94 protein-coding genes, 1 riboswitch and 1 other annotated feature (1 of these 96 running past the window's edge) are annotated in these 93,506 nt (G+C 47.5%); of the genes, 14 read left to right on the forward strand and 80 right to left on the reverse strand.

Annotation, left to right across the window (positions count from 1 at the left end; translation table 11 throughout):
* The 6 genes from fapR to KNP99_RS04260 all read right to left on the reverse strand — a co-directional run.
* On the reverse strand, positions 1 to 390 hold the 5' portion of the coding sequence (gene fapR, locus KNP99_RS04235) for a transcription factor FapR (protein ID WP_029330861.1). The gene continues 177 nt to the left of window position 1, outside the view; 390 of the gene's 567 nt are visible here — the first part of the coding sequence; the start codon lies at positions 388 to 390; its stop codon lies beyond the left edge, outside the window.
* Positions 391 to 475: 85 nt separating this feature from the next.
* Positions 476 to 2,506: an ATP-dependent DNA helicase RecG gene (recG, locus tag KNP99_RS04240; protein ID WP_088837391.1), complete on the reverse strand. Its 2,031-nt coding sequence runs from the start codon at positions 2,504 to 2,506 to the stop codon at positions 476 to 478.
* Positions 2,490 to 3,386, reverse strand: coding sequence for an L-serine ammonia-lyase, iron-sulfur-dependent, subunit alpha (sdaAA, locus tag KNP99_RS04245; protein WP_088837392.1), 897 nt, complete (start codon positions 3,384 to 3,386; stop codon positions 2,490 to 2,492). The genes recG and sdaAA overlap by 17 nt, the downstream gene beginning before the upstream one ends.
* Before the next feature lie 4 nt (positions 3,387 to 3,390).
* Positions 3,391 to 4,053: an L-serine ammonia-lyase, iron-sulfur-dependent subunit beta gene (sdaAB, locus tag KNP99_RS04250; protein ID WP_088837393.1), complete on the reverse strand. Its 663-nt coding sequence runs from the start codon at positions 4,051 to 4,053 to the stop codon at positions 3,391 to 3,393.
* A gap of 92 nt (positions 4,054 to 4,145) precedes the next feature.
* Entirely contained in the window at positions 4,146 to 5,819 is a 1,674-nt protein-coding gene (locus tag KNP99_RS04255) for a DAK2 domain-containing protein (protein WP_369834716.1), read from the reverse strand.
* Positions 5,820 to 5,844: 25 nt separating this feature from the next.
* Positions 5,845 to 6,207 (reverse strand): Asp23/Gls24 family envelope stress response protein, encoded by a 363-nt coding sequence (locus KNP99_RS04260; RefSeq protein ID WP_029330866.1) that lies wholly within the window; start codon positions 6,205 to 6,207, stop codon positions 5,845 to 5,847.
* Positions 6,208 to 6,491: 284 nt separating this feature from the next.
* Here KNP99_RS04260 and rpmB point away from each other — a divergent pair, with 284 nt between their 5' ends.
* Both rpmB and KNP99_RS04270 read left to right on the forward strand, forming a co-directional pair.
* Positions 6,492 to 6,680 carry a 50S ribosomal protein L28 gene (gene rpmB, locus KNP99_RS04265; protein ID WP_023468758.1) on the forward strand — a complete coding sequence of 63 codons (189 nt, stop codon included), beginning with the start codon at positions 6,492 to 6,494 and terminating at the stop codon, positions 6,678 to 6,680.
* Between the two features lie 139 nt (positions 6,681 to 6,819).
* A complete protein-coding gene (locus KNP99_RS04270; RefSeq protein WP_214765172.1) occupies positions 6,820 to 8,232 on the forward strand; it encodes an amino acid permease in 1,413 nt (470 codons plus the stop codon).
* A gap of 217 nt (positions 8,233 to 8,449) precedes the next feature.
* Here the strand turns inward: KNP99_RS04270 and KNP99_RS04275 are convergent, their stop codons facing one another.
* The 12 genes from KNP99_RS04275 to gmk form a co-directional block, all read right to left on the reverse strand.
* Positions 8,450 to 9,049: a thiamine diphosphokinase gene (locus KNP99_RS04275; protein WP_088837396.1), complete on the reverse strand. Its 600-nt coding sequence runs from the start codon at positions 9,047 to 9,049 to the stop codon at positions 8,450 to 8,452.
* A gap of 2 nt (positions 9,050 to 9,051) precedes the next feature.
* Complete coding sequence (gene thiT / locus KNP99_RS04280; RefSeq protein WP_029330869.1) at positions 9,052 to 9,612, reverse strand: energy-coupled thiamine transporter ThiT; 561 nt, start codon at positions 9,610 to 9,612, stop codon at positions 9,052 to 9,054.
* A 64-nt stretch (positions 9,613 to 9,676) separates the two neighbouring features.
* A riboswitch (TPP riboswitch) is annotated at positions 9,677 to 9,783 on the reverse strand.
* A 20-nt stretch (positions 9,784 to 9,803) separates the two neighbouring features.
* A complete protein-coding gene (gene rpe, locus KNP99_RS04285; protein WP_029330870.1) occupies positions 9,804 to 10,460 on the reverse strand; it encodes a ribulose-phosphate 3-epimerase in 657 nt (218 codons plus the stop codon).
* Position 10,461: 1 nt separating this feature from the next.
* The gene (gene rsgA, locus KNP99_RS04290; RefSeq protein WP_088837398.1) at positions 10,462 to 11,367 is read right to left on the reverse strand and encodes a ribosome small subunit-dependent GTPase A; all 906 of its coding nucleotides are present in this window, start codon (positions 11,365 to 11,367) and stop codon (positions 10,462 to 10,464) included.
* Between the two features lie 36 nt (positions 11,368 to 11,403).
* Positions 11,404 to 13,320 carry a Stk1 family PASTA domain-containing Ser/Thr kinase gene (pknB, locus tag KNP99_RS04295; RefSeq protein WP_088837399.1) on the reverse strand — a complete coding sequence of 639 codons (1,917 nt, stop codon included), beginning with the start codon at positions 13,318 to 13,320 and terminating at the stop codon, positions 11,404 to 11,406.
* A 2-nt stretch (positions 13,321 to 13,322) separates the two neighbouring features.
* Entirely contained in the window at positions 13,323 to 14,057 is a 735-nt protein-coding gene (locus tag KNP99_RS04300) for a Stp1/IreP family PP2C-type Ser/Thr phosphatase (RefSeq protein ID WP_088837400.1), read from the reverse strand.
* 61 nt (positions 14,058 to 14,118) lie between these two features.
* Entirely contained in the window at positions 14,119 to 15,447 is a 1,329-nt protein-coding gene (gene rsmB, locus KNP99_RS04305; RefSeq protein WP_214801871.1) for a 16S rRNA (cytosine(967)-C(5))-methyltransferase RsmB, read from the reverse strand.
* Positions 15,444 to 16,829, reverse strand: a complete 1,386-nt coding sequence (gene fmt, locus KNP99_RS04310) for a methionyl-tRNA formyltransferase (protein WP_214801874.1) — start codon at positions 16,827 to 16,829, stop codon at positions 15,444 to 15,446. Before fmt ends, rsmB begins: the two co-directional genes overlap by 4 nt.
* A gap of 9 nt (positions 16,830 to 16,838) precedes the next feature.
* Positions 16,839 to 19,163, reverse strand: a complete 2,325-nt coding sequence (gene priA, locus KNP99_RS04315) for a primosomal protein N' (protein ID WP_214845134.1) — start codon at positions 19,161 to 19,163, stop codon at positions 16,839 to 16,841.
* Positions 19,160 to 20,350, reverse strand: coding sequence for a bifunctional phosphopantothenoylcysteine decarboxylase/phosphopantothenate--cysteine ligase CoaBC (coaBC, locus tag KNP99_RS04320; RefSeq protein ID WP_214845135.1), 1,191 nt, complete (start codon positions 20,348 to 20,350; stop codon positions 19,160 to 19,162). Before coaBC ends, priA begins: the two co-directional genes overlap by 4 nt.
* 56 nt (positions 20,351 to 20,406) lie before the next feature.
* Complete coding sequence (rpoZ, locus tag KNP99_RS04325) at positions 20,407 to 20,610, reverse strand: DNA-directed RNA polymerase subunit omega (protein ID WP_029330878.1); 204 nt, start codon at positions 20,608 to 20,610, stop codon at positions 20,407 to 20,409.
* Position 20,611: 1 nt separating this feature from the next.
* Complete coding sequence (gene gmk, locus KNP99_RS04330; RefSeq protein ID WP_200872407.1) at positions 20,612 to 21,229, reverse strand: guanylate kinase; 618 nt, start codon at positions 21,227 to 21,229, stop codon at positions 20,612 to 20,614.
* Between the two features lie 169 nt (positions 21,230 to 21,398).
* On the opposite strand from gmk, the gene KNP99_RS04335 reads away from it, so the two are divergent.
* Positions 21,399 to 23,093, forward strand: a complete 1,695-nt coding sequence (locus KNP99_RS04335) for an Rqc2 family fibronectin-binding protein (protein ID WP_214765182.1) — start codon at positions 21,399 to 21,401, stop codon at positions 23,091 to 23,093.
* A 112-nt stretch (positions 23,094 to 23,205) separates the two neighbouring features.
* On the opposite strand, the gene KNP99_RS04340 is transcribed toward KNP99_RS04335, so the two are convergent.
* From KNP99_RS04340 to KNP99_RS04355, 4 genes are all read right to left on the reverse strand, one after another.
* On the reverse strand, positions 23,206 to 24,117 hold the full coding sequence (locus KNP99_RS04340; protein ID WP_214765184.1) for an FUSC family protein: 912 nt from the start codon (positions 24,115 to 24,117) through the stop codon (positions 23,206 to 23,208).
* Positions 24,114 to 25,013, reverse strand: a complete 900-nt coding sequence (locus KNP99_RS04345) for a DUF4097 family beta strand repeat-containing protein (protein ID WP_214768617.1) — start codon at positions 25,011 to 25,013, stop codon at positions 24,114 to 24,116. The genes KNP99_RS04340 and KNP99_RS04345 overlap by 4 nt, the downstream gene beginning before the upstream one ends.
* Positions 25,014 to 25,745: 732 nt before the next feature.
* Positions 25,746 to 26,435 carry a metal-dependent hydrolase gene (locus tag KNP99_RS04350; protein ID WP_214768621.1) on the reverse strand — a complete coding sequence of 230 codons (690 nt, stop codon included), beginning with the start codon at positions 26,433 to 26,435 and terminating at the stop codon, positions 25,746 to 25,748.
* A gap of 35 nt (positions 26,436 to 26,470) precedes the next feature.
* Positions 26,471 to 26,773, reverse strand: a complete 303-nt coding sequence (locus tag KNP99_RS04355) for a winged helix-turn-helix transcriptional regulator (protein WP_088837409.1) — start codon at positions 26,771 to 26,773, stop codon at positions 26,471 to 26,473.
* A gap of 107 nt (positions 26,774 to 26,880) precedes the next feature.
* On the opposite strand from KNP99_RS04355, the gene KNP99_RS04360 reads away from it, so the two are divergent.
* Complete coding sequence (locus tag KNP99_RS04360) at positions 26,881 to 27,372, forward strand: lactoylglutathione lyase family protein (protein WP_214768623.1); 492 nt, start codon at positions 26,881 to 26,883, stop codon at positions 27,370 to 27,372.
* A 2-nt stretch (positions 27,373 to 27,374) separates the two neighbouring features.
* A complete protein-coding gene (locus KNP99_RS04365) occupies positions 27,375 to 28,346 on the forward strand; it encodes a zinc-binding dehydrogenase (RefSeq protein ID WP_214768625.1) in 972 nt (323 codons plus the stop codon).
* A 205-nt stretch (positions 28,347 to 28,551) separates the two neighbouring features.
* Here KNP99_RS04365 and KNP99_RS04370 read toward each other — a convergent pair whose 3' ends face one another.
* The 35 genes from KNP99_RS04370 to KNP99_RS04540 form a co-directional block, all read right to left on the reverse strand.
* Positions 28,552 to 29,364, reverse strand: a complete 813-nt coding sequence (locus tag KNP99_RS04370; protein WP_088837412.1) for a GNAT family N-acetyltransferase — start codon at positions 29,362 to 29,364, stop codon at positions 28,552 to 28,554.
* A 152-nt stretch (positions 29,365 to 29,516) separates the two neighbouring features.
* Complete coding sequence (pyrE, locus tag KNP99_RS04375; protein WP_088837413.1) at positions 29,517 to 30,149, reverse strand: orotate phosphoribosyltransferase; 633 nt, start codon at positions 30,147 to 30,149, stop codon at positions 29,517 to 29,519.
* Positions 30,146 to 30,844, reverse strand: a complete 699-nt coding sequence (pyrF, locus tag KNP99_RS04380; RefSeq protein ID WP_214768627.1) for an orotidine-5'-phosphate decarboxylase — start codon at positions 30,842 to 30,844, stop codon at positions 30,146 to 30,148. The genes pyrE and pyrF overlap by 4 nt, the downstream gene beginning before the upstream one ends.
* Positions 30,819 to 31,748, reverse strand: coding sequence for a dihydroorotate dehydrogenase (locus KNP99_RS04385; protein WP_088837415.1), 930 nt, complete (start codon positions 31,746 to 31,748; stop codon positions 30,819 to 30,821). The genes pyrF and KNP99_RS04385 overlap by 26 nt, the downstream gene beginning before the upstream one ends.
* Positions 31,745 to 32,476 carry a dihydroorotate dehydrogenase electron transfer subunit gene (locus KNP99_RS04390; RefSeq protein ID WP_214768629.1) on the reverse strand — a complete coding sequence of 244 codons (732 nt, stop codon included), beginning with the start codon at positions 32,474 to 32,476 and terminating at the stop codon, positions 31,745 to 31,747. Before KNP99_RS04390 ends, KNP99_RS04385 begins: the two co-directional genes overlap by 4 nt.
* Entirely contained in the window at positions 32,473 to 35,685 is a 3,213-nt protein-coding gene (gene carB, locus KNP99_RS04395; protein ID WP_214845137.1) for a carbamoyl-phosphate synthase large subunit, read from the reverse strand. The genes KNP99_RS04390 and carB overlap by 4 nt, the downstream gene beginning before the upstream one ends.
* Positions 35,678 to 36,766 carry a carbamoyl phosphate synthase small subunit gene (locus KNP99_RS04400; protein WP_214845138.1) on the reverse strand — a complete coding sequence of 363 codons (1,089 nt, stop codon included), beginning with the start codon at positions 36,764 to 36,766 and terminating at the stop codon, positions 35,678 to 35,680. Before KNP99_RS04400 ends, carB begins: the two co-directional genes overlap by 8 nt.
* On the reverse strand, positions 36,759 to 38,030 hold the full coding sequence (locus KNP99_RS04405; RefSeq protein WP_214765209.1) for a dihydroorotase: 1,272 nt from the start codon (positions 38,028 to 38,030) through the stop codon (positions 36,759 to 36,761). Before KNP99_RS04405 ends, KNP99_RS04400 begins: the two co-directional genes overlap by 8 nt.
* Position 38,031: 1 nt before the next feature.
* Positions 38,032 to 38,946 carry an aspartate carbamoyltransferase catalytic subunit gene (locus KNP99_RS04410; protein ID WP_214765211.1) on the reverse strand — a complete coding sequence of 305 codons (915 nt, stop codon included), beginning with the start codon at positions 38,944 to 38,946 and terminating at the stop codon, positions 38,032 to 38,034.
* A gap of 122 nt (positions 38,947 to 39,068) precedes the next feature.
* On the reverse strand, positions 39,069 to 40,385 hold the full coding sequence (locus KNP99_RS04415) for a uracil-xanthine permease family protein (RefSeq protein ID WP_214801892.1): 1,317 nt from the start codon (positions 40,383 to 40,385) through the stop codon (positions 39,069 to 39,071).
* A 52-nt stretch (positions 40,386 to 40,437) separates the two neighbouring features.
* Positions 40,438 to 40,968, reverse strand: a complete 531-nt coding sequence (pyrR, locus tag KNP99_RS04420; protein ID WP_029330897.1) for a bifunctional pyr operon transcriptional regulator/uracil phosphoribosyltransferase PyrR — start codon at positions 40,966 to 40,968, stop codon at positions 40,438 to 40,440.
* Between the two features lie 237 nt (positions 40,969 to 41,205).
* On the reverse strand, positions 41,206 to 42,129 hold the full coding sequence (locus tag KNP99_RS04425) for an RluA family pseudouridine synthase (RefSeq protein WP_088837422.1): 924 nt from the start codon (positions 42,127 to 42,129) through the stop codon (positions 41,206 to 41,208).
* Positions 42,129 to 42,602 carry a signal peptidase II gene (lspA, locus tag KNP99_RS04430; protein WP_088837423.1) on the reverse strand — a complete coding sequence of 158 codons (474 nt, stop codon included), beginning with the start codon at positions 42,600 to 42,602 and terminating at the stop codon, positions 42,129 to 42,131. Before lspA ends, KNP99_RS04425 begins: the two co-directional genes overlap by 1 nt.
* Before the next feature lie 72 nt (positions 42,603 to 42,674).
* Positions 42,675 to 45,410 carry an isoleucine--tRNA ligase gene (gene ileS / locus KNP99_RS04435; RefSeq protein ID WP_088837424.1) on the reverse strand — a complete coding sequence of 912 codons (2,736 nt, stop codon included), beginning with the start codon at positions 45,408 to 45,410 and terminating at the stop codon, positions 42,675 to 42,677.
* Positions 45,411 to 45,468: 58 nt separating this feature from the next.
* Positions 45,469 to 45,695: a binding site (T-box leader), on the reverse strand.
* The gene (locus tag KNP99_RS04440) at positions 45,696 to 46,217 is read right to left on the reverse strand and encodes a DivIVA domain-containing protein (protein WP_088837425.1); all 522 of its coding nucleotides are present in this window, start codon (positions 46,215 to 46,217) and stop codon (positions 45,696 to 45,698) included.
* Positions 46,218 to 46,240: 23 nt separating this feature from the next.
* Entirely contained in the window at positions 46,241 to 47,014 is a 774-nt protein-coding gene (locus KNP99_RS04445; RefSeq protein ID WP_029330902.1) for a YlmH family RNA-binding protein, read from the reverse strand.
* Positions 47,014 to 47,286: a YggT family protein gene (locus KNP99_RS04450; RefSeq protein ID WP_088837426.1), complete on the reverse strand. Its 273-nt coding sequence runs from the start codon at positions 47,284 to 47,286 to the stop codon at positions 47,014 to 47,016. Before KNP99_RS04450 ends, KNP99_RS04445 begins: the two co-directional genes overlap by 1 nt.
* 2 nt (positions 47,287 to 47,288) lie before the next feature.
* Positions 47,289 to 47,783, reverse strand: coding sequence for a cell division protein SepF (locus tag KNP99_RS04455; RefSeq protein ID WP_029330904.1), 495 nt, complete (start codon positions 47,781 to 47,783; stop codon positions 47,289 to 47,291).
* 30 nt (positions 47,784 to 47,813) lie between these two features.
* Positions 47,814 to 48,485, reverse strand: a complete 672-nt coding sequence (locus KNP99_RS04460; protein ID WP_088837427.1) for a YggS family pyridoxal phosphate-dependent enzyme — start codon at positions 48,483 to 48,485, stop codon at positions 47,814 to 47,816.
* Positions 48,475 to 49,248 carry a peptidoglycan editing factor PgeF gene (gene pgeF / locus KNP99_RS04465; RefSeq protein ID WP_214801894.1) on the reverse strand — a complete coding sequence of 258 codons (774 nt, stop codon included), beginning with the start codon at positions 49,246 to 49,248 and terminating at the stop codon, positions 48,475 to 48,477. The genes KNP99_RS04460 and pgeF overlap by 11 nt, the downstream gene beginning before the upstream one ends.
* Positions 49,249 to 49,328: 80 nt before the next feature.
* A complete protein-coding gene (ftsZ, locus tag KNP99_RS04470) occupies positions 49,329 to 50,489 on the reverse strand; it encodes a cell division protein FtsZ (RefSeq protein WP_029330907.1) in 1,161 nt (386 codons plus the stop codon).
* Positions 50,490 to 50,532: 43 nt separating this feature from the next.
* Entirely contained in the window at positions 50,533 to 51,837 is a 1,305-nt protein-coding gene (ftsA, locus tag KNP99_RS04475) for a cell division protein FtsA (protein ID WP_214765220.1), read from the reverse strand.
* Positions 51,838 to 52,065: 228 nt separating this feature from the next.
* The gene (locus KNP99_RS04480; RefSeq protein ID WP_088837430.1) at positions 52,066 to 52,839 is read right to left on the reverse strand and encodes a cell division protein FtsQ/DivIB; all 774 of its coding nucleotides are present in this window, start codon (positions 52,837 to 52,839) and stop codon (positions 52,066 to 52,068) included.
* A gap of 59 nt (positions 52,840 to 52,898) precedes the next feature.
* A complete protein-coding gene (gene murG / locus KNP99_RS04485) occupies positions 52,899 to 53,993 on the reverse strand; it encodes an undecaprenyldiphospho-muramoylpentapeptide beta-N-acetylglucosaminyltransferase (protein ID WP_088837431.1) in 1,095 nt (364 codons plus the stop codon).
* Positions 53,990 to 55,336: a UDP-N-acetylmuramoyl-L-alanine--D-glutamate ligase gene (gene murD, locus KNP99_RS04490; protein ID WP_214765222.1), complete on the reverse strand. Its 1,347-nt coding sequence runs from the start codon at positions 55,334 to 55,336 to the stop codon at positions 53,990 to 53,992. The genes murG and murD overlap by 4 nt, the downstream gene beginning before the upstream one ends.
* A 37-nt stretch (positions 55,337 to 55,373) precedes the next feature.
* The gene (gene mraY, locus KNP99_RS04495) at positions 55,374 to 56,336 is read right to left on the reverse strand and encodes a phospho-N-acetylmuramoyl-pentapeptide-transferase (RefSeq protein WP_088837433.1); all 963 of its coding nucleotides are present in this window, start codon (positions 56,334 to 56,336) and stop codon (positions 55,374 to 55,376) included.
* Positions 56,337 to 56,358: 22 nt separating this feature from the next.
* Positions 56,359 to 57,678 carry a UDP-N-acetylmuramoyl-tripeptide--D-alanyl-D-alanine ligase gene (locus KNP99_RS04500; protein ID WP_214845140.1) on the reverse strand — a complete coding sequence of 440 codons (1,320 nt, stop codon included), beginning with the start codon at positions 57,676 to 57,678 and terminating at the stop codon, positions 56,359 to 56,361.
* Between the two features lie 106 nt (positions 57,679 to 57,784).
* Entirely contained in the window at positions 57,785 to 59,923 is a 2,139-nt protein-coding gene (locus KNP99_RS04505) for a penicillin-binding transpeptidase domain-containing protein (RefSeq protein ID WP_088837435.1), read from the reverse strand.
* Positions 59,920 to 60,306: a cell division protein FtsL gene (ftsL, locus tag KNP99_RS04510; protein WP_088837436.1), complete on the reverse strand. Its 387-nt coding sequence runs from the start codon at positions 60,304 to 60,306 to the stop codon at positions 59,920 to 59,922. The genes KNP99_RS04505 and ftsL overlap by 4 nt, the downstream gene beginning before the upstream one ends.
* 13 nt (positions 60,307 to 60,319) lie before the next feature.
* The gene (gene rsmH / locus KNP99_RS04515) at positions 60,320 to 61,258 is read right to left on the reverse strand and encodes a 16S rRNA (cytosine(1402)-N(4))-methyltransferase RsmH (protein WP_029330916.1); all 939 of its coding nucleotides are present in this window, start codon (positions 61,256 to 61,258) and stop codon (positions 60,320 to 60,322) included.
* 161 nt (positions 61,259 to 61,419) lie between these two features.
* Positions 61,420 to 62,979: a bacillithiol biosynthesis cysteine-adding enzyme BshC gene (gene bshC, locus KNP99_RS04520; protein ID WP_214765226.1), complete on the reverse strand. Its 1,560-nt coding sequence runs from the start codon at positions 62,977 to 62,979 to the stop codon at positions 61,420 to 61,422.
* A gap of 25 nt (positions 62,980 to 63,004) precedes the next feature.
* Positions 63,005 to 63,361: a DUF3397 family protein gene (locus KNP99_RS04525; RefSeq protein WP_214765228.1), complete on the reverse strand. Its 357-nt coding sequence runs from the start codon at positions 63,359 to 63,361 to the stop codon at positions 63,005 to 63,007.
* Complete coding sequence (locus KNP99_RS04530) at positions 63,358 to 64,179, reverse strand: ketopantoate reductase family protein (protein WP_214845142.1); 822 nt, start codon at positions 64,177 to 64,179, stop codon at positions 63,358 to 63,360. The genes KNP99_RS04525 and KNP99_RS04530 overlap by 4 nt, the downstream gene beginning before the upstream one ends.
* A 90-nt stretch (positions 64,180 to 64,269) precedes the next feature.
* Positions 64,270 to 64,443 carry a 50S ribosomal protein L32 gene (rpmF, locus tag KNP99_RS04535; RefSeq protein ID WP_012370841.1) on the reverse strand — a complete coding sequence of 58 codons (174 nt, stop codon included), beginning with the start codon at positions 64,441 to 64,443 and terminating at the stop codon, positions 64,270 to 64,272.
* A gap of 45 nt (positions 64,444 to 64,488) precedes the next feature.
* Positions 64,489 to 65,013: a YceD family protein gene (locus KNP99_RS04540; RefSeq protein ID WP_088837440.1), complete on the reverse strand. Its 525-nt coding sequence runs from the start codon at positions 65,011 to 65,013 to the stop codon at positions 64,489 to 64,491.
* A gap of 155 nt (positions 65,014 to 65,168) precedes the next feature.
* Here KNP99_RS04540 and KNP99_RS04545 point away from each other — a divergent pair, with 155 nt between their 5' ends.
* The gene (locus KNP99_RS04545; RefSeq protein WP_214765234.1) at positions 65,169 to 66,320 is read left to right on the forward strand and encodes a tRNA(Met) cytidine acetate ligase; all 1,152 of its coding nucleotides are present in this window, start codon (positions 65,169 to 65,171) and stop codon (positions 66,318 to 66,320) included.
* Here the strand turns inward: KNP99_RS04545 and KNP99_RS04550 are convergent.
* The 5 genes from KNP99_RS04550 to KNP99_RS04570 are packed head-to-tail and all read right to left on the reverse strand — an operon-like array spanning position 66,293 to position 69,127.
* Entirely contained in the window at positions 66,293 to 67,291 is a 999-nt protein-coding gene (locus KNP99_RS04550; protein WP_214765236.1) for a SepM family pheromone-processing serine protease, read from the reverse strand. The two genes, KNP99_RS04545 and KNP99_RS04550, sit on opposite strands and share 28 nt — an antisense overlap.
* Complete coding sequence (gene coaD, locus KNP99_RS04555; RefSeq protein ID WP_088837443.1) at positions 67,288 to 67,782, reverse strand: pantetheine-phosphate adenylyltransferase; 495 nt, start codon at positions 67,780 to 67,782, stop codon at positions 67,288 to 67,290. The genes KNP99_RS04550 and coaD overlap by 4 nt, the downstream gene beginning before the upstream one ends.
* Positions 67,779 to 68,348 carry a 16S rRNA (guanine(966)-N(2))-methyltransferase RsmD gene (gene rsmD, locus KNP99_RS04560; RefSeq protein WP_088837444.1) on the reverse strand — a complete coding sequence of 190 codons (570 nt, stop codon included), beginning with the start codon at positions 68,346 to 68,348 and terminating at the stop codon, positions 67,779 to 67,781. The genes coaD and rsmD overlap by 4 nt, the downstream gene beginning before the upstream one ends.
* Before the next feature lie 55 nt (positions 68,349 to 68,403).
* Entirely contained in the window at positions 68,404 to 68,661 is a 258-nt protein-coding gene (locus KNP99_RS04565) for a YlbG family protein (protein WP_088837445.1), read from the reverse strand.
* A 25-nt stretch (positions 68,662 to 68,686) separates the two neighbouring features.
* Positions 68,687 to 69,127 (reverse strand): YlbF/YmcA family competence regulator, encoded by a 441-nt coding sequence (locus tag KNP99_RS04570; RefSeq protein WP_214765238.1) that lies wholly within the window; start codon positions 69,125 to 69,127, stop codon positions 68,687 to 68,689.
* Positions 69,128 to 69,228: 101 nt separating this feature from the next.
* On the opposite strand from KNP99_RS04570, the gene KNP99_RS04575 reads away from it, so the two are divergent.
* Positions 69,229 to 69,996, forward strand: coding sequence for an ATP-grasp domain-containing protein (locus KNP99_RS04575; RefSeq protein ID WP_239456734.1), 768 nt, complete (start codon positions 69,229 to 69,231; stop codon positions 69,994 to 69,996).
* A gap of 110 nt (positions 69,997 to 70,106) precedes the next feature.
* On the forward strand, positions 70,107 to 70,457 hold the full coding sequence (locus tag KNP99_RS04580; RefSeq protein WP_029330928.1) for a YugN family protein: 351 nt from the start codon (positions 70,107 to 70,109) through the stop codon (positions 70,455 to 70,457).
* A 265-nt stretch (positions 70,458 to 70,722) separates the two neighbouring features.
* Here KNP99_RS04580 and KNP99_RS04585 read toward each other — a convergent pair whose 3' ends face one another.
* The 9 genes from KNP99_RS04585 to cyoE all read right to left on the reverse strand — a co-directional run bounded on the left by KNP99_RS04585 (position 70,723) and on the right by cyoE (position 78,013).
* A complete protein-coding gene (locus KNP99_RS04585; protein WP_088837447.1) occupies positions 70,723 to 70,980 on the reverse strand; it encodes a hypothetical protein in 258 nt (85 codons plus the stop codon).
* A 5-nt stretch (positions 70,981 to 70,985) separates the two neighbouring features.
* Positions 70,986 to 71,591 (reverse strand): SCO family protein, encoded by a 606-nt coding sequence (locus KNP99_RS04590; protein ID WP_088837448.1) that lies wholly within the window; start codon positions 71,589 to 71,591, stop codon positions 70,986 to 70,988.
* A 12-nt stretch (positions 71,592 to 71,603) separates the two neighbouring features.
* Positions 71,604 to 72,065, reverse strand: coding sequence for a DUF420 domain-containing protein (locus KNP99_RS04595; RefSeq protein WP_029330931.1), 462 nt, complete (start codon positions 72,063 to 72,065; stop codon positions 71,604 to 71,606).
* A gap of 21 nt (positions 72,066 to 72,086) precedes the next feature.
* A complete protein-coding gene (gene ctaG / locus KNP99_RS04600; protein ID WP_088837449.1) occupies positions 72,087 to 72,992 on the reverse strand; it encodes a cytochrome c oxidase assembly factor CtaG in 906 nt (301 codons plus the stop codon).
* A gap of 131 nt (positions 72,993 to 73,123) precedes the next feature.
* Positions 73,124 to 73,453 (reverse strand): cytochrome C oxidase subunit IV family protein, encoded by a 330-nt coding sequence (locus KNP99_RS04605; RefSeq protein ID WP_088837450.1) that lies wholly within the window; start codon positions 73,451 to 73,453, stop codon positions 73,124 to 73,126.
* A 1-nt stretch (position 73,454) separates the two neighbouring features.
* Positions 73,455 to 74,084 (reverse strand): cytochrome (ubi)quinol oxidase subunit III, encoded by a 630-nt coding sequence (locus KNP99_RS04610; RefSeq protein ID WP_088837451.1) that lies wholly within the window; start codon positions 74,082 to 74,084, stop codon positions 73,455 to 73,457.
* A 1-nt stretch (position 74,085) separates the two neighbouring features.
* The gene (gene ctaD / locus KNP99_RS04615; protein WP_201302332.1) at positions 74,086 to 75,954 is read right to left on the reverse strand and encodes a cytochrome c oxidase subunit I; all 1,869 of its coding nucleotides are present in this window, start codon (positions 75,952 to 75,954) and stop codon (positions 74,086 to 74,088) included.
* A gap of 33 nt (positions 75,955 to 75,987) precedes the next feature.
* On the reverse strand, positions 75,988 to 77,019 hold the full coding sequence (gene coxB / locus KNP99_RS04620; RefSeq protein ID WP_088837453.1) for a cytochrome c oxidase subunit II: 1,032 nt from the start codon (positions 77,017 to 77,019) through the stop codon (positions 75,988 to 75,990).
* Positions 77,020 to 77,080: 61 nt separating this feature from the next.
* Positions 77,081 to 78,013, reverse strand: a complete 933-nt coding sequence (cyoE, locus tag KNP99_RS04625; protein ID WP_088837454.1) for a heme o synthase — start codon at positions 78,011 to 78,013, stop codon at positions 77,081 to 77,083.
* 324 nt (positions 78,014 to 78,337) lie between these two features.
* On the opposite strand from cyoE, the gene KNP99_RS04630 reads away from it, so the two are divergent.
* On the forward strand, positions 78,338 to 79,219 hold the full coding sequence (locus KNP99_RS04630) for a COX15/CtaA family protein (protein WP_029330938.1): 882 nt from the start codon (positions 78,338 to 78,340) through the stop codon (positions 79,217 to 79,219).
* Between the two features lie 86 nt (positions 79,220 to 79,305).
* Here the strand turns inward: KNP99_RS04630 and KNP99_RS04635 are convergent, their stop codons facing one another.
* The 4 genes from KNP99_RS04635 to KNP99_RS04650 all read right to left on the reverse strand — a co-directional run bounded on the left by KNP99_RS04635 (position 79,306) and on the right by KNP99_RS04650 (position 85,824).
* Positions 79,306 to 80,664 (reverse strand): cryptochrome/photolyase family protein, encoded by a 1,359-nt coding sequence (locus tag KNP99_RS04635; RefSeq protein WP_214845144.1) that lies wholly within the window; start codon positions 80,662 to 80,664, stop codon positions 79,306 to 79,308.
* Between the two features lie 113 nt (positions 80,665 to 80,777).
* Positions 80,778 to 84,212, reverse strand: a complete 3,435-nt coding sequence (locus KNP99_RS04640) for a pyruvate carboxylase (RefSeq protein ID WP_214845146.1) — start codon at positions 84,210 to 84,212, stop codon at positions 80,778 to 80,780.
* Positions 84,199 to 85,476 carry an FtsW/RodA/SpoVE family cell cycle protein gene (locus KNP99_RS04645; RefSeq protein WP_088837457.1) on the reverse strand — a complete coding sequence of 426 codons (1,278 nt, stop codon included), beginning with the start codon at positions 85,474 to 85,476 and terminating at the stop codon, positions 84,199 to 84,201. Before KNP99_RS04645 ends, KNP99_RS04640 begins: the two co-directional genes overlap by 14 nt.
* A gap of 69 nt (positions 85,477 to 85,545) precedes the next feature.
* A complete protein-coding gene (locus tag KNP99_RS04650) occupies positions 85,546 to 85,824 on the reverse strand; it encodes an Fpa/YlaN family protein (RefSeq protein WP_029330942.1) in 279 nt (92 codons plus the stop codon).
* 122 nt (positions 85,825 to 85,946) lie between these two features.
* Between KNP99_RS04650 and KNP99_RS04655 the strand changes: the two genes are divergently transcribed.
* Positions 85,947 to 86,408 carry a hypothetical protein gene (locus KNP99_RS04655; protein WP_214765245.1) on the forward strand — a complete coding sequence of 154 codons (462 nt, stop codon included), beginning with the start codon at positions 85,947 to 85,949 and terminating at the stop codon, positions 86,406 to 86,408.
* 64 nt (positions 86,409 to 86,472) lie between these two features.
* On the opposite strand, the gene KNP99_RS04660 is transcribed toward KNP99_RS04655, so the two are convergent.
* Together KNP99_RS04660 and KNP99_RS04665 are read right to left on the reverse strand one after the other, a co-directional pair.
* A complete protein-coding gene (locus KNP99_RS04660; protein ID WP_088837459.1) occupies positions 86,473 to 87,789 on the reverse strand; it encodes a PhoH family protein in 1,317 nt (438 codons plus the stop codon).
* Between the two features lie 39 nt (positions 87,790 to 87,828).
* On the reverse strand, positions 87,829 to 88,281 hold the full coding sequence (locus KNP99_RS04665) for a PNPOx family protein (protein ID WP_088837460.1): 453 nt from the start codon (positions 88,279 to 88,281) through the stop codon (positions 87,829 to 87,831).
* Positions 88,282 to 88,401: 120 nt separating this feature from the next.
* On the opposite strand from KNP99_RS04665, the gene KNP99_RS04670 reads away from it, so the two are divergent.
* Positions 88,402 to 88,605 carry a YlaI family protein gene (locus KNP99_RS04670; protein ID WP_088837461.1) on the forward strand — a complete coding sequence of 68 codons (204 nt, stop codon included), beginning with the start codon at positions 88,402 to 88,404 and terminating at the stop codon, positions 88,603 to 88,605.
* 75 nt (positions 88,606 to 88,680) lie between these two features.
* Here KNP99_RS04670 and KNP99_RS04675 read toward each other — a convergent pair whose 3' ends face one another.
* The 3 genes from KNP99_RS04675 to typA form a co-directional block, all read right to left on the reverse strand.
* A complete protein-coding gene (locus KNP99_RS04675) occupies positions 88,681 to 89,733 on the reverse strand; it encodes a PQQ-dependent sugar dehydrogenase (RefSeq protein ID WP_214845148.1) in 1,053 nt (350 codons plus the stop codon).
* 126 nt (positions 89,734 to 89,859) lie between these two features.
* Positions 89,860 to 90,213 (reverse strand): YlaH-like family protein, encoded by a 354-nt coding sequence (locus KNP99_RS04680; protein ID WP_029330948.1) that lies wholly within the window; start codon positions 90,211 to 90,213, stop codon positions 89,860 to 89,862.
* A gap of 28 nt (positions 90,214 to 90,241) precedes the next feature.
* Entirely contained in the window at positions 90,242 to 92,089 is a 1,848-nt protein-coding gene (gene typA, locus KNP99_RS04685) for a translational GTPase TypA (RefSeq protein ID WP_029330949.1), read from the reverse strand.
* Positions 92,090 to 92,274: 185 nt separating this feature from the next.
* Between typA and KNP99_RS04690 the strand changes: the two genes are divergently transcribed.
* The 3 genes from KNP99_RS04690 to KNP99_RS04700 form a co-directional block, all read left to right on the forward strand.
* On the forward strand, positions 92,275 to 92,445 hold the full coding sequence (locus KNP99_RS04690) for a DUF5325 family protein (protein ID WP_157898488.1): 171 nt from the start codon (positions 92,275 to 92,277) through the stop codon (positions 92,443 to 92,445).
* A gap of 50 nt (positions 92,446 to 92,495) precedes the next feature.
* Positions 92,496 to 92,642, forward strand: coding sequence for a hypothetical protein (locus KNP99_RS04695; protein ID WP_214765251.1), 147 nt, complete (start codon positions 92,496 to 92,498; stop codon positions 92,640 to 92,642).
* Positions 92,643 to 92,988: 346 nt separating this feature from the next.
* The coding region (locus tag KNP99_RS04700; protein WP_215193043.1) for an RNA-guided endonuclease TnpB family protein at positions 92,989 to 93,506 on the forward strand (518 nt) is incomplete at its 3' end.

Raw genomic sequence — 93,506 nt, forward strand, 5'->3', positions numbered from 1 at the left:
TCGTGTCGTCAATGCTAACTCGTCATCAATTAACGCGATGGCGAGCGAATTGGCTTGAGCGAACAGAATATGCCCGCGTGCAATCGCGTTCCGGCTAAAAGCGTGTTCCGGCAAAATTTCTAAAATCGAAATCGCAGATGTATCAAGTTTCAGGTCAATCATATCACCAATGACTTCGCTTTCGGTCAAAGTACGCACGTCATCGAGTCGTTCTGTCGCGACGTGTTTAATCCGTTCCCGTAATTCAGGGATTTTCAATTCCATTCGATCGAGCCGAATCGTCTGAATGCTGACGTTAAAATGAAGCGCAAGTGCTTCATCCGTGATGAATGGGTTTTGTTCAATCGTATGCTGTAGTTCTACTTGCCGTTCTTTTTTAGGTACCCGCATGTACGTTCCTCCTACAAGAAGGATAATCACTATTATCACCTGGTACTAATAGTAGTATATATCCCCCGTTGTTCACTTTCAAGTATTATTCAATTCTTTCTCCGTCAAGCAGTCCTTGCTCTTCGATATAATGGCGTAACACGTCGTAGTCCGATGTTTGCCAAAAGGCATCCGAACGTAACAAACGGACGGCGTCGTTCCGGGCTGTTTCCATGATTTGAATATCGAGAGCAGGATCTGTCAGGACGAAACGTGGCAATCCACTTTGTTCTGTCCCAAAGAAATTACCCGATCCGCGTAGTTCTAAGTCTTTTTCCGCTAATTTGAAGCCGTCGTTCGTCTCTGTCATCGTCTTAATTCGCTCTTTCCCGGTGTCAGACGACGGATCAGCAATCAAGATACAATATGACTGCGCATCCCCTCGTCCGACACGTCCACGCAATTGATGCAGTTGCGCGAGACCGAATCGTTCTGCATCGTAAATGACGATGATTGAGGCATTCGGGACGTTCACCCCAACTTCGACGACAGTCGTTGAGACGAGGACTTGGACCTGATTGTCCTTGAAAGCTTGCATGACCTCGTCTTTTTCAGACGAGCCGAGACGTCCGTGCATCAAACCAACTTGATGATCGCGGAAACGTTCGACGAGAACGGCATGCAATTCCATTGCATTTTGAACATCAAGCGATTCAGATTCCTCGATCAATGGCGTGATGACATAGGCTTGTCGCCCGAGAAGTAATTCCTTCTCAACAAAACCAAAGACACGTTCAATCTGTTCTGGTTTTGCCCAGTACGTTTCAATTTCTTTACGCCCTGCTGGCATCTCGTCGATGATCGAAACATCCATATCGCCAAACACAGAAATCGCAAGTGTTCGCGGAATCGGTGTCGCCGTCATATAGAGGACATCTGCTTGCGCTGCTTTTGCTCGGAGGCGCTTCCGTTGTTCGACACCAAACCGATGTTGTTCGTCCGTAATCACTAAATGTAAGTCCTTGAAGACGACTGTATCCTGAATCAAGGCATGGGTGCCGACGAGGATGTCGATTTCTCCTTGCCGTAAGGCTTCTAGCAATAACACACGAGCCTTTCCTTTGACAGAACTCGTTAAGAGACCGACTTTAATCCCGAATGGTTCGAGTAACGGGGCAAGTGACGAAGCATGCTGCTCCGCTAGTATTTCAGTCGGAACCATCAAGGCACCTTGCTTGTTCGCACGAATCGTCGCGAACAGGGCAATCGCCGCGATGACGGTCTTCCCACTTCCGACATCTCCTTGCAGCAACCGATTCATTCGCTCTGCTCGATGCATATCACTCAAAATTTCTTCTGTCACTCTTTTTTGAGCGCCTGTCAACGGAAATGGCAGTCCTGCAATGAACTCGTCGACGGCTGCTTGATGTAACGGTAAAGCAATGCCTTGTCCCTGCCGCTTTCCAAGTCGTAATGTCTGAAGCTTTAACTGAAAATAGAGGCACTCTTCATACACATAACTTCTTCTCGCCGCCGTCAATTCTTTTCGATGCGTCGGGAAGTGTAGCGCCTTCAGCATCGTCATCCGGTCGAGAAGACGATACGCCGTCCGAATCGAATCGGGCACCCGCTCCCCGACTGATTCTACTGCTGCGAAAGCGAGTTCGACGACACGGCGGAACGTCTTCATCCGCATGTCACCTTTTAAGGAATAGACGGGTGTCAGTTCACCTTCGATCGCCCCGAATTGAAGTTCCGTCGCTGAAATCGTCATCCGGTGCAAATCCCACTTGCCGCTGACCGTCACTTCTTCCCCTAACTTCAACTGGGCTTTGTAGAAGGCACGGTTAAACATCGTCACCGTGACGCTGTACCGTTCTTCGACAAGTAACCGGAACGTTAGCCGATTCTTACCTTTTCCGTAATAACGAACGAGCGGTTCTGATTGAACTTGACCTGTGAACTTGACCTTATCTTCATGGATGGCTTCCGTCAAACTCCCCGTAACGAAATCATCGTAACGAAATGGGACGTGCTCCAGCACGTCCGAGATCGTTACGATATCCATTTCTGCAAGCTTAGTTGCCAAATCACGCCCGACTCCCTTAAGTGCCGTGACCTCACTTGATGGATTCATTCGATAAATCTCCAAAAATCTTCGACTCGAGCCAGCGTCCAGTCGGTGTATTCGCAAGACCGCCTTTCGCCGTTTCACGTAAGGCAGAAGGCATCATTTGACCGATTTCATACATTGCCGAGATGACTTCGTCACACGGAATACGTGACGTGATTCCAGCCAGTGCCATATCTGCTGCGACGAGCGCATTCGCTCCTCCCATCGCATTTCGTTTGACGCACGGGACTTCGACAAGTCCAGCGACTGGGTCACAGACGAGACCAAGCATATTTTTTAAAGCAATTGCAAACGCATGCGCCGATTGATCCGGTGTGCCTCCTGCCATTTCGACGATGGCAGCTGCAGCCATTGCTGTCGCCGAACCTACTTCCGCTTGGCATCCGCCTGCCGCACCTGAGATGGAGGCATTATTGGCAACAACGAACCCGAACGCACCCGATGTGAAAAGGTATCGGAGCATCTCCTCGCGTGAAGGCTGAAGCCGTTCTTTGACGGCGAACAACGTCCCTGGGACGACGCCCGCGCTCCCTGCTGTTGGTGTCGCACAGATTTTCCCCATTGCCGCGTTGACTTCATTCGTTCCGATGGCTTTGCTGACGGCATCTAACAAAAGATCTCCCGATAACCCGTTCCCTGACGCCCGATATCGTTGCAGTAAGACTGCATCCCCGCCTGTCAAACCGGTGACCGATTCGACACCGTCGCCTGTCAATGACCGTTCGACAGCTTCTTCCATGACTTGTAAATTCCGTTCCATCATTGCGTATACTTCATCACGCTCTAAGTGGCGGACCGTCATTTCTTGTTCAATCATGATTTCTGAAATCGGTACATTCTTTTCCGTAGCGAGTGCTACGAGTTCTTTTACTGATTTAAACATTTCTTCACTCTCCCATCATGACGGATCGTTCGACTTGTGGTAACCGGTTAATTTCTTCAAGCACTTCTTTAGGCATCCGATCATCGATTTCAATCGCCATCAAGGCTTGACGTCCTTTTTCGTGGCGCGACACTTCCATGTGACCAATGTTAATTTCATAGTCTGCGAGAATACTTGTGACTGCCGCAATCGCCCCGAAACGGTCGTGGTGCAGGACGACAAGTGCCGGCCCGCCACCTGAGAGGCGCAACGGTACACCATTCAATTCTGTAATTTCAATCGTTCCTCCGCCAATTGAAATGCCGACGAGTTCAAATTGATTTTCTCCGTCAGTCAAATGGACTCGCGCCGTGTTCGGATGGTCCGTCAGTGCTTCACTCGTTTCAAAATGAATCCGAATCCCTTTCCCTTCGGCGATTTTAATCGACTCAGGAATCCGATCATCAAACGTATCATAACCAAGCACCCCACCAATGATCGCTACGTCGGTTCCGTGCCCCCGGTACGTATCGGCAAATGATCCATAAAACGTGATATAAATGTCTGTTGGCGTTTCCCCGAACAACTTACCCGCCATCAAACCGATTCGTGCTGCTCCTGCCGTATGGGAACTCGATGGTCCTACCATGACAGGACCGATGATATCAAATACACTACGATACTTCATTTCATTTCCCCCTCTCTTTTAAACAAAACAAAATCCCACCTCTATTATCGCAGATGGTGGGATTCGTGAAAAGGTAACTTCACCTTTATTCTTTATTCAACACTAAGAATATATGAATAGAGCGGTTGCTTTCCGTCGTGAACTTCGACTTCAGCGTCCGGATTGACAGATTCGATGTAAGCGACTAACTCGTCGACTTCATCTTGGGCTACGCCTTCTCCAAATAAAATCGTTACGATTTCGTCATCTTCCGTGACGAGCGTATCGATGAGTTTCTTCGCTGCACCGAGACTCGAGTGATCCGTTGCGACGATTTGTTTTTCCGCAATCGCCATGTGATCATCTTTTTTAATCTCGACACCATCGATACTCGTATCACGGACAGCATATGTGATTTGTCCTGACTTGACAGCACCAATCGCATCCATCATGTGACGCTCGTTCTCATCGACTGTCGCTTCCGGGTTGTAGACGATTGTCGCAGCCAGTCCTTGTGGGACCGTTTTTGATTTCACGACCGTCACGCCGCATGATGCAACAGATGCTGCTTGTTCAGCCGCCATGATGATGTTCGAGTTGTTCGGATACACATAGACGTGCTCCGCATGCGCGTCTTCAATCGCTTTGACGATATCTTCCGTCGATGGATTCATCGTCTGTCCACCTTCGATGACGATGCTGACACCGAGTGATTTAAAGAGCTCACTGATCCCTTCGCCCATTGCGACCGTGACGAGTGCAGATTTCGCTTTCGCTTTCGTTGCAACTGGAGCTGTTACGTGATTGACGCCTTCTTCTTCTAAAATCGTTGAGTGTTGTTGGCGCATGTTTTCGATTTTAACCGCGACGAGCTCACCAAATTTTTGTCCTTTGTTGATGACATCACCTGGTGTCTCGACATGGACATGAACTTTGAGCAACTCTTCATCTGCGACGACGAGCAGTGAATCTCCGAACTCAGATAATTCGTTACGGAATGCTTCTTCACTGAACGGTGCATTCGCTAACTTATCATCTTGGAAACGAACCATGATTTCTGTACAGTAACCGTAATGGATTTCCTCTGTCGACATGAAGCTTTGAGCCGATTTATGATGCTCTGCTTCGACGAGTGCTTCCATGACAGGAGCATGCGGTTTTTCAAGTTCTTTTCCTTCGAGTGTCGCAAGGAAGCCTTCATAAATACAAACAAGTCCCTGTCCACCAGAATCGACGACACCGACTTCTTTTAAGACCGGTAAAAGATCGGGTGTTCCTTCGAGTGAAACTTTTGATGCTTCGACAATCCCGCGCATCAATTCAAGTAAGTCCGTCGTTGTTTCCGATTGTGCGATCGCAGCGACTGCTGTTTCACGAGCAACTGTTAAAATCGTCCCTTCGACTGGCTTCATGACGGCCTTGTATGCTGTATCAACACCTTTTTGCAAGGCATCTGCGAATTCCTTCGTATCGATTGTTTGTTTTCCTTCAATCGATTTCGAGAAACCACGGAATAATTGACTTAAGATAACACCAGAGTTCCCACGTGCCCCCATTAAAAGACCTCGTGCGAATATTGATGCGACGTCTGCGACAGAATCAGATGTTGCGTTTGTTGCTTCTTTCGATCCAGATGTCATCGTCAAGTTCATGTTCGTTCCTGTATCGCCATCCGGCACAGGGAACACGTTCAGTGAATCGACGAAATCTGCATTTTGATAGAGATTTGCCGCGCCATTTTGAATCATCTTGACTAATTGGGCTCCTGTTAAACGATCTACACTCACTAAAGTTTCCTCCTCTATTTCCGTCTTAGACATTCGTCAAACGGACTCCTTGGACAAAAATATTTACAGATGTCACTTCTAACCCTAACGCTTGGTTCAACGTATATTTAACACGGCTTTGAACATTGTTCGCGACTTCAGAAATTTTCGTACCGTAACTCACAATGATATGCATATCGATGTGAACTTGTTCTGAAGATTGTCGAACGATGACGCCACGTGCAAAATTCTCACGTTTCAATAATTCAGCTAGCCCATCTTTGATTTGTGATTGTGATGCCATACCAACGACACCAAAACATTCCATTGCTGCTCCGCCCGCCAGTTGCGCGACGACATCATTATCTACATCAATCTTTCCATAGGTCGTTTTCATCTCGATCGCCACCTGAGTAGCCCCCTTTAACTAATTGTGTTCTTCTCGTAATTCTACTATAAGGACCTACTATTGAAAAGTCGCCGTACTGACTATACAATGAATAAGTGAAAAATAGTAGCGGTCAAATGAACTTTTACCATCATCCTCATCCATTATTTTAAATTTTGAGGTTCTCTGTCAAGTTTTTTTCTTGTCAGCTACTTTTTTTATGTTGCAACCGTCCTGACACCATGCTAAGATAGCAAAGTGTCTATTAGGACGAACGCAAAACAACATAAAAGGAGGCGGAACGCATGGCACGTAAATGCTACGTTACTGGAAAATCGCCGAAGTCGGGAAACAACCGTTCACACGCATTGAACAAAACGAAACGCACTTGGGGAGTCAACGTACAAAAAGTACGTATCCTCGTTGACGGTAAACCTAAAAAGGTTTGGGTTTCAGCTCGAGCTCTTAAATCAGGTAAAGTCGAACGCGTATAAGGCGCAAAAACCGGACGGGAATCTTCCCTTCCGGTTTTTTTGTCGTCTTTTTTATTTTTCTCCTAAAGTAATTGTCGCAGCATTTGAAAACGCTTACAATAAGTTGGCAGTTACTTTATTGCTCAAGGGGGAATTCATCATGCAGTTAAAAAGAGCCATGACAAGCCGACATCTATTCATGATTTCGCTTGGTGGTATTATCGGGACGGGGTTATTTCTCGGTTCAGGGTTGACGATTTCGCAAGCAGGACCACTCGGGGCGGTCCTCAGTTACATCGTCGGCGGAACAATCATGTACTTAACGATGCTCTGTCTAGGAGAGATGGCTGTCCACATGCCTGTGTCCGGTTCATTCCAAACGTATACGACACGTTTTATCGGTCCAGGCATCGGTTTTGCCGTCGGTTGGATTTATTGGCTCGGCTGGGCCGTGACCGTCGCTCTTGAAATCACAGCTGCCGGTAGTCTGATGGATCGCTGGTTTCCACAGGTTCCCGTCGTCATCTGGTGCGCCTTATTTACCGTCATCTTATTCGGATTGAACGCGATCTCTGCGAAAGCATTCGGAGAAGCAGAATTTTGGTTTTCAAGTCTTAAAGTACTCGCCATCCTGTTCTTCATCGGACTCGGGGGAGCCGCATGGTTCGGATGGATTGATATGGCGGCTGAACGACCAGCTACGTTGTTCGCGAACTTCACGGCGAACGGCTGGTTTCCGAACGGGGCTCTCGGCGTCTTGACGACGATGATTGCCGTCAACTTCGCTTTCCAAGGAACAGAATTGATTGGTGTCGCTGCCGGGGAATCGAGTGATCCAGAAAAATCGATTCCGAAAGCGATTCGTAATACGGTTTGGCGGACGTTTATTTTCTTCGTCCTCTCGATTACAATTATCGGGGCTTTAATTCCGTATGAATCGGCGAGCGGCATCAGCAGTCCCTTCATCATGGTATTTGACGCAATCGGTATCCCATATGCTGCAGATTTGATGAACATCGTCGTTTTGACGGCACTCTTATCCGTCGGAAACTCTGGACTGTATGCTGCGACACGCATGCTCTGGTCGATGTCGCAAGAAGGCATGATTTCAAAGAAACTCGCCATCGTCAATCAGCGGGGTGTGCCGATGCGCGCCTTAACGTTCACGATGCTGTTCGCGATGTTATCCTTATTGACGGCATTCTTCGCAGAAGATACCGTCTTCATCTGGCTATTATCCATCGCCGGTCTCGGAGCACAAGTCGGTTGGATCTCGATTTCCGCTTCGCAAATCGCTTTCCGACGCCAATTCATCAAGGCAGGACACACGCTTGACGAACTGAAGTTCAAAACACCGTTCTTCCCAGTCTTACCCATCCTCTCATTCTCACTCAATCTGCTCGTCTTAATCAGTTTGGGTTTTCAAGCCGATCAACGCGTCGCCTTATATCTCGGCGTCCCTTTCTTCCTACTGACATGGGCAAGTTACCATCTTTTCGTCAAAGGAAAACATATCGCTGCAAAAAGCGAACAACAAGCAGCCAGTTCGACACTTCAAAACGAACAACGATGACTTGTTATCTGGCCCTGGATACACCGGGTGCCGGAATCCGTTGAACTTAAACAGTCGACTGACTAATAAATCAAAACGCCGATGCTTCCGTTTTACATACGGAGTCATCGGCGTTTGCCATACCTATCTTTTTGTTCATGACGTCATGACGTGTACTTGAAGAACGCATGTCCCGGTCGCATCAGCGAGATATGATGGAATCGCGTCTATCGCGTTTTTATTTTTCATGCGTGCGCAGGACGAGGACTTCCCCTTCGACGACCGTCACTTGCGCAACACCAACCCACTCATTGCTGACCGTCAGCGAACCACCGACCGGAACAGGATGCTCCGTCAAGGGGTATTTGACGCCGCGTAACGTCAAGTTCGACGGGACAAGGGGAATGAATGACAGGTAATGATACCCTTCAGACGCGAGTTCGTACTGACCGGTTTTCCAGTACCGGACATCCTCACGTTTCGTCACGAGTCGTGCCATCGGAAATTGTTTTAACAAATAGACGTTCTGTAGCGTCATGTCGAGCCGACCACCCGTCGCACCAAAGATGAGTAGTTCAGCACCTGCAGCCTGTTCGGTAGCGTAACGTAACGCTAGTTCTAAGTCCGTTTCATCTTTTTCTGCCGGATGAAGCAATCCACCATCCGGAACGTATCCGAGCGAATCAAAGTCACCGATTGCCACATCAAAATCAAGTCCTTGCTCCACTAATGTCGCAATCCCGCCGTCAACACCGATAATCATCGTCTTGTCTTTCACGAATGGTGCGAGCGTCGGGACGTCTTCTACCGGTCCTGCCGCAACGATTAAAACTCTCATCTTTAAATACCGCGAGCGGAGTAACGTAAAAGACGTGGTGCTGTCGTAAGCAAAATACCTGCAACGACCCCACATAAAACGTACGACGGAGCCATATACGTCGCGTTATAAATGAACGAGTAAGGAACGACTGGTCCTTTGGCATACTCTGCAAAAAAGACGATTCCACTGATGACATGACAGATGTAACGTAGACCGGCACCTAACAAGGTCGCAAACAAAACAATCGTCATGAGACGCTTTTTTTGACCTTCTGTTGCTGCTTTTTTGACTTGGCCTGCAAACACTCCACTCAAACCGACGACACCATATGCAAGCGTATAGTCAAGCAGCGGTTGGACGACCGTCAAGACTTGCGGAGCGAACATCAATTGAATCGTTCCGACGAGCGCACCCGTGATGACACCACCAACGACGCCGTGACGAAAGGCCATGACGAAAATCGGTAACATCGCTAAGCTGATGGATCCGCCTTGTGGCATTTTGAACGGAATCAATAAATCAAATACAACACCGAGACTCGCGAAAATCGCAATCTCCATTAACATTTGTAATCGTTTCATACTGTGTTCCTCCTAAAAATAAAATAATGATGACAACAAAAAGGCAGTACGACGGACGCCGTACTGCCTGCGTGCGCCACATCCCTACGTCCGTCTGAACGGAACAGGTTCGAAGGGTTAAAGTCTACTCACTTCTCTCAGCCGCTTGACGCGACACCCCTTGCGGTCAAAATTTAATTGTCTTGGCTCTATTATACGTGAGCCGCGTTTCGAATACTAGTGATGGCTTCCGCATAGTCTGGTGCATTGTAGATTGCAGAACCTGCGACAAGGACGTTTGCCCCATTGTCGATACACAGTTTTGCCGTTTCCGCGTTGACACCACCATCGATTTCAATTTCGAACGTCAAACCGCGCTCTGCTTTGATCATCGCCAATTGCTTCAGCTTCGTCATGACGCTCGGCAAGAAAGCTTGTCCGCCAAATCCTGGATTGACCGTCATCAACAAGACCATGTCGACTTCTTCTAGGACATGTTCAATCGTCGACAGTGACGTGTGTGGATTCAGCACGACGCCGGCCTTTGCTCCAGCCCCTTTAATTTGTTGCAAGACACGATGGACATGATTCGTCGCTTCGACATGGAAGGTGACGATATCCGCTCCTGCCGCTACAAACGCTTCGACGAAGTTTTCTGGTCGATCGATCATTAAATGAACGTCAAGGACCATGTCCGTCTTTTGACGAAGACTACTGAGGACGGGTAGACCAAATGAAATGTTCGGGACGAACTGGCCGTCCATGACGTCGAAATGGATGTAATCTGCTCCTGCCGCCTCGACAGCTTTAACGTCTCGTTCTAGGTTGGCGAAATCTGCTGATAAAATAGATGGTGCGATTTTAATCATTTCAATACCTCCGCGCTCGATTCTTGATTTCCTCTACAAACATACCATAATTCGTATAGCGTGAGGACATGATTTCTTCTCCCTCAACTGATTTTTTGACAGCACAGCCTGGTTCGTTTAAATGCAGGCAACCACGGTATTTGCACGTATCTTGCCGTGCGACGAATTCCGGAAAACACCAACGTAATTCTTCGATTTCCATCTCGTGTGGAAAATCGAGGTTCGAAAACCCTGGCGTATCAGCAATCAAGCCCTCTGCAAGCGGAATTAACGTCACATGACGCGTCGTATGTCGTCCGCGTCCGAGCGATTTCGAGATGTGGCTCGTCTCGAGATCGAGCGTCGCATCGAGCGCATTCAACAATGAACTTTTTCCGACTCCCGACTGTCCCGCGAGCACACTTGTTTTTTCCTTGAGTAGCGGGCGGACTTCCTCTACCCCTTCTAGCGTCTCACTCGACGTCTCAATCACCTGATAACCGATTTGTCGGTAACCGGCAATCGCCGTCCGGACTTCTGCTTCCGCTGTTCCTTGCAACAAATCCATCTTCGTCAAGATAATGATAGGTTGAATCTCTTTTGCTTCGATTAAGACTAAAAATCGATCGAGCAAATGGGCTGAAAAGTCCGGTTCTGCTGCTGAGACGACAAGCAACGCTTGATCGATGTTTGCGACCGGTGGACGAACCAGGAAATTTTGCCGTTCCTTCACTTCTAAAATGTATCCAGTTTCGCTTTCGATATGCAATACGACCTCATCTCCTACAACAGGACTGATACCACGTTTTCGGAAGTTTCCCCGAGCGCGCGATCGCACCTCGCCCTGCGTCGTCATGACATCATAAAACCCACCTTGTAGACGAATGATCGTCCCGTCCCGATTTTCTTCGATACGATTTTCTGCCATCCCATGCCCTCCTTCAATTTGCGGTTCGTAGCACACTCATTGTTCTGCTTTCGCTTGTTTATAGGTAATCGTTTTCGAGCGATACACTACATCATCTTTATAAATTGTGATTTTTCCTTCTTCGCCCGGATCAATCGTCACCGGAACATCAAATGTTTCATCACTGTCAATCGACTCTTCAATCACCGTACGTTTCCCTTTAGCATCATCCGTCTCGATTCGAATGACTTGCCGCGGCGGATCTTCATCCCCTTCACCTACAGCATCGTAGGCTACTTTTTCCGGGAAGGTCGCCGTCACGGTTTGTTCTTCCTCCCCTTTTGAAATAAAGACCGTCACGGAATCGTTCGGCTCGACTTTGACACCCGCTTGCGGAAATTGACGAATGACTTGGTCCAGTTCGACTTCACTCGAAAATTCTTGTTCGAATGTACCGTCGAGACCTGTCGCGTCCAAGTACGCTTTTGCTTCAGCACTCGACATGTTCGTCAAATCCTTCAATTCAAACGCTGACGAACCTTCGGATACCGTGATTGTAATCGTCTGTTCCTTTGCAATCACTTCTGTTCCGGCTGAAATCGATTGCCGGATGACATTGCCTTGTTTGATGTCTTCCGACTCTTCTTTTTCGACATCTACTTTTGAGAACCCAGCATCCTTCAAGATCGAGGTCGCTTTTTTCTCTGTTTCGTCCGTTACATCCGGCACTTCGACCGGATCACTGCCCGTAGAGACAACAAGATTGACCGTCGAACCTTTTTTGACGGTCACTTTTGCCCGCGGTGCTTGACTGATGACAAGTCCTTCATCAATCGTATCACTCGATCGCTTAGTCGATTCGACGATAAAACCGAGTTTCTCAAGTTGTTTTTCGGCCTCGTCCGCATCTTCTTTTGCGACATCCGGCACAACGACTGTCGGATCCGGCCACATCGCGAACGTTGTCGCGGCACCTCCGAGTAGGAGGAGGAATACGAGCACAATCCACCATCGCTTTTTTTTCTTTTGCTTCGGTACAACTGTCGCGACCGTAGCTTCTTCTTCCTTGACCGGAGTTCCGGACGGAGCCGAGACTGGACTTAACACCATCGTTTGCTCCATCGGATCTTCCCCGCGAACCCCTTCATCTGCTCGTTCAACAGATAATGCCGTCACCATATCTTCCCGAAATTCAGCAACGGATTGTTGCCGATCGTGCGGGGCCTTCGCTAGTGCCTGCATGATACAGTTTTCTAGCGCTTGCGGCACGGAAGGATTCAAGACGGATGGCCGCCGCGCTGTATCTTGCAAGTGTTTTAATGCCACGGCAACGGGTGAATCTCCTTCGAACGGGACGTGTCCTGTCACGAGTTCATAAAGGACAGCACCGAGCGAATAAATATCCGATTTTTCATCGGCAAATTTTCCTTTTGCCTGCTCAGGTGAGAAGTAATGCACTGAACCAAGAACGGACATCGTATGTGTCAATGTCGCGTTCGACATCGCGACGGCAATACCGAAGTCCGTCACCTTGACCGTACCATCCTCTCGGACGAGCATATTTTGTGGTTTTATATCTCTGTGGATGATGCGATGGGCATGGGCATGATCAATCGCGTCACAAATCTGACTGATGATTTCAACCGCTTTATTGATTGCGAGCGGTCGTCCTTCACAGTAGGTTTTCAACGTCATCCCATCGATGAACTCCATCACGATATAGTAAATCGAATCCTCTTCACCGACATCATAGACGGCAACGATATTCGGATGGTTCAAACTTGTCGCAGCATGAGCTTCGCGCTCAAAGCGCCGGATGAATTGTTCATCATGCGAAAATTCAGTCCGTAAAATTTTGATTGCGACATTCCGTTTTAAGATTTCATCATAAGCTTGATAGACATTCGCCATCCCGCCATTTCCAACTAGCCGTTCTATGCGGTAGCGGTCATTTAATCGATCTCCGTATCGCATATTCAGCCCCTCTTTCTTTCTTTGAAACGGATGGCAGCAACGGTGATGTTGTCTGCTCCACCCCGCTCATTCGCCTCAAAAACTAATCGTTCAACGATTTGCTCGAGTGGCGCATCTTCTTGTAGCAGCTGTTGTATTACTTCATAAGGGACTTCATCCGTTAATCCGTCACTACAGACGAGGACAATTTCATAATCTGGTGCATCCCGGACTTGGACGTCGACGTCGACGAGTTCGTTCGAGCCAATCGAGCGCGTGATGACGTTTCGACGTGGATGATTTTCGACTTCTTCTTCCGACAGTTCACCTAATTGCTTAAGCATATTGACATAAGAATGATCATCTGTCAGTTGCTTCAGTTGACCTTCTTCAATCGCATAGACTCGACTATCCCCGACATGACCGATAACGAGGAGTTCGTCCGACCAACAGACACACGCCATCGTCGTTCCGACGACGGCCAAGTTTTCTGTCTTGGAGTACTGTAAGATTTTAGAATTGGCTTCCTGCACTTGCTGTTCAATCCAAGAAGATAATTCAGCTGGTCGGCTTGGCATGTCCGCATAGGCATCAGCAAATACTTGATGCACAATCGCGCTTGCCTTCTCACCTGCCGCGTGACCACCCATTCCGTCAGCGACGACGGCAAGCCCTTGTTTTTCATCACCAACGAGTAACACCGTATCCTCGTTTTGCAATCGCACTTTTCCCGTCGTCGTCAGATAAGCTAACTCCATGACCGTCCTCCTCTTCTATCTCACCTACTGTTGATGCATTTAAGAAAATTCAGCGTGCGTGTCATCCTTGCTTTTTAAAGGCTGCGATGTAAAATCCGTCGGTCCCAAGCGTCGTCGGAAGCAACTTGAGCTCTGCCCGTTCTGAAATCAACGCCTGCACGTTTTCTGGCATTCGCCCTTTGAACGACTCATCAAAAACAAACCCTTGGCTTAAGATAAATTCCGTTTGTTGTTCATTTTCGACTGGATCAATCGTACACGTCGAATAGACGAATGTCCCTCCGCGCTTGACGAGTGGAAGAACTGCCTCGATGATTTGTCGCTGAATGACAGGTAACTGTGTTAAATTTTCTGGTTGCTTTGTCCATTTAATGTCGGGTTTCCGGCGGATGACACCGAGTCCAGAGCACGGTGCATCAACGAGAATCCGGTCAAACGATTCTGCATCGAACCGGTCGCCGACTTTTCGTGCGTCGAGGGCTTCTGCTTCTACCGTATCGAGTTCAAGCCGTTCTGCCTGTTTTTTTAGTAATTTAATTTTATGTGTGTGTAAATCAAGTGCCGTCAACGAACCTGTCGTCAAGCCTTCCGCAATATGCATCGCTTTCCCACCCGGTGCTGCACAACTGTCGAGCACATGGTCAGACGGTTCTGCTCCGACGGCCCGCGCAACGAGCATCGAACTCTCATCTTGAAGCGAGAGATACCCACGGTCGAGCAAATCCGTTTGTTGGACACTGCCACTGATGATTTCAAGTCCGTCCGGGGCGACGGCGGCTGCTTTAGCAAAGACACCTTGGGCTTCGAGTAATTCGACGGCTTCTTCGACGGTCGCTTTATTCCGATTGACGCGGACCGTGACGGGTGCCGCTTCGTTGTTGATTTGACAAATCTTCAACGTCTCGTCTTCCCCGAACAATTCAATCCAGCGCTCGACAAGCCACTCCGGGTGACTCGTCTCAATGCTGATTCGTTTGCTCGTTGAAGGAATCGTCGAGAAGTCTGGTTTCCCTTGACGTAAAACGTTACGTAAGACACCGTTGACAACTTTTGCGATATGCGGTTTTCCACGCGTTTTCGCGATTTCGACCGCTTCGTTGATGACGGCGTGATCCGGAATCCGGTCTAGATAAAATAACTGATAGACACTCATCCGGAGCAACGGTCGCATGAAGGGATCGAGTTTTTTTTGTGACGCGAGCAACGGATCGAGAATATAGTCGAGTGTCAACTCACGGCTGAGTGTCCCATAGACGAGTTCCGTATATAACCCGACATCCGCTTTCGAGATTGCTCGTTTTTCAAGCATCTGGTGGACGGAGATTGTCGAAAATGCACCACCTTGTCCAATTTTCAATAACGTCGTGACTGCAGCATCGCGTACATTCATGCGTCTTCGCCTACTTTCTGTCCGATTTCGAGCGTCTGACCAATCCCACGCATGAAGGTCGCACCATCCATCCGTTTCTTTCCGGCAGGTTGGAGATCGACGAGTTTCAAGGCGATATCCGAGCCCGTCGCAATGACCGGACCATCGCTGTCGAGCGCAATGATTTCTCCTGGTGTTCCGGTCCCTTCACACTTCTCAGCGAAGTAGACTTTAAGTCGATCTTTGCCAAGTAGCGTATAGGCACTCGGGAATGGGTTCATCCCCCGGATGTGGTTGTAAAGTTCTTCCCCCTGGCGAGAGAAGTCAAGCCGTTCCCGTTCCCGACTGATATTCGGAGAAAATGTCACGTCTTCTTCTCGTTGCGCTTCTGGTGTTAGTCTGCCAGCAAATAACTGCGGGAGTGTTTCAATCAATAAACGTGCTCCAGCGTCACTCAATTTTTCGAACATCGTACCGACCGTATCCCGTTCTTCGATCGGGACGATGATTTTTGATAACATGTCTCCCGCGTCCAAGCGATCGACCATATACATGATTGTCACGCCCGTCTCCTTCTCACCATCGATGATGGCTTGATGAATCGGCGCCCCACCACGGTACTTTGGTAACAAGGACGCGTGGACATTGATTGCGCCATATTTCGGAGCCTCAAGTACGGCAGACGGAACGATTTGTCCGTAAGCTGCCGTGATGATGATGTCCGGGTTCAGGTCGAGCAAGTCTTGGTAATCCTCGCGAATCTTCATCGGTTGCAAGACAGGAATCGCGTGAGCAAGTGCGACTTCTTTGACCGGTGTCGGTTTAATTTCGCGTTTTCGTCCGACCGGTTTATCCGGTTGCGAGACGACACCGACGACATTGTACCCAGCATCAATCACTTCACGGAGCGTACTCGCTGCAAATTCAGGCGTCCCCATGAAAACGACACGTGGTGCCGCATCCTGCTCAACGAGTTTATCCGTGAACAACACGCCGTCGAGATGATCCATCTCATGCTGGATTGCACGCGCGAAAAAGCCACTCGCTTTGATTTTGACGCTGCGTCCAAGGCGGTCTTGTGTTTTGACGACGATGTGGTCGAATCGTTCGACAGGACCGAAGACACCAGGCATACTCAAACACCCTTCGTCATCGATTTGCGATCCACTTGATTCGAGGATTTCCGGGTTGATCAACTCAATCGGACCTGTCTCGTCATCGGTATGGACAACGGCGACACGGATCGGCTGATTAACTTGTGGTGCTGCGAGTCCGACGCCGTCATACTCGTACATCGTGTCGAACATTCGATCGATCATCTTGCCTAACTTTTTATCAAACTTCGTGACGCGTTGACACGTCTGACGCAATACGTCATTTGGAACTTCTACTACTTTATACATACTGCCACCTCACATAAATACGAATGGATTTAAATCCACTGTTACTTGGATCTTTTGTTTGATGCGTAATGCGAGCATCGCGCGGAGTGCCTCCCGCACCTCTTCTTGACCTTTGTGTTTTATAATGACTTGCTGCCGATACATGTTTTTCAGTCGGGCGAGCGGTGCATCGAGCGGACCATTGACGACGAGGTCGTCTGACTCAAGATGTCGTAGTTGTGCCGCAATTGCTTCCGCTTCCGCCTGCGCTTCAAGCGGATGCGCCGCTGAAATCGTTATGAGTCCTAAAAACCAAAATGGGGGATGCCCACCTAGTTTACGTAATTGCATCTCACGTTTATAAAACGTTTCATAATCATGTTGCTTTGCGGTTTGGATGACGTAATGCTCGGGATTGTACGTTTGGATGATGGATTGCCCAGCCAGTTCACCGCGACCGGCGCGTCCGGAGACTTGCGTAATCAACTGGAACGTCCGTTCACTCGCCCGAAAATCAGGAATTCCAAGTGTCGCATCTGCTGCGATGACACCGACGAGTGTGACATTCGGAAAATCTAGCCCTTTCGCAATCATCTGCGTCCCGAGTAAAATGTTTCCCTCGCGTCGTTCAAACGCATTGAGTAACTTTTCGTGTGCGCCTTTACGCGACGTCGTATCTTGATCCATTCGAATGATTTTCGCTTCCGGAATCAAATGTGCCAGTTCTTCTTCAATCTTTTGCGTCCCCGTCCCGAACTGTCGAATTTTTTTCGACGAACAGGATGGACATTCTTTTGGCATCGCTGCCTCGAAACCACAGTAATGGCATTTGAGACGATCGGCTTGTTGATGATACGTCAAGTTGACAGCACAGTGCGGACACTGCAACGTCTCTCCACAATCACGACACAGGACAAACGTCGTATAACCACGTCGATTGAGTAGCAGGACTGTCTGTTCGCCCCGCTCAATCCGTTGTTTGATTCCTTCGATCAGCGGCAAGCTAAACGGTGTCCGGTTCCCGCGCTCGAGTTCTTTACGCATGTCGATGATATCGACCGGAGGCAACTCGCCACCGAATCGTTCCTTGAGCGGTAAATACTGATAGACCCCTTTTTGCGACCGGGCGTATGTCTCAAGAATCGGTGTCGCACTTCCGAGGACGACCGGACAATGATGGAACGCAGCCCGCCACGTGGCGACATCTCGCGTATGGTACCTTGGATTTTCTTCTTGCTTATACGTTGTTTCATGTTCTTCATCTAAGATGATGATGCCGACATTCGTCAGTGGTGCAAACACGGCAGAGCGTGCCCCGACGACGACATCGACTTCCCCTTGCGCAATCTTGCGCCATTCATCGTACTTCTCACCGAGCGACAACCCGCTATGCAAGACGGCGACCCGTTCCCCGAACCGACGCTTGAATCGTTTGACCATCATCGGTGTCAGACTAATTTCGGGCACAAGCAAAATCGCCTGTCGTCCCCGTTCAAGCATCGCGTGAATCGACTCGAGGTAAACTTCCGTTTTTCCACTGCCGGTCACACCATGCAGTAAAAAGGTCGCCGTTTCGTCCGGCGCCGTAATCGCGTCGACCGCCGCCTGTTGATCGTCTGTCAGCATCGCAGGCGTAAAGATATCCTGCGTCAAATGTTCGTAGGGATTGCGATGGATGTCCACCGTTTCGACACTGAGGACACCTTTACGTTCTAGCGTATGGACGATGCTTAATGTCAAATCGAGCTCATGCATGACGTGACTCCACATCGTCTCCTTTTGTTCGATTAAATAGTCCCGCAATAACACTTGTTTTGTCGCTTGGCTCGACAACGGAATCGACGGATCGAGCAGGCGAATCCGTTTGTCCGTTTTCGTCGTCTTTTTTTCTTTGACGACGGGGTGAAGCTCAATCTCACCTTGACGTGCGGCGAGTAAGATTTCTTGTTGGACTTCACTCGGGAACTGACTGATTTTTTTGCGGTTCCAGTTCGAAAATCGAGCAGTTTCCGTCAAAATCAGTTTATCATAACTGACCTTTAACGCCGCGGGTAACATCGCGAGTAACGCCGTCGCTTGATAACAAAGTGTCGTCTCCGACAGATACGAGGAAAGTTCTAACAGTTCCTCCGTATAGGTCGGAACTTCATCAAGAACACGGACAATCGGTTTAATCCGTGTCAAATCGCTTTCTTCCTTTGTCGCGACGACGATGCCTAATAACGCACGTGGCCCAAAGGGTACTTCGACTCGCATGCCGGGAACGACAAGATTCTGCCACAATTCCGGTATTTCATAATCGAACGGTCGGTCGACGGTCGCTGCTGCTACGTCGACGATGACTTCAGCAATCATCGTAAGACCTCAGCGAATTGTTCCAGTAAAACTTTCGCTAAATCCGTTTTCAGTTGTTGACCGTAGTGTCTAGCGGGACCATTTTTCCCGAAAACTGTCACTTGGTTTTCGTCACTTGAAAATCCGATGTCCGGACGGGAGACATCATTTGCGACAATAAAATCAGCATGCTTTCGCTCTAGTTTTTTCAGAGCGTGAACTTCGACTTGTTCCGTCTCAGCCGCGAACCCGACAAGCACTTGATGCGTCTTCTGCTCACCCAACGTCCGTAAAATGTCCGTCGTCTCTTCGAGTTCAATCCGTAACGGCCCATCGATTTTTTTCTGTTTTTTCGTATATTGAACCGTTGGACGATAATCGGCCACTGCTGCCGCCATGATGACTAAATCTTGTGCCGCATAACGCGTAAGCATCTCATGGAGCATCTCGTCTCCTGATTCAATCGCCACTGTCGTCATCCCGCTCGGCAGTTCGCATTTAATCGGTCCATGGACGAGTGTCACCGTAGCGCCAAAATCACGTGCTGCTTCTGCTAGCGCAACACCCATTTTTCCGGACGAATCATTTGTTAGATAACGGACCGGATCAATCCGTTCGATTGTCGGACCGGCACTGACTAATACATGACGCCCGGCAAGTGGTTTCGTCTCGAAGAGCCCTTTGATGGTCTCGACTAAATCCTCAGGCTCCGGAAGACGTCCTTTCCCGACCCATCCACAAGCAAGATTACCGACTCCTGGTGCAATCACCTGGACGCCGTCTGCCATCAATTGATCGAGATTTCGGACTGTCGCCGGATGTTCGAGCATATTGACGTTCATCGCCGGTGCGACGACGACAGGACACTTCGCAGCGAGAATCGTCGTCGTGATGAAATCGTCGGCGATGCCTGTCGCGAGTTTGGCAATCAAATTCGCTGTAGCTGGAGCAACGACAATCAAATCCGCCTCATCCGCTAAATCGATATGCGCGATTTTCGAAGCATCATGTTCGATGAAGACATCATCATAGACCGGCTTCCGTGTCAATGCCTCAAACGTCGTCTTCCCGACGAATTGTTGCGCATTTTTCGTCATTGCGACTTGGACGTTCGCCCCCGCCTGGACAAGTTTCGAGGCGAGTGCTGCCGCTTTATAGGAGGCAATTCCACCTCCGACGCAGAGTAAGATATTACGATTCGTTAGCATATTGAACTCCTCCTTATTGAAAAAAACAGCCACAATGAGGAGTGGCTGCTTCAAAATTAGTCTTGCGGTTGGTTCGTGACCAATACCTCTCCGAAGTAGAGCTCTTCAAGGGCTTTTCCGACTGGCTTATGTGATTTCGGATTCGCGACTTTCACACGTTTTCCGTCTTGAATTTGACGCGCTCGTTTAGCAGCGACCGTCACGATTGTGTATTTAGAAGGGACTTTCTTTTGTAGCTTATCTACTGATGGATATAACATGTTATTTAACCTCCATGGCTTTTTTATAAAGGGACGCAACGCGTTCCCGACTACAATGTTCCGCAGTGACGATTGCTTGAATCCGATCACACGCTTTGTGAATTTCATCATTCGTCACGACATAATCATAAGCATCCATCATTTCAATCTCTTCTTTTGCAACGAGGAGACGTTGTTTGATGACTTCTTCTGATTCAGTCCCTCGCCCGATGAGACGATTGCGTAATTCTTGAAGACTCGGAGGCGCCAAGAACAAGAAGACCGCTTCTGGGAAGTGCTCCTTCACTTGCATCGCACCTTGTACTTCGATTTCTAAGATGACATCTTTGCCTTCATCTAAGATTTTGTTCACCCAGTCAACTGGTGTACCGTAATAATTCCCAACAAATTCTGCATGCTCAAGTAATTGATTGTTTTCAATCATATGCTCGAACTCATCACGTGTTTTGAAGAAATAATGAACACCATCAATTTCTCCTTCACGCGGTTTCCGTGTCGTACATGACACCGAATAATGCAAATTATTGTCCTCGTCTTCACGTAAGGCACGACAAACCGTCCCTTTACCAACACCACTTGGACCAGATAATACGAGTAATAAGCCACGCTCTTTGAAAATCACTTCAGAACCCCTCCATCTAACAAACTTCACATTGTTTCATATTAGCAGTATAGACAGGAAGTTCGCAAGTAATCTTTTTCTAGCTCGACTGCTTTATCATACCATAACGAAGCCGTTTCTGTTACCTTTAGAAAGTGGAAACGAAATCAGGAAAGAAGGTAATATCATGGCTTTTGATGGATTGATGACGACACGTGTCGTCAACGAACTACAGATGCTCGTCGGTGGGCGGATCAACAAGATTCATCAACCGTACGCACTCGATTTAATTTTTAGCATCCGGGCCGATCGTAAGAACGTCACCCTACTCGCATCTGCGAACGCAATGTATGCACGTTTGCATATGACGAGCGAATCGACGAGCAATCCTAGCGAACCCCCGATGTTTTGCATGATGCTCCGGAAGCATCTAGAAGGTGGCTTCATCGAATCAATTGAACAATTAGGACGGGACCGTGTCATTTTGATGCGTATTCGTTCCCGCAATGAACTCGGTGACGAAGAAGCTAAAAAATTGTACATCGAATTGATGGGACGTCACTCGAACATTCTATTGACGGATGGTCAGGACAAAATCCTTGATGCGATTAAGCATCTTCCACTCAGTCAAAATACGTTCCGGACGATCATGCCGGGACTACAATATCAACTCCCCCCGCAACAGGATAAAGTCGATCCATTGACCGGGGATATTGAAACAGCCTTACATCGTATCGATTGGAACGCCGGTAAGATTGACCGTCAATTACTCGGGCTGTTCAGTGGACTATCCCCACAAATCGCTGAAGAAGTCGTCTTGCGTGCAGGACTTGCCAATCGAACTTCGCTCGCGGAAGCACTCCGGTCCGTCTTGAACGAACTGGAAGGACCGTACTATTTCCAACGGCTCGCGAGTGGGAAAGAACGGTTTTCGCCCGTTGCCTTACAGCATGGCGAGATTGTCGATGAAAAAACGTTCACGACGAGTGGTGACGTCCTCGATGCCTTTTTCCATCAAAAATCGAACCGCGACCGTGTCAAACAACAGGCCGCGGATTTAGAACGCTTCATTAAGAGTGAATACGAGAAGAACCTCTTAAAACGGACGAAACTCGAACGTGACCTTGCGGCGACTGAGAAGATGGATGAACTGAAGCATAAAGGTGAGCTCTTGACGACCTACTTGTATCAATTACAACGCGGGATGAAAGAAGCGACCGTCGTCGATTATTATGATGAGGACGGGAAAGAAATCACAATTGCACTCGATCCCCGTTTCTCACCGAACGAAAATGCACAGCGTTACTATAAACGCTACAACAAACTAAAGACAGCCAAAGTTGAAGTCGCAAAACAATTGACGAAGAACCAACTCGAAATCGATTACTTCGAGTCGTTACTCGCCCAACTCGAGGTTGCATCACCCGATGATATCCGGGAAATGCGCGAAGAACTCGTCGAAGAAGGCTACTTACGCGAGCGCAGTAAAAAGAAAAAGAAACCGCTCGTCCCAAAACTTGAAGCTTATCAATCTTCGACGGGCATCGACTTCTTCGTCGGTAAGAATAACAAACAAAATGACTATGCGACGTTCAAATTCGGACGACGCTCCGAAACCTGGTTGCATACGAAAGACATACCCGGCTCGCACGTCATCATTCGGAGTGATGAACCGGATGAAACGACATTAAAAGAAGCTGCAATCGTCGCTGCTTATTATTCAAAAGCACGTGAATCGAGTCAAGTCCCTGTCGATTTCACGGAACTCCGTCATGTCAAGAAGCCAAGTGGTGCCAAACCCGGTTTCGTCATCTATACGGATCAAACGACGTTGTACGTCACTCCGGATGCGAGTCTCGTACAAACGCTTCGCCTAAAATGATATTTACACGCTAAAAAAGATGGAACATCACTTTGAAGTGACGTTCCATCTTTTTTGGCGTGTTCGTCTTCTTTTACGAAAATATTATGAGACGCCCGCTCGGAGAGAACATCTACTTGATTTTTTCGAGCTGTTCACGGTAATCAAGGAGATGCCCATTGATGATATCCTTCGCTTCATTCACTTCTTCATCAAACGAGAACATTGATTGTTTCCGTTCATGCGAAAAAATCACATCATAATGATGACTCAACAAAAAGTCGATCTCTTGACCGAGCATTTTTTCTTGTTCATCCGTCATCGGGATATCTCGGTGACTGGCGATACTCTCAAGCAGTAACAGTAATTTATCTTCTAAATCGACGAGCTGCTTCAGTTCAATAAACGGTTCACTTTGTCCACTCGTCACGAGCGGATATTTTTGATCTTCTTGAAGCATCAACATCATCTCTTCATGTTTCAGTACTTGCTTACGGACTGCCAGCAGTTTTGCGTCGTCCTTAACGAGACTCCGCCAGTCCTCCATTAATTGTTGCGTCGTTTTTTTAACGAGCAACATCAAACGGTTTTCATAGTGCGGTGGGAAGACGATATAGTTGACGGCGACCGCCGATAAAACACCAACGACCGTCAACAGAGACCGCGTCAAGGCATAATGGACATAATCGGCAGTCGGACTTTCAAACATCAAAACGATGGCAAAGGCAGCAAACGTCGACATGTCCGTCCGACCAATCATCGAGTTGAAGACGAGCGACACGATAACGGCTAACCCAATCGTCAAGGGGTTTGCCCCTAACGTCGCAACGACTACGAGACCACAGACAAGGCCTAAAATCGTTCCGAACACTCGATTAAAGAACATTTTAAAGGAGCGGTGAATCGTCGGTTGCATCGCAACGATTGCTGCGACGGCTCCCATTCCAGAATAGATGTCAAAGACGTACCAAGAGAAGCTGAGCGCAATCGCGACGGCGATCCCTGTCTTAATGGTACGGAGACCGATTCGAAATTGGATGTTCACTCGAGCGTCACCTGCCCGACTTCACTTTCAACCGTCACTTCCGGCTTTTCTTGTTTCGACAGCTCATAAATAACTGCACTGTCGTCTTTTAATTTCGTGTAACGTTTTGCAGCTTTCAAATCTCCATCCGTTTCAACCGTAATTGTCCCAGCGGTTTTTGCAGGATTTAATCGAATCGCTCCATCAATCGTCTTGACGCTTAAATCAAGTTTCACACCATATTCGTCGAGTTTGACACTCTTTCCTGTGACATCAGCATGAACAGCATTCAAATCCTCGATGTCAACAGATCCGCTCCCAATCAATGTCACGTCATCTGCGTTAATTTTGTTCAGACGAATCGTCTCCGCGTCAAGCTGAATCACCTTGGCAAAAACGCCCATCCCTGTTAACGAGGCCGCATCGACATCAATCCGATTCATATAGCTGGGTAAACCAACTTCAATCTCATAATCCCCCGTTTTCAAGCTCGGGCGATTTCCGAATCGGGCCAGCCAGCCGTCACGTCCTGTCACGGTAATCGTATTTCCTGACGTCCCGACTTTTAAGCGTTTTTTACTTGAAGCACTATCGACCAGTTTCAATTGAACATTCCCATCCGTGCTTCTAACGAAGTTGATGCTCGCGTTCGGTGCTTCGATTTGTAATGTTTTATAGCGGTTCGTCGTCTTGAATGTCTCACCACGAGATAAAGAATCTGTCGTAAGTAAGAGTGTCACCGCGTATAGAAGAATAAGGGCTGATCCGACCGAAGCATATAGTATCCACGGACGGCGAACAGGCTTGCGCTGACCAATTCTTTCAAAAGAATCATTTTGTTTTCGTCGTTTTGCTTTTAAACGTGTAAACGTCGACTGTTTTCGTTTTCGTTCTGATCTACTCGTTGTATCGTCCATCCGTTTACCTCCATCCAGTTCACTTCCATTATTCCGAATTTATGATTGTCCTGTCAACATGCCCTCTTTATCATACGAGAAACATGCCCAACCCGCCATCGGGCGGAAGAATGAACGCCGGCTAAAAAGCAGGTCACAAAAAGAGACGAGGCTGACTCAAAGGTGGGAACGATTATCGATTAAACTGAATTAGGACTTTTTCATGCGTGTCCCAGGCACACACTAACCATCATGAAAAAGAAGAATTTACAGAGAAATGGCCGATGATTCCGTGAAAAGCGGGATCATCAGCCATTCCAGCGTGTAGACGAACTCTTATGAAACGTGAACATGCGCTATCGAGAAGCAATCCGTTCGCGCTCCCCTGTCTCGCCTCGTCTTCAAAGCGGCAACCAGTCGCGCCGCTACAGCAAAGCTGCAGGATCGCGACCGATTGCTTTTCGCTTTAAAAGCGATTCGAGACAGATTACGCGCTAAACCATCTGCATGCGCCGTTTTCCGTCACGGTATTACCTAAAAAGTGTAATATTTCGTTGACTCCTACGGGAAAAGGAAACGTGATTCGCGTTTCCGTCAGGAATAGGTAAGACCCGGCATGACCGCATGAAATGTGGGCTGCCGCGGCTTACCTTCCGCCGATGGAAAGCGAGGATGGCGGAAACGTCCGTCACTGGGATGGATGTTCGTCCGACTTATGAGTCAGCCCCGTCTCTTTAAAACGAGTAGTCCATCTTACAGTTCAAGCGACTCATCGATTGCTAAGGCATGGCCGATCTGCTCTTGTGCTTCGAGTTGCTCGCAAAATGCCGTTGCATCTTGTTTGATTAAGTCGAATGTATCGTAATGAATCGGTACAACCGCGTTCGCCTGCAACATATCGGCAGCGATTAAGGCGTCTTCCGGTCCCATCGTGAAATTGTCGCCGATTGGTAAAAATGCAAGATCAATGTCATGATGTGCCCCATACAATGCTAAATCGCCGAACAACGCCGTATCTCCTGCATGGTACAGTACCTTATCTTCAATCGTCAGTAAGAAGCCAGCCGGCATTCCCATGTACATGATGGTCTGCTTCTCTTCATCAATGATGCTTGAAGAATGGAAGGCTTGCGTCATTTTTACTTTTCCGAATGGAAATTCAAATTGACCGCCGATATTCATCGGATGAACATTCAACCCTTTAAAACTTAAATACGTCGCTAGTTCATGTGTTGCGACAATCGTCGCGCCCGTCGACTTCGCAATCGTTTCCGCATCCGCCATATGATCGGCATGGGCGTGGGTCAATAGAATAAAATCTACTTTGACGTCTTCCGGTTTTGTCATCGCTTTGTCATTCCCACTAAAAAACGGGTCAATCACGATGTGTTGCCCATTCGTTTCAATCGTTACCGTTGACTGTCCGTGATATGTCACTTTCATTTAAAAGACCTCCCCTAACAAATAATCGGAACGAGTTATTTTTTCCCCTCTCCCCAAGCACATAAACCTTTCATCGCCGGTTGAAGCGTAAACGCAGCATCTGTCAGTCGGTATTCGACATGCAGGACCGCTTCATCAAATTCAATCCGTTCGACCATGCCAAGTCGTTCAAGTTCCTTTAATTGATCTGTCAACACCTTCCTTGAGATGCCCGGAATCGACCGATGCAATTCTAGAAAACGTTTAGGACCGTTCTCTAATGTGCAATATAACTGTGGGCGCCATTTTCCACCAATGATTTCGAGCGCTCGATTAACTGGAAATTGTTCTGTCGTCATTACTTTTCGTCTCTCCTTCAAGTAGTTACTTCAAAGTGCATACTATGCAATCGAGTGTATCGTAAGTTACCGTTAGCGTAAATCAAAAAGCAAAGGAGACAACAAACATGACTTACCCACGTAATTTTTCACACATCGGACTTTCGGTCCCAGATTTAGAAGCTGCTATTACATTTTATTCGGAGGTTATGGGATGGTATGTCATCATGGAACCATCTGATGTCATTGAAGACGATTCCCCAATCGGCGTCATGTGTACGGACGTATTTGGAGCAGGATGGGAAAAATTCCGCATCGCGCATATGGCGACAGGCGACCGGATCGGGATCGAACTCTTTGAATTCCCGAACAATGAACAACCGGAAAATAACTTCGAATTCTGGAAAACAGGTATTTTCCATTACGCGATTCAAGACCCGGATATTGAAGGCATGGTCGAAAAAATTGTGGCTCACGGCGGCAAACAACGGATGCCGATTCGTGAATACTACCCGGGTGAAAAACCGTACCGCATGGTATATTGTGAAGATCCGTTCGGTAACCTCGTCGAACTCTATTCACACTCATATGAATTGACGTACTCCGAAGGCGCCTATTAATCATGAAGGCGTGGCTCAATCAAGAGGGAACATCTATTGAAAATTGGCAGTACCGTGACGTCGAGATGCCGCAACTTAAAGCACATGAAGCGTTGATTCGTGTTAAAGCCGTCGCCCTGAATCCTGTCGATTACAAAGCGACGAACAATCCCGCTTGGACGTTCCCGCATATTCCCGGTGTCGATTTAGCCGGTGTCGTTGAGCAAGTCGGTTCAGAAACAGTTGGTCTTTCGATTGGAGATCGTGTGGCGATTCATACGAACCTTCAAAAAAATGGAGCGTTCGCGGAATACGCTGCAGTCGATGCACGGGCACTTGCCCTCATTCCGGAAGACGTCAGCTTTACCGATGCCGCAGCGATTCTCTGCGCCGGGATGACGGCTTATGAAGCGATCCATCAAAAGATGAACACGACGGATAAAGAGACGATTCTCATCCACGCCGGTGCCGGTGGTGTTGGCGGGTTCGGCATCCAGCTCGCGAAACGTCTTGGCTTACGTGTCGCGACAACCGCGTCGACTGAAAATCATGACTGGGTCAGACAACTAGGGGCGGACTTAGCGATTGATTATAAACTGGAGAACATCACCGATGTGATTCGCGACTGGACGGATGGACGTGGTGTCGATTTAATCTTGAATACGGTCGGCCGAGCTGAAGCGACGGACGATTTAGGACGGCTCGCCTTTTCCGGTCAACTCGCTTATATCGCCGGCGGTCCGGATTTGTCGATCGTCAAACCGTTTACGTTGTCACCGTCAATCCATGAAGTCGCGCTTGCCGCTGCTTACGCGAGTCAAAATGACCGCGCCATCCGTAACCTTGGTCAAATGGCATCGGCGTTGCTTCTGCTCGTTCAACAGAATGAACTCGATCCACTCGTCACCGATATCATCCCAGCCGATCAACTGGTCGAAGGGCTAAAGCGGTTGGCAGAACGACACGTCCGCGGTAAAATCATCGCGACGTTTTAAGTAGGCAACATCCAAAATTGAAACGCCGATGCTTCCATTTTCAGACGGCAGCATCGGCGTTTTTATATTTATCATGATTTGATGCATAGCTGTCACACCGCAACAACAGTTTTCATCCCGTGTTGAAAAAATCATTCGCTTCGCCCGCACCAAACAGGAAAAAAGCTTATGTTCCGTTGTCAAAGACAAACAGACCGACTCTTGACTACCGGTATTTATCGGTTTTTGTGATTTGTAACGAGCGACCGACGAGTTGAAAGCCGATTGCTTGATAGATTTTATTGGACGTCGGGTTCGACCAGTCCGTATAGAGTGTGATCATCGGGTACGCTTGCTCCAGCAAATAGGTACAGACACGGGCCACGAGATCAGAAGCAAGACCTCGCCCTCTAAGTTCCGGCGGCGTATAGACGTAAGAGACGGTCACGCCTGACGTCGTCGGTCGACTAGCTGACGTCATGGATATGAGACGGTCCCCGTCGAACAGACCAAATAACGTCTGCTTTGAACTATGACGACGAATCGTCTGTTCATTTTGAAGACGATTCCGCTCCGTCACGGCTAATGCACCGGTCTCGCAAATGAAGTCCCATCCGAACGAGACGGCTTGGTCGACAGCCTGTTCGTCAACGATACGAAAAGCGTATTCAAGTTGCGGTGGTCCCGTCACGTGATGTAAGGCATACATTCCTTGATCCATCTTCACACGGTATTTCGTATGCGGAGCAAGAAGCGGCTTGACGAGCGCATGTTCTCCGACATATCCCTTACAGTCAAAAATCCGGGCAAGTTTTCGCATGCTTGGATCCGAAAATGCTTCACCTGCCAAAATCGCCTGTTCTTCAATCGTTTGTAGGATGATGATTTTTCGGTCGTCTTCTTCAGCGATCGCCATCAAAAGTGGCGTATCCCCCCGTGCCAAGATACCGAGCGGCAATTGGTGGACCTCACTGCGCTGTTCAAGGAAAGGAACAGCCACGCGTTTAAAACTCTCATAATCCCGATAATGCGTTACCATCTGAAGCGACCTCCTTTGTTCTACAACTAGTGTAACAAAAAAAGTTTCCACCCCATACGACAAGTCAAAAAACATTCATCTAAAATCGTCAAGGCTCCTTACCCGTCCGGATAAGGAGCCTCTATTTACACTCTGGTATTTGATTCACTCAATCAAATCGTCGCTGTGAAACGGTCACTCCAAGCAACTGGATCAATTGACCACGCGAGCAGTTGTGTCTGTTCGTCTCTCGAGATCGCACTTGTCGCAACTGCCGTTTCGAGTAACTCCGAAAAATTCAGTAGCGATGTCGCCTTCAGATTCGCTGCCGTTAAATTAGCTTGCAAACGACTCATGCCATAGGAGAAGATGGCTTGAATCTGCACGACTTCCGCCCCTGCCTGTTGCAAAGCTTCAGCCGCTTCAATCGATGATTTACCTGTCGATAACAAATCTTCGATGACAACGACGCGTTGGCCCGGTTTAATGCGCCCTTCGATTTGATTCCCTTTTCCATGTTGTTTGGCACTACCGCGGACATAGACCATCGGTAAGTTGAGTCGGTCCGCGACGAGCGCGGCGTGTGGAATACCCGCTGTCGCCGTCCCTGCGATGACGTCGACTTGTAACGATTTGACTTGCTGCGCCAATAAATCGGCAATCATCGAACGGACATCCGGACTCGACAATGTCAGACGATTATCACAGTAGATCGGTGAACGGAGTCCGCTCGCCCATGTGTACGGTTGACTCGGTGAAAGTGTGACGGCTTCGATTTCGAGTAATGCAGTCGCTAATTGATTCATTGTCGGATCCCCTTCCATTGTGCCAGTAAGTCTTCGTACATCGCTGCCGGGTCATCCGCCTGCGTGATGGCGCGTCCGATTACAAGATCCGTCGCTCCCGCATCGCGGGCAAATTCAACCGTTGCGATTCGTTTTTGATCATGCGCCGCTGTCCCTGCCGGTCGAATCCCCGGTGTGACGAGTTGAAATCCATCGCGGCAACCCGGCTTGATTTTTTCAACATCGAGTGCTGAACAGACAACTCCGTCTAAACCAGCTTGTTCGGCTAGTTGTGCATACGCGACGACGACGGTATCCAATTCCTCATGAATCAGTAATTGTTCGACCATCGCCTGATCCGTCGACGTCAATTGTGTCACGGCAATCAACCGGGTGCCCGCAGCTGTTTCGTCTAACCCTTCCCGTGCCGCACGCATCATTTCGAGTCCTCCCGCAGCATGAACGTTCGTCAACTCAACGCCGAGCTGACCGATGACGCGAAGGGTTCGTCGCGCCGTTTCCGGGATATCATGGACCTTCAAGTCTAAAAAGACGGCATGCCCCCGTTCGACCAATTGTCGGACGAACGCCGGCCCTTCGGCGTAATAGAGCTCCATGCCGACTTTGACGGCAGGTCGGACTGGACCGAATTTTTCTAAAAATCGAGTGACGTGTAATCCTGACGGAAAATCAAGCGCGATGTAAAGCTGATCCATAAGCGTTCCCCCTAATGTCTAAAATATGTTCGATCCCGAGTTCGTCCATCCGTTTCGGGAGTGCCGCAATCAACTCTTGGCAAATGAACGGATTGACGAAGTTCGCCGTCCCGACCGCTACAGCCGATGCACCGGCATAAATCATTTCCAGCACATCATCGACCTCCATGACGCCGCCCATCCCGATGATCGGAATCTCGACGACTTGTGCGACATCATGAATCATCCGGATTGCAACGGGTTTGATGGCGGGGCCAGATAGACCGCCAATCCGATTTGCAAGAATCGGTTGACCGGTCCGGACATCAATTCGCATCCCGACTAGCGTGTTGATCATCGTCAACCCGTCCGCTCCTGCCTGTTCGACGGCCTGTGCCATCTCGACGATTGACGTAACGTTCGGTGACAGTTTGACGTAGACGGGTTTATCCGACACTGCTTTGACGCGTCGCGTCAATTCCGCTGCCATCCGTGGGTCCGTTCCGAACTGCAGTCCGCCGGATTTGACGTTCGGACAAGAAATATTTAGCTCGATTGCTTTGACGACCGGATTTTGACTGATTAACCGGGTGACCGTTTCGTATTCTTCCGGTGTTGATCCGGCGACATTTGCAATGATTTCCGTGTCGAACTGGCTTAAGAACGGTAACTTCGTTTCGATGATGCCTTCGACGCCCGGGTTTTGCAATCCGATTGCGTTCAGCATTCCCATTCCGCTCTCCGCGACGCGCGGGGTTGGGTTTCCGTACCGCTCCTCGCCTGTCGCCGCCTTAATCATGATTCCACCAAGAACAGATAAATCGTAGAACTTGGCAAACTCTTCCCCGAAGCCGAAGCACCCGGATGCTGGCATAATTGGATTCTTCAAATTCAATCCCGGTAACGTGACCGCTAATCGATTCATAAAATCACCGCTTCCGCCCGAAAGACAGGACCATCGGAACATGTCTTCACGTAGTTTCCGTCCGGTGTCTTACAGACACAGGCGAAACAAGCACCAATCCCGCAACCCATCCGGTTTTCAATCGACAGGAAACGATCTTGAATCGGGACCGTCTGCAAGGAGCGTAACATCGGTTCCGGCCCACACGCGAGTAACGTATCGAACCGCTCTGGTGTCAGTGCCGCCGTCACAAATCCTTGAACACCCGCCGTCCCGTCGACCGTCGTAATCGTCGTCGGCCCGAGCTTTTTAAACGCCTCTTCGTAAAACACACTGTCTGCCGTATCAAACCCTAGAATCGCTTCACACGCCACCCCACGTTCGACGAGTTTACGCATCGTATAATACAGCGGCGGAACACCGATTCCCCCACCAACGAGGACAACGCGACTCGTTCGCTCAATCAAGTTCACCGGAAAACCGTTCCCGAGTGGTCCGAGGGCATCGACGAGATCTCCAGGCCGTAAGGAAGCGAGTTCTTTTGTTCCTTGACCAATCTCTTTGAATAAAAAAGTGATTAGATCGCCCTCGACATTCGCGATTGAAATCGGACGCCGTAATAACGGGCCGACGCGCAGGTGCATGAATCGACCCGGTTCAATCTTTTTTACCTCCGGCATCCGACAAATCAACTCTGTCGCATTAACTGCGACCTTCTTCGTTGAGACGACCGTTAGTAGTTCAATCATCGCGTCACCGCCTTTTTCATATGCGTGAATGCTTGAATCGAACTTGCTTCGAACGAGAGACTTTCAATGACTCGGAGTAACGCTTCTGCCGTATCGAGCGATGTCAGACAGACGACATTGTTTTCTGCGGCTGCCCGGCGAATGATGAAACCATCTTTCGTCACTTGGGAGTCCCGACTCATCGTATTGATGACATACTCGACTTCCGCTTTTTCGATTAAATCGAGCATTGACCCTTGATTGGAACCAATTTTTCCGACGACCTGGACGGCTAACTCATGTTCTGTCAAGAAACTGGCTGTTCCGGCTGTTGCGAGCAATGTGAATCCGAGTGCTGTAAACCGCTTGGCGAGACCCAGCATTTCTTGTTTATCTTGATCAGCGACCGTCATCAAGATACGACCATGTTCAGGAATCGCCATTCCGGAAGCAAGCAATCCTTTATACAGTGCTTTCTCGAGCGTCCGGTCCGTTCCGATGACTTCACCGGTCGACTTCATTTCCGGTCCGAGTGACGGATCCACTTCCTTCAGTTTCGCGAATGAGAAGACCGGTACTTTGACGGACACGAGCTTCTCTTCCGGCAGGAGACCGCTTGTCAGTCCGTAAGACGCGAGTGTCTCACCTAAGATGACGTTCGTCGCGAGACGTGCGACCGGTAATCCCGTTACTTTTGAGATGAACGGTACAGTCCGACTCGCCCGCGGGTTGACTTCAAGCACATAGAGTTCCCCGTCAGCGAAGACGAACTGGATGTTGAGCAATCCTTTGATGCGGAATGCTTTTGCGATACGCGTCGTGTAATCAACGATTTGATCTTTGATTGCTTGCGCGACACGTTGCGGGGGATACACCCCGATCGAGTCCCCGGAGTGTACTCCCGCACGTTCGATGTGCTCCATGATACCCGGGATGACGACATCTTCACCGTCGCAAATCGCATCCACTTCAAGCTCCATTCCCGTCAAGTAACGGTCGACGAGGACCGGTCGTTCCGGCGAGGCGATGACGGCATGTTTCATATAATGTTCGAGCTCTTGTTGCCCGTAGACGATTTCCATTGCACGTCCACCGAGGACATAAGACGGACGGACGAGGACAGGATAGCCGAGACCCGCTGCCGCTGCCGTCGCTTCTTCGACCGTGACCGCTGTTTTTCCGGGCGGTTGTGGAATCTCAAGTTTTGTCAAAGCGGCTTCGAATTGTTTCCGGTCTTCTGCCATATCAAGATCTTCTAACGCCGTTCCGAGAATCTTGACCCCTTCGTCAGCGAGCGACTCAGCTAAGTTGATGGCGGTTTGCCCGCCGAACTGGACGATGACGCCGATCGGTTGTTCATTTCGGATGACTTCGAGAACATCTTCCGTCGTCAGTGGTTCAAAGTAGAGCCGGTCCGAAATCGAGAAGTCCGTCGAGACCGTTTCCGGGTTATTGTTGACGATGATCGCTTCATAACCCGCTTCGCGAATCGCTTGAATCGAGTGGACCGTCGCATAATCGAATTCGACCCCTTGTCCAATCCGGATCGGCCCGGAACCGAGTACGAGAATCGACGGGCGTGTCGTCGGTGCCGCTTCATTTTCGACTTCATACGTCCCGTAGTAATACGGTGTATCGGAAGCGAACTCTGCTGCACACGTATCGACCATCTTGTAGACGGGATGAATCTGTTCTTGATTTCGCGTGTGGCGAATCACGGTCTCACTTTTCTTCGTGATCCGGCCAATCATCGCATCGCTGAATCCGTAACGTTTTGCGTGTAATAAACGCTCGCGTGTCAGCTCTTCGCGTGCCAACTCCTGTTCAATCCGGAAGATATGGTGTAACTTTTCTAAAAATAGCCGATCAATGCTGGTCCATTCGTGAATTTGTTCGACCGAATAACCCCGCTCGATCCCCGCGTAAAGGGCGAATAGCCGTTCATCCGTTGCTTTGACGATGTACTGGTTGAGTGTCACTTCATCCATGTCGAGAAAACGGTCCATCCGGAGATCCGACATCCCGATTTCGAGCGAGCGGACTGCCTTCAGCAAGGCTTCTTCCATCGTCCGTCCCATCGCCATGACTTCACCTGTCGCCTTCATTTGCGTCCCGAGCGTCCGGTCTGCCGATTCGAACTTATCAAACGGCCAGCGCGGAATCTTCGCGACGACATAGTCGAGTGCCGGTTCAAACGAGGCAAAACTCGTTTCCGTGATCGGGTTCTTCAGTTCCGATAAGGCATAACCGACAGCAATTTTTGCCGCAAGTTTTGCAATCGGGTAGCCTGTCGCCTTCGACGCCAAGGCCGACGAGCGTGAAACGCGCGGGTTCACTTCGATGACATAGTAGTCGAAACTATGCGGATCAAGTGCAAACTGGATGTTACATCCACCTTCGATGCCAAGGGCACGGATGATGTCGAGTGAAACATTTCGCATCATTTGATAATCGCGGTCGGACAGTGTCTGGGTCGGTGCAAAGACAATCGAGTCGCCCGTATGGACGCCGACCGGGTCAAAGTTTTCCATCGCACAGACGATGATCGCTTGGTTCGTCGCGTCACGCATGACTTCGAACTCAACTTCTTTCATCCCGGCAATCGATTTCTCGAGCAAAACTTGGTTCGCCGGACTCGCTTTGATACCGCCCTCGACGATTCGGACGAACTCGTCCATCGTTTCGGCAATCCCGCCGCCTGTACCACCGAGCGTGTAAGCCGGTCGAATGATGATCGGCAGACCTATTTTCGCGCAAAATTGTTCCGCTTCTTCTACTGTATGAACGATTTCACTCTCCGGGACACCGTGTCCCAGTCTGAACATCAATTTTCTGAACAAATCACGATCTTCTGCCTCTTCAATCGCGGACAGTTTCGTTCCGAGCAGTTCGACACCATATTCAGCCAAAACGCCGAGTCGGTCGAGTTCGACCGCTAGATTCAATCCAGTCTGCCCACCGAGTGTCGCAAGCAAGGCATCCGGACGTTCCTTGCGGATGATCCGGGACACGAACTCCGCTTGGAGCGGTTCGATGTAAACCCGGTCAGCGACAGTCGGGTCTGTCATGATCGTTGCGGGGTTCGAGTTCACGAGGATGACTTCGTAGCCTTCTTCCTTGAGTGCTTGGCACGCTTGGGTTCCGGCATAATCAAACTCTGCTGCTTGTCCGATGACGATTGGACCTGATCCGATAACGAGAATCTTCTGGATATCTTGACGTTTAGGCATGAGTGACCTCCTGTTGGTTCGTGATTTCTGTTAAAAACTGATCGAATAAATCATTGGCATCCATTGGACCGGGTGATGCTTCCGGATGATATTGAACAGAGAAGACAGGTTCCGTCCGGTGTCTGACACCTTCGACCGTCCCATCATTGATCGCGACGTGTGTGACGATTAACTCGAATCCCTTCAGTGACTGTTCGTCGACGGCGTAGCCATGATTTTGTGAGGTGATGCTGACGTGACCGGTTTGAAGATCTTGAACCGGGTGATTGGCACCGCGATGACCGAACGGTAACTTGAACGTATCGGCGCCGTGCGCAAGCGCAATCAATTGATGACCGAGACAAATGCCGAAGATGACGATTTTCCCTGTCAGCTCTTGAATCAATGGAATCGCTGTTGGAACGTCTTTCGGATTCCCGGGACCGTTCGATAACATCATGCCGTCCGGTTTATAACGCAAGACTTCCTTCGCCGTAACATTGTACGGTACGACGACTACTTCGCAACCGCGGCGGACGAGTTCACGGACGATGCCGAGCTTTGCACCAAAGTCGACGAGGACAATCCGCGGACCGGCACCCGGGATGATGTACGCCCGTTCCGTCGAAGCACGTTGCACCTGATCCGTCGCGAGCGGCATGTTGTGCAAACGGTCTAATTGGTCGGCGAGATTAAATTCACCATCGACGAGCAATCCCCGCATGACGCCTTTTGATCGTAAGTGGCGCGTCAGTTGACGTGTATCGATGCCGGTTAAGCCCGGAATATCGAATTCTTCTAAGGCCTCTGCTAACGACGATTGGGAGCGGAAGTTCGACGGAGTATGGCAGACTTCACGGACGATGAGTGCTTTCGCAAGTGGTCGCGTCGTTTCGTAATCTTCCCGGTTGATGCCATAGTTCCCGATCAAGGGATTCGTCAAGACGATCATCTGGTCACAATAGGATGGATCAGATAATATTTCCTGGTATCCCGTCATCCCTGTCTGGAAGACGACCTCCCCCATCGTGACGCGTGTTGCGCCAAATGCTGTCCCTTCGAACGTCATACCATCTTCTAAAATGAGTGTCCGTTTAGACATGTGCCGTTTCCCCCTTGAATACGATTTTTCCACCGACGAGTGTCATGACCGGGTATCCTGTCAGTAACTGCCCCGCGAACGGTGTATTTTTTCCTTTTGAATAAAAGCGTTCTGGTTCAACCGGTCGGACGGTCTCTAAATCAAGCAACACGAGATCTGCCGGTGCCCCGACTTCCAAGCGACCATACGGTAAGTCGAACAAGGCGGCCGGCTTGCGTGCCAAGGCATCGACTAAGTCGCTTAGCGTCATCTGGTTCGTTTGAACAAGTTTCGTATAAAGTAGTGGAAAGGCTGTCTCGAAGCCCGTAATTCCAAATGGTGCCCGCTCGATGCCGAGCGCTTTTTCATCGGCTGCGTGCGGCGCATGATCCGTTGCGATACAATCAATCGTGCCATCGCGTAACCCTTCGAGCAGTGCCGCCCGGTCTGCCTTACTCCGAAGGGGCGGATTCATTTTAAAGTTCGGATCCTGCCCCTCGATGTCATCTTCCGTCAGGACGAGATGGTGCGGTGTCACTTCTGCCGTGACACGGATTCCTGCCCGTTTGGCGTCACGAATGACCCGGACTGATTCTTTTGTCGAGACATGACAGACATGATAATGGCAGCCGGTCGCTTCTGCGATTAAGACGTCGCGCGCGATGTGGATACTTTCCGCGAGTGATGGAATCCCCTGCAGTCCTTCCCGTTCACTATACGCACCTTCATGGACACAGCCAGCTTTCAACGTATCGTCCTCACAATGGGCGACGACCGCCTTCCCGAGTTTCGCGGCGCGTCGCATCGCTTCCCGCATGACGGCGGCACTTTGAACGCCGACGCCGTCATCTGTAAACGCAAAGACATCCGTTAATTCTTCAAACGCGACGAGTTCCTGTCCTAGCTGATTTTTTGAAATCGCCGCATAAGGCAAAACCCGGACAGACGCCGTTTCTTCGATTTTCTTGAACAAGGCGTCTAACGTCTCGCGGTCATCCGGAACAGGACGCGTATTCGGCATCGGACAGATTGTCGTGAATCCGCCGGCTGCGGCTGCGGCCGTACCTGTTGCAATCGTTTCTTTATGTTCGCCACCCGGTTCGCGGAGATGGACATGAATATCGACGAAGCCTGGTGCTAACAAGCGGTTACTTGCATCGATGACTTGCTCGTCCGCCCGCGGCGCAGCATCGAGATCCGTAATCAAGCCATCCTCGATGCGAATGCTTGATTGTTGCAATTGTCCGTTTTGATACCATGTTGCGTGATCGATACGTAGTGTCATATTAAATCTCTCCTTCAGTTGAGTTAGGATGAAACGCACGTTCTAAAATCGCCATTCGGGCGAACACACCATTTTTCATCTGCTCGAAGATTCGTGACTGGGTATGTTCGACCAGTTCGTCCGCAATCTCGATCCCGCGATTGACGGGTGCCGGGTGTAAGATGATTGCTTCCGGTCGAATCCGCCGCATCCGGTCGAGTGTCAAACCATATTGTTCGTGATACGTTTCTTCGAGCTCCATCGCCTGATTGTGCCGTTCCTGTTGAACCCGGAGTAACATGATGATGTCACTTTGCTCGAGTGCCTCGTCAATCGGGACATAGGCAATCCCCATCGTCTCGTCAAACCATTCCGGTGGACCGGAACCGATGACGGTCGCCCCGAGCCGCTGCAACACGTCCGCGTTCGACCGGGCGACCCGGCTGTGTCGCAGGTCCCCACAGATGACAACCGTTTTGCCGTGAATATGACCGAATTCAGCGAACATCGTCATTAAATCGAGTAAAGACTGGGACGGATGTTGACCACTCCCATCGCCCGCGTTGATGACCGGAATCGTCAACTGTTCAATCAGCGCGTGGTAATAACCTGTCTCGTGATGGCGGATGACAAGTGCTTCGACCCCGAGTGCTTCAAGTGTTTTACATGTATCAAGTAACGTTTCTCCTTTTTGGACGGACGATGTCGTCGTCTCAAACGGCAGGACATGCATTCCTAAGCGATGTTCCGCCATCTCGAATGAACAGCGTGTCCGTGTCGAATTTTCAAAGAACAGGTTGGCGATCGTTTTATTCGCAAAGGTATTTGACGGTTGTCCATGTTTCAATTCAAGCGCCCGCTCAATCAACTGCTCGATTTCTAGAATCGAGAGCTGGTCGAGACTGACGAAATCGGGACTCACTGGTTGGGTTTTCATCTCGTTCACTCCTTTTTCGGCCGCAAAAAAGCGCACCTTCTGATGTGAAGGTGCGCTGAAGAAAGCAGATGAACATCTGCGATCTACAAGGGCCTCCACTTTATCGTCCTCTCGGGAACGTCTTAAAAGTCGTTAGCTGCTCGTTTCGGTTGTAAAGGTGTTTCTTCGATGTCGACTTCTTCCTGTGCCGCCTTCGGTAAAATCAAGTTCAAGACAACTCCGAGGATGGTGGCGAGCGCCATTCCTTCTAACGAGAAGTTCCCCACTTTCAAAGCTGCACCGCCGATGCCGATGACCAAGATGACCGCCGTGATCGTCAAGTTTCGTTTATCTGCTAAATCGACCTTACTTTCGACGATCGTCCGGAGACCGTTCGAGGCGATGACCCCGAACAAGAGGATGCTGATGCCGCCCATGACGGGTGTCGGAATCGTTTTAATGAAGCCTTCGACGTATCCAAGGAATCCGAAGCTGATTGCAAGTAATGCTGCGCCACCAAGGACAAACACGCTGTAGACACGCGTAATCGCCATGACACCGTTATTTTCGCCGTATGTCGTGACAGGTGGTCCACCGAGCATCGAAGCGACTGCCTTGGCAATCCCGTCTCCAAGCACTGTCCGGTGCATTCCCGGATCAAGGAGCGTCTCGCGCCCAATGATGCGGGAAGTGACCTTTTGTTCACCGATATGTTCCGTCAACGTGACGAGTGTGACCGGGACGATCAAGGCGAGTGCTGCCCAGTTCAAGGTCGGTGAATAGTCGAGGAACGGAATCGTAAAGTCAGGTAGATGGAAGAATGTTGCTTCGCGCAGTGGTGCAAAATCAACGATCCCGCTAATTGCTGCGACGAGGTATCCGGCGAGAATACCGAACAAAATCGGCACCGTACTCCACATGCCTTTAAAGTACGTCATCGCGAGGAGCGTAACAGCGAGCGTCGTCAAGGCGACGAAGAAGAACAAGCCGTTATATGTGCCATCCGCTCCGTTCATTGCCATGCTGACAGCCGTTGGGGCAAGCGATAGACCGATGACCATGATGACTGGACCGATGACGACCGGCGGAAGCAGTTTCATCAACCAGGAGACACCTGTGTACATGATGATTAAGGAGACAAGTCCGTAGACAAGTCCAGCGACCATCCCGCCGACAAGTGCATCTTCGACACCCCAGCGTTCGCTGACGGCGATGATTGGGACGATGTAGGCAAAACTAGAACCAAGGTATGTGGGGACTTTGAAACGGGTGACGGCGAGGAAAATCAACGTGCCGACTCCGCTCGCGACGAGTGCGACAGATGTGTTTAATCCCGTAAGTAACGGAACGAGCACGGTCGCACCAAACATCGCGAAGACATGTTGGAGGCTGAGCATCAGCCATTGAAGAGGATGTTTCGGTAATTCACGGACTTCAAGAATTGCTTTATGTTTTGACATGAGAGCATCTCCCTTTCTGGTCTCTCTGGACCACGTTAAAGGTATTTTTGATTTAACGTTTAATGAATACTTGATCAGCATCGTCGACTTCTGATAAGGCGACGACGACTTGTTCTTCGCGTGACGTCGGAACGTTCTTGCCGATGAAATCTGGTCGAATCGGGAGTTCCCGGTGACCTCGGTCAACAAGGACAGCTAACTGAATCATGCTTGGTCGACCATGATCGACGAGTGCGTCCATTGCCGCGCGGACCGTCCGTCCCGTGTACAGGACATCATCGACGAGCACAACGATTTTTCCTGTGACGTCTTCCGGCATCTCGGACCCTTTGATTTCCGGCTCGAGGCTTTTCTTCGAGAGATCATCGCGGTACATCGAGATGTCGACGACACCGAGTAACACGGCTTTTCCTTCAATCTCTTCAATCCGCCGGGCAAGGCGTCTCGCAAGTGTTTCGCCCCGCGTCTTGATACCGACGATCATCAATTCTTCAATCCCTTTGTTGCGCTCGATGATTTCATGGGCGATTCGTGTTAAGGCACGACTGATTGCCGCTTCATCTAAAATGATGGCTGGTTTCATGGCTTCTCCTTTCATAAAAAAACCTCCTGCTTAATCGGCAGGAGGTTGTTGAAGACAGATGTGTACATAGCAAAGCCATGTGTTTACACGCGTTACGGTGTCTCCCTTTCGTAGCCTCTCCGGACTCGATTAAAGGTGTTCTAATTTTGTAGGATCGTCACGCGGACGACCGATTTGGTGAGGCTGATGTCTCGCATCGCTCTCTAGGTGTTACTCTACCGTTTTATTAGAAAAACGTCAAGACTCTAATTCAAGTTTTTTCAACTGACTGATCTCAAACGTCATCTCTTCCGGGAGTGGTGCTTCGAACGTCAACCATTCGCCGGTCCGTGGATGTTCAAATCCGAGAACCGCTGCGTGGAGTGCTTGACCATTCATCTTCATCGTCTTCCGCGGTCCATATTTCGGGTCACCTGCGAGCGGGAATCCGATATAGCGCATGTGGACACGAATTTGGTGAGTCCGTCCTGTTTCGAGTTTACACTCAACGACCGTAAAGCCTTCATACCGGTCAAGGACACGGAAATGCGTGACCGCTGCTTTTGAGTTTTTGTCCGTGACCGTCATCCGTTGACGGTCATTTTTATCACGGCCGACCGGTGCTTCAATCGTTCCGAGTTCATGGGGAATCTCGCCATGGACAAGCGCGATATAAAGACGTTCCGTCGTCTTATCTTTTAATTGTTGCGCAAGCGATTCATGGGCTAAATCATTTTTAGCGACCATCAAGAGACCCGATGTATCTTTATCGATCCGGTGAACGATTCCTGGTCGTTTGACCCCATTGATGCCTGAGAGGTCTTGACAGTGATGAAGCAACGCATTAACGAGTGTTCCTGACACATGTCCTGCTGCCGGGTGGACGACCATGCCTTTTGGTTTATTGATGACGATGACATCGCTGTCTTCGTAAACGACATCTAGCGGAATGTCTTCCGGTAAGATTTCGAGTTCGACGGCTTCCGGGATATGCACGGTGATGCTTTCCGTTCCCGTCATCTTATAGTTCGGTTTCACGATGCGTCCGTCTACTTCGACGTGCCCCGCCTTTAACCAGTCTTGCACTTGCGAACGCGACCACTCTTGTTGTTCAGCCAACCATTTATCGATTCGCCCTGTCGCGCCTTTTGCTTCGACCGTCCATACTTGTTGTTCATTCATTAATCAATCGTTCCCTTCTTCGTCAAACGCTCTTCGAACATGACGCTAATCAGCATCAAAATCACTCCAAATGTCAAGCAGACGTCTGCGACATTAAAGATCGGAAAATTATAGCCGAACGGATAAAAGTGTAAGAAATCAACGACTTCCCCACGCGCCATCCGGTCAATAAAATTTCCGATCGCTCCACTCAGTAGTAAAGCGACACTCCAAGCAAATACTTTGTTTTTTGTTCCTTCTTTGTACAGAAAATAAATCAGACCAACAACGACGAGAACCGTCACGATGAAGAAGAAGCCGAATTTTCCTTCAAGCATTCCCCATGCCGCTCCACGGTTGCGGTATGAATTGAGATAAAAGAAATTTGGAATGACTTCAATCGCTTGACCAATCGTCATCTGCTGAACGACGATCCATTTCGTCAATTGATCCACTCCTACGAGTAAAGCAGCAATCACTAAGTAAAGCCACATCCTGTTTTCCCCCACATCAAAAATAATGAGGGGTAGCTACGAAGTCGCAGTAGCCGCCCCTCCCCTTATTCATTATAAAGAATTGACGACCGCAGTACAACGAGGACAAAGTGTCGGATGAGCCGGATCTTGACCAAGTTCAGTCGAATATGTCCAGCAACGTTCACATTTCTCGCCGTCCGCTTTCAAAACAGTGATTGCTGTCGTCTCATAGTTACGTTCTGCCGAGTCGACAAAATCGATGTGTGAGACTTGAAGCAGTTGTTCAAGATGGTCGATTGTCGCAAGCAAGTTCTTCGTCGCTTCGTTCGGTGCGAGCTCGAGTTTGGCTTCGAGCGTTTTCCCGACGAGCTTCTCTGCCCGTGCTTCTTCAAGCGCCTTCAAGACATCATCGCGGAAGACGAGGAACGCGTTCCATTTCGCGATCAGTGCAAGTCCTTCTTCCGATACGTCGACTGCTTCCGGTAAATCCGTCAAGAAGATACTTGCCGTCTCGACACCAGGAACGAATTCCCATGCTTCGTCTGCCGTATGCGGTAAGACAGGTGCCATCAATTGTAACAATGTCACGACGGTATCATACATGACCGTTTGAACGGCACGACGCGCCGGTGCATCTGCTTGTTCGATATACAAGATGTCTTTCGTGTAGTCGAGGTAGAACGAAGACAGGTCAAGGACACAGAAGTTATGCAACAGTTGGTAAACTGCCATGAAATCATACGCATCATAGGCTTTTTTGACTTTACCGACTAATTGATCGAGCTTCGTCCGCATGAAACGGTCTGCTTCCGGTAAATCTTCAAACGCAACACGATGTGCCGTGTGATCGAATTGATCCAAGTTCCCGAGCAGGAAACGGACCGTGTTCCGGATTTTACGGTATGATTCTGAAACTTGTTTAAAGTTGTCCATCGATGCCCGGACATCTGACTGATAATCGACTGACGCAACCCACAGACGAAGAATCTCAGCACCGAATTGTTGCATGATTTGGATTGGGGCAATCGTATTCCCGATTGACTTCGACATCTTCCGTCCTTGACCGTCTAATACGAAACCATGACTGACGACTGCTTTATACGGTGCTTTTCCCGTTGTCGCAACAGCTGTCGAAAGCGACGAGTTGAACCAGCCACGGTATTGGTCTGAACCTTCGAGGTAAAGATCAGCCGGACGCTCTAGTTCTGGACGCGTCGCCAGCACACCGGCATGTGACGAGCCGGAATCGAACCAGACATCCATGATGTCTGTTTCTTTTTTGAACTGACCATTCGGACTTGCCGGGTGCGTAAAGCCTTCCGGCAATAAGTCGATTGCTTCGCGTTCATACCAGACGTTCGAACCGTGCTCTGCGAACAAGTTCGCGATATGGTCGATTGTTTCCGGTGTAACGATTTCTGTTCCGTCTTCTGCATAGAAGATTGGAAGGGGCACGCCCCATGCACGTTGACGCGAGATGACCCAGTCGCCACGATCTTTAAACATGTTGTGAAGACGTGTTTCTCCCCATGCCGGTACCCACTGCACATCTTTGATTTCGTCAAGGATTTCCGCACGGAAGTCTTTAATCGACGCGAACCATTGTGGTGTTGCCCGGAAGATGACCGGTTTTTTCGTCCGCCAGTCGTGCGGATACGAGTGTTTGATGAACGATAGTTTCAACAATGCGCCCGCTTTTTCTAACGCAAGACCGACTTCTTTATTCGCATCTTCATAGAACATGCCTTCGAATCCTGGTGCTTCCGCCGTCATGACCCCTTTATCATCGACCGGGCAGAGGACATCGAGTCCGTATGCTTGTCCGATGCGATAGTCATCTTCCCCGTGTCCAGGTGCCGTATGCACGACGCCGGTTGCTTCCGCCGTAACATGATCACCGAGCATGACGAGTGATTCACGGTCATAGAGCGGGTGTTTGGCTTTCATGTATTCGAAATCTGCTCCATTGAAGACACGACCGACTGTCGCGTCTTCCCATCCGAGTGCCTCGATGACTTCAGGAACAAGCGCCTCTGCGACGATATAACCTTTTCCTTCGTACTCGATCCGGGCATACGTGAGTTCCGCACTGACAGAGATTCCGAGGTTTGCAGGAATCGTCCACGGCGTCGTCGTCCAGATGACGAAGTGATCGGTTGGCTCTAAGATGTTATTTCCTTCTAAGACAGGGAACGCAACATAGATGGCAGCAGAACGTTTATCATGGTATTCGATTTCGGCTTCTGCCAGTGCCGACTCAGAAGAAGGTGACCAGTAGACTGGTTTTTTTCCTTTATAGATATAGCCTTTGTTCGCCATGTCACCGAAGAGGCGAATTTGCGCCGCTTCAAATTCCGGTTGGAGCGTGATGTATGGATTATCATAATCACCGAGAACACCTAAACGCTTAAACTGTTCACGCTGATGATCGACTTGTTCGAGCGCATATTTCGCACACAACTCACGGAACTCAGCGACCGACATCGTCTTCCGATCGACACCTGATTTTTGGAGCGCTGTTTCAATCGGTAAACCGTGTGTATCCCAACCCGGTACGTACGGTGAACGGAAACCATTCATCGATTTGTAACGGACGACGATATCTTTTAAGACTTTGTTTAATCCGTGCCCCATGTGAATATCACCGTTTGCGTATGGTGGTCCATCATGAAGGATGAAGGTTGGTTTCCCAGCATTTTTTTCTTGAACTGCTTGATATAAGTTCATCTCGTTCCAACGTGCCTGCATGTCCGGCTCACGTTTCGGCAAGTTACCTCGCATTAGAAATTCAGTTTTCATCATCAGTAATGTATCTTTGTACTCCATCTGGCATTCCCTCACTTCTTTTAATTTAACATACAAAAAAAGCCAAACACATCCCTGGTATAGGGACGAGCTTGGCTTGAACTCGCGGTACCACCCTACTAGTAGTTCAACCGTACGAACTACCACTTAAGAGCCCGATAACGGGGGCGAATCGGTGCGACTTACTTAATGGTTCAGTCTCACACTCGAAGGGGATATCCATTCTCACTTACTGTTCGGGCTCACACCAGTCCCCGATTCGCTTGCAGCAGTCTGATTAAGACGTGTCCTTGTCATTGATTTAAGTTATATGACATCGTCGTCATTATACGCAACTGCCGGAATCTCGTCAAGCGCACCACGGGTCGAACTATCAAACGCGTCCCAATCATGGCTTGCCAATAACTCCATCTGCGCATCGATCAAGACTTTAAAACGATTACGGTACAATTCGATTTTCTTACGCATCTGTTCGACTTCAAAGTCTGTCCGTTGCGCTCGACGCTGTGCGGAATCTTGCAGTTGTTCCGCTTCACGCTCGGCTTGTTTTAAAATCAAGCTTGCTTCTTTCGTCGCATTGGCCTTGACTTCTTCTCCTGCTTCTTGGGCAACGATGATTGACTTGTTTAACGTCTCTTCCATCGAACTGAAGTAATCGACACGCGATTGCATGTTTTGAATCACTTCTTGCTGTTGACGGTTTTCCCGCAACAACATTTCAAAATCCTTGATGACTTGATCAAGAAATTCGTTGACCTCATCCTCGTCATAGCCGCGAAACTTACGTGTAAATTCCTTATTATGAATATCAAGTGGCGTCAATGGCATGATGAAATCCTCCTCAGCATTTTTTAACCTTTTAATAATCCGTACTGTAATTTAATCCGGTCGCGTTTCGTCGACCCTAAAATAGCCGTCAATTTGACGCGGCCTGTTCCACGGAGCGAAAGCAAATCGCCTTCTTCAAGCATGAAGCTTGGATCTTCGACGATTTTATAATTCACTTTACTTTCCCCTTGTTTAATCAAACTCTGTGCTTTTTGTCTCGAAAAACCAAGCACTTCGCTGACGACAGTATCAAAGCGGAGCGAACTGACGAATCCAAGTTCTTCTTGCCATTCCTGTTCTTTGATCTTCAATTGGTCTTCTAGTTCGACGCGAGATAAACGAATTTTCGTTTTCCCTGCCCGCTCGACGTTGACTTCGATATAAGAAGCAACGTCTTCTGCGACTGCGAACTGAACGACTTGATCTTGAATGACGACGTCACCGAACTTGCCGCGTTTCAGACCGACGTTTAAGAGCGTACCTGTTACTTGTCGATGCGATAGTTCAACGAATTTTGTAGGATAATGAATACGATAGATGGCAATATCAAAGTCGCTCGCATCAAGTTCGTAGTAATCAGGCGCAATTAGTGCCCGCTGTCGCTCTGCCCCTTCGAAACCGCCCTCAAAAAAGAGGGCACATTTCGTTCCGACGAGTTCACGTGTGATTTGCTGTTCGCGTGGGTCAAGAAAATCTGTCAGTTTAAACGTATAGGTCGCTTCGACATGATCGATCCAGTTTAAGACAAGATCGACGAACTCCCGCTCATGTCCGCGATAGTGATCATAGACGCTCATTAGAAGAAGATTGCTCGAATGCCTGACTGTGCTAAGTTCAACACTAAAAAGGCAACGATTGGTGAGATGTCAAGCATACCTCCGATGGGCGGGATGATCCGTCGGAAAGGCGCGAGGAACGGTTCGACTAACATCGCTAATACTTGTCCGAATCTTGACTCTCGTGCGTTCGGGAACCATGAAAGTAAAATATAAGCAATCATGACATAGCTATAATATTGAAGTAACGTGCTCAATGTACGCCCAATCGCGTACATAACTTGTGAATCCATGTTTACCACCCCTTATGATTGATATCATCTTCTCCAAGTAGATTTGAAATACTACCCGCGAGCTCGACGTTGTTCGGCACACAGAGGAGCGTGTTTTGACTGATTGTCGTAATCGTACCATCGAGTGCAAAGACGACGCCTGAAAGAAAATTAATCATTTGCCGTGATTGATCTTTTGACATGCGTTGCATATTAACGATGACCGCACGATTTTGACGGAGATGCTCCCCAATTTCTTGTGCTTCATTGAAGACACGCGGCTCACTTAAAATGACTTGTGATTTTGCTTTTTTCGTATGAATCGGAACGATATTCGATTGACGCACAGGGTCCTCCTTTTGAGTAACACTCGGGGTAGATTCCTCGTAGTACTCTTCATACTCTTGCTCTGCAGTACCTCTACCTTTATTTATTGTAGCATCATTTTCATATTCAAGTTCGTCTAAATCGTCTGTGTTCCCAAGAAACAGATGTTGCATTTTCGATTTGAATCCCATTTCGATTCTCCTTTCAACTTCTTCTACGTTTTATGATTGGACGAGGACCGTTCCGATTCTGACGTGTGTCGCCCCTTCTTCAATCGCAATTTCATAATCAGACGACATCCCCATCGATAATTCCGTACAGGGAGCGTAAGACAGGTTTCGTGCTGCTACTTCGTCTCGTAAGACGCGTAAAGCGCGGAAAACGGACCGCACTTCCTCTTGATTTTCTGTCAATGGTGCCATCGTCATGAGTCCAATCACACGAACTTTTGGATATTGACCGATTTCATGTAGAAAGGAATGGATGTCTTCTGCGGAAATACCTTGTTTCGAAGCTTCACCCGAGACATTGACTTGAACAAAACAATCGATAGGACGTTTTGCACGTTTATTGATTTCTTCCGCTAAATGCAAACGATCGAGTGAGTGAAGCACATCGATTTGATCGATGATTTGACGTACTTTTCGCGACTGCAGTGTCCCGATGAAGTGCCACTCACAGGCTTCACGCCCAAGTGCTGCTTGTTTTTCTGACAAACCCTCCGGACGATTTTCACCTAGCGCCGTTATACCTGCTTCTAACAGCTCAGAGGCAACTTGACTTGAAACTGATTTCGTCACGCCAATCAGTTGTACCTGCTTTTTTTGAAAACTCTTTTCACTCGCTTGTTGCATCTTTTGTTGGACAAGTTGAACATTTTCATTAATCGACATGTAATGACTCCTTTACGATCAAGCTCGCGAAACGACCTTGGTGGTCCCCATGACGGTAAGAGAAATAGTCATCTGCTTGGCAGTGCGTACAAATTCCTGCATCAATGATGTCACCTAATCCACTTCGCTCTGCTAATGCAGCATTCGTCTGCTGAAGCGAAAGCATCGCTTTTCCGTTTTCTTTCATTGTGTAGGGCGTATCTTCAAGACCAAGCCCGTCAATCGCTTCAAGGACGGGTTGGTCGACCTCATAACAACATTCACGAATCGAGGGTCCGATGACCATTTGAATCGAGGAACGGTCTGCCCCCGCCGCTTCCATTCGGGCGACAGTCGCTTCAACGATATTCGCGACTGTTCCACGCCATCCGGCATGCGTATTCGCAATGATTCCTGTCGTCGGATCACAAAAAACGAGCGGTACACAATCCGCGAATAACATGGCGAGTAATACATTTGCATCCGTCGTCACCAATCCATCTGTACCCTCGATCGTTGTTCCATAATCCAGTGCGCCTCGTCCAGAATCTAGCGTCGTCACTTGTTCGACATGGTTCCCGTGAACCTGTTCTGCCCAAACTGAATTTTCGAGCGATAAATCAAGTTGACGGGCGATGACTTGCCGGTTTTGAATGACACCATCGCGATCGTCATTGACATGCAATCCAAGATTGCCAATACCATGCGGCGCTGAAAATTTTGTAGTGAATGCCGCACGCACTGTACCGGTCGGTGTATCCCACTTTATCCATTGACCAAACATCATTTCACATCCCTTTCAAAAAAGAGGTGCCGCTTACGCGACACCTCTTTGTCTAGCAGTCGTGTCTTGGAAAAAATCGATTAACGATTGTTCCGACGAAGGAATGATGGAATGTCCATCGTTTCTTCAACATCTGACCCTTTTGCTGGTTCTGGATTCGAGCTGACAGGTGTCTCTTCGACTTGTGGTTTCGGCTCCTCAGTCGCAGCAGGAGTTGGAGTCGCCTGCTTTTTCTTGAGTAAGTTTTTCATCATTTCTTGAGCAGATGGAATCTCGAAATCGAGTGGCTCGTTTTCGAATTCTGTTGCGATGACGGTAACGATGATTTCATCTTCTAAGTTATCGTTGATAACAGAACCGAAAATCAAGTTTACTTCTTCATCTGCTGCACTTTGAACGATTTGAGCAGCTTCCGTTACTTCATATAGACTGAGGTTCGCACTACCTGTGATGTTCATTAAGACACCTTTTGCACCTTCAATCGATGTTTCAAGCAATGGACTTGAAATGGCTTTCTTCGCAGCTTCCGTTGCACGGTGTTCGCCTGTCGCAACACCAACGCCCATCAAGGCAGATCCTTTTTCAGTCATGATTGTCTTAACGTCTGCAAAGTCTAAGTTGATTAAACCAGGGACAGCGATTAAGTCTGTGATCCCTTGAACCCCTTGACGAAGCACATTATCCGCTTCTTTGAATGCTTCGAGCATCGGCGTGTTACGATCAACGATTTCAAGTAATTTATCATTCGGAATGACGATTAACGTATCGACTTTTTCTTTAAAGTTTTGCACACCCGATACAGCGTGTTGCATCCGTTTGCGTCCTTCAAACATGAACGGTTTCGTTACGACACCGACAGTCAATGCGCCGATTTCTTTTGAAATTTCAGCGATGACTGGCGCAGCACCAGTTCCTGTCCCGCCACCCATACCTGCAGTGACGAAGACCATATCAGCACCTGACAAAATCTCTGTCAACTGTTCACGGCTTTCTTCTGCCGCTTTTTTACCGATTTCTGGATTCGCACCTGCACCTAAACCGCGTGTCAGCTTTGCACCGAGTTGGAGCTTCACATCTGCCTGCGACATGTTGAGTGCTTGTGCATCTGTATTGACGGCGATGAATTCTACGCCTTGTACACCATGTTCAATCATTCGGTTGACGGCGTTTGAACCACCGCCACCTACGCCGATGACCTTAATTTTAGCTACTTGGTCCATCATTTCATCAAAATGCAACATAAAAGGGGCCCCCTAATTTTTTATACTCATTGTATTTTAGTCATTAACCAAAAAACTTTTCAAAGAAACTACTGAATGATTTACGCTCTTTTGGAGGTTGTTCCTGTTGCGTTCGTTCTTCACGTACTGGAGACGGTGTCGGGTTCGTAAGCAATTGTTCTTGTTCACGATTTTGCGCCACGACTTCCTTCTCGTCCGCACGATCAAATCCTGATTTCGAAACCGTACTTCTTGAGAGTACATAGCGTAACATGCCGGCTGCCACAGCGTACTTCGGATTACGAATGCCTAAGCTGGCCGGTTGGTAGACGTTGACGTTCTGGTTGAAAATCCGTTTCCCTAGCTGATCGATTCCAGGAAGCGAAGAACTTCCACCGCAGAGAATGATGCCACTATTCATTTGTGGATGGCCAGCCTGCGTCATCCGTTTTTGAATCATCTCGAAGATTTCTTCGAGGCGTGCCTCTAAAACGAAACCGATCTCAGGTTGCGGCTCAAAACGATGCTCCCCATTAATCGTTACATAGGATACCTTTTCTTCAGGATCCCCTAACGATTCAAGCGCCACTCCGTATTCTTCCTTCGCAAGTTTTGCATCTTGGTACTTACAATTCATCTTATACGTTAAGTCACGTGTCAGATGATCGCCACCATAAGGTAACGTCGTCGAGTAAACGAGATCGTTTTTTTCATAAATCGACAATGTTGTCGTCTCATGTCCAATATCGATGATGCCGACGCCAAGCTCCAGTTCATCGATTGATGCCGCGATTCTTGAAACAGCTAAGCTTTCAAGTACGTATCCTGCAAGCTCTAGACCAGCCCGTTCGATTGAACGTTTAATGCTATGTAGGATCGTCTTCGCTCCAATGATCAACTTCCCTGTCACTTCTAGACGATAACCGATCATACCACGTGGATCCGTGATTTCTGTTTGTTGGTCGACCGTAAACGTTTTCGGTAGTACATCGACAACACTTAATTCGTTCGGAATGCGCATGACCATTGCGGAGTGTAAGACGTCTTTGACGTCGTCATCCGTAATTTCATTGTCTTCGCCTTTAATTGAAGTCATCCCTTGACAATCCTTGACTTGAATGTGTTCTCCAGAAATTGCTACATATACTTCACCAATCGGTTCACCGAGTGTCCGTTCCACTTCAGCGACCGCTTGTTTAATGGCATTGACTGTTTGGTCGATATCGACGATGACGCCACGTTTGACACCGGCAGATGGTGCAGAACCCTCCGCTAACACGTTCAGTGTCCCACCGAGTAGTTCACCGACGATGAGTTTCACTTCCGATGTTCCAATGTCTAGTGCGGCAATCGTACCTTTCGTTTCCATGGGAGTGACACCTCCACTTTCATAATACTCATACTGATTGTCCCTATATATATTCAGGAAACAAGATAAACTTCTTCTCGTTTAAGTCTACACTATATAAAACCCTACGAAAAGAAGTTATTGTCTAACTTACCCATCTAATAGATTACGATTTGATGACGATACGCCTACTTATTTACTAATGAAAACAAACGTTTGTCAATCTGCTGACTCATGACTAGGAATTTTCTATTTTTTTACTTTATATGGTTTGAAATAGATTCCCCCGTCAATCGTGATCGTCCCTGTTTTTCCTTTTGGTAAGGCTGAAATCACTTTGACATATTCATTCAACGAGTTAGAAAAAGCTGAAGTACTCAATAAGACGGTATTGCCATCCGTCATGAATAACTTCAATCCCCCTTTATCGGTTTTATCGTTTGCAACGATTTCCGAAATCCGACTCCGAACTTTTGGTTCGATTTTGACGAGTTCCTTCGTCAACCGTTCAAGGGACTGATCTGTAAAGCCTGTTAAAATCGGTGCATCGAACAATTCTTCCTTCGACTTTCCAGGGATGATTGTTCCATCTGCTAAGACGATTCGGTCTCCGGGTTGATCTTTCGCGTAAGCAATTTCTTTTTCCTCCACGACATTAACTTGATAGTTATGGAGAAAACTCTGTGTCATCGTTGCTTCCCGTATACCTGGTACATCTTCGATTCGCTCTAGCACAGCTTCTTCTGACACATTGAAAGCATGTGTCTCCTTCACCTTCATCCGTGACGCCTGAATGATGTCTTCTTCTTTGACATTGACGACACCGTCAATCTCAAGTGTCGCTACCCGCGAATAACTGGACTGAAGATAAAATACGACAGCAATCAATAGACCGATCAGGATGAGGACATAGATTAAACGTCGGTTTGCTTTCTTCCGGCGTTGTTCACGGATATAAGGAATCTTATCTTCTAGACTACTGACAGTGGCATCCGTATCTTTTACCGGTTGTCGCTCCTTCACGTTCATTCCTCCTCTACTTGATTAATTTCAGTTCCTTATCGGTCTATTCCTGCAACTGTTTAGTTTTTTTGTTGAATCAAGCGATTCAACTCGTCTACTAAATCACTCGATGCATTCGGCATCCCTAAAGCGAATGCGGCCTGCGACATCGCTTCTTGATTCGCAATCGCCGTTTTACAAGCATCGAATAACGTTTCTCCTGTCAGTTCAGCTTCTCGGACGAGCAAGCTTGCTCCTGTTTCGACGAGGGACGAGGCATTTACTTCTTGATGGTTTTCTGTGACGTATGGACTCGGAATGAGAATGCTCGGTAATCCGAGCGTCGTCAATTCTGCTAACGTGCTCGCACCCGAACGTGAAATGACGAGTTGACTCGCCTTTAAGATATTCGGTAAATCATAGACAAACGGACGTAACTGAATCCGCTCCGGGACCGTTCCGATTTGGCGAGTAATCTCTTCAAAATGAACTTGACCTGTCACGAACAACATCGACCAATCCATCTGAATGAACTTCGGCATCATCTCGATGATTGCTTGGTTGATTGCTGGCGCTCCACGACTTCCACCGTAAACGACGACTAACGGGCGCCCTTCTTCAAAACCATAACGTTGCCGTTCAATGACCGGGTCGACTTGCAAATCAGCTACTTCGGAAGCCCGGGGATTACCGATTAAAACGGTTTTCGCTTCGTTTTTACCGAAATGGTGACCTGATCCTTTAAACGATAACGCGACACGATCGACGTACCGAGCAAGGAACTTATTCGTAATACCAGGTAAACTGTTTTGCTCATGGACGAGTGTTTTATACCCCATCTTCGCTGCTGTATAAAGGACCGGTCCACAAACGAAACCACCTGTCCCGACCACGATGTCGGGGTTGAACTTTCGCAACATTTTCCGGACACGGGTCACGCTCTTTAAGAAACGGATTCCCGTCTTAACGTTTTCAAATGATAACGAACGGCGAATACCTGAAATCTCAATCGATTCAAAGGGAATTCCTGCGCGTCGGACGATATCTGCTTCTAGCCCATTTTCCGTTCCGATGTATAGCACTTCACACGGCATCCGTCGCTCGATTTCGCGGATCATCGCGAGCGCCGGATAAATATGCCCTCCGGTTCCACCACCTGATACGACGATTCTCATTTAGCATCTCCTCCAATCGATTCGACGGCGCGAACAAAATGTTCGCCACGTTCTTCATACGTCTTATATTGATCCCAGCTCGCTGACGCAGGCGATAATAAGATGATATCCCCGGCTTGTGAGACATCAAATGCTGCCTGTACTGCTTGCGCCATATCGCTGACGACCGTTGCATCAATCTTTTCTTGACGTGCCAGTTCCGCAAAACGTGGTCCCGTCTCGCCCAAACCGACGACATGCTTGACTTGTGTCATCGACTCTACGAGTGGTGTTAAATCAGCACCGCGTTCTAGTCCGCCACATAACCAAATGATTGGAGCTTTAAAACCGGATAGTGCTGCTTCCGTCGCTACGTTGTTCGTCGCTTTCGAATCATTGTAGACTTTACGTCCCTTGAATTCGCCAATGTACTCTGTACGATGCGCGACGCCACCGAATGTCCGTAAGACGTCCTGCACCGCTTGTAACGGAATATTGAATGGTTCTACTAACGTCAATGCTGCTAAGACGTTCTCTAGATTGTGTCCCCCACCTAAAGCCAGTTCAGCGGCCGGTAAGATCGGCGTTTCACCAACCATAATCATGTCCTGCTCGACACGAGCATAAGCTGGACTCTTACGTGAAAAACGCAACCGCTCTGCTTTTGCCTGATCACTTAAGCGCATGACGACATCATCGTCTGCATTGACGACAAGGCGGTCATTCGCATCCATGTTACGGAAAATTCGTGCTTTCGCTTCCGCGTAGGATTCAAGATCACCATGATAGTCAAGATGAGCCGCTGATAAGTTTAAGAAAGCCGCACTCATTGGTTTAAAGGCGTGCATTCCCATCAGTTGGAAACTCGAAAGTTCAATCACGATGATTGCATCATCTTCCGCTTCTTTCGCAATCTCAATCGCCGGGAAGCCGATGTTTCCCGCCAAGTGTACCGGACGCGTCTGCTGTTTCAATAATTCGTGGACAAGCGTCGTCGTCGTCGTCTTCCCGTTTGACCCTGTAATCGCTACCCATTGCGCATTCGTCGCATGATAGCCGAGCTCGACTTCCGTCCAGATTGGAATCTGTCGCACCAGTGCTTCTTGCAAGAGCGGAATCTGATACGGAATCCCTGGATTTTTGACGATGAGCTCTACTCCTTCAAGTAACGTGAGCGGATGCTCGCCGAAAGTCGTTTTGACACCGAGTTTCAGCAAAGTATCTTGATCTGTTCCCGAGGGTGTCCCACCGTCGTTCACCGTCACATCTGCCCCTGCTTCGACCAAATACTTAGCCGCTGCGATACCACTTTTAGCCGTTCCGAGCACTAAGACCTTTTTGTTGACCCAATCAGACTTCTTCATCTTAAAATCGCTCACTTTCTTCATCCGGAAATTTCAATTAAACAAGCAAGTAGGCAATGAACGCTACGATACAACTAATCGAAGCAAACGTACCGACAATCCGCCATTCACTCCAACCGACCATCTCGAAATGATGATGAATCGGGCTCATCTTAAAGATACGTTTTCCCGTCGTTTTAAATGAAATCACCTGTAAAATCACAGATAATGTCTCAACAACGAACACGATTCCAATTAAGACAAGTAGCAATTCAAGTTTTAAGAGGATGGATAACCCGGCGAGTGCTGCTCCGAGTGCGAGCGAACCTGTATCCCCCATGAAGATTTTCGCAGGGTGGGCATTGAACAATAAGAATCCAATCAATGCACCGACTGCTGACATCGCGAATAACGCGACCCCTACTTCATCTGCAACGAACCACGCATACAAACTAAAGAACAGGAATGTCGGGATTGCTGTAAAGGATACGAGACCATCTAATCCGTCCGTCAAATTGACGGCATTCGAGAATCCGACTAACCAGAACAACGCGACAAGTGGATAAAGCAAGCCGAAATCAAACGTCATTGACGTAAACGGGATCGCTAAGTAAGTCGCTTCGCTTGTAAACCCACCACTCAACCATACAAACAATAATCCAACAACGATTTGTCCAATTAATTTTTGTTTCGAGTTCAATCCAAGGTTACGTTTTTTGACGACTTTGATGTAATCATCGATGAATCCGATCGCACCATAAGCAAGCGTCAAGAACAAGAGTGACAAGTGATTCGCTTCTAAGTCTCCCGTAATCATCGCCGCAATCAAACTCCCGATCATTGCGAGTAAAATGACGATTCCACCCATCGTTGGCGTTCCGGACTTGACCTGGTGCCACTGCGGTCCTTCTTCTCGAATTTCTTGTCCAAATTTCAACTGGTGTAAAAAAGGAATCGCTCTTGGCATGACAAGAAGAACCACGAGTAAAGCGACAATTAAACTGATGAATAATGTAATCATTGCAAACACCTACTTTTAAGAATTAAATTTTGTTTAAATCCGTTAAAATCTGCTCAAGCGCTACTCCACGAGAAGCTTTAAGCAACACAATCGTTTGTTCACCCAACAACGGACGAAGCAACGTAGCCGCCTGATCGACCGTCTCTGCGAATTCGACCACTACCGACGGATCAGTAATGCCTTCCGCGATATACCGTCCCTTCTCTCCTACAAGAATAGCATGTGAGACTGGAAGTGTAATCCGCTTACCGACCGATGCGTGCAATTCACGCTCTTGGTCCCCAAGCTCGTACATGTCTCCTAAGACAACAACGCGGGTCGGATAACCGTCAAGCTCTGCAACCGTCTCGATTGCCGCATTCATCGATGTCGGGCTTGCATTATAAGCATCATTGATAATGGCTGTCTTGTGATAGACGAGACGTTCCATCCGCATCGGTGTCAATTTCACTTCATCCAGCCCTGCCTGAATCACCTCGTCCGCAACCCCGAGTGCACGTGCTGTCGCAATCGCATAAGCCGCGTTGCGCACTTGATGTTTTCCAAGAATCGGAATACGGAATGTTGCTCCGGCAAATTGAAACGTCGTTCCGAGGAAGGTCGCCTCTGCTTGCTCGATGACAAATGTGTTTGCGTGGTGGTAACCAATCCGCTCACCTGTAACACCAGCAAGTAACGCTTCGTCTCCGTCAAGGAATAGATGACCATCCGGCTTTAGACCTGCTGTGATTTCTAATTTGGCTTTTGCAATTCCTGCACGCCCCCCGACATGTTCCGCATGAGACTCACCGATATTCGTTACAAGTGCGATATCCGGTTCTGCTAATTGTGATAAGAACTCGATGTCACCGAAGCCGCTCATTCCCATCTCGAGCACCGCTACCTCCGTGTCACGAGGCATCATCAAAATCGTCAACGGCATGCCGATGTCTGAATTAAAATTACCTGATGTCTTATGCGTCCGATACGTCGTTTTCAATACACTTTCGACCATATCTTTTGTCGATGTCTTACCATTGGACCCCGTAATCGCCACTACCTTTGGTGAGACGAGTTTCAAGTAACGTGTTGCAATATGTTGCAACGCGGCTAACGGGTCTTCGACTTCGAGTACGACGATGTCTGCGTCCGGAAGCGGGATTCCTTTTTTCCATAACGTCGCGATGGCTCCTTGGTCGATTGCTCCTTCGATGAACGAATGTCCGTCGACGCGCGCGCCTTGTATCGGAACGTACAATCCTTCTGTCAGTTCACTTCTCGAATCCGTCGCAAAGTGGCGAAGCGATCTTTTGTCTGTCACATCTAATCCGAGCCAACTTGCGATTTCTGTTATCGTCACCATTTCATTTCCTCCACTCATTTACAGAAAAAGAGGACGAATTCAAAAGTCAACGAATGACTCCTGTTCGTCCTCGTTCTCCTGCAGAAAATTAGGGACCGCTTTTACCTTAATCGTTTGGTTCAGCGAGTTCAACCGTCAACTTTCCATTTTCTTTCACTAGTGTACCAGTTCGGGCTGATTGTTTGGTTACAAAACCTTTACCAATCACATCTAACTTCAAATCATACAAACTGACGAGCTTTTTGACATCTCGTTGCGACCAGCCGGTCAAATCAGGCATCTTGAACGTATCATCCGTTTTAAGAAGGACACGTTCACCACTGACGAATTCCTGACCACGCGACGGGATTTGCGAGACGACTTGTGCCCCGTCACCTAAAATAATCGGAACGGCACCTTGTTCCTTCGCTAAAGCCTTCGCTTCGGCAGCGGTTTTTGTAATATAGCTCGGTGTTATTTTTGCTTTGACATCGACTGACTCTTTTTGTGTTTCGGGTTGGATGCTCCGATACTGGAGTGCTGTATTCATGACGCTTTTGAAAACTGGACTCATGATACTTGGACCCGAGACCGATGATTCATTTTTCGATGGACGATCGACTGCAATGTACATGATGAGTTCAGGATCATCCTTCGGGGCCATTCCGATGAAGGAATGGATGAACTTTCCTTGGATATACTTCCCGTTCTCTGAAATTTGCGCTGTCCCTGTTTTACCGATGACGCGGTAATCATCCAACTTATACATTTGTCCCGTTCCAAGCTTACTGTTGACGACGCCATCGAGTGCTTCCCGCGTCGCCTTCGCCGCTTCAGCCGAAATCGGTTTGCCGACCACTTCCGTTTTTGCTTTGTAAGGAGCCTGATCGACGTGATCTGCCTTTTGGATGATGTGTGGTTTGACCATTTCACCATTTCCAGCGATTGCCGTCGCTCCCTGCAACAATTGCATCGGAGTCACGGCGGTCGATTGTCCCCACGACGTGATGACCGTATTTAACGGTTTTGATAAATCGGACTGACTGTTTACTTCTCCCGAGATGTCTATACCCGTCTTTTGATCAAAATGAAACTTCTTAAAGTATTCTTTATACCGCTCGATGCCTAGCTTTTCAGCTGTCAAAATCGAGAACATGACATTCGACGAGTGATAGACTCCTTCAATCATTGGAATCGTCCCCCAACCAACATCATTGTAATCCTTGATGACTGTGCCTTTATAGTTGTAGTTACCTGACTTATACGGTTCATTCGGCCGAAAGACACCGGCATCAATCGCAGCCGCCAGCGTAAAGATCTTCATCGTCGAACCCGGTTCGAACCGTGAGGAAACGGCAAAGTTCGTGAAATCTGTCATATCCCGCAAGTTCGGATTGAATGATGGTCGATCCGTCATCGCGAGTATTTCACCCGTTTTTGCATCCATGACGACACCTGTCGCATTTTTAGGTTTGTATTCGTCATACATTTTCTGCATTTGTTTTTCGAGCGCTTGTTGAATTCGGTGATCAATCGTCAAGTATAAGTTCGAGCCATCTTTCGGCTCATTTGAAATACGCGATCCACCTTGAATCAATTCACCGCCACTTCGATCTTTTTCAAAGACACGGGACCCAATTGACTCCCGTAACGCATCATCATATTGTTTTTCGATCCCCATCTGTCCTTTTAAGACGACGCGTCCGTTATCCTCCGTCATCTTTTGAACGAATCCGAGCGTATCGGATAGAAAAACACCGTTTGGATAATATCGTTTTGGCTCTTCAATCAGTCGGATTCCGGGAAGGTCGAGCTTATCAATTTTTTCTTTTTGATCAAGCGTCAAATCACTCCCTTTTTTTCCGAACTCGATTTGCGAGCGGTCTTTATTTTCAATCAAATACGTCTCAAGCTCTTTGACCGTCATACCAAGAATCGGCGCGAGCCCTGTCGCCGTCTTCTTATAGTCAACGACTGTCGCATCCGGATCTTGAACGCCGCCTAACCGGTAGACTGCGACAAGGTGGTAAGAGGGTACATTGATCGCAATCGGTGAACCGAGACGGTCAAAAATTTCCCCTCGCTCTGCCGAGAGCGTCGACTCGGCTTCCCAGCGTTTCTTTTCCGCGTAGGCAATCATATCTTCTCCGTGAAACTTTTTAGTTGTCGACAAATAAAGAAACCGGCCAATAAACACAAAAAAGAGAGCAGCAAATATCATCATGATGATGGCTACTCTCACACGGGACTTTTTAAGTGGATTCATTTAGGAATCACCTTGATGTTCCCTTTTCGCATATCAAGACCTTGTTCTTTCGCAATCTTGTAGATCCGTTCTGGAGAGCTTAAATTCGTAACTTCAAGTTGAAGACGTTCATTTTCCTTCTTCATCTCTTGCGTCACTTGATTTTCCTTCGCAAGATCTCGACTGACGTTATAAGCATCATTGTGTGCCCCAATCGTCGCGCTACCGAATAAGACGAGACCACCAATCATTGCACTGTATAAGAATTTTTCAAAGGGATACAGGCGATACTTCGGACGGACGGCGACGCGACGATTAATGTCTTCCGTTTTCGTCGGTTCTTGAACTGGGCGCTGACGAACAGGTTCTAGCGATTGGACTGGTTTACGAAGTGGTTCTGCCATCTGAATGCTCCTCTCAACTTTCCTTCATTTTTTCAACAATCCGTAACTTAGCAGAACGTGAACGACGGTTATCATCAAGCTCATCATTTCCTGCTGTAATCGGCTTACGTGTGACGAGGCGAAGTTCTGGTTCAAACTCTTTTGGAATCATCGGCAATCCTTGTGGAAGCTCAGGTAACGATGATTTTTCTTTAAATGCTAGTTTACACATGCGGTCTTCAAGTGAATGGAACGTGATGACACAAAGACGACCACCAACAGCCAGCAAATCAATCGCCTGATACACCGCTCGATCGAAGACATTCAATTCATCATTGACAGCAATCCGAATCGCTTGGAACGTCCGCTTTGCCGGATGCCCACCCTTTCGACGGGCAGGCGCTGGAATCGCGTCCTTGATGAGTTCGACCAGTTCGAACGTCGTCGTGATTGGACCTTCTTCACGTGCCTTTTCAATTTTCCGTGCAATCTGCTTCGAAAATTTTTCTTCTCCGTATGTAAAGAAAATCCGAACGAGATCATTATATGGCCAGTCGTTGACGACTTCATATGCCGATAACGATGACGTTTGATCCATTCGCATATCGAGACGCGCATCAAAGTTATAACTAAAACCACGTTCCCCTTCATCCAGCTGGGGGGAGGATACACCGAGATCAAACAAAATACCATCTACTTTAGTTACACCTAACTCATTTAGCTTTTCTTGCAAGTGAACGAAGTTACTCTTAATCAGCGTAAAGCGACCGGCATACGCTGCGAGACGTTCTTCCGCATGGGCAAGCGCGACGTCATCTTGATCAAATGCATAGAGATGACCTGTCGTCAATTGCTTCACGATTTCTTCACTGTGTCCTGCTCCACCTAATGTACAATCTACATATACTCCATCAGGTTTAATATCTAGCCCTTTAATGGACTCCCATTTTAATACCGTTTCATGTTCAAACATGCCCTGCCTCACCTTTCAGTGTCCAAGATGGACGTTACTCTTTTTCAATGTATCACATTCCTTATTTAAAACGTTACGAAAATGAGACAGTTTTCTTGATTTATTTCACTTTTAGGTATCTTTCGCTAAAAAAACAAAAAAACCTGCTCATTTCAGCAGGTTTAAAGCAAAATTTCCAATTGTTCAGCATCTGTCTGCTCATATTGTACACGCAGGTTTTGAATTAAATCTAAACCGTAGCGATTGAGCCATGGCAAGATGGAGTGCATGCGCTCTTGAGGCGCTCCATTCGGAAGAAGTTGATACTGGAGTGAGCGTTTTGTTCGCATGAGGCGATCGTAATTCCGCCGCTCTTGCGTAACGAGCGTATCGATTGCGAGTTGAATTTGTTTATTCAGCTTTTTCGTCGCTGATAAATTTTTAGAAGTTGCCCGCTCGACCTGTTCAATTTCTTGAATGAGTGCAGTACCTAAAATATGCGACGAATGCAGCTGACTATTTATCTTCGTCGCATCGAACGGTTCAATCGCTACACCATGCGATAATACTTGTTCTAGCGACAAGTCATACCGGCGAAGCAGCTTTTCGTCCCGCGCCCGTAACATGACGGCGCCCATTCGTGGAATGAGCAGCGGCATCGTCCAATCAAAGTGATGGAACAATGGCCGAAGACGTGTCCAGTAGGCAATCTCACCAGGTCCTCCGATATAGGCGAGGGTCGGGAACAGATAATCCTGCATCAACGGTCGTGTGACGACACTATTCGAAAAACGCTCAGGACTTGCATACAGCAACGCCAGTAACTCAAGTTCCGTGTAAGTCTTCCCCTGCTTCGTTACAAAGTCTTCTCCCGGGTACAATAAATCCCGTCCGATGTCCTCGACGAACAGATGCGCTGCTTCTTCATTCAAGAAGGTATCCGGTAAGTCCGTCGTTTGCTGAATCCCGGTCGACAACGCTTGACGAATTTCTTTGTTGTCTTGAATCAACTGCTCAAAGAATGGAATTTCGAGTTCGCGTACTGCTTTTGCATCGGCATCAAAAAAGATGACATCATGCTTCACTAATTCTCCGAGTAGCGCTGAGAAAAAACCGCCATATGTCGTTTCTTGATCAATCAACCGCTCCACCAGCAAAACAAGTTCCTTTGTATTTTGTGTTTCTTGGTCGACGCTCAAGGCTTGGCGTAAGACTTGTTTGACCGCTTTTTGATCGAGCGTCATCCGACTAACGGAACGCTGAATCGTATCTTGCGGTGAAACCGTCAATTTTCGCGGTTGATATTCTGCCGTCGGTGCATAGATATGATTGATTTCATCAAAATCATGATCTTCGGTCGCGAGCCAAAAGATCGGAACAACCGGTAACCCCAATTGATTTTCCGCTTGCTTCGCGACCTTTAGACAGGTTAACAGTTTGTAAATGGCATATAAAGGCCCCCCGAAGATACCGGTTTGCTGCCCAGTAATGACGACTTGTGCCTCACCCGTCCGTAAACGTTCGAGACGCTGTCGAATCGTTCCAGTCATCTGCGGATTTTGACGAATCAACTCATCGACGAGTGGACTGAGATGAGGATACTGACGCTCTCGAAGACGTTGGCTCCGCGCTTGCATCCCTTCTTCTCCGATGTGGTCTACATATTTAGAAAAGTCTTCACCCGTCGCTCTATGCATCAACGAGTTGTCTTCATATAAGGCGTGAAATGATTGTACCTTCAAACAAAATCCCTTCTTTCTAACTTGATCAACCAATCATTAGTTGACGAATTCCAATTCCAAACAGTATGAGATGTACAGGAAGGGCAATCAAGACGATGATTCGCCAACTATGTCGAATCATTTGGACATAATCGATGTCGACTTGTCGAATCCGTTGCCATAACGCATTTAATGCAAACACTGACAATACCGCAATCAACAACCAACCCATGTAGTTATGCCCCGTCAATGCGATTAACGAAACATGAATCGCATACAATACGATGAACGTCCCGAGATCAAGCGCGACCCGGACGGCCTTGGCATGCGTCCGAAACAACAACAGGAATAATAAGTAAAGGACAATTAAACTGAACAGTGGAAAGATGATAAAAACCGTCACAACGAATCCCCCTCTTGTTCTCGATGCTTAATTTCCTGAAAGTAATAAGCTAACAACGGTGTCGGTTGCGTCGCCTGCTTTAGCACATACCCAACGATTGGATCGATTTCCGTCATTCGTCCTTGCTCCACATCCCGTAACATCGACGAGCGATTGAGACGCGTACGCTTTAAAATCTGTTCGATTTCATCATACGTAATCGGGTGGTTCGGGAAGACACTACGCACTTCGGCAAAGACGGCACGTGCTTTCGATGCATACGGTTCATCGAGTAATCGCCCATTTTCAACCCCATAATAAGCTGTCAATGGATTGATGACAGCATTCATGAATAATTTCGTCACCATGACTGCTTCAATATTCGTTACGTGCTCAAACTGCAACGCATCTCGCTTCAGCATCGACAGGACATGATTCCCATATCGAATGCGCCCTTTTCCCGTATGACAAATTTCGTAAGGACCTGTTTTCATCGCGCCATGCTCAACGACCCCGAAAATTGCTTGCGGCAGAGCACGTGCTGCATCAAGATGTCCCATTCCATTTTGTAAAAAAACGACTGGATTTTTCTCGTGTTCTAGATAAGGAATCACACTTTTTATATCATACGACTTTGTCGTAACGAACACCAAGTCTTGTGACTCGAAATGCGCAATCGGTCGAACCTTTACGGTCGGACTCCATTGATCGTCTCGCAGGATTCGCTTTGTCCCGTCATCTAACTGTCTCGTATATAACGTAATTTGATGGTGCTCTGCTAAGTAGGAAGCAAGTAATAACCCAACAGCACCGGCTCCGATGATTCCTATTCTGCTCATCGTCGAATCACTCCTTTATATATCAAAAAAAACGACCTGTAAAACCGATTTTCTCGATTTTACAGGTCGTCTTTATACCGATCATTCAGCTTACTTGCTGACGATTTCTTTACCTTTGTACGAGCCACATGCTTTACAAACACGGTGTGAAAGTTTCATTTCACCACAGTTTGGGCACTCGACCATACCTGGTACACGGAGTTTGAAATGAGTACGGCGAAGACGTTTGCGTGTTTTCGACGTTCTGCGGAATGGTACTGCCATCGTTGTCCACCTCCTTGAAAAAATACACTCGTCTTTATCAAAAAATTAGGAATCCTGATCTTTTTTAAAGAACTGAGCGAGACCCGCAAGTCGCGGATCAATTTTTGGTTCAGCTTCTTCTGGAGATTCTTCTGAAAGAACCGTCCAACCTTCCCCTTGAACCAACTGATTTTCTTCATCATCCCCATGCACTTGCACTGGCACATGAAGTAAAATCAATTCTTGCACGAGTGGTCGAAGATCGACCGTATTCCCGTTCGGTAAATTGATATCGTCCGAATCAACCGGAGCAGCATCAACTTCGAGCAGGAACGACTCGATGGATTCAATCTCGAACGGGTACGCGACGTCATTTAGCGTCCGGGCATCCGGAAGCGTCATTTCGCCAGTAATCCGGAGATTGAATATTAATTGATTCGATGTAAACGATGCATTTGCACGAATGTGCACAGGTTGCACCGCCCGGATATCCGGATGGAGGGCGATGAGCTCAGGAAGCTCGATCGTCTCGTTAACCTGAAGTTGACCCAGATTGCGCAATTTATTCAATTGCATCAGGGACCATTTCATCCGAATCACCTCAATTGCAACAATATGAATTATAGAGAGGACATCTTGTTTTGTCAATGTTTTTTCTTTACACTGAAATCGCTAGAGAACGAACACTTTCGGACGTCTTCATCCATATTACCGCACTTAATTCCGTTTGCAAAGGAGAAAGTTTCATGAAGATGACAGCAATTATTTCAGAGTACAATCCGTTTCATAACGGACACCTCTATCAAGCCAAAATCGCACGCGAGGAAACCGATGCCGATTTGATCGTCGCCATCATGAGCGGAACGTTCATGCAGCGCGGGGAACCTGCTTTTAGTGACAAGTGGACACGTGCACGAGCGGCCGTCGCAAGCGGCGAAATCGACCTTGTCTTAGAACTTCCGTTTTATTTTTCCGTCCAACGCGCCGACCGTTTTGCGCAAGGAGGCGTCACGATCGCCGAAATGATCGGCGCTACGTCTTTGTCATTCGGGAGTGAATGTGGAGACATCACCCCTTTCCTTTTAGCAGCATCTGAAAAAAATGAAGAGACTCCTGCGTACCAGCGACTCGTCAAAGAAGGCTTATCAAACGGATTATCTTCCGCGATGGCAGCGAGCCAGGCATTCCGCGCATTGACGACGACGCTCGACTTGACGACGCCGAATAACACACTCGGTTATTATTATGCCCGTGCTGCATCAAACATCTCCTTACATACGACAAAGCGTATCGGAAGTGGCTACCACGATCTGTCAGTCGGCGATATCATGAGCGCGACAGCAATCCGTGCCCACTACGATGAAACGCACCAATTGACAGGACTTCCAAAAGAAAGCGCTAGCGTACTCCAAGGGGCGACTTTTGCTTCGTTTGATCTCTACTATCCCTTTATCCGGAACCGGCTTCTATCGACGCCTCTAGGCGTTCTCATGCAATTTAACGGCATTGATACGTCACTGGCACCTCGTCTCGTCGAAGGCGCCCGCTACAGCTCTACTTTCGACGACTTCATGACTTTCGTCAAAACACGCCGCTATACGCGGACAAGTTTACAGCGCACACTCATTTATTTACTGACCTCGACGATGACGGAGGAAATCGATTCGGTTGCATTTGACCAAATCGATTACGTGCGACCACTTGCCTTTAATGACAAAGGACGACAAGCACTCCGGCAAATCAAGCAACACATTCGAGTCATCAGCACATTCGAGGCGCACCCTTGGCTCATAAAAGAGAGCCAAGTTACGGCAGCGTATGCCGTTCCCTTGGCTCGGTATGACCAACTAGAGGAACATCGTCGGTTTGCTCATTTTTCTGGTAACTCTTCTAAATAATCGAGTGCATCCTCAACTGTTTTGATCGGGACGAGTTTCATTTTCGTCCCGAGTTTTTTGATGGATGGTTTTGCTTCTTCATAATTCGAACCGGCTGGGACGAACATGATTTCCGCTTCCGCTTCGTCTGCTGCGACGACTTTTTGCCAAGCTCCACCAATTGGTCCTACTTTCCCACCCTCTTCAATCGTTCCAGTACCAGCAATCGTATGTCCCTTCGCTAAATCACCATCTGTCAATTGATCATAAATCTCAAGCGTGAACATCATCCCGGCCGATGGCCCACCAACATTTTCTAAGTTAAACTCGACTTTCGGATCCGTCTGCACGTCTGACATCGGAAGCGGTTCATAGATACCGAGCCCGACCTGCTCTGAGTTCTTCGCTAGTTTCCCGACCTTGATCGTCGTTGTTTTCGTTTTTTTGTCCCGTTCGAATGTCACTTTCACATCTGTCCCTGCTTTTTTCGAACTAATTGTCTGCATAAAGCTGCTCATTGATTTTAACGGTGCTCCATCAACGGCAACAATCTGGTCCCCGGCACGTAACTTCCCGTCAGCAGGACCGCCAGAAATAATGCCAGAGACATAAACGCCTTCAAAGTCGACCTCGACTTCTTTATCAGCCAGTTCATATCCTTCAATCATTGCATTATGTTGCGCTTCTTCCATGTAAAGTTGTTGTCTGTTCTCGTATTGTGCGTCAGATTCACCGTCATATAAATAGTCACTTACATCCGACGTTTCAGAAAAAGGTAAAAATAAACTCTCGACTAGAAAATACGGTGTCGCCCGCCGTTGCGCAACGGTCAACATCATTAGATCGCCCGGCTCTTTTTCCGCACCCGATACGTCAATGATTTGTTCTGTCGATGTTGCGTCTCCAGGATACGAGATGAAATAGGGCAATGGAACAAAGAAGACGATCATCGCCGCGACGATGGCAGCGAGCGCAGGTTTCCATGCTTTCATTTCAATTCTCCTTTCGCATACTTTTGACGTAACGCTTCTTCGACGGGCGGTGGTACAAGCCCGGCAACGGAAGCACCATACTTTGCAGCTTCTTTGACGATTGAGGAACTGAGGAACGAATATTGGTTACTCGTCATCATGAACAAGGTTTCAATCTGGTCATTCATCTTCTTATTGATTGAGGCCACCTGCATCTCATATTCAAAGTCGGATACAGCACGTAGCCCGCGTACGATTGCCGTCGCCCCTACTTCTGCTGCATAGTCGACAAGCAGACCGTTAAAAGAATCCACTTTGATATGCGGTAAGTGCTCCGTCACCTCAGAAATCAATTCCATACGTTCTTTAACCGAAAATAAAGGTTGCTTCGACGAGTTATTTAATACCGCGACGATGATTTCGTCGAAGATGGGTGCAGCACGCTCGATAATATCAAGATGACCGTTCGTGATCGGGTCAAAGCTCCCCGGACAGATGGCGATACGTTTCATACTTCTTCCTCCAGTTCGATAATTTCATATAATGTGATTGAGATGACCGTTGAGTACCGCATCCTTTTCACAACTTCAAGGCGACCAATCCGATCAGGTAATTCAATCTCTGACCCATGCTCACAGACGATGACGCCATTGTCCGTCAACATGTCGTGTTGCTCTATGTACGTGACGTGTTCGACGAGTCGTTCCTTGGCATAGGGTGGATCGAGAAAGATTAGTTTAAATGGCGTTTCTGATGCGAGTTCCGTCAAAGCAACGGAGACATCTTTTTTTAGGACACGACTTCTCTCAGCCAATCGAGTCGTCATCAAGTTTTCTTTAATTGTCTGAACCGCTTTAAAGTGCTGATCGACGAATACCGCTTCTTCACATCCACGTGACAATGCCTCGATTCCAAGGCCACCGCTCCCCGCGAAGAGATCAAGTGCACGTCCCCCGTTAAAATAAGGTCCGATGACATTAAATAATGATTCTTTGACCTTATCGGTCGTCGGTCGTGTATTATCCCCCGGTACCGCTTTAATTTTAGTACCTTTTCGTTCTCCAGAAATGACTCGCATGACTTTTCCTTCCCTTCAAAAAAGAGCGACGAGGATGTCCTCATCGCTCCAACGTTTATACTTCTTCTTGCAGTTTACCTTTTTTATTTGCGTATGTTTCGGTAATGAATGGTCGCTCCGAACGAAGAACGGAATCGACGAAAGGCAATGCAGCAATCGTTTCGACCGAACGTTCATACTGTTCCAAATCAACATATAAAAAAACATATTTTTCTCGCTTCGATGTAAAATAGACGTTTCCAAATCGGCGCAATTGACGCGATGCTTTCATCGCGTTGACATAGACGATCAGTCCAATTCGATCCTTAATCACAACACCGTTCCTCCCTTGTTCGGCATTAGCCGCTACAGCTACAACTACCTCCGGTCGAACATCCACCTGCACATCCTTGATCGAAGAATGGATTACCCGTCGGAACCTTAATTTGAGGTGACACTTCCCCGGCAAGTTTCAGACTAATTTGTCCGAGTAACGCCTCTAATTGTTTTTCTGCTTTTTTAAACGTCGCGACCTCTTCTTGCAGATCGAGCGCCCGCTTGACTTCATGTACTTTTTTCGTGATCGTTTGATAATCTGGATGATATCGACCAAAACGTTGAACAAGCTCGTACTCTTCCTTGATTCGATTAAAATCCCGAATGACGTCTTGTGCTTGTGCTGAATTTGCGCGTGCTTGTTTGGCACTTATATATGCTTGACCTGTTTCGCTATGCAAAAGAGCGGATGTCAGTTCTTCCGCAGCGTTGATGAGGTCTATCGTTTTATCAGAATAAATCACAACGAATCTCCTCCTTGACTTCACCATCATATCATAACATTTATCTCGCTCCTAGCACGCTGAATTGTGTATACTTTGTTCAGAAGGAAGGAATGAATTGTATGCAATTTTTATCATTTAATATGTTTCGGACGATCGGGATTAAAACCGATCACGCGAAGTCAGACTACCATTTTGATTCGCTCGATAAAATCGCCAAAGCGGACGTCGTCTTGTTCCCCGAATATTGGCAGATCCACTCCATCATCTACGGAATGAAAAAACCGATTTTCCCGTCCGCCGCGACATTCCATCTCGGGCACGATAAAATCGAGATGACGCGTATTTTTAAAACCGTGATTCCAGACAATATTCCTCGGACCGGTATTTACGGAAAAAATGAATTCACCGTGAAGCGTGTTTTAGATGAATTTTCGTTCCCATTCGTCGCGAAGACTGTCCGCAGTTCGATGGGCCAAGGGGTTCACCTGATTAAGGATGAAATCGACTGGAAGAAGTATACCGATCACCATGAGACGTTTTACGTCCAAGAATATATCCCGAACGAAAAAGACCTTCGTGTCGTCGTCATCGGTGATCAAGTTCTCGCTGCCTACTGGCGTGTCGGCGGTGCGCAATTTTTAAACAATGTCGCCCAGGGTGGGGTCCTTGATTTCGAGAACATCCCACAAGAAGCACTCGATTTTGTTCTCGCACTCGCGAAACGACTCGATATCGATCATGCCGGTTTTGATTTGATTTTCCGCGACGGAAAAATTTATATACTCGAGTTCAACGTCTTCTTTGGTGGAGAAGGCCTGAACCATCTAGGAATTCATGCACCGGATACGATTTTAGAATATGTCGAACGAAAATATAAGAATTCATGAATTCTTCAAATTGACTTCACAACTTTTACTTTATCGAATCATTCATTATGGTATGATAGTTTGGAAAGACTAGTATCTACTAGCAAACTGGGGTATAGGGGGATTCAAACATGAAGTTTGAGAAATACGGCATCGAAGGCAAAGAAATTAAGTTTGGTTTACTTGAGACAATCATGGACCACCACCGTTTCGTCCGTGAAGGACAATGGGATTACGAACGTGCGATGTATGACATGAAGTACGAAAAACAATCAACAGGAGAGGTCTTCTATCTCCGGATTCCAGTTTATGCAATTCAAGGTGAAATTGAAGATCGCCACGCGATCGTTCGCATGATGACACCACTTCTCGGAAAACACTACTATCCACATGGTGTTGAGTATGATGAAGAGTTCCCACCTGAAATCGTTAAAGATTGTGAGCGTCGCTTGACAGGGTTACTCGAAACACTCGAAAAATAAGTTCTATCCGACCGTTCCTGTTAAAAGGAGCGGTTTTTTTCATCTAAAAATATTCTTCAGGCGATTCGTTGCGCTGCCGAGTCCGTGTCTGATTGCTTTTTCAAGTCGACGTGTCACGAGAGACTTCAAGGCATTCTTCACGGAACAGTCGCTAAAAAGTCTGTTACCAAAAAAATCGTGTGTTGTGTGCTGGTCCCCCTACTCCTTGTCCAGGCCTAAAAGTAAAGGCCCCTTCCGTCAGACGTGGAAGGGGCCTTTATATGTCTCATTTTGTGACCAGTTGGAGGTAGTCGACTACCCCGTCTCCGAGTTGTAAGCGGACTTGTTCTCGCAAACCCATATAGAGGGCAGGTAACTGTTGCACCGTTGCGGTAACCTTCAAGCTAAACGAAATCCCTTCCGTCGGCAAACGTTTAATCCGTGTACAAACGACACCAAATTCGATGACGGCACACAACAATAACTCTTCAATTGCTTGTACTGATACCGTCACTTCACCTTTATTCTGATATTCTTCAACCAAAATGATCACTCCTTCGCAAGTTGTTTGACGGATGTCATGACTTCCTCGAGATCGACCGGCTCGTCAGGTGTCTTCGCCATTGAAGATATCGCACGCACCTTATTGTCGCGATCGAGAATGAACATTTGTGTCCCGTGTGTGACAAGACCACTTTCTGCTTTTGAATAATAGAAGTTCAACTGGCGTGTCAGACGATCAATGACGACCTCATCCCCCGTTAAAACTTTCCAGCCTTCAGGATTCGCCTCGAAATTAGACGCATACTTCTTCAAGACCTTCGGCGTATCAACTTTAGGATCGACCGTCACGGCGACAAGTTCGACATCGGATCCGTATAGATTTTCCGCCCGTAATTTTTTCTCGAGTTTCCGGTAGTCATTTAACGTCAAAGGACAAATGTCTGGACAATTCGAGTAGAAAAACGTCAATACTTTTACTTTACCATCTTCTGAATCGAATGTTTTCCCGTTGACGGCATTCGTTAATTCAAATGGTGTCGGTTCAGCAATCACAGGTAGCTTTTCTTTCATAAAGAAATAATAATACCCCCCTGCAGCGGCGACTAAAATCAAAACGACGGCGGCTACCGTCAAATAACTATTTTTTTTCAAAGCGAACCCCCCTTAATGATTCCAAATCGCACGAAATACATTTGTTGTTTCGCCCGGCTCATACACAACGTATAACAGGCAATAGACAAGGACTCCCGTGATTGCCGTCAAAAACCAAATGACCGATGCTTTTGGACCAATTTTACGGTGACGGGCAAAGTTTTGTTTATAGGCGTAGAACAAAGCGATTAAGCCTAAGATACCACCTGATGTGGCGAGTAAAATATGAAAGATTAAAAATCCTGTGTAGTACGGTTTAACCGTATCCGGTCCCCCGAAAGCAGTATTCCCGAGTAAGATCGTCCGAAGCGCGTACATGATGAAGAACAGTAACGCGAGCGCTGCCGCAATGTTCATCACGACTTTATGCGCCCCCATATTCCGGCGTGTCTGCGCGATCAAAAACCAACCGATTGCTACAAATATTGCACTGAGAACAATCAAAGAAACACAAATCAACGGCAAATAACTCATTTTCAGACTTCCTCCATTTACTTAATCCGCTTTTGGCGTGAAGGACATGCCTTCATCGACAGCAGTACTTTTTGATCGTCTCACCCACGTGAAGAAGGTCAAACCGAAGAAGATCCCGTAGACGAGTTCTTGTCCAAGTTTCATCAAGACGCCTCCGAACCGTTGATCTTCGAGTAAATCTTTTGTTGTCCCAAATAGGCGTTCCATGTTCAAGCCGCTCACATCATTATTCGGCAGACAGTAAGCCAAGACTTTCGCGAATGTCGCTGGGTCTTGATACGCATCGTATTGGAAGCTCTGACTGAAGATCATGAACGCACAAGCTGGTGTCAACAGCACGCCGTTCGCAACGATGTAGACCATCTTTTTCAAATCGGACAGACTATCCTCCTCATTGACAGGTGCGATGATTGGATACCACATCGTCATGCTGAGGAAGATTAATGTCCCGTGGAACAAACGGTGGACCGTATAGTTCGTCAAGACGTAATCAAAGATGAACGGCATATGGTAAAACGTAAACAAGGAATTGAACACGACGAGCGCAATCAATGGCAATGTGAAGAAGCGTAATGCCTTCCCTAAATACGGGACGCCGAACAATCGCTTAAATGCCCAACCCGGAATTGCTAGCATCAACAGTGGCGGCGCCACCATATAGACGAAAACCATCTGGAGCATGTGCGCAGAGAACGTAATATGCGCTAACACATCAAGCGGACTACCAAAGCCAATATAGTAGACGAATAAAGCCGCTAGCATCATGAACTTTTGAGCTAACGTCGTTTCTGCCTCGTCTGGTCGTCTGATTTTTTCAGTAATGAATGCATACAATACGTAAAGACCGATCAAGAGTAACGCGTAATACGGGCTCCACAAGACAGTCCAATCGAATTGCGATAAAGCACCCCTTAAATTGCCTAACATATTTCTCACCCCGTTCCTGTTTCCTACAAACTAAGATTACCGTTCCCCTATTTCATTGTAAAGGTTTCTCATAAAACGATTCCAAAATAAAAGACCATCCTGCTAAACGTTAGCAGAATGGTCACAATTTTTTACCAGATTAAAAGGCGAAGTGTCGCGACGATTGTTAAGGCAACGAAGATACCGAGTCCCATCATGACTTTAATCCATGTGTTCCCTTTGTTATTCATATGCATGAACATATATAACTGAAGGTAGACTTGGACGATTGCCATGATGACGAGGAATCCACCTGCAGCCCAGTGTGGCATAAGCTCTGCCATCACTGCGCCGAAAGCGATCAACGTCAAGAAAATCATCAGTCCAAAACTGATCAATTGTAGCTGCATTTCGCGGCTACGATCAGCTTTCATTTCTAATTCTAACTGGTTACGTGTAACTTGTGGTTCGTGTTTTTCCATCTTATTTCACCATCCCCATGAGGTAGACGACTGAGAAGATAAAGACCCAGACGACATCAATGAAGTGCCAGTAAAGACTTGAAACATAGTACTTCGGTGCATTGACGACTGTGATGCCGCGTTTCCAGTTACGGATGAGCAATGTCGAAATCCAGAGAAGACCGAACAAGACGTGCGCTCCATGGAACCCGACGAGTGTGTAGAACGCCGAACCGAATGCGCTTGACGTAAACGTATGACCGATGTGGTAATAGTGATTAAACTCATAAATCTCACCAGCGAGGAATGCTAGACCGAGAGCGAGCGTAATAATGAGCCACATCTTCATTTTCGCAACGTCATTCCGTTTCATCGCCATCATCCCAAGAACACTTGTCAATGAACTCGTCAGAAGAAGCATCGTCATGATGAAGACGAGTTCCATCTCAAAGATGTCGTAACTCCGTAATCCTTCTTTTGCGCCTGAGTTGTGCAATCCGATGTATGTTCCGAAGAGAGAGGCGAACAATGTCGTCTCTCCTCCAAGGAAGAACCAGAAAGCTACATATTTATTCTTACCCTCAAGTGTTGCTTTTTCAACATGATCTGGAATACCAGTCACTGGGTTATTTGGTACTGAATGATGACCCATCTTACTTCGCCTCCTTTTCAGCTTCAAGGCGTAGATCTTCTTCGATGACCGATTTCGGGATGTAGTATCCTTCATCGTCAATCCAAGAACGTAGGAACATCGCGAAGAGTGTCGTTGCAAGACCAATCAAGGCGATGACAAGACCGACAGTTCCGTAGTCAAGACGAAGAATGAATCCAAGACCTGCAAGGAACAAGCCGACTGACATGACGAATGGCAAAATCGTGTTATTCGGCATGTGGATATCGCCGACTTCTTCCGATACGGAAACTGTTTTATTTCCAGCCATTTTTTCGAGCCAGTACGTGTCGAGTCCTTTGACGAGTGGTGTTTGTGCAAAGTTGTACTCTGGAGTCGGAACAGGAAGCGTCCACTCAAGGGTACGACCGTCACCCCAAACATCGCGTTTCACATATTCTTTCGACATCAATGCCGCTGCAATTGAAACAACAAGAACGATTGTTGATACACCCATGAAGCCTGCACCAATCGATGATAGTAAGTTCATTGTTTCCCAGCCTTGGTTTGGTAAGTACGTGAAGACACGACGTGGCATACCTGTAAGACCAAGGATGTGTTGCGGGAAGAACGTCAAGTGGAAGCCGATGAAGAACAACCAGAATTGAATCTTGCCCCAGAATTCGTTGAGCTGTTTTCCGAACATCAATGGGAACCAATAGTAAAGACCCGCAAAGAGACCGAAGACGACCCCACCAACGATAACGTAGTGGAAGTGGGCAACAACGAAGTAGCTGTCGTGATACTGATAATCGGCAGGAGCAACTGAAAGCATGACCCCTGTCATACCACCCACAAGGAATGATGGGATGAATGCGACCGAATAAAGCATCGCAACCGGGAACGTCAATTTACCGCCCCAAAGTGTGAACAGCCAGTTGAAGATCTTCACACCGGTCGGTACAGCGATCGCCATCGTCGCAACAGCGAAGATTGCGTTTGCGACTGGTCCGAGACCCACTGTAAACATGTGGTGAACCCAAACCATGAATCCGAGGAAACCGATCAACATTGTCGCAAAGACCATCGTCGTGTAACCGAAGAGACGTTTACGTGCGAATGTAGGAATGATTTCAGAGAAAATACCGAATGCCGGTAAAATCAAGATATATACTTCCGGGTGCCCGAAGATCCAGAAGAGGTGTTCCCAAATGACGATGTTACCGCCGGCTGCCGGGTCGAAGAAGTGAGCTCCGAAAAGACGTTCAAACGTCAAGAGGAACAAACCGACCGTGAGCGGAGGGAATGCGAAGACGATCAAAGCTGATGCAACGAACGCCGTCCATGTGAACAAAGGCATCCGCATCAGTTTCATACCTGGTGCGCGCATGTTCAAGATCGTAACGAGGAAGTTAATCCCCCCCATAAGTGTACCGAAACCAGAAATCTGTAACCCGAGTGCATAAAAATCAACACCAAGTGATTCCGGGACTGTCGATAGTGGTGCGTAAGCTGTCCATCCTGCGTTCGGTGCTGCGCCGAAGAACCATGATAAGTTCAAGAGCACGCCACCGAAGAAGAACAACCAAAAACCAAGTGCGTTCAAAAACGGGAACGCAACGTCACGTGCTCCGATTTGAAGCGGCACAGCAGCGTTCATATAACCGATCAACATCGGCATCGCTGCCAGGAAGATCATCGTCGTACCGTGCATCGTGATCAACTGGTTAAATAACTCACCGCTGACGAAATCGTTCATCGGTTTAATCAATTGAAAACGAATCATTAAGGCTTCTACGCCACCGACCAGAAGGAAGAACAATCCGGACATGATGTAGAGAATCCCAATTTTTTTATGGTCGACTGTCGTTAGCCAGTCCATGATGCCGCTTTTTTTCTTCGGCATACCCATAGTATGTGTCCCCACTATGATTCCCCCTTAATTTTATTGGAGCTTTTTGTCCAATAGGTAGTCTGCAAGTTCACTCAATTCTTCATCGCTAATCTGATCTTCAGAGAAACCAGGCATTTTTGTCCCTTGTTTTTCTTTTTGCGGATCGCGAATCCAGTTCTCGAGGTTTTCTTTGTCGTGATCGAGGTATCCTGCGATACGTTGACGGTCACCAAAGTTCGTTAAGCTTGGCGCGACTTTCCCGCCACCGTGACAGCTGAGGCAGTTTTGAGCGTAAACTTGTTCGCCCGTCGTCCAATTTTTTTCATTTTTAGCATCGAGTTGTTTTGTTTCTGCTTCTTTTGCAGTTTTCATGTCTTTTAACCATGCATCATAATCATCTTGCTCGAGTGCGATGACTTTAAAGTCCATCAATGCGTGAGAAGGTCCGCAAAGCTCCGCACACTTACCGTAGTATGTGCCCGCTTCTTGTGCTTGTAACCACATCTCGTTATCGAGCCCTGGGTTTGTATCTGTTTTACCAGAAAGTGCCGGCACCCAGAATGAGTGAATGACGTCTTTAGAAGTCAAGTTGACAGCAACACGTTTTCCGACCGGGATGACAAGTTCTTGTCCTGTCGAAACACCTTTGTCTGGATATTCGAACTCCCACCAGTACAAGTTTGCCGTAACGTTGATTTGTTCGTTTTTCTTCGCTTCTTTCGCATCGGCTAATTCAACCGTCGTTTTGATTGTCGGTACAGCGAGAACAACCAAGAGAAGGATTGGAATAACTGTCCAAATGATTTCAAGCGTATGATTTCCTTCGACTTGTTTCGGAACTGTGTTATCTCCCGATTTACGACGGAATTTCATAAGTACGTAAACATAGATGACCGCTACAATCGCAAGGACGAACAACATCACCCATAAGCTGAGCTTGATGATCTCAAGTTGCATTTCTGCGCCTTCCCCGCGAGGCTGAAGCGCGGACAATTCCGGAATTCCACAACCTGATAACAATAATGCCATCAAACCGATCGGAAGAAGCCGGAAGAGCATTTTTCCTGATTTTTTCACAACCATCCCCACTTTCTTTTCCCCAATTTTTTTCTTGTAATGGTGTACGTGAATATGTCAAATCGTTTTAGAGAGAAACGAGTACGACCGTCACGATCCAAGCTGTGAAGTAAAAGAGCGAGAAGAAGAACATTTTCGATGCCCATTTAATTTCAGCTTGTTTTTCTTTGATTTTGAGACCTTTCAGTCCCATGTAAAGCCAGTAACCGCTTAACGCCGCCATGACAATCGTGTAGACGATACCATAGTGTGCCAAGAGTAGTGATGATGGGACTAAGACTGCAATCCACCACACAATTTGTCGTTTCGTGATGGCAAAACCATTAACGACCGGTAACATCGGAATACCTGCAGCACGGTATTCTTCTGTCCGTCTCATTGCGAGTGCAAGGAAGTGAGGCGGCTGCCAGACGAACATGATGAGGAATAAAATCCAGGCATCGATATGAAGTGCTGGAGTGACTGCCGCAAATCCAATGATCGGTGGCACTGCTCCTGAAATACCTCCTACGACCGTATTGATCGTATGCGTCCGTTTGAGCCACATCGTATAGATGACGACGTAGACGAATGATCCAATCAATCCGAACACTGCCGCGACATGGTTAACGATCAAGAGAAGCACCGTTCCCGTCGCAAGTATTCCAAGTCCTAATGCCAATATGCGCTGTCCATCCATCTTGCCGGTCACACTCGGTCTCCCCATCGTCCGTTCCATCTTGTAATCGATGTCTCGGTCAATGTAGTTGTTGAGGTAACAACTTCCGGCAATGACCAGGCCACTTCCAAGAAGTGTCCACAATAATGTCAACTTCGTCTGCCACAGGTATAACAAGACATCATCGGTTAAATACGATGCTGCCACGACATATCCTGCGAAGACGGTGATGAGATTCGCGCGAACGATTCCCATCTTTGCTAGGGTGACATAGTCCTTGAACGTCGGTTGATCCGTTTGCTCGATCATGATGTCAAGCGTCTCCCCATTTACTTTCGCCATGTTGTTTCCTCCTTCTAACCGCCTGTATCCTCTCTGCACGCATGAGACACGTATTTTCTTCACAGAAATAACACAGACACGCCACGAAACGTCCTTTTCTCTATAAAAGATACCACATATTCAGGGTCGTGACGCATGAAAATACTTTCGACATAATGAACAAAATGTGAAATCTATGTGATTAACCTCACAGTTCACCATATTTACCTAATATTAGAATAGCGTTCTTCTAAAAGATTGCAAGCGTTTCGATATTTTTTATGCGATACTATTGCTATGCGCATGACTGTATATTGTATATTTTAGAAAGGTGGTGTCCGTGTCTTGAATCGAAAGCTTTCGATTTTTTCGGCATTCGTCACATTCACGATGATGATCGTATTGTTGATGGGGGGCACAGTCACAAAGACTGATTCAGGGAACGGCTGTGGAACAGACTGGCCACTCTGTCACGGAGAGCTCATTCCGACTAACCCTAGTGTAGAAACGATGATTGAATACAGCCACCGCGCCGTAACCGGTGTCGTCGGACTATTAATCATCGCATTATGTTTATGGACACTCGTCGCTTTCAAAGAGCGTCTCGATACGAAGATTTTTGCCTTTCTTGCTTTTATCTTCATGTTGATTCAATCCATCGTTGGAGCAGGCGCTGTTGTTTGGCAACAGTCTGACCTCGTCATGGCGCTCCATTTCGGGATTTCGCTTATCTCCTTCGCTTCTTTGCTCATTTTGACGCTATTAATCATGGAACGTCCAGGACGAGAATTCAGGGAAACGGTCCCAGCATTCTTACGTAAACTCCTGTACGGCCTGCTGATTTACACGCTGATCGTCGTCTATACGGGCGCATATGTCCGTCACGTCGGCGCAACGTATGCCTGTGTCGGTTGGCCCGTCTGTTCGCAACCAACGATGACATACGAGTCATGGGTCCAGATGATTCATCGCATTATGGCTGGCTTATTATTCTTCTATACGTTATATGTGCACTTCGTCGCGATTCGCTTAAAGCATCGGACGACACAAAAAGGGATGGCGTTTGCTACGTTCTTCATCAGTTGCCAAGTTGCGACAGGTGCCTGGATCGTTTTAGGCGGACACGCGACTTACGTTCCACTTTTACACGCGTTCTTGATTACATGTTACTTTGGTGTACTGTCTTACATGACGTATCACGCGTTCCGGACAAGGCAAGATCGTTAAGCATATTAGACAAGTCAAAAAAAGATGGAGCATCATTTCACTGTGATGCTCCATCTTTTTTATGTCGGTACCGCGTTCGTAGTTTATTACTTTTTAAAGCGAGCAATCGCCCGTTTACGTGCCATATCATGCTCAACGATTGGTTTTGGGTAATCATAGTCTTCACGTTGCTGGTCTGTTGGTTCATGAATGAATTTATTTGGCAAGTCCTTAATCTCTGGTACATATCGACGAATGAAGTCACCAGACGCATCAAATTTTTTCGATTGGGTCGTCGGATTAAAGACACGGAAGTATGGTACGGCGTCTGTTCCGACAGATGCTGCCCACTGCCATCCCCCGATGTTCGAAGCCGCTTCATAGTCGACTAACTTCTTCTGAAAATATTGTTCACCCTTTTGCCAATCGACTAACAAATCTTTTGTTAAAAAGGAGGCAACAATCATCCGGAGCCGGTTATGCATCCAGCCCGTTGTGTTCAGCTGACGCATCGCCGCATCGACGATGGGATAACCTGTCTCACCTTTTTTCCACGCGTCAAACCCCGTCTCGTCGTCTTCCCATTGAATGTCATTATACTGCTCGTTTACCGGTAGACGTTTTGACTCTGGATGGTGCATCAAAATCGTGTAGTAAAATTCACGCCAAATTAATTCCGTCAAATAGGTTTGTTTTCCTTTTGAAGCAGCTGCTTGCTCAACCTGCGTATAAATGGTCCGAATGCTGATTTCTCCCGTCCGCAGGTAACGTGACATCAGACTCGTCCCGTCGATTGACGGGATATCCCGATTTTCTTCGTACTGTTCGAGTCCGCTCGAGATGAACTGATGTAAACGGTTCTGCGCATTTTCTTCACCCACTTGAAAATCAACCTCGGATTGAGCCTGTTTAAAGTACTCTTCAATGAACGAGTTGTCATTTTGGTGTTTTTTATACTGGGCTTGCAGACGATCGAGATTCACTTGGACTGGTTCTGGAAGATCTTTTTTTAAGAACGCATTTTTATATGGTGTGAACACTTTATAATAGCCACCATCATTTTTCTTGACTGCATGCGGATGCAACAAATGACGATCAAGTACACGATCCGTCTGTTGACGCTGACGTTTTTTAATAATCGCATCATCGCGCGTTTTAAACGGTTCGACGTATTCGGCGTTAAAAATTAAATGGTCTGCCATAGCTGTTTCCTCTAAGAACTTCGCTTCGTCCCCTTCAATAAAACGAATCGGCAAGCCCTTTGTTTTACAGTTATCCGAAAAGTGCTCCAGCGCTTGAAAGAAATACTGTTGTCTCGCTTCGTAAGAACCGATATAGTCCGGGTTAAGCCAAAAAACAAATTCCACGGTCGCTTGATCGTCCTGCTCGAGGTATTCTACCGCTTTCGCCAACATTTGATTATCCTGAAGTCGAAAGTCACTTCTAATCCAACAGATGATATTCATTCCTAGCTCCTCCTCCGATAATGCTGCTTAAAAAGAAAAACAGGCTAGCCGCCATGCGTCTGCCTGTTTTTCATCGATTCTATTTTAAAGTTATCGAATCACCACGCTACGAATCAGATGAATTCAATTAATAAATCTTGGCTTGCGATTGCTTCGCCTTCGTTGACATGGACGGCTTTAATTTCTCCGTCTTCCGGTGCTTGAATCGTCGTTTCCATTTTCATCGCCTCCGTGACGAGCAATTGCTCCCCTTTACGGACACGTGCTCCTGGTTCGACAAGAACTTTCAGGACACTTCCCGGCATCGATGCACCAATCTGTTTCGGGTTCGACCGGTCCGCCTTCGGACGACTGGACGAACTTTCCTTGACGCTAATGTCCTTGACTTCAACTTCACGCGGAACACCATTCATTTCGTAGTAAACGATTCGCACACCGTGATCATTCGGCTGTCCGACTTGAATCAACTTGAGGTACAACGTTTTACCACGTTCGATTTCGACTTCGATCGTTTCACCGAGTCGCATGCCGTGGAAGAATGTACTCGTATCAAGGACCGAGACATCTCCATAACGCGCGATATATGAACTATAATCCATGAATACTTTCGGATAAAGCGCGTACGCAAGCGCATCGAATTCAGTAATCGGTCGTTCGAGCTTTTCAAACAATTCGTGTTTGATGGCGTCAAAGTTAAGCGGCTCCATCATTTTCCCTGGACGTTCTGTTAATGGTGCGACACCTTTGAGGATCGCATCTTGCACTTGTTTCGGGAACCCATCCGGAGGTGTGCCAAGCTCACCTTTCATCAGTTCGACGACTGAATCCGGGAAATCGAGCCCACTCGCACGATGTAAGACGTCTTCTTCTGTCAAGTGATGTTGGACCATGAACAAGGCCATATCTCCTACTACTTTAGACGACGGTGTTACTTTGACGATGTCACCAAACAACATGTTGACGCGGGCGTACATACTCTTGACTTCCGACCAACGATCTCCGAGTCCTACTGCTTTTGCCTGTTGTTGAAGATTCGAATATTGACCGCCCGGCATTTCATGGTCGTAAACGGTTGGATTCGGTGCTAACATATCGAGTTCGAACGCTTTATACAAGTGACGAACATCTTGCCAATAATCTGAAATTTGTTCGAATTTCTGTGCTGAAACAAGTGGCTGGCGCGGGTGTCCACTCAGCGCATGGATTAAACTTCCTCCTGCTGGTTGACTCGTTAAGCCGGCCATACTCGAAGCAGCGACATCGACGACGTCAACACCGGCATCGACTGCACGGGCATACGTGTAGATTCCGTTCCCACTCGCATCATGTGTATGGAGGTGGATCGGTAAATCGACAGCATCTTTTAAAGCAGAGACTAACGCATACGCTGCTTCCGGCTTTAACAGCCCCGCCATATCTTTGATTGCGATGATGTGCGCGCCACTTGCTTCCAATTGTTTCGCTAACTTGACGTAATACGGTAAGTGATACTTCGGACGATTCGCATCGAACAGATCGCCTGTATAACAGACGGCTGCTTCTGCAATCTTCCCTGTCGGTAAGACCGCGTCAATTGCTAATTGGATTGATTCCGGATTGTTCAAGCTATCAAAGATTCGGAAGACATCAACGCCTGCTTGGGCCGCTTCCTTGACGAAAGCATGAATGACGTTGTCCGGATAGTTTTTATAACCGACTGCATTCGCACCACGTAATAGCATTTGAATCAAGACGTTTGGCATTTGTTCACGTAATTTCATTAAACGAGTCCAAGGATCTTCTGACAAGAAACGATATGCTACATCGAACGTCGCGCCACCCCACGCCTCGACCGAGAACAATTCCGGCAAGAGTTTTGCTTCTGCTTCTGCAATCGCTACTAAATCTTTCGTCCGCATCCGCGTCGCAAGTAACGACTGGTGTGCATCCCGGAACGTCGTGTCTGTCAACAAGACCTGTTCTTGTGCTTTCAACCAATTCGCAACACCAACCGGCCCTTCTGCATCAAGTAACGCTTTCGTGCCCGCTTGATACGTCGTTGGTAAATCTTTCGGAATCCGAACGTCACGTGCTAACGGTTTGTCGATTTTTCCGATACCAGGGAATCCATTGACAGAAACTTCGCCGATATACGTTAATAACTTTGTTCCACGGTCTTGCCGTTTCGGGAAGATGAATAATTCTTGCGTATCATCGATGAAGGACGTGTTGTAGTCACCACTGATGAATGCATGGTGTTTCAAGACGTTGCTTAGGAACGGAATGTTTGTTTTGATTCCACGGATCCGGAACTCACTTAAGTTTCGGCTCATCTTCGCGACAGCTTGATCGTACGTCAGGCCGTGCGTTGAGATTTTAACGAGCAGTGAATCATAGTATGGTGAGATTTCTGCACCGACGTAAGCATTCCCTCCGTCAAGACGGACTCCGAAACCGCCGGGTGAGCGGTAAGCTTTAATTTTTCCCGTATCGGGTAAAAAGCCGTTTTCTGGATCTTCCGATGTAATCCGGCTTTGAATCGCGAAACCAAGCATCTGAATCTCTTCTTGCACTGGAATTCCAACGAGCTCACTATGAAGCGACTCACCTTCTGCCACCCGGATTTGCGTTTGTACGATGTCGACGCCTGTAATCATCTCCGTGATTGTGTGCTCGACCTGGACACGCGGGTTAACTTCGATGAAGTAGAACGATTCATCTTGCGTCACTAGGAACTCGACTGTTCCTGCGTTCTCGTACCCGACGTGTTTCATTAGCGTTACTGCCGCGTCACAAATTTTCTTCCGTCCTGCATCGGAAAGCGTGACACATGGTGCCACTTCGACAACCTTTTGATGTCGACGCTGAACAGAGCAATCACGTTCGAACAAGTGAATGATATTACCATGGGCATCGCCAATGATTTGGACTTCGATATGTTTCGGTCGTTCAATTAATTTCTCAATGTATATTTCGTCTGATCCGAAAGCCTTTAATGCTTCTGATTTCGCACGCTCAATCATTTCCGGCAGCTCTTCCTCTGTCCGGACAACGCGCATACCGCGTCCCCCTCCACCAAGAGAAGCTTTAACCATCAATGGATAACCTGTTTTTTCAGCAAAAGCATAGGCTTCTTCCATCGTTGAAATCGGACCGTCCGTTCCCGGAATGACTGGTAAGCCGGCTTCGATTGCTGTCGTACGCGCTCGTACCTTGTCACCGAATTTATAAAGATGTTCTTCTTGTGGACCGATAAAGATGATGCCTTCTTCACGGCAACGTTTTGCGAGTTCAATGTTTTCAGACAGAAAACCATACCCTGGGTGAATCGCGTCACACTCTGCTTTTTTAGCAGTTGCGATGATACCTTCAATGTCTAGGTACGCTTCGATTGGTTTCTTCCCCTCACCAATCCGATATGCTTCGTCTGCTTTATAACGGTGAAGCGATCCCATGTCTTCTCTCGAATAAATCGCAACTGTCCGAATGCCTAATTCGGTTGCTGCCCGAAATACTCGGATTGCGATTTCACCACGGTTTGCTACAAGAATCTTTTTAATTTTTGTCAACTGATGCTCCCCCTTTTGTTAATGAACTCGTTGCGCTCATCGTCCGTGCATCTTGCACTTCTTTATGATACGCTATTCGATGTTTATTTTGCATGGAAATATTCGCCAGCACACCGAGCATCGTACTCATGACGAGTAACGAAGACCCCCCGTAACTGATGAATGGTAACGTGACCCCGGTTCCCGGGAACAAACCTGACATGGCACCGATATTGATCGTTGTCTGGATGAATATGATGGAAGAAATACCAATCGCCATCATGCTTGAATACAGCGAAACACATTTTTGGGCGATTCTCGCACCTTGAAACATTAAGAAAAACAGTAATCCAAGGACGACAAGTACGCCGACAAATCCAAGTTCTTCCGAAATGATTGACATGATGTAATCGGTCTCTGGTTCAGGTAGATACCCATATTTCTGAAAACTGTTCCCTAACCCGACGCCGAACACGCCTCCATGGGCAATTGAAATGACCGAATTGATCAATTGATAGCCTTTTCCCTCCGCATCGAGGAACGGGTTGAAGATGACATGGATTCGTTTCAGCTGATTCTCTGAAAAATTATTATACGCATAGAAACCAACTAACGGTATTGCGATGAACCCTAATGTGATGTAACCACTCGGTAATCCGACAGCAAACCAAATCATTGCCGTAATCAACAACAAGATGAACAATCCCCCATCATCGGGTTGCATCCGGATGATGATTGCATAAGGTGCCAGCAAGACGAGCATCGGAATTAAAATCCAATCAGACAAACTAAGTAACATCCGCTTGCCCGCGGAAGAGGGAGAGATTTGACGGTGGATGAAGTGATGAACGATTCCGATTACGCCATTCAACGTCCCTTTTTGTTTTTGATCAAAGTAATTCGCTAACCCGACGACTAAGACGAATTTACAGAGCTCGATCGGTTGAATCAAAAAAACACCAAAGTTCAACCACGCTCGTGCCCCGTTCAACGGTTCAGAAAACAACGTCGCCATCAACATCACCCATGTGATGAGATACAAGACTAAACGAAAAATCGGACCTCGAAGCACTTCATGATTGAGATGCGCAACAAATAAAAATGCCACGATTGCCAAGCCGTCAAACATCAGTTGTTTCTCGAAAAACGAAGTGTTCGCATAATCGCCACCGTTCCAAACACTAGCGCTATAAACCATCACCGTACTGATTGCCATCAGAATCAACATCGTAAAGAACAAGCGAAAGTCAAAAAATGCTCGTCTTTCTTTAAACTTCGATTGCATATGTACACGTCCCTTTTCTAGTTCTAAAAAAAAATACCCAAACGCCGCATTTCACGTTTGAGTAGAAAATCAGCACGTCTCCGCATCATGTAAGTCAGATAGTTGCTGTTCAAGTGATTCGAGTAATTGTTTCCCTTCACTCGCATCAATCAGTTCAAGACGAACGGCAAAATCAATTTGGCGTGACAATCCGAACATTTGTGTATCCAATACTTCCTCATAAAGAGGACATTGTGGCATCGTTAAATTCGCAAGCTGGACCTCGATCAACCGGCGGATTTTATGGGCATCCGCTTCTAGTAGCTCAAGAGCGCGCTGGCGATGAACTGTCCCGATTTCAGTTGACAATCCAATCCCTCCTCATCAAATGACGCGTTCCTGTTATAGATAAACTTTACCTTACTTTCGCTAACAATTCAACGTTTCGGTATAATGGATTTGTAGCATTCACACATTTAGGGGGAATAGAGATGATTTTTCCAATCACAGGTAAGGTACGGTACACATTAACGATTGATCCAACCGTCTGGATCTTTGACGATCGTAAGATTGCGGTCGAACAAATCGGACAAGAGACAGAGCATAATGCCGCTGAAGCATACTATGCGAAAATGGGGGCTGCTTGGGACAAGGGGATTACGGAAGGGAGTCGGACCGATCACAATAAACCGATGACGCGCGAAGAAAAAGATGACGCACTCCGCGGGACGTTCGCGATGCCACTCCTTCCATTCATCACAAATGCCGAAGTACTAAACGATGCCTCACAATTACGTTTTGAAGGAATCGATACCGTCGAACTCCCACTCGAGGTACTGCCTCAACTCTACTTACAATTTTCAAAAGACGGGAAAGTCTTAACCGATGGTCCCGTTCATTTACTTTATCAAGATCAAGTCGTCCGTTCGGTCAATCGGATCACTGTCATCTAATAGCAAACTGCCCTCTTTTCCTTCTAACGTTAACGACTGAAGGAAAAGAGGGCAGTTTTATTTTTTAAAGCAAGTCGGCCGCAAGACGCGCGAGGTTCGACCGTTCCCCTTTGACGAGTTTGACGTGCCCTGTCATTTGTTCACCTTTTAACCGTTCAACTGCATAGGATAGACCATTTGAATATTCATCGAGATACGGATGGTCAATTTGTTGCGGATCCCCGACGAGAACAATTTTCGAGTTTTCCCCGACACGAGTCAAAATCGTTTTCACTTCATGTTTCGTTAAGTTTTGTGCTTCATCGATGATGATGAACTGTCCCGGCATACTCCGCCCGCGGATATAAGTTAATGCCTCAAGCTGAATCGATTTCATGCCCGCTAGGATATTTCCAAGTTCATCACCCGAACCCGTATTGAACAAATGCTCCAAATTATCATAAATCGGTTGCATCCATGGTCGAAGCTTCTCTTCCATCTCACCCGGTAAATAGCCGATGTCATTTCCCATCGGAACGACAGGACGCGCGACGACTAGTTTTTTATAACGATGTTCATCTTCGACTTGCAACAACCCGGCCGCAAGTGCGAGCAATGTTTTCCCCGTTCCTGCCTTGCCGACGAGTGTAACGAGCGGAACATCATCCCGAAGTAACAATTCGAACGCCATGCGCTGTTGAACGTTACGGGGGACGACACCCCATACTTGATTGATATCAAGCGAAAGTGCCCGGATGATAGGCAATTCCTGATCGACGACAGCGAAAGCTGAAGCTTTCGATACATTGCTTTTTAAAATGACGAATTGATTCGGATAAACTTTTTCATTCAAGATATCCACTGAGAGTCGTTTGTCTTCGTAAAAGGCATCGATGTATTCCTGGTCGACGACTGCTTCAATGAAACCCGTATATAACCCTGTCAAATCCGCAATATGATCCGTCAAGTAATCTTCTGCGACAAGTCCGTACGCATCTGCCTTTACACGAACGAGAATATCTTTTGAGACGAGAATGACGTCACGTCCACTCTGTAGTTCCTGCTGCTCTCGATGAATCGACCACGCCAACTCGAGAATCTTATTGTCATTCGATTCATGTGTGAACGGTGAGACGTCACTGATCGTGTCACCGATGTCGACACGAAGGATGCCGCCATTTCCGAGCGGGACCCCTGCATGAAGATGCCCCGCTTCCCTTAATTGGTCCAAAATCCGCGCGGTCTCTCGAGCATTCCGCCCGACTTCATCCATATTTCGTTTTTTCCCGTCCAGCTCTTCTAAGACGATTGCCGGTATGACGACATCATGTTCTTGGAATTGAAATAAAGATAATGGATCGTGGAGCATGACATTAGTATCGAGCACGTATATTTTTTTCATTCCATCGTTCGCCCCTTTAGAGTCGAGTTTTGATGAATGTTACGCTTTTAGAATCGCATGCATTTGTTGATCTAGACGTAACGCTGCCGTTTCGTCATACGTTTTCTCGATACGAGGACGATTGGATACAGCGGCTCCGTAAAATAAAATATCGCGTACTTCTTCTACCATTCCTTCGTAAAATGCAAGCTTTAATGGCACTTCGGCTGCCGGATCCCAGCGCTTAACCTCCGTACACGTCAAGCTATAGGCAGATTGATCGGCAAAGAAAATTAATGTGAAAACAGGATGCTCTGCCAACGTCTTGACGATATGCGAATCGGCTTCAATCGCAAATCGGACCGTTTGTTCATCTTTTGCATAAACCCAACTGATTGCATGAGTGATGGGCCAACTTTTCGATTGATCGTGCGTGATTAAAAAAACGAGTGGTAAATCGGATAACGCTTCGAGTTGCTTTAGATTCAGACGATGTTCCATTTTATTTGCCATGGTGTCACCCCCCTATTTATCTTACTGACTTAGTTTCGAGTCATGTTGTTCAATTCCCTTTTTTACATCTGAATAATCTTTTAATATGGTATACTAGTAAAAAAAGAGGAGGACCTCGAAATGCGTGTAAAATGTACTATCTGCGATAAACGCGAAACGATCGACGACTGGTCCTTCGCAGCAAAACGCTTACGTAACAAACCGGTTCGCATCTATTTGTGCGATGAATGCAATGAGCGTATCGAGCAACGGACGATTGCGCGCGAAGCAACCGGGAACTTTAACTTATATCCGACGTGGGCGTCTGCTAAAAAAAGATGGTGACGGCTTACTTTCTATGCTGAAGTAACTTTGAGCTCCTCTGACATCCGGATGATGTCGAAGGAGCTTTTCATATCTTTACGGGTCGAAGCGGACAAAAACATCATCATTCTTCCCAGGATTTCCACGGCCGTCCGTATTGTTCGTAAGGAAATATAGTGCAATTCCATCTGTCGTGACGTCACGAATGCGTCCACGATCCGTTACGACTTGTTCGACTTGCTTCGTGCTCTCTTCAATCGAGCGAAGGCTCTGCCCGACCAACGTACCGAAATACAACTTCCCATCAAGTTCCGTCACCCCGCTTGGTGCAACGGAGCGATTTCCCACTTCATACCACGGTGTGACTAATCCTTGTTGTTTTTCCGTCCCCTCAATCAACGGCCATCCATAATTTTTCTGTTCAATCTTATTGATTTCATCATGTCCGCTTTGACCATGTTCGGTCGCAAAAAGCTGATTTCCGACAAAAACAAGACCTTGTGGATTACGATGACCATAACTATAGACGTATCCCTCCAGATTCCCTTCAACCGGCTCTCCCGTTAAGTCCATCCGTAAAATTTTTCCGGCCAAAGAGGATAGCTTCTGTGCATTCTCGGGAACTGCAGCATCTCCTGCTGTGACGTACAGGTAACCATCCGGCCCAATCTCGATTCGACCGCCATTATGAATCGAGGACCCAGGAATGCCATCCAGTAAAATGCTTTTTTCTATCCAGTCCCCATCCTTCCGTTCGATTGAAATGACACGATTCCGTAGCTCACCTGCTTGTTCATACGTATGGTATACATAAGCGAGCTGATTCTCTTCAAAGTCGGGATCAAGGGCCATTCCAAGTAGTCCACCTTCCCCTTCCGCCACGACTTCTTCCGTCAGACGTGGGGCTGTTCGCGAATAATCCCCTTGCGTTCCTTCGACGATTTTTCCATCTCGTTCTGTAATATAAAATGTATCCCCTGACGTCTCGACATTCCACGGTGCCTGCAGGGACTCGAAAATGATGTCGGCTCCCTCTTCAGCCTCTTGTTTAGTATCTGTTTGACTCGACTCCTCCGTCTTCGAATCAGTTGCACAACCGACTAATAACATCGTAAGACTCAGCGGGGCGAGCCAACTCCATTTATTCATTTTCATCACTCCTTAAAGGTTTTTCCCCTGACTTTCTCGTTTCTATTCCTTTATTTACCGATTGAACGATAAAACAAAAAGTCCGCCTTCACAAGGAAGACGGACTTTTAGACGAATCAAATGAATTTAAGATGCAGTCTGTTCTCGATCGCGTTTGACACGCCACATCCGGAAACGATAAATTCCGAGGATGGCGACCATCGCAAGCAATACTTCAGGAATCGGCCACGTCCAAAAGACGAGTGTTAAAGCCGCTGAAAAGACAGCTAATAAAAGATAGACGATCAGCGATTTCCACCAAGCTAATTCCTTTGCAAAACCTAGCTTAAACACGACGAGCGTCAAAATGACGACCGTAATCATCAATGCATTGAAACCCGCACTTAAGTTATTCGGATCACTCCCGACGCCAAGAAACTTGGCGACGGCAGGAATATCGAATTTCGAGAAATCAGAAGCAACGGCAGGTTGTGCAGACATTGCCAGTCCCCCTTACATTGTTAAGAACTCAGTCTTTTCCAAGACGACGACGTTTGTCTTGTTTTTCACGTTCGTTCTTGTTCAACACTTGTTTACGAAGACGAACTGATTCCGGTGTAATTTCACAGTACTCATCTTCATTCAAGAATGTTAATGATTCTTCAAGTGAGAAGACACGTGGACGTTTAAGAACGTTTGTCGTATCTTTCGCAGATGCACGCATGTTCGTCAATTGTTTCGCTTTAACAACGTTAACAGCGAGATCGACGTCACGGTTACATTCCCCGATAATCATTCCTTCATATACTTCAAGGCCTGGCTCGATGAAGATCGTTCCACGGTCTTCAAGAGCAGAGATTGCGTAAGCAGTCGCTTTTCCTGTTTCAATCGAAACCATAACACCACTACGACGACCACCGATGTCTGCGTTGATGAACGGACGGTACTCTTCGAATGTGTGGTTCATGATGCCGTATCCGCGTGTTGCAGATAAGAATTCGTTACGGTAACCAATCAAACCGCGTGAAGGAACGATGAATTCCATTTTCGTTTGACCGTTATCCATTGTTTGCATGTTCGTCAATTCACCTTTACGGAGACCGATCGATTCCATGACTCCACCAGTATACTCTTCAGGAGTATCGATGACGACGCGCTCAAACGGCTCGACTTTAACGCCATCTTCAACTTTGATGATTACCTGTGGTTTCGAAACTTGAATTTCGTAACCTTCACGACGCATGTTTTCGATCAAGATACCAAGGTGAAGCTCACCACGACCTGAAACAATCCAGCGGTCAGGAGAATCTGTGTTTTCGATACGAAGCGAAACATCTGTTTCAAGTTCTTTTTCAAGACGCTCTTCGATTTTACGTGAAGTAACGAGATCCCCTTCACGACCAGCGAATGGCGAGTTGTTGACGATGAACGTCATTTGAAGTGTTGGCTCATCAATCCGAAGCAATGGAAGTGGATCGACGTGTGACGTTGGACACACTGTTTCACCGACGTTGATATCTTCCATACCTGCGATTGCGATCAAGTCTCCAGCTTTCGCCGCTTCGATCTCAACGCGTTTAAGGCCGAAGTATCCGAATAATTTCGTTACACGGAAGTTTTTGATTGATCCATCAAGTTTAGAAAGCGAAACGCTATCGCCGACTTTGATTTCTCCACGGAAGACACGACCAACTCCGATACGACCAAGGTAGTTGTCATAATCAAGCATCGTAACTTGGAACTGAAGTGGATCCATGCTGTTATCGACAGGTGCTGGTGTGTGCTCAAGAATCAAATCAAGAACGTTCGTAATTGTATCTTCTTGTTTATCAAGTTCAGGTTCAAATGAACTTGAGCCGTTGACTGCCGATGCATAAACGACTGGGAATTCGAGTTGATCTTCGTCTGCGCCAAGATCGATTAAAAGATCGACGACTTCATCGACGACTTCGAGTGGACGAACCATCGGCTTATCGATTTTGTTGACGACGACGATTGGTTGTAATCCTTGCTCGAGTGCTTTTTTCAATACGAAACGTGTTTGTGGCATACAGCCTTCACGTGCATCGACGACGAGGATAACGCCATCTACCATACGCATGATACGTTCAACTTCTCCACCGAAATCGGCGTGACCTGGTGTATCAACGATGTTGATGCGGGTATTTTTATAATCGATTGCTGTGTTTTTCGCGAGGATTGTGATTCCGCGTTCACGCTCGATATCATTTGAGTCCATTGCGCGTTCTTCAACTAGTTCATTCGCACGGAATGTCCCAGATTGTTTTAAAAGCTCATCGACGAGTGTCGTTTTACCATGGTCAACGTGGGCGATGATCGCGACGTTGCGTAAATCAGTTCTTACTAAAGTTGTCATAAGTGTGTACCTCTTTCTATTCATTTAAATAATCCAACATTACTTTCGGTCAACTTTAAGAGTATAGCACAGGTTGAGTGGCAGTTGGCAATGACTATGATTCAAGCTTATAGCGAAAGCCTTTTCATTGACCCCGTTTCACGCTAAACTAAATACGTACTCACGTAAAACGAGGGGGAAATGATATGCGGTTCGTCTTTTTATTGTTGGCAGTATTAGCAGTAGGTTCGATGGCAGCGATCGGGATTTTCATCGCTGAACAAAACATGCTGATGGTCTTCATCTCGCTACTTCTAGTATTTGTTTCGATGGGCGTCGGTTTTGTTTTGAAAGCCCGCCTTCGGAGACAGTCTTAAACGTCCTTTATGGGCGTTTCAGCGTGTAGACAAACTTATGAAGCATGAGCATGCGATATCGAGAAGCAATCCGTTCGCGCTTCCCTGTCTCGTCTCGTCTTCAAAGCGGCAATCTTCCGCGCCGCTACAGCAAAGCTGCAGGGTCACGACCGATTGCTTTTCGCTTTAAAAGCGATTCAAGACGGATTGCGCTCTAAACCGTCTGCAGGTCTGGATTTCCTTCACGGCATTACCTAAAAAAGCGTCGCGTTTGGTGACTCATACGGGAAAAAGTTCGTGTTTAACGCACTTTCAGAGGCAGGCAAGACCCTGTTCGTAGTCCGTGAAGATCAAGGAGTAACGGCTTGCGCCTCGCCCGAGGAAAGCAACGAAAAAAGACGCTGTATCTCCCGATAGCACTTTGTCTACAGTCTAAAACGTCCTTTATCAAAATCAGGCGAGAATATGCCCACTTCTAAACGATCAGGGTGAAGCCCTAGTGAAAGTGGGAGATGAATCGCCGCCCTCTCTTTCAGGTATATCCGTTGTAAGGAGGTGAACATCATGTTGACTCACAAGGCCTACAAATTCAGAATCTATCCGACAAAAGAGCAGGAAATCCTGATCGCGAAGACGATCGGTTGTTCGCGCTTCGTCTTCAACCACTTCTTAGCGAAGTGGGATGAGACGTATAAAGCGACAGGGAAAGGACTGTCCTTCGGGTCTTGTTCGAAAGAACTCCCGTCGTTGAAGCAGGCGTTCGACTGGCTGAAGGAAGTCGATAGCACGTCTATGCAGACGAGCGTCAAACATCTTGCTGATGCCTTTGACCGCTTCTTCAAGAAACAGAACGAACGGCCTCGCTTCAAGTCGAAGAGCAATCCCGTTCAATCGTACAAGACGAACATTCAAGGTAAGTCTCAACTTCCTGATGTCTCGATCGTCGGCAACAAGTTAAAACTCCCGAAGTTGAAATGGGTGCGTTTCGCTAACTCGAGGCAGGTCGTCGGACGCATCTTGAACGCGACCATCCGGCGTAACGCTTCAGGAAAATACTTCGTCTCCCTGCTCGTCGAGCAGGA

The sequence above is a fragment of the Exiguobacterium sp. s95 genome (assembly GCF_018618655.1).
Classification (GTDB): Bacteria; Bacillota; Bacilli; order Exiguobacteriales; family Exiguobacteriaceae; genus Exiguobacterium_A; species Exiguobacterium_A oxidotolerans.

Bases quoted from the DNA above. Each gene is read 5' to 3' on its own strand.
- recG (WP_088837391.1), bottom strand. From the start codon at position 2,506: ATGAATCCATCAAGTGAGGTCACGGCACTTAAGGGAGTCGGGCGTGAT.
- sdaAA (WP_088837392.1), bottom strand. From the start codon at position 3,386: ATGTTTAAATCAGTAAAAGAACTCGTAGCACTCGCTACGGAAAAGAAT.
- sdaAB (WP_088837393.1), bottom strand. From the start codon at position 4,053: ATGAAGTATCGTAGTGTATTTGATATCATCGGTCCTGTCATGGTAGGA.
- rpmB (WP_023468758.1), top strand. From the start codon at position 6,492: ATGGCACGTAAATGCTACGTTACTGGAAAATCGCCGAAGTCGGGAAAC.
- KNP99_RS04270 (WP_214765172.1), top strand. From the start codon at position 6,820: ATGCAGTTAAAAAGAGCCATGACAAGCCGACATCTATTCATGATTTCG.
- KNP99_RS04275 (WP_088837396.1), bottom strand. From the start codon at position 9,049: ATGAGAGTTTTAATCGTTGCGGCAGGACCGGTAGAAGACGTCCCGACG.
- thiT (WP_029330869.1), bottom strand. From the start codon at position 9,612: ATGAAACGATTACAAATGTTAATGGAGATTGCGATTTTCGCGAGTCTC.
- rpe (WP_029330870.1), bottom strand. From the start codon at position 10,460: ATGATTAAAATCGCACCATCTATTTTATCAGCAGATTTCGCCAACCTA.
- rsgA (WP_088837398.1), bottom strand. From the start codon at position 11,367: ATGGCAGAAAATCGTATCGAAGAAAATCGGGACGGGACGATCATTCGT.
- pknB (WP_088837399.1), bottom strand. From the start codon at position 13,320: ATGCGATACGGAGATCGATTAAATGACCGCTACCGCATAGAACGGCTA.
- KNP99_RS04300 (WP_088837400.1), bottom strand. From the start codon at position 14,057: ATGGAGTTAGCTTATCTGACGACGACGGGAAAAGTGCGATTGCAAAAC.
- rsmB (WP_214801871.1), bottom strand. From the start codon at position 15,447: ATGAATGTACGCGATGCTGCAGTCACGACGTTATTGAAAATTGGACAA.
- fmt (WP_214801874.1), bottom strand. From the start codon at position 16,829: ATGTATAAAGTAGTAGAAGTTCCAAATGACGTATTGCGTCAGACGTGT.
- priA (WP_214845134.1), bottom strand. From the start codon at position 19,163: ATGATTGCTGAAGTCATCGTCGACGTAGCAGCAGCGACCGTCGACCGA.
- coaBC (WP_214845135.1), bottom strand. From the start codon at position 20,350: ATGCTAACGAATCGTAATATCTTACTCTGCGTCGGAGGTGGAATTGCC.
- rpoZ (WP_029330878.1), bottom strand. From the start codon at position 20,610: ATGTTATATCCATCAGTAGATAAGCTACAAAAGAAAGTCCCTTCTAAA.
- KNP99_RS04335 (WP_214765182.1), top strand. From the start codon at position 21,399: ATGGCTTTTGATGGATTGATGACGACACGTGTCGTCAACGAACTACAG.
- KNP99_RS04345 (WP_214768617.1), bottom strand. From the start codon at position 25,013: ATGGACGATACAACGAGTAGATCAGAACGAAAACGAAAACAGTCGACG.
- KNP99_RS04350 (WP_214768621.1), bottom strand. From the start codon at position 26,435: ATGAAAGTGACATATCACGGACAGTCAACGGTAACGATTGAAACGAAT.
- KNP99_RS04355 (WP_088837409.1), bottom strand. From the start codon at position 26,773: ATGACGACAGAACAATTTCCAGTTAATCGAGCGCTCGAAATCATTGGT.
- KNP99_RS04360 (WP_214768623.1), top strand. From the start codon at position 26,881: ATGACTTACCCACGTAATTTTTCACACATCGGACTTTCGGTCCCAGAT.
- KNP99_RS04365 (WP_214768625.1), top strand. From the start codon at position 27,375: ATGAAGGCGTGGCTCAATCAAGAGGGAACATCTATTGAAAATTGGCAG.
- KNP99_RS04370 (WP_088837412.1), bottom strand. From the start codon at position 29,364: ATGGTAACGCATTATCGGGATTATGAGAGTTTTAAACGCGTGGCTGTT.
- pyrE (WP_088837413.1), bottom strand. From the start codon at position 30,149: ATGAATCAATTAGCGACTGCATTACTCGAAATCGAAGCCGTCACACTT.
- pyrF (WP_214768627.1), bottom strand. From the start codon at position 30,844: ATGGATCAGCTTTACATCGCGCTTGATTTTCCGTCAGGATTACACGTC.
- KNP99_RS04385 (WP_088837415.1), bottom strand. From the start codon at position 31,748: ATGAATCGATTAGCGGTCACGTTACCGGGATTGAATTTGAAGAATCCA.
- KNP99_RS04390 (WP_214768629.1), bottom strand. From the start codon at position 32,476: ATGATTGAACTACTAACGGTCGTCTCAACGAAGAAGGTCGCAGTTAAT.
- carB (WP_214845137.1), bottom strand. From the start codon at position 35,685: ATGCCTAAACGTCAAGATATCCAGAAGATTCTCGTTATCGGATCAGGT.
- KNP99_RS04400 (WP_214845138.1), bottom strand. From the start codon at position 36,766: ATGTCTAAACGGACACTCATTTTAGAAGATGGTATGACGTTCGAAGGG.
- KNP99_RS04405 (WP_214765209.1), bottom strand. From the start codon at position 38,030: ATGACACTACGTATCGATCACGCAACATGGTATCAAAACGGACAATTG.
- KNP99_RS04410 (WP_214765211.1), bottom strand. From the start codon at position 38,946: ATGAAAACCCAACCAGTGAGTCCCGATTTCGTCAGTCTCGACCAGCTC.
- KNP99_RS04415 (WP_214801892.1), bottom strand. From the start codon at position 40,385: ATGTCAAAACATAAAGCAATTCTTGAAGTCCGTGAATTACCGAAACAT.
- pyrR (WP_029330897.1), bottom strand. From the start codon at position 40,968: ATGAAACCAGCCATCATTTTAGATGAAGCGGCAATCAGTCGTGCCTTA.
- KNP99_RS04425 (WP_088837422.1), bottom strand. From the start codon at position 42,129: ATGAATGAACAACAAGTATGGACGGTCGAAGCAAAAGGCGCGACAGGG.
- lspA (WP_088837423.1), bottom strand. From the start codon at position 42,602: ATGTGGCTTTACTTAGTGATTGCTGCTTTACTCGTAGGAGTGGATCAA.
- ileS (WP_088837424.1), bottom strand. From the start codon at position 45,410: ATGGAGTACAAAGATACATTACTGATGATGAAAACTGAATTTCTAATG.
- KNP99_RS04440 (WP_088837425.1), bottom strand. From the start codon at position 46,217: ATGCCATTGACGCCACTTGATATTCATAATAAGGAATTTACACGTAAG.
- KNP99_RS04445 (WP_029330902.1), bottom strand. From the start codon at position 47,014: ATGAGCGTCTATGATCACTATCGCGGACATGAGCGGGAGTTCGTCGAT.
- KNP99_RS04450 (WP_088837426.1), bottom strand. From the start codon at position 47,286: ATGGATTCACAAGTTATGTACGCGATTGGGCGTACATTGAGCACGTTA.
- KNP99_RS04455 (WP_029330904.1), bottom strand. From the start codon at position 47,783: ATGGGATTCAAATCGAAAATGCAACATCTGTTTCTTGGGAACACAGAC.
- KNP99_RS04460 (WP_088837427.1), bottom strand. From the start codon at position 48,485: ATGTCGATTAATGAAAATGTTCAACTTGTCCAACAAAAGATGCAACAA.
- pgeF (WP_214801894.1), bottom strand. From the start codon at position 49,248: ATGTTTGGTCAATGGATAAAGTGGGATACACCGACCGGTACAGTGCGT.
- ftsZ (WP_029330907.1), bottom strand. From the start codon at position 50,489: ATGTTGCATTTTGATGAAATGATGGACCAAGTAGCTAAAATTAAGGTC.
- ftsA (WP_214765220.1), bottom strand. From the start codon at position 51,837: ATGGAAACGAAAGGTACGATTGCCGCACTAGACATTGGAACATCGGAA.
- murG (WP_088837431.1), bottom strand. From the start codon at position 53,993: ATGAGAATCGTCGTATCAGGTGGTGGAACCGGAGGGCATATTTATCCG.
- murD (WP_214765222.1), bottom strand. From the start codon at position 55,336: ATGAAGAAGTCTGATTGGGTCAACAAAAAGGTCTTAGTGCTCGGAACG.
- mraY (WP_088837433.1), bottom strand. From the start codon at position 56,336: ATGATTACATTATTCATCAGTTTAATTGTCGCTTTACTCGTGGTTCTT.
- KNP99_RS04500 (WP_214845140.1), bottom strand. From the start codon at position 57,678: ATGGTGACGATAACAGAAATCGCAAGTTGGCTCGGATTAGATGTGACA.
- KNP99_RS04505 (WP_088837435.1), bottom strand. From the start codon at position 59,923: ATGAATCCACTTAAAAAGTCCCGTGTGAGAGTAGCCATCATCATGATG.
- ftsL (WP_088837436.1), bottom strand. From the start codon at position 60,306: ATGGCAGAACCACTTCGTAAACCAGTCCAATCGCTAGAACCTGTTCGT.
- rsmH (WP_029330916.1), bottom strand. From the start codon at position 61,258: ATGTTTGAACATGAAACGGTATTAAAATGGGAGTCCATTAAAGGGCTA.
- KNP99_RS04530 (WP_214845142.1), bottom strand. From the start codon at position 64,179: ATGAGCAGAATAGGAATCATCGGAGCCGGTGCTGTTGGGTTATTACTT.
- rpmF (WP_012370841.1), bottom strand. From the start codon at position 64,443: ATGGCAGTACCATTCCGCAGAACGTCGAAAACACGCAAACGTCTTCGC.
- KNP99_RS04540 (WP_088837440.1), bottom strand. From the start codon at position 65,013: ATGAAATGGTCCCTGATGCAATTGAATAAATTGCGCAATCTGGGTCAA.
- KNP99_RS04545 (WP_214765234.1), top strand. From the start codon at position 65,169: ATGAAGATGACAGCAATTATTTCAGAGTACAATCCGTTTCATAACGGA.
- KNP99_RS04550 (WP_214765236.1), bottom strand. From the start codon at position 67,291: ATGAAAGCATGGAAACCTGCGCTCGCTGCCATCGTCGCGGCGATGATC.
- coaD (WP_088837443.1), bottom strand. From the start codon at position 67,782: ATGAAACGTATCGCCATCTGTCCGGGGAGCTTTGACCCGATCACGAAC.
- rsmD (WP_088837444.1), bottom strand. From the start codon at position 68,348: ATGCGAGTCATTTCTGGAGAACGAAAAGGTACTAAAATTAAAGCGGTA.
- KNP99_RS04575 (WP_239456734.1), top strand. From the start codon at position 69,229: ATGCAATTTTTATCATTTAATATGTTTCGGACGATCGGGATTAAAACC.
- KNP99_RS04580 (WP_029330928.1), top strand. From the start codon at position 70,107: ATGAAGTTTGAGAAATACGGCATCGAAGGCAAAGAAATTAAGTTTGGT.
- KNP99_RS04595 (WP_029330931.1), bottom strand. From the start codon at position 72,065: ATGAGTTATTTGCCGTTGATTTGTGTTTCTTTGATTGTTCTCAGTGCA.
- ctaG (WP_088837449.1), bottom strand. From the start codon at position 72,992: ATGTTAGGCAATTTAAGGGGTGCTTTATCGCAATTCGATTGGACTGTC.
- KNP99_RS04605 (WP_088837450.1), bottom strand. From the start codon at position 73,453: ATGGAAAAACACGAACCACAAGTTACACGTAACCAGTTAGAATTAGAA.
- KNP99_RS04610 (WP_088837451.1), bottom strand. From the start codon at position 74,084: ATGGGTCATCATTCAGTACCAAATAACCCAGTGACTGGTATTCCAGAT.
- ctaD (WP_201302332.1), bottom strand. From the start codon at position 75,954: ATGGGTATGCCGAAGAAAAAAAGCGGCATCATGGACTGGCTAACGACA.
- coxB (WP_088837453.1), bottom strand. From the start codon at position 77,019: ATGGTTGTGAAAAAATCAGGAAAAATGCTCTTCCGGCTTCTTCCGATC.
- cyoE (WP_088837454.1), bottom strand. From the start codon at position 78,013: ATGGCGAAAGTAAATGGGGAGACGCTTGACATCATGATCGAGCAAACG.
- KNP99_RS04635 (WP_214845144.1), bottom strand. From the start codon at position 80,664: ATGAATATCATCTGTTGGATTAGAAGTGACTTTCGACTTCAGGATAAT.
- KNP99_RS04645 (WP_088837457.1), bottom strand. From the start codon at position 85,476: ATGCAATCGAAGTTTAAAGAAAGACGAGCATTTTTTGACTTTCGCTTG.
- KNP99_RS04655 (WP_214765245.1), top strand. From the start codon at position 85,947: ATGATTTTTCCAATCACAGGTAAGGTACGGTACACATTAACGATTGAT.
- KNP99_RS04660 (WP_088837459.1), bottom strand. From the start codon at position 87,789: ATGAAAAAAATATACGTGCTCGATACTAATGTCATGCTCCACGATCCA.
- KNP99_RS04665 (WP_088837460.1), bottom strand. From the start codon at position 88,281: ATGGCAAATAAAATGGAACATCGTCTGAATCTAAAGCAACTCGAAGCG.
- KNP99_RS04670 (WP_088837461.1), top strand. From the start codon at position 88,402: ATGCGTGTAAAATGTACTATCTGCGATAAACGCGAAACGATCGACGAC.
- KNP99_RS04675 (WP_214845148.1), bottom strand. From the start codon at position 89,733: ATGAATAAATGGAGTTGGCTCGCCCCGCTGAGTCTTACGATGTTATTA.
- KNP99_RS04680 (WP_029330948.1), bottom strand. From the start codon at position 90,213: ATGTCTGCACAACCTGCCGTTGCTTCTGATTTCTCGAAATTCGATATT.
- typA (WP_029330949.1), bottom strand. From the start codon at position 92,089: ATGACAACTTTAGTAAGAACTGATTTACGCAACGTCGCGATCATCGCC.
- KNP99_RS04690 (WP_157898488.1), top strand. From the start codon at position 92,275: ATGCGGTTCGTCTTTTTATTGTTGGCAGTATTAGCAGTAGGTTCGATG.
- KNP99_RS04695 (WP_214765251.1), top strand. From the start codon at position 92,496: ATGCGATATCGAGAAGCAATCCGTTCGCGCTTCCCTGTCTCGTCTCGT.